The sequence below is a fragment of the Vibrio sp. OY15 genome (assembly GCF_000742455.1).
GTDB lineage: Bacteria > Pseudomonadota > Gammaproteobacteria > Enterobacterales > Vibrionaceae > Vibrio > Vibrio alginolyticus.
On sequence record NZ_JPIL01000028.1, the window covers coordinates 23,710 to 121,351 of the forward strand.

At 44.4% G+C, this 97,642-nt stretch carries 89 protein-coding genes, 1 tRNA gene and 1 pseudogene; 47 read left to right on the forward strand and 44 right to left on the reverse strand.

Annotated elements, in window-relative coordinates; all coding sequences use genetic code 11:
* From IJ23_RS25635 to IJ23_RS21845, 7 genes and pseudogenes are all read left to right on the forward strand, one after another.
* A pseudogene (locus tag IJ23_RS25635) lies at positions 1-203 on the forward strand (electron transporter RnfC); the annotation flags it as partial.
* Positions 203-1,249, forward strand: a complete 1,047-nt coding sequence (gene rsxD, locus IJ23_RS21820; RefSeq protein ID WP_033907336.1) for an electron transport complex subunit RsxD — start codon at positions 203-205, stop codon at positions 1,247-1,249. The pseudogene IJ23_RS25635 and the gene rsxD, both read left to right, overlap by 1 nt.
* A gap of 7 nt (positions 1,250-1,256) precedes the next feature.
* Entirely contained in the window at positions 1,257-1,889 is a 633-nt protein-coding gene (gene rsxG / locus IJ23_RS21825; RefSeq protein WP_033907338.1) for an electron transport complex subunit RsxG, read from the forward strand.
* Positions 1,889-2,581, forward strand: coding sequence for an electron transport complex subunit E (locus IJ23_RS21830; RefSeq protein WP_005384881.1), 693 nt, complete (start codon positions 1,889-1,891; stop codon positions 2,579-2,581). The genes rsxG and IJ23_RS21830 overlap by 1 nt, the downstream gene beginning before the upstream one ends.
* A gap of 64 nt (positions 2,582-2,645) precedes the next feature.
* Positions 2,646-3,287 (forward strand): endonuclease III, encoded by a 642-nt coding sequence (nth, locus tag IJ23_RS21835; protein WP_033907339.1) that lies wholly within the window; start codon positions 2,646-2,648, stop codon positions 3,285-3,287.
* Between the two features lie 32 nt (positions 3,288-3,319).
* Positions 3,320-3,736: a lactoylglutathione lyase gene (gene gloA / locus IJ23_RS21840; protein WP_033907340.1), complete on the forward strand. Its 417-nt coding sequence runs from the start codon at positions 3,320-3,322 to the stop codon at positions 3,734-3,736.
* A gap of 150 nt (positions 3,737-3,886) precedes the next feature.
* Positions 3,887-4,321, forward strand: a complete 435-nt coding sequence (locus tag IJ23_RS21845) for a DUF2753 domain-containing protein (RefSeq protein WP_005384886.1) — start codon at positions 3,887-3,889, stop codon at positions 4,319-4,321.
* Between the two features lie 120 nt (positions 4,322-4,441).
* On the opposite strand, the gene motY is transcribed toward IJ23_RS21845, so the two are convergent.
* On the reverse strand, positions 4,442-5,323 hold the full coding sequence (gene motY, locus IJ23_RS21850) for a flagellar protein MotY (RefSeq protein WP_005384887.1): 882 nt from the start codon (positions 5,321-5,323) through the stop codon (positions 4,442-4,444).
* Between the two features lie 341 nt (positions 5,324-5,664).
* Between motY and rnt the strand changes: the two genes are divergently transcribed.
* Positions 5,665-6,309 carry a ribonuclease T gene (gene rnt / locus IJ23_RS21855; RefSeq protein WP_005384888.1) on the forward strand — a complete coding sequence of 215 codons (645 nt, stop codon included), beginning with the start codon at positions 5,665-5,667 and terminating at the stop codon, positions 6,307-6,309.
* 28 nt (positions 6,310-6,337) lie between these two features.
* Entirely contained in the window at positions 6,338-7,663 is a 1,326-nt protein-coding gene (locus IJ23_RS21860; RefSeq protein WP_017821192.1) for a Na+/H+ antiporter family protein, read from the forward strand.
* 78 nt (positions 7,664-7,741) lie between these two features.
* On the opposite strand, the gene IJ23_RS21865 is transcribed toward IJ23_RS21860, so the two are convergent.
* From IJ23_RS21865 to IJ23_RS21880, 4 genes are all read right to left on the reverse strand, one after another.
* Positions 7,742-8,371: a DsbA family protein gene (locus IJ23_RS21865; protein WP_017821191.1), complete on the reverse strand. Its 630-nt coding sequence runs from the start codon at positions 8,369-8,371 to the stop codon at positions 7,742-7,744.
* Between the two features lie 136 nt (positions 8,372-8,507).
* Positions 8,508-9,083, reverse strand: a complete 576-nt coding sequence (locus IJ23_RS21870; RefSeq protein WP_017821150.1) for a hypothetical protein — start codon at positions 9,081-9,083, stop codon at positions 8,508-8,510.
* A 193-nt stretch (positions 9,084-9,276) separates the two neighbouring features.
* Entirely contained in the window at positions 9,277-9,852 is a 576-nt protein-coding gene (locus IJ23_RS21875) for a hypothetical protein (protein ID WP_033907341.1), read from the reverse strand.
* Between the two features lie 417 nt (positions 9,853-10,269).
* Entirely contained in the window at positions 10,270-10,605 is a 336-nt protein-coding gene (locus IJ23_RS21880) for a Grx4 family monothiol glutaredoxin (RefSeq protein WP_017635833.1), read from the reverse strand.
* A 285-nt stretch (positions 10,606-10,890) separates the two neighbouring features.
* Here IJ23_RS21880 and sodB point away from each other — a divergent pair, with 285 nt between their 5' ends.
* The 3 genes from sodB (at position 10,891) to IJ23_RS21895 (ending at position 13,011) form a co-directional block, all read left to right on the forward strand.
* On the forward strand, positions 10,891-11,475 hold the full coding sequence (gene sodB, locus IJ23_RS21885; protein ID WP_005396533.1) for a superoxide dismutase [Fe]: 585 nt from the start codon (positions 10,891-10,893) through the stop codon (positions 11,473-11,475).
* Positions 11,476-11,629: 154 nt separating this feature from the next.
* Positions 11,630-12,133, forward strand: coding sequence for a VC2046/SO_2500 family protein (locus tag IJ23_RS21890; protein ID WP_033907342.1), 504 nt, complete (start codon positions 11,630-11,632; stop codon positions 12,131-12,133).
* Positions 12,134-12,267: 134 nt separating this feature from the next.
* Entirely contained in the window at positions 12,268-13,011 is a 744-nt protein-coding gene (locus tag IJ23_RS21895; protein WP_005380732.1) for an SDR family oxidoreductase, read from the forward strand.
* A 143-nt stretch (positions 13,012-13,154) separates the two neighbouring features.
* Here the strand turns inward: IJ23_RS21895 and adhE are convergent, their stop codons facing one another.
* Positions 13,155-15,857 (reverse strand): bifunctional acetaldehyde-CoA/alcohol dehydrogenase, encoded by a 2,703-nt coding sequence (gene adhE, locus IJ23_RS21900; protein WP_005380731.1) that lies wholly within the window; start codon positions 15,855-15,857, stop codon positions 13,155-13,157.
* 650 nt (positions 15,858-16,507) lie between these two features.
* Here adhE and IJ23_RS21905 point away from each other — a divergent pair.
* Both IJ23_RS21905 and IJ23_RS21910 read left to right on the forward strand, forming a co-directional pair.
* Entirely contained in the window at positions 16,508-17,146 is a 639-nt protein-coding gene (locus IJ23_RS21905; protein ID WP_005380729.1) for a YchE family NAAT transporter, read from the forward strand.
* A gap of 35 nt (positions 17,147-17,181) precedes the next feature.
* The gene (locus tag IJ23_RS21910; RefSeq protein WP_005380728.1) at positions 17,182-18,045 is read left to right on the forward strand and encodes an ion transporter; all 864 of its coding nucleotides are present in this window, start codon (positions 17,182-17,184) and stop codon (positions 18,043-18,045) included.
* Positions 18,046-18,102: 57 nt separating this feature from the next.
* On the opposite strand, the gene asd is transcribed toward IJ23_RS21910, so the two are convergent.
* Positions 18,103-19,218 (reverse strand): aspartate-semialdehyde dehydrogenase, encoded by a 1,116-nt coding sequence (asd, locus tag IJ23_RS21915; RefSeq protein WP_005380727.1) that lies wholly within the window; start codon positions 19,216-19,218, stop codon positions 18,103-18,105.
* A gap of 430 nt (positions 19,219-19,648) precedes the next feature.
* Here asd and nhaC point away from each other — a divergent pair, with 430 nt between their 5' ends.
* A complete protein-coding gene (nhaC, locus tag IJ23_RS21920) occupies positions 19,649-21,082 on the forward strand; it encodes a Na+/H+ antiporter NhaC (RefSeq protein WP_005380726.1) in 1,434 nt (477 codons plus the stop codon).
* An 89-nt stretch (positions 21,083-21,171) separates the two neighbouring features.
* Here nhaC and IJ23_RS21925 read toward each other — a convergent pair whose 3' ends face one another.
* The 3 genes from IJ23_RS21925 to yejK all read right to left on the reverse strand — a co-directional run bounded on the left by IJ23_RS21925 (position 21,172) and on the right by yejK (position 24,849).
* Positions 21,172-22,335: a chemotaxis protein gene (locus IJ23_RS21925; protein ID WP_033907343.1), complete on the reverse strand. Its 1,164-nt coding sequence runs from the start codon at positions 22,333-22,335 to the stop codon at positions 21,172-21,174.
* A 104-nt stretch (positions 22,336-22,439) separates the two neighbouring features.
* Positions 22,440-23,768, reverse strand: a complete 1,329-nt coding sequence (locus IJ23_RS21930; RefSeq protein ID WP_033907345.1) for an Hpt domain-containing protein — start codon at positions 23,766-23,768, stop codon at positions 22,440-22,442.
* A gap of 82 nt (positions 23,769-23,850) precedes the next feature.
* Complete coding sequence (yejK, locus tag IJ23_RS21935; protein ID WP_005380723.1) at positions 23,851-24,849, reverse strand: nucleoid-associated protein YejK; 999 nt, start codon at positions 24,847-24,849, stop codon at positions 23,851-23,853.
* A gap of 85 nt (positions 24,850-24,934) precedes the next feature.
* Between yejK and IJ23_RS21940 the strand changes: the two genes are divergently transcribed.
* The 3 genes from IJ23_RS21940 (at position 24,935) to IJ23_RS21950 (ending at position 27,239) form a co-directional block, all read left to right on the forward strand.
* Positions 24,935-25,162, forward strand: a complete 228-nt coding sequence (locus tag IJ23_RS21940; protein ID WP_005380722.1) for a YejL family protein — start codon at positions 24,935-24,937, stop codon at positions 25,160-25,162.
* A gap of 22 nt (positions 25,163-25,184) precedes the next feature.
* Positions 25,185-26,993, forward strand: a complete 1,809-nt coding sequence (locus IJ23_RS21945; protein ID WP_033907347.1) for a DUF3413 domain-containing protein — start codon at positions 25,185-25,187, stop codon at positions 26,991-26,993.
* A gap of 155 nt (positions 26,994-27,148) precedes the next feature.
* Positions 27,149-27,239: transfer RNA gene (locus IJ23_RS21950), tRNA-Ser, on the forward strand.
* Positions 27,240-27,432: 193 nt separating this feature from the next.
* Here the strand turns inward: IJ23_RS21950 and IJ23_RS21955 are convergent.
* Positions 27,433-28,356: a histone deacetylase family protein gene (locus tag IJ23_RS21955; protein ID WP_005384909.1), complete on the reverse strand. Its 924-nt coding sequence runs from the start codon at positions 28,354-28,356 to the stop codon at positions 27,433-27,435.
* Positions 28,357-28,627: 271 nt separating this feature from the next.
* Between IJ23_RS21955 and IJ23_RS21960 the strand changes: the two genes are divergently transcribed.
* Positions 28,628-29,317: an SDR family oxidoreductase gene (locus IJ23_RS21960; protein ID WP_017635826.1), complete on the forward strand. Its 690-nt coding sequence runs from the start codon at positions 28,628-28,630 to the stop codon at positions 29,315-29,317.
* A 183-nt stretch (positions 29,318-29,500) separates the two neighbouring features.
* Entirely contained in the window at positions 29,501-29,707 is a 207-nt protein-coding gene (locus IJ23_RS21965; protein ID WP_005380717.1) for a hypothetical protein, read from the forward strand.
* Between the two features lie 44 nt (positions 29,708-29,751).
* On the opposite strand, the gene IJ23_RS21970 is transcribed toward IJ23_RS21965, so the two are convergent.
* The gene (locus IJ23_RS21970; RefSeq protein ID WP_033907348.1) at positions 29,752-31,719 is read right to left on the reverse strand and encodes a DNA topoisomerase III; all 1,968 of its coding nucleotides are present in this window, start codon (positions 31,717-31,719) and stop codon (positions 29,752-29,754) included.
* A gap of 103 nt (positions 31,720-31,822) precedes the next feature.
* Positions 31,823-32,371: an NAD(P)H nitroreductase gene (locus tag IJ23_RS21975; RefSeq protein ID WP_005380711.1), complete on the reverse strand. Its 549-nt coding sequence runs from the start codon at positions 32,369-32,371 to the stop codon at positions 31,823-31,825.
* 173 nt (positions 32,372-32,544) lie between these two features.
* Between IJ23_RS21975 and IJ23_RS21980 the strand changes: the two genes are divergently transcribed.
* Entirely contained in the window at positions 32,545-33,861 is a 1,317-nt protein-coding gene (locus IJ23_RS21980; RefSeq protein WP_033907349.1) for an MFS transporter, read from the forward strand.
* A gap of 59 nt (positions 33,862-33,920) precedes the next feature.
* On the opposite strand, the gene IJ23_RS21985 is transcribed toward IJ23_RS21980, so the two are convergent.
* Complete coding sequence (locus IJ23_RS21985) at positions 33,921-35,933, reverse strand: NADPH-dependent 2,4-dienoyl-CoA reductase (RefSeq protein WP_005380708.1); 2,013 nt, start codon at positions 35,931-35,933, stop codon at positions 33,921-33,923.
* Between the two features lie 224 nt (positions 35,934-36,157).
* Here IJ23_RS21985 and sppA point away from each other — a divergent pair, with 224 nt between their 5' ends.
* Both sppA and ansA read left to right on the forward strand, forming a co-directional pair.
* Positions 36,158-38,008, forward strand: coding sequence for a signal peptide peptidase SppA (sppA, locus tag IJ23_RS21990; RefSeq protein WP_005380705.1), 1,851 nt, complete (start codon positions 36,158-36,160; stop codon positions 38,006-38,008).
* A 164-nt stretch (positions 38,009-38,172) separates the two neighbouring features.
* Positions 38,173-39,186 (forward strand): asparaginase, encoded by a 1,014-nt coding sequence (gene ansA, locus IJ23_RS21995; RefSeq protein ID WP_017635822.1) that lies wholly within the window; start codon positions 38,173-38,175, stop codon positions 39,184-39,186.
* Positions 39,187-39,281: 95 nt separating this feature from the next.
* Here the strand turns inward: ansA and IJ23_RS22000 are convergent, their stop codons facing one another.
* Entirely contained in the window at positions 39,282-39,566 is a 285-nt protein-coding gene (locus tag IJ23_RS22000; RefSeq protein ID WP_005380700.1) for a YeaC family protein, read from the reverse strand.
* A gap of 101 nt (positions 39,567-39,667) precedes the next feature.
* Between IJ23_RS22000 and IJ23_RS22005 the strand changes: the two genes are divergently transcribed.
* Positions 39,668-40,489 (forward strand): DUF2989 domain-containing protein, encoded by an 822-nt coding sequence (locus IJ23_RS22005; protein WP_017821139.1) that lies wholly within the window; start codon positions 39,668-39,670, stop codon positions 40,487-40,489.
* A 114-nt stretch (positions 40,490-40,603) separates the two neighbouring features.
* On the opposite strand, the gene msrB is transcribed toward IJ23_RS22005, so the two are convergent.
* Positions 40,604-41,014, reverse strand: coding sequence for a peptide-methionine (R)-S-oxide reductase MsrB (gene msrB / locus IJ23_RS22010; protein ID WP_033907350.1), 411 nt, complete (start codon positions 41,012-41,014; stop codon positions 40,604-40,606).
* 337 nt (positions 41,015-41,351) lie between these two features.
* On the opposite strand from msrB, the gene gap reads away from it, so the two are divergent.
* The 10 genes from gap to IJ23_RS22060 all read left to right on the forward strand — a co-directional run bounded on the left by gap (position 41,352) and on the right by IJ23_RS22060 (position 51,452).
* The gene (gene gap / locus IJ23_RS22015) at positions 41,352-42,347 is read left to right on the forward strand and encodes a type I glyceraldehyde-3-phosphate dehydrogenase (protein WP_005380697.1); all 996 of its coding nucleotides are present in this window, start codon (positions 41,352-41,354) and stop codon (positions 42,345-42,347) included.
* A 156-nt stretch (positions 42,348-42,503) separates the two neighbouring features.
* Entirely contained in the window at positions 42,504-43,388 is an 885-nt protein-coding gene (locus IJ23_RS22020; protein WP_033907352.1) for a D-hexose-6-phosphate mutarotase, read from the forward strand.
* Positions 43,389-43,585: 197 nt separating this feature from the next.
* The gene (locus tag IJ23_RS22025; protein ID WP_033907353.1) at positions 43,586-45,622 is read left to right on the forward strand and encodes a methyl-accepting chemotaxis protein; all 2,037 of its coding nucleotides are present in this window, start codon (positions 43,586-43,588) and stop codon (positions 45,620-45,622) included.
* A 96-nt stretch (positions 45,623-45,718) separates the two neighbouring features.
* Positions 45,719-46,546, forward strand: coding sequence for a 23S rRNA (guanine(745)-N(1))-methyltransferase (rlmA, locus tag IJ23_RS22030; protein WP_033907354.1), 828 nt, complete (start codon positions 45,719-45,721; stop codon positions 46,544-46,546).
* A gap of 97 nt (positions 46,547-46,643) precedes the next feature.
* Positions 46,644-47,591 carry a ChaN family lipoprotein gene (locus IJ23_RS22035; protein WP_033907355.1) on the forward strand — a complete coding sequence of 316 codons (948 nt, stop codon included), beginning with the start codon at positions 46,644-46,646 and terminating at the stop codon, positions 47,589-47,591.
* Positions 47,592-47,842: 251 nt separating this feature from the next.
* The gene (locus IJ23_RS22040; RefSeq protein ID WP_005380688.1) at positions 47,843-48,202 is read left to right on the forward strand and encodes a hypothetical protein; all 360 of its coding nucleotides are present in this window, start codon (positions 47,843-47,845) and stop codon (positions 48,200-48,202) included.
* 398 nt (positions 48,203-48,600) lie between these two features.
* Positions 48,601-50,178 carry an alkaline phosphatase gene (locus tag IJ23_RS22045; RefSeq protein WP_033907356.1) on the forward strand — a complete coding sequence of 526 codons (1,578 nt, stop codon included), beginning with the start codon at positions 48,601-48,603 and terminating at the stop codon, positions 50,176-50,178.
* 136 nt (positions 50,179-50,314) lie between these two features.
* Positions 50,315-50,614: a ribbon-helix-helix domain-containing protein gene (locus IJ23_RS22050; RefSeq protein ID WP_005384938.1), complete on the forward strand. Its 300-nt coding sequence runs from the start codon at positions 50,315-50,317 to the stop codon at positions 50,612-50,614.
* A 140-nt stretch (positions 50,615-50,754) separates the two neighbouring features.
* The gene (locus tag IJ23_RS22055; protein WP_033907357.1) at positions 50,755-51,150 is read left to right on the forward strand and encodes a VOC family protein; all 396 of its coding nucleotides are present in this window, start codon (positions 50,755-50,757) and stop codon (positions 51,148-51,150) included.
* Between the two features lie 17 nt (positions 51,151-51,167).
* Positions 51,168-51,452 (forward strand): putative quinol monooxygenase, encoded by a 285-nt coding sequence (locus tag IJ23_RS22060; RefSeq protein WP_033907358.1) that lies wholly within the window; start codon positions 51,168-51,170, stop codon positions 51,450-51,452.
* Between the two features lie 69 nt (positions 51,453-51,521).
* Here IJ23_RS22060 and IJ23_RS22065 read toward each other — a convergent pair whose 3' ends face one another.
* Positions 51,522-53,201 (reverse strand): mechanosensitive ion channel family protein, encoded by a 1,680-nt coding sequence (locus IJ23_RS22065; protein WP_005380681.1) that lies wholly within the window; start codon positions 53,199-53,201, stop codon positions 51,522-51,524.
* A 191-nt stretch (positions 53,202-53,392) separates the two neighbouring features.
* Complete coding sequence (locus IJ23_RS22070; protein ID WP_005384948.1) at positions 53,393-53,833, reverse strand: YcgN family cysteine cluster protein; 441 nt, start codon at positions 53,831-53,833, stop codon at positions 53,393-53,395.
* A gap of 188 nt (positions 53,834-54,021) precedes the next feature.
* Between IJ23_RS22070 and IJ23_RS22075 the strand changes: the two genes are divergently transcribed.
* The 3 genes from IJ23_RS22075 (at position 54,022) to aqpZ (ending at position 55,583) form a co-directional block, all read left to right on the forward strand.
* Positions 54,022-54,270, forward strand: a complete 249-nt coding sequence (locus tag IJ23_RS22075) for a GlsB/YeaQ/YmgE family stress response membrane protein (protein WP_005380625.1) — start codon at positions 54,022-54,024, stop codon at positions 54,268-54,270.
* Between the two features lie 137 nt (positions 54,271-54,407).
* Positions 54,408-54,656: a YkgJ family cysteine cluster protein gene (locus IJ23_RS24465; RefSeq protein ID WP_017820793.1), complete on the forward strand. Its 249-nt coding sequence runs from the start codon at positions 54,408-54,410 to the stop codon at positions 54,654-54,656.
* A gap of 228 nt (positions 54,657-54,884) precedes the next feature.
* Positions 54,885-55,583 (forward strand): aquaporin Z, encoded by a 699-nt coding sequence (gene aqpZ / locus IJ23_RS22080; RefSeq protein WP_033907359.1) that lies wholly within the window; start codon positions 54,885-54,887, stop codon positions 55,581-55,583.
* 51 nt (positions 55,584-55,634) lie between these two features.
* Here aqpZ and recR read toward each other — a convergent pair whose 3' ends face one another.
* The 7 genes from recR to IJ23_RS22115 all read right to left on the reverse strand — a co-directional run bounded on the left by recR (position 55,635) and on the right by IJ23_RS22115 (position 61,380).
* Complete coding sequence (gene recR, locus IJ23_RS22085) at positions 55,635-56,234, reverse strand: recombination mediator RecR (protein ID WP_033907361.1); 600 nt, start codon at positions 56,232-56,234, stop codon at positions 55,635-55,637.
* A gap of 30 nt (positions 56,235-56,264) precedes the next feature.
* Entirely contained in the window at positions 56,265-56,594 is a 330-nt protein-coding gene (locus IJ23_RS22090; protein ID WP_005380618.1) for a YbaB/EbfC family nucleoid-associated protein, read from the reverse strand.
* Between the two features lie 82 nt (positions 56,595-56,676).
* A complete protein-coding gene (gene dnaX, locus IJ23_RS22095) occupies positions 56,677-58,782 on the reverse strand; it encodes a DNA polymerase III subunit gamma/tau (protein WP_033907362.1) in 2,106 nt (701 codons plus the stop codon).
* An 8-nt stretch (positions 58,783-58,790) separates the two neighbouring features.
* Positions 58,791-59,336 carry an adenine phosphoribosyltransferase gene (gene apt, locus IJ23_RS22100; RefSeq protein ID WP_005380615.1) on the reverse strand — a complete coding sequence of 182 codons (546 nt, stop codon included), beginning with the start codon at positions 59,334-59,336 and terminating at the stop codon, positions 58,791-58,793.
* A gap of 162 nt (positions 59,337-59,498) precedes the next feature.
* Positions 59,499-59,885, reverse strand: coding sequence for a YbaN family protein (locus tag IJ23_RS22105; protein ID WP_080276930.1), 387 nt, complete (start codon positions 59,883-59,885; stop codon positions 59,499-59,501).
* A gap of 33 nt (positions 59,886-59,918) precedes the next feature.
* Entirely contained in the window at positions 59,919-60,050 is a 132-nt protein-coding gene (locus IJ23_RS25730; RefSeq protein WP_005380608.1) for a hypothetical protein, read from the reverse strand.
* Positions 60,051-60,273: 223 nt separating this feature from the next.
* The gene (locus IJ23_RS22115) at positions 60,274-61,380 is read right to left on the reverse strand and encodes a response regulator (RefSeq protein WP_005380606.1); all 1,107 of its coding nucleotides are present in this window, start codon (positions 61,378-61,380) and stop codon (positions 60,274-60,276) included.
* A 289-nt stretch (positions 61,381-61,669) separates the two neighbouring features.
* On the opposite strand from IJ23_RS22115, the gene IJ23_RS22120 reads away from it, so the two are divergent.
* Complete coding sequence (locus IJ23_RS22120) at positions 61,670-62,545, forward strand: LysR family transcriptional regulator (protein WP_005384959.1); 876 nt, start codon at positions 61,670-61,672, stop codon at positions 62,543-62,545.
* A gap of 65 nt (positions 62,546-62,610) precedes the next feature.
* Here IJ23_RS22120 and purF read toward each other — a convergent pair whose 3' ends face one another.
* The 10 genes from purF to fabB all read right to left on the reverse strand — a co-directional run bounded on the left by purF (position 62,611) and on the right by fabB (position 76,881).
* Complete coding sequence (gene purF, locus IJ23_RS22125) at positions 62,611-64,125, reverse strand: amidophosphoribosyltransferase (protein ID WP_005380592.1); 1,515 nt, start codon at positions 64,123-64,125, stop codon at positions 62,611-62,613.
* 36 nt (positions 64,126-64,161) lie between these two features.
* The gene (locus IJ23_RS22130; protein ID WP_005380590.1) at positions 64,162-64,653 is read right to left on the reverse strand and encodes a CvpA family protein; all 492 of its coding nucleotides are present in this window, start codon (positions 64,651-64,653) and stop codon (positions 64,162-64,164) included.
* A 61-nt stretch (positions 64,654-64,714) separates the two neighbouring features.
* Positions 64,715-65,308, reverse strand: a complete 594-nt coding sequence (locus IJ23_RS22135; protein ID WP_005380588.1) for an SPOR domain-containing protein — start codon at positions 65,306-65,308, stop codon at positions 64,715-64,717.
* A 14-nt stretch (positions 65,309-65,322) separates the two neighbouring features.
* A complete protein-coding gene (gene folC / locus IJ23_RS22140; protein ID WP_033907364.1) occupies positions 65,323-66,585 on the reverse strand; it encodes a bifunctional tetrahydrofolate synthase/dihydrofolate synthase in 1,263 nt (420 codons plus the stop codon).
* Positions 66,586-66,631: 46 nt separating this feature from the next.
* Positions 66,632-67,558 (reverse strand): acetyl-CoA carboxylase, carboxyltransferase subunit beta, encoded by a 927-nt coding sequence (accD, locus tag IJ23_RS22145; RefSeq protein ID WP_005380583.1) that lies wholly within the window; start codon positions 67,556-67,558, stop codon positions 66,632-66,634.
* 197 nt (positions 67,559-67,755) lie between these two features.
* Positions 67,756-68,550, reverse strand: coding sequence for a tRNA pseudouridine(38-40) synthase TruA (truA, locus tag IJ23_RS22150; protein WP_033907367.1), 795 nt, complete (start codon positions 68,548-68,550; stop codon positions 67,756-67,758).
* A gap of 142 nt (positions 68,551-68,692) precedes the next feature.
* A complete protein-coding gene (locus IJ23_RS22155; RefSeq protein ID WP_033907369.1) occupies positions 68,693-72,988 on the reverse strand; it encodes a FimV/HubP family polar landmark protein in 4,296 nt (1,431 codons plus the stop codon).
* A 197-nt stretch (positions 72,989-73,185) separates the two neighbouring features.
* The gene (locus IJ23_RS22160; protein WP_005380562.1) at positions 73,186-74,199 is read right to left on the reverse strand and encodes an aspartate-semialdehyde dehydrogenase; all 1,014 of its coding nucleotides are present in this window, start codon (positions 74,197-74,199) and stop codon (positions 73,186-73,188) included.
* Positions 74,196-75,329, reverse strand: coding sequence for a 4-phosphoerythronate dehydrogenase (locus IJ23_RS22165; RefSeq protein ID WP_033907371.1), 1,134 nt, complete (start codon positions 75,327-75,329; stop codon positions 74,196-74,198). Before IJ23_RS22165 ends, IJ23_RS22160 begins: the two co-directional genes overlap by 4 nt.
* 340 nt (positions 75,330-75,669) lie before the next feature.
* Complete coding sequence (gene fabB / locus IJ23_RS22175) at positions 75,670-76,881, reverse strand: beta-ketoacyl-ACP synthase I (RefSeq protein ID WP_005380557.1); 1,212 nt, start codon at positions 76,879-76,881, stop codon at positions 75,670-75,672.
* Positions 76,882-77,009: 128 nt separating this feature from the next.
* Between fabB and mnmC the strand changes: the two genes are divergently transcribed.
* A complete protein-coding gene (gene mnmC / locus IJ23_RS22180) occupies positions 77,010-79,028 on the forward strand; it encodes a bifunctional tRNA (5-methylaminomethyl-2-thiouridine)(34)-methyltransferase MnmD/FAD-dependent 5-carboxymethylaminomethyl-2-thiouridine(34) oxidoreductase MnmC (protein ID WP_033907372.1) in 2,019 nt (672 codons plus the stop codon).
* A gap of 76 nt (positions 79,029-79,104) precedes the next feature.
* On the opposite strand, the gene IJ23_RS22185 is transcribed toward mnmC, so the two are convergent.
* The 3 genes from IJ23_RS22185 to IJ23_RS22195 form a co-directional block, all read right to left on the reverse strand.
* Positions 79,105-79,629: an NADPH-dependent FMN reductase gene (locus tag IJ23_RS22185; protein ID WP_005380552.1), complete on the reverse strand. Its 525-nt coding sequence runs from the start codon at positions 79,627-79,629 to the stop codon at positions 79,105-79,107.
* A gap of 146 nt (positions 79,630-79,775) precedes the next feature.
* Positions 79,776-80,039, reverse strand: coding sequence for a YfcL family protein (locus tag IJ23_RS22190; protein ID WP_033907374.1), 264 nt, complete (start codon positions 80,037-80,039; stop codon positions 79,776-79,778).
* 25 nt (positions 80,040-80,064) lie between these two features.
* Positions 80,065-80,595 (reverse strand): elongation factor P hydroxylase, encoded by a 531-nt coding sequence (locus IJ23_RS22195; protein WP_005380546.1) that lies wholly within the window; start codon positions 80,593-80,595, stop codon positions 80,065-80,067.
* Between the two features lie 332 nt (positions 80,596-80,927).
* Between IJ23_RS22195 and IJ23_RS22200 the strand changes: the two genes are divergently transcribed.
* Complete coding sequence (locus IJ23_RS22200) at positions 80,928-81,551, forward strand: trimeric intracellular cation channel family protein (RefSeq protein ID WP_005380544.1); 624 nt, start codon at positions 80,928-80,930, stop codon at positions 81,549-81,551.
* 223 nt (positions 81,552-81,774) lie between these two features.
* Here IJ23_RS22200 and aroC read toward each other — a convergent pair whose 3' ends face one another.
* Together aroC and prmB are read right to left on the reverse strand one after the other, a co-directional pair.
* Positions 81,775-82,860 carry a chorismate synthase gene (gene aroC / locus IJ23_RS22205; protein WP_033907375.1) on the reverse strand — a complete coding sequence of 362 codons (1,086 nt, stop codon included), beginning with the start codon at positions 82,858-82,860 and terminating at the stop codon, positions 81,775-81,777.
* A gap of 180 nt (positions 82,861-83,040) precedes the next feature.
* The gene (gene prmB / locus IJ23_RS22210) at positions 83,041-83,973 is read right to left on the reverse strand and encodes a 50S ribosomal protein L3 N(5)-glutamine methyltransferase (protein ID WP_005380541.1); all 933 of its coding nucleotides are present in this window, start codon (positions 83,971-83,973) and stop codon (positions 83,041-83,043) included.
* Between the two features lie 62 nt (positions 83,974-84,035).
* On the opposite strand from prmB, the gene smrB reads away from it, so the two are divergent.
* A complete protein-coding gene (gene smrB / locus IJ23_RS22215; RefSeq protein ID WP_005380539.1) occupies positions 84,036-84,566 on the forward strand; it encodes an endonuclease SmrB in 531 nt (176 codons plus the stop codon).
* Between the two features lie 96 nt (positions 84,567-84,662).
* Here smrB and sixA read toward each other — a convergent pair whose 3' ends face one another.
* Complete coding sequence (gene sixA / locus IJ23_RS22220; protein ID WP_005380537.1) at positions 84,663-85,127, reverse strand: phosphohistidine phosphatase SixA; 465 nt, start codon at positions 85,125-85,127, stop codon at positions 84,663-84,665.
* Between the two features lie 374 nt (positions 85,128-85,501).
* Here sixA and IJ23_RS22225 point away from each other — a divergent pair, with 374 nt between their 5' ends.
* Both IJ23_RS22225 and IJ23_RS22230 read left to right on the forward strand, forming a co-directional pair.
* On the forward strand, positions 85,502-88,279 hold the full coding sequence (locus IJ23_RS22225; protein WP_033907376.1) for an insulinase family protein: 2,778 nt from the start codon (positions 85,502-85,504) through the stop codon (positions 88,277-88,279).
* Between the two features lie 167 nt (positions 88,280-88,446).
* Complete coding sequence (locus IJ23_RS22230; protein ID WP_005384444.1) at positions 88,447-88,701, forward strand: hypothetical protein; 255 nt, start codon at positions 88,447-88,449, stop codon at positions 88,699-88,701.
* Between the two features lie 62 nt (positions 88,702-88,763).
* On the opposite strand, the gene fadJ is transcribed toward IJ23_RS22230, so the two are convergent.
* Positions 88,764-90,875: a fatty acid oxidation complex subunit alpha FadJ gene (fadJ, locus tag IJ23_RS22235; protein ID WP_033907377.1), complete on the reverse strand. Its 2,112-nt coding sequence runs from the start codon at positions 90,873-90,875 to the stop codon at positions 88,764-88,766.
* Positions 90,875-92,182: an acetyl-CoA C-acyltransferase FadI gene (gene fadI, locus IJ23_RS22240; RefSeq protein WP_005384447.1), complete on the reverse strand. Its 1,308-nt coding sequence runs from the start codon at positions 92,180-92,182 to the stop codon at positions 90,875-90,877. Before fadI ends, fadJ begins: the two co-directional genes overlap by 1 nt.
* A gap of 720 nt (positions 92,183-92,902) precedes the next feature.
* Between fadI and IJ23_RS22250 the strand changes: the two genes are divergently transcribed.
* The 4 genes from IJ23_RS22250 to IJ23_RS22265 all read left to right on the forward strand — a co-directional run bounded on the left by IJ23_RS22250 (position 92,903) and on the right by IJ23_RS22265 (position 97,385).
* The gene (locus IJ23_RS22250; RefSeq protein ID WP_033907378.1) at positions 92,903-93,478 is read left to right on the forward strand and encodes a sigma-70 family RNA polymerase sigma factor; all 576 of its coding nucleotides are present in this window, start codon (positions 92,903-92,905) and stop codon (positions 93,476-93,478) included.
* A complete protein-coding gene (locus tag IJ23_RS22255) occupies positions 93,471-94,202 on the forward strand; it encodes a DUF3379 domain-containing protein (RefSeq protein ID WP_033907380.1) in 732 nt (243 codons plus the stop codon). The genes IJ23_RS22250 and IJ23_RS22255 overlap by 8 nt, the downstream gene beginning before the upstream one ends.
* A 297-nt stretch (positions 94,203-94,499) precedes the next feature.
* A complete protein-coding gene (locus tag IJ23_RS22260) occupies positions 94,500-95,759 on the forward strand; it encodes an outer membrane protein transport protein (protein WP_005384451.1) in 1,260 nt (419 codons plus the stop codon).
* Positions 95,760-96,068: 309 nt separating this feature from the next.
* Entirely contained in the window at positions 96,069-97,385 is a 1,317-nt protein-coding gene (locus tag IJ23_RS22265; RefSeq protein ID WP_033907381.1) for an outer membrane protein transport protein, read from the forward strand.
* Between the two features lie 44 nt (positions 97,386-97,429).
* Here IJ23_RS22265 and IJ23_RS22270 read toward each other — a convergent pair.
* Positions 97,430-97,642, reverse strand: a 213-nt coding sequence (locus IJ23_RS22270) for an integrase core domain-containing protein (protein WP_033907382.1), incomplete at its 5' end; no start/stop codon positions are given.

A 97,642-nucleotide genomic window follows, 5' to 3' on the forward strand; every position in this document is an offset into this window, starting at 1 on the left:
AAGCCGCCGTGGCAGCTGCCATCGCTCGAGCCAAAGCGCGCAAAGCGAAGCAAGAAACGCAAACAGAGCCTGTTGAAGAAGCAACCTCCGAAGAACCAGAAGTGGATCCGAAGAAAGCCGCGGTTGCCGCAGCAATTGCGCGCGCGAAGGCACGCAAAGCGCAACAAGAAGCTAATAAAAATAATACTGAGGAGAACGAGTAGTGTCGTTTTTTATTGCCAGTTCACCGCATACCCACAGTCGTCGTAATACGCCAGACTTAATGAAATGGGTGGCACTTTGCGCACTTCCAGGTTTAGTAGCTCAAACCTACTTCTTTGGCTGGGGTACGCTGATTCAGCTGATTTTTGCCATTGCAGTCGCTGTATCCCTTGAAGCCTTAGTCATGATCTGTCGTAAACGCTCACCAATGAGAGCGCTACGTGATAACAGTGCAATAGTTACCGCTTGGTTGTTAGCCGTTGCTATACCACCATGGTCTCCGTGGTGGATTATGGTGATCGGGCTTATTTTTGCGATAGTAATCGCTAAACACCTCTATGGTGGCCTTGGACAAAACTTATTCAACCCTGCAATGGTCGCTTATGTGGTCTTGTTGATCTCTTTCCCAGTACAAATGACGAGTTGGAGTGCACCGACATCACTCATACCTGATCATGTAAATTTTGCAGATACACTCTCTTTAATTTTTACGGGCTATGATTACGACGGCTTATCACTTCAGCAAGTTCGCTCAGGTGTTGACGGTGTGACAATGGCGACACCACTTGATGCATTTAAGACTGGCATTCTTACAGGTGCCACTCCAAGCGAAGTAATGTCGCAGCCGATATTTGATGGCTTAGGTGGTATTGGTTGGCAATGGGTAAACCTTGCTTACCTTCTTGGCGGCATAGTCATGATCAAAAAGCGTATCATCCAATGGTATATTCCAGCAGGTTTCCTTGCGAGTCTGACTCTGTTTAGCCTAGTGTTCACGTTGCTGACGCCAGGGGAAACTGCGTCGCCAATTTTACACTTGTTATCTGGTGCAACCATGCTTGGCGCATTCTTTATTGCAACCGATCCCGTTTCGGCGTCTACCACCGTCAAAGGACGTTTAATCTTCGGTGCGCTTATTGGTGCTTTGGTCTTTATCATTCGCAGTTGGGGCGGTTTCCCAGATGGTGTTGCATTTGCAGTGTTGCTTGCAAATATGTGTGTGCCACTGATCGATTACTACACCAAACCTAGAACTTACGGTCACTGAGGTAAACATGTTAACCGCTATTAGAAAAAATGGTCTGACACTCGCGATATTTGCCTGTGCAACAACCGGATTAGTCGCCCTTACTCAGTACCTAACAAAAGACCAAATTAAGGTACAAGAGCAAAAACAATTACTTTCTGTTTTGAATCAAGTCATTCCAGAAAACATGCATGACAACGCACTCACGCAAGCTTGTACAATGGTCACGTCTCCAGATCTGGGGACATTACGTGCGATGCCAGCCTACCTCGCCACGAAGAATGGTGAACCAACAGCAATCGCAATAGAATCTATCGCGCCAGATGGCTACAATGGTGAGATAAAAGTGATTACTGGGATTGATAATCAGGGCAATATTTTGGGGACACGCGTCCTAAACCACCAAGAAACCCCTGGTCTGGGCGATAAAATCGATCTTCGTGTCACCGACTGGATCCTGAGCTTTACGGGCAAACAAGTCACGGAAAGTAACTGGAACTCATGGAAAGTTCGTAAAGATGGTGGTGATTTCGATCAATTTACTGGTGCAACGATCACGCCTAGAGCCGTCGTAAAAGTGGTGCGAAATACAGTTAACTACGTAAACCAATCTCGTGAAGACATTCTTAGCCAGCCTTTGGGCTGTGAAGGAGAGCAGTAATGAGTGAAAATAAATTGCTGATGAAAAACGGTATGTGGAGCAATAACCCTGCTCTCGTACAGCTGCTGGGTCTGTGTCCACTACTAGCGGTTTCTTCCACGATAACCAATGCCTTAGGTCTTGGTATTGCAACCTTATTAGTGCTGGTCGGCTCCAACGTCACGGTTTCTCTTATTCGTAATTACGTACCAAAAGAGATCCGCATTCCTGTGTTCGTGATGATCATTGCCTCTCTCGTTACCTGTGTTCAGTTATTGATGAATGCCTATGCGTATGGTTTATACCTATCTCTTGGTATCTTTATTCCTCTGATTGTAACGAACTGCATTATTATTGGCCGAGCAGAAGCTTACGCGTCAAAAAATGATGTTGCACCCGCTGCGCTAGATGGTTTGTGGATGGGCCTTGGTATGACGAGCGTCTTGGTTGTTTTAGGTGCCATGCGCGAATTAATTGGTAATGGCACACTATTCGACGGAGCAGACCTTCTCCTAGGAGACTGGGCTTCAGCTCTACGGATCCAAGTTTTCCAATTTGACAATAGCTTCCTGTTAGCGCTTCTCCCACCTGGTGCATTTATCGGTGTTGGGCTGTTGATAGCGCTCAAAAATGTCATAGATAATTCAATTCAGGCACGTCAACCAAAAGAAGAAAAACCAACCATAGAACGTGCTCGCGTCACTAACGCATAACAAGATAAGGCTCTGTCATAGGAGCCTTTTTCATAAACCGCAGAGACGGTATTGGAAGTCAGCAATGAACAAAATAAAAAGAATCGAAATTCTTGAGCGATTACGAGAAAACAATCCGAATCCTCAAACTGAGCTTAACTGGAGCTCCCCTTTTGAGCTGCTAATCGCTGTATTACTATCAGCTCAAGCAACCGATGTAAGCGTCAATAAAGCCACCGACAAGCTTTTCCCTGTAGCGAATACACCTCAAAGCATTCTTGATTTGGGAGTCGATGGCTTAAAAGAACACATAAAGACCATCGGTTTGTTTAACTCAAAGGCAGAAAACACAATCAAGACTTGTAAGATCTTGTTGGAAAAACACAATGGTGAAGTTCCTGAAGATCGTGCAGCGTTAGAAGCGCTGCCAGGCGTAGGTCGCAAGACCGCAAACGTCGTGCTCAACACCGCTTTTGGTTGGCCAACTATTGCCGTCGATACGCACATTTATCGCGTGTCGAATCGCACTAAATTTGCGATGGGAAAAACGGTTGATGATGTCGAGCAGAAGCTATTAAAAGTTGTGCCAAAAGAGTTCAAACTCGATGTGCACCACTGGCTCATTCTTCATGGTCGTTATACGTGCGTAGCAAGAAAGCCTCGCTGCGGTAGCTGTATTATCGAAGATTTGTGCGAATATAAAGAGAAAGTATACCCAGATAGCTAATGCTATTTGTAAATCAAAGCTAGGAGCAAAAAATGTCAAACGGTCGAATTCTCCACACTATGCTTCGCGTAGGTGATCTAGACAAATCCATCAAGTTTTACACTGAAGTTATGGGCATGCAGCTGCTTCGTACTAACGAAAATAAAGAGTACGAATACACGCTAGCGTTTCTTGGTTATGGTGACGAATCCCAAGGTGCAGTGATCGAACTGACTTACAACTGGGATAAAACTGAGTATGACCTAGGTACTGCTTTTGGTCATATCGCCATTGGTGTTGATGATATCTACACAACTTGCGACGCTATCAAAGCGGCGGGCGGTAATGTGACGCGTGAGCCAGGTCCAGTAAAAGGCGGAAGCACGCACATTGCATTCGTAAAAGACCCAGATGGTTATATGATTGAGCTTATTCAAAACAAGCAAGCTTCATCAGGTCTTGAAGGCTAAGCGGCACTTCTAATAATCACTTGTACTGCAAGTTGAACTCCGATTACAGGCAGGTCTGCGATCTGCCTGTCCTTTTATAAACAAAACCCTTTACTTGATAATAGTTATCGTTTAGATTTATCCGCAACTTCGATATGCGGGATTACGATAATGATCAGTGAATGGGAAAAACACACACTTCTAGCCGATACGGCACTTCAACTAGATGACCCTGTTCGCAGCATTCTTCATTACCAGCAAGCCCTAAGCCTGAGTGAAGATATCAGCGAATGTGTGGAAATTGAGGCGGACGAGCGATTATTAATTTCTGTGATTTCTTGTCATAACTTAGCTCAGTTCTGGCGTTGGGCTGGAGATACTGACTATGAACTCAAATACCTTCAACTGGCCTCTGAGAAGGTCTTAACACTTATCCCACAATGCCCAAATAAAGAGTGTGCAAGCTTTATCGACTCGATAGGATGCTGTACTAAGGCGTTGATAGACTTTATGAAGCGTCACCCTAATCCGGCTATTGCCAAACAGGTTGAAAAAATCGATACCGCCACCAATTGCGAAGTCATTGCCAAATTCCGCTTAAACTAACATTCAAATTATACAGCAGGAATCACCGAAACGTGCTTGGCAAAATACCACTAAAATATTATTAACAACGTCAGTAAATCAAAAATGCCGAAGCTTTCAGCTTCGGCGTTTTTATATGCATCACACTTGGGTTCGCCCTAGAGATATCACGACTCGGCGGTTTTTGTCTTTTCCTATTGGCGAACCGTTATCTGCAATAGGACGACGCTTGCCGTACCCTTGCACTTGAATTCGATCTTCCGGTAGCCCTAGAGACTGAAAATAGTCACGAAGTGACTCTGCACGTCGCTCTGATAAACTTTGACTCGCACTTTTACCATCGGTTGAATCTGTGTAAGTCGCCACCAGCACGAGATCGATATCTTGATTATGTCGGATATAATCTGCAATTTGTGATAAACGCTTTTTAGAGGCCTTGGTTAACTGATCACCTTGTCTTTCGTAGTGCAAAATCGTAAAAGCAATGTCCTCAAAACTGTATTTCAATAAGTTGGAAATACAGTCGCTAAACGCGTTGTACTTGTTTTGAAATAGTACTGATGACAATGCGACTTCAATTCTCTGATCTCGGCTCTGCCAATCTTGGTAACTAAAAGTCGGATAACGGCCTTTTTCCAGCTCAGACAAAATGCCCCATGCTGTTTGCCCTCCGACATAACCATCAAACTGTTTAAAAAACTTTAGGTTTGTAATTCGATCGGCGTGTTCACCTGGTCGCCAAGGTGGCGGCATAGAAATGAGACTGACGTTACGTGTTTCTCCCATCGGGCGACGCATTTTTAACTCAAAGTCTAAATTGATTTTTTTGTTCGCACGAGATGAAAATACCGCATCTCCAAAGCTTGGAATGGGGTGTACAAGCTGACATTCTAATGGTGTATTGACCACCATTTCCCATTGAGATTGCTGTGGAGTTGCAGCATAACGTTTGCCCATCAAAGCGAAGCTGCTTGTGCTAAACAACGAAAATACAACACCACTGGTAATCAGCCATTTCTTCATCTAATACTGTCTCTTAAACGGCAGTCTGTTGCCGTCAATTTGCATCAATAAAACCACTTCAACCGGCATGCAAAAATCTCGCCAATATAGGGTTATATGTCACACTGCCATTAATGTGAGCCACCGTGTTCCAATCACCTTAACCGCCACTTAGCGTTTTACTTCCTCATGTTTTATCGGTTTACATGATGCAAAGTATGGCGAATAAACGTCTACATAATATGCAATACAAACTTATTGATTGGATGCAAAATAGAATTCCGGTTTTCTCTTAAATTGCGGTTTTTCTCATCGGTATAATCTGCAATAATGCAGCCTTCGTCACACAAAAATAAGCCAACATGACACTAGAAAATGAAGCTCTAACCTTGAAAAAACGCTTTCGTGGTTATTTCCCTGTGGTAGTAGACGTTGAGACCGCTGGTTTCAATGCTCAAACTGATGCACTTTTAGAAATCTGTGCCGTTACGTTGAAAATGGACGAACATGGCGTGTTGCATCCGGCCTCCACCATTCATTTTCATGTGGAACCATTTGAAGGCGCTAACTTAGAAAAAGAAGCGCTTGAATTCAATGGTATTCGTGACCCTTTCAGCCCTCTTCGTGGTGCTGTTTCTGAGCAAGAGGCGCTAAAGGAAATTTATAAGCTTATTCGCAAAGAACAAAAAGCCGCAGATTGCTCACGTGCAATTATGGTTGCTCATAACGCAGCATTCGACTTGGGTTTTGTAAATGCAGCAAATGAACGCTGTAAACTAAAAAGAGTCCCTTTTCATCCCTTTGCTACTTTTGATACGGCTACATTAAGTGGCCTTGCTTATGGCCAAACAGTTCTCGCTAAAGCTTGCAAAACAGCCGGGATGGAATTTGATAACCGTGAAGCACACTCTGCGCTTTACGATACACAAAAAACAGCAGAATTATTCTGCGGTATTGTCAACAAATGGAAGGCCCTCGGCGGTTGGCCGCTTGTCGACGAAGAATAATAAGTAAACACAACATATTAGGAAAAGTATGAATCCTGTCGTTATATCAGTGTGCGTCATGCTCGTGTTAGCATTGATGCGCGTAAACGTGGTGGTTGCCCTCACGTTTAGTGCCATCGTAGGCGGCCTAGTCGCAGGCATGAGCCTTGGGGATACGGTTGCCGCATTTGAAAGTGGTCTAGGTGGCGGTGCAACTATCGCGCTAAGCTACGCCATGTTAGGTACTTTCGCTGTTGCCATCTCGAAATCAGGCATCACGGATCTACTGGCCAAAAGTGTTATCAAGCGCTTAAATGGCAAAGAAAACTCCGCCTCCACTACTGGCTTAAAGTACGCCGTGTTGGTGGCATTAGTGCTTGTTACGATGTCGTCTCAGAACGTAATTCCGGTCCATATCGCCTTTATTCCAATTTTGATTCCACCTCTTTTGGGCGTATTTGCGAAACTTAAGCTCGATCGACGTTTGGTCGCGTGTGTTCTTACCTTCGGTTTGATCACACCTTACATGATCTTGCCTGTTGGTTTCGGCGGTATTTTCTTAAACAACATTCTGTTAAAGAACCTACATGACAACGGTTTGGAGAATGTGGTTGCAAGCCAAGTCCCAACCGCCATGTTACTGCCTGGTGCAGGTATGCTGTTTGGTCTATTACTGGCTATCTTTGTTAGCTATCGTAAACCGCGTGTCTACAAAGAAACTGAGTTGACTGTCGTTGACGAAACCGATCATGTCATCAATAAAAAGCACATCTTGGTTGCGGCACTTGGTATTGTCGCTGCATTGGGTGTTCAGCTTTACACGGGTTCAATGATTATCGGTGCTCTAGCTGGCTTTATGGTGTTTACTTTCGGCGGCGTTATTGCATGGAAAGAGACGCACGACGTGTTCACTAAAGGTGTACACATGATGGCAATGATTGGCTTCATCATGATTGCAGCAGCAGGTTTTGCAGCAGTAATGAAGCAAACTGGCGGTGTTGAAACACTAGTACAATCGCTATCAACCAGCATCGGTGACAATAAGCCTTTAGCTGCACTACTGATGCTGATCGTTGGTCTGTTGGTAACAATGGGCATTGGTTCATCGTTCTCTACGATTCCAATCCTTGCAACTATCTATGTGCCTCTTGCGCTAGCATTTGGCTTCTCGCCGATGGCAACGATTGCACTGGTAGGTACTGCGGCGGCGTTAGGTGATGCAGGCTCTCCAGCTTCTGACTCTACATTAGGCCCTACATCTGGTCTAAATGCCGACGGTCAACATGAGCACATTTGGGAAACAGTCGTTCCAACCTTTATCCATTACAATATCCCTCTAATCATCTTTGGTTGGATTGCAGCAATGGTGCTTTAATACTATTGTTTGGATGGATATACATTTAGTTACGAAAAAGCCGCTCAATGAGCGGCTTTTTGTTATTCATAACTGTGGTTATTGCGCTGGCATATTGTCAATAATACGCTCACGAATCAGCTTCAAGGTTGGTTCTGTCGACAGGTAATCGATGGCAATCGGAAAATAAGCGTCGTTAATTTTAAGAACCAAGCTAGGGTAAGAGCTCACACCTAGGCTCTTTGCAAGGCTCAATTGATCTTCGAACACACCTTCTAAGAAAGAGCCATCCATGTCATTCTTGAATTGCTGAACATTCAAGCCAATTTCTCTCGCTAGTTGCAAGTGAGTGGCTTCTTCATGAGGAGGCATCGCACGTAAGTAATACGCATGCTGAATCGCTTCTAGCATCTGCTCATAAGAGTCTTGAAAGCCCGCTGCAATAACCGCACGACAAGATTGGTAAGTGCTTCTAACTGGCGTACAAAGCTTCCAGAAATCGTAGTTAAACTTAGTGCCTAACTGGCGCTCAATCTGCTTCCAAATACCTTCGAGTTTTTGTTGCATCTCGGGCGGCATCGGTAAATTAGTATCTGGCGCAAGACCACCAACCACATACTCAAACTGAATCACACCTGGCAGTTGCTGTTTTAGTTTATCCAGCGTTGGTTTGTAACCCCAACACCAACTGCACATTGGGTCATGCACGTAGTAAAGCTTTATATCCACTTTAATAATTAAACCTTTAAAATCATCTCAAAATCTCAGAGTAATTATACAGTCTCATAAGTTGAAAAACTGCTTTATCTTAATAATTCGCTCTAAAGCCAGTCTATACGAGGCGTGTTAAGTTTCATTGTAGATCTTAGGTTAGATAAACAAGTCTGTCAGCTGAGAACTCTAGCCCACCTAGCTCATTTTGTTCGCACAAACTCTTAAAATGTTCAGTACAATACAGAAAGCTCGCTCCTAGCATCTTTGACTTGAAAACAACCTTTTCTGCAACGTCGCTTTCATTAAATACTAACACCTCTACACCTGCTAAGCTGCCATATTCAATTTTTTGGACGCACTTATCTTCATCTTCTTGCCCAAACTCCAACGGTGTATACAGGTACCATTCCTCTTCTTTATAGCGAATCGATAAGAACTCGCCTACTTTGCTCAATGGCTCTTTTAAAGATGCATAAGCTTTAGGGCAAAGCACTAAGAAAACCCGTAACCATAAACTGATATCAGGAAGTAATGAGTCTTTCTTGAGAACATCTTCAAACTCAATATCTACCTCACCCCATATACTTTTGAAAGAAAAGTTTTCTAATGGCTGCACAAAGATTTTTTCTATTAAATCCATGTCACCTAACTGCCTAGCTACAGAACTAGGCGTAGTGCTCACGATTTTATATTCATTGTGACAGTCGAAAATTTTATAAACCGTCATTAATCTATCAACTCCTCATGTTTTACTACCAAGTGCTACCTATGGGTAAGTTACTTTTCAAATCATTTTTCATGAAGGAAACAGGCCTAAAAAAGCTGCGTTTTAGAGGAGAAAGCTAATTTTCTCGTCGACCATTACAGTGCTTACAAACCTCAAAATCAGAGAAATAGTATTTTCATATTAATAAAAATCACTAATTAAATGGATCTGTCAAATTAGAAGAAAACATGATGCCATTGAGCTGATTTTGTTCACACAAAGCCTTAAACTTATCTGTACAGTACAAGGTGCCCGCTCCTTCTAACCGAGACTTGAAAACCATTTTGTCTTTAACATCATCGTCAATAAAAACAAGGGTATCTAACCCATCTCGGCTCCCATATGCGATTTTTTCTACACACTTTCTCTTGTTTTCCTGTCCAAAAGTCAGTGATGCATATAAATACCATTGCCCACCTTGGTAGTTAGCAGGTAAAAACTCCCCGTGTTCACTTAGATAAGCATTCAATATTTCATATGCCCTCGGAGATAAAACAAGGTATGTTCGCGCCCATAAACTAATATCAGGCAATAGAGAATTGTACTTAAATACATCTTGAAACTTTACCTCCACAGGCTTCCAAATATCTTGCAGAGATTGGTTTTTAATAGCCTGTAATAAGATCCTCTCAAAATAGTCGAAGTCACCTAACTGGCTAGCGATTTCATCGGGACCAGAGCAGACCGTTTGAAATTCTCTTAAATTATCTATTATCTTGTAAACTGTCATAATTCTCCCAAAACTTGGTTCTTAGCGTCCAATGCTGATTTATGATGGGGCTTACTCTTCGAGTGCATTTTGTGCCGAAATAAGTTGGCCTAAAAATTCTGGGGAGTTAAATTGCCTTTAGTGTAATTCCTTAACCAAATACCATTTGTAGCAACTCCCTTATCAAAGACGTGTAAGCAATGATGTTTGAAAACGACTTTACGAAATAGATGGCAGCATACATCGTAATTACACGCCAATATACATCAAAATTCATACTGGAATTTTTGTATACACTAGGCGGGATTAACATGGCTTCGCGAGGTTTACGAGATAGGCAGTTAGAACAAAGCTTTATGTTCATTCCACTAACCTAAAAAGAAAAAGGAGCCAGTACGGCTCCTTCGTATTCTATCGCTAAATGTGAGTATTTACGAATTACTCAGCTTGATCTTCAGCGCGCGCTGCTGCTTCTTTGATTAGAGGCTGCAGTTCACCTTTTTGGAACATTTCTAGAATAATGTCACAACCGCCGATAAGCTCACCTTCAACCCATAGTTGAGGGAAAGTTGGCCATTGCGCGTACTTTGGTAACTCAGCACGGATATCTGGGTTTTGCAGAATGTCTACGTAAGCGAACTTCTCACCACATGCCATTAGTGCCTGTGACGCTTGAGAAGAGAAACCACAGCTAGGTAGTTTCGGTGATCCTTTCATGTACAGCAGGATTGAGTTTTCAGAGATCTGCTGTTTGATTTTGTCGATAGTTTCCATCGCTTCCTCATTCATGGGTTTGAACTTTATTTATTTGCCACATTCTACTCAATAACGACAGAATAAAAACCATATAATTAATAAGGCTTAATTTTAGGTTGCTCATTGGCGAGCAATGCAGCACTTCACCACTGCTAACCTCTTAAAATATTTTCATATCGGGGTTTTAATAAAGTAAAAACTTGCTAAAATACTTAGCAAGTCAGCCTTAAAGGCGACATAGCTATAAAAAAACACTAGAAGCAATCGAAAGGTCATCCTTTCAAATCAATGGAGAATCGAGTAATGGCATTTGAACTACCAGCTCTTCCTTACGCGAAAGACGCACTAGAACCACACATCTCAGCAGAGACTCTAGACTACCACCACGGTAAGCACCACAACACTTACGTTGTTAAGCTTAACGGTCTTATCCCTGGTACTGAGTTCGAAGGCAAAACTCTAGAAGAGATCATCAAGACTTCTACTGGTGGCGTATTCAACAACGCAGCGCAAATCTGGAACCACACGTTCTACTGGCACTGTCTTGCTCCAAATGCGGGCGGCGAGCCAACTGGCGCAGTTGCAGACGCAATCAACGCAGCATTCGGTTCTTTTGAAGAATTCAAAGCGAAGTTTACTGATTCAGCAATCAACAACTTCGGTTCTTCATGGACTTGGCTTGTTAAGAAAGCTGATGGCTCTCTAGAGATCGTTAACACTTCTAACGCTGCTACTCCTCTAACAGAAGAAGGTACAACACCACTTCTAACTGTTGACCTATGGGAACACGCGTACTACATCGATTACCGCAACGTACGTCCTGATTACATGAACGGCTTCTGGGCTCTAGTAAACTGGGACTTCGTAGCTGAGAACCTAGCGAAGTAATATACTTCCCCCTAAGTTCAATTTAGTCTTATTCAAAAGCTCGCTATTTAGCGGGCTTTTTTGTTTCGCCTTCCCTAGCACCTTTAAATAATTCCCTCTTTTACTAAAGTTCTTCTTATTCACGCCGTTAAAAGAGCATCGAGCGAGGAACATCATGCAAATTCATACGTTAGACAAAGCTGCAATTATCAACGAACTTCAGTTCGGTAATGGTATTAACCATGCCGTACACGAAGGTCGTCGTGCGGATTTCTCGCTGATTCTGTCTATGTTCTCTAATGATGTTCGCGATGTGGTCCCAGTTGAAGAGGTCCAGGAAGTCATCACCAGTGACAGTATTCTTCGCCAACAATTGGGTTTATCGCAACCTCAAGCTCTTCGTTCTGATAGCAGCAGCTATGAACTCGCAGCTGAACAAGCGAAACAGTTTCACGATGCAGGATTGCCTTCCGCAAAGCTGAGCCATTACCTAAAACCAGATGCGCTGACTTACCTGCCTGAAGACACATTCAACCTACCAGAGGAGGTTTATCACAACCTATCTGGTCATGAGCGACGCAGATTGGGCGAACGCAACAAACAACTGATCCCAGATGCTGGGCTATATAATCAGCTAGTGACGGCTCAACGTCAGCATCAAATTCAAGCTAAAGCATAGAGATCCGCTTTTTATCCAATAGCTTGCAATACCTACACGTCAGAAATGTGACATCTTACAAATTACCGCACAATAGTCCTCACTCGAAAGCGTTAGTTTGAAGCCTTTCACACTGAACCCAACGAATTTCAACCATGCTATTAGCACAAACCACTGGTGTATTGTTTTTCACATATGGATACAGTGAAGGTGCTATGGATATCAAAGAATCAATTATTCTCGTCACGTCTGCAGGTTCGGTTATAGGAAGAACCTGTGCAAATCACTTTGCTCACCTTGGAGCAACGTTGATTCTTTGTGACCAAAATTCTAGCGCTTTGAGAGCGAGCTATGAGCAAATCAGCGCTTTCACTGACAAAGTGTATGCTATGAATGTGTGTAGTGATAACACAACGTCCATTAACTTATTGTTTGACCAGATAGAATCACAGCTACGTGCGACACCAGATGTGATTGTTAATTGCTGGACCAGCTCCCCTATGCCTGGCTTAATGGCGCCAGAACCAATGAGTACTTACATTGATCACTTGTCGTCTGCGGCACGCTTCCTTTATACCTACGGCCAAGTAGGAGCAGAGCGCTTTCGAGCCAGAAACAAGAAAGGCGTCATTGTTAACGTCATTTCTCATGACAACCATGAAGACTTTACGGGAGTTGAAAGCATGGCGGCGTTGGTGTCAGGTTTTACTCACAGCTGGGCAAAAGAACTCACACCATTCAACATTCGAGTGGGCGGCGTTATTCCCTCGGTAAATCATACAAAAGAAGAGCTCAACGAGAGGCACTGGGCTGAGATCCAAGACGAACTAGTCCGCAACACAGCATACATCGTCGCGAATGAATACTTCAGTGGCCGAGTAGTTGCGACCGAAGTGTAAGCATACACAGCAACTCTGTTTTCCCAAGCCAGATGTAACTCCTGCACCAAAATAAAAAAAGCCCCAGTCATTTGACTGGGGCTTTAACCTTTTCCCGATTAAGGTTCCGTGCTAGCGAAAACCTTGCTCACTCGATTTTTTAATTACGCGTCAGCTTTTTCTTTCTTTGCTTTAGGTGCTGCTTTTGCTGCTTCTTGGTCTGCTTTCTTCTTGATAACAGTTGTACCTTCGAAAGTTTCGCCTTCAACAAATGCTTTACCGTAGTAAGAAGCCATCAACACATCTTTAAGTTCGCTGATTAGAGGGTAACGTGGGTTCGCACCAGTACATTGGTCATCGAACGCTTCTACCGCTAGCTCATCCAGTTTCGCTACGAAATCTGATTCAGCAACACCTGCCGCTTGGATAGACATTGGGATGTCTAGGTTAACTTTTAGTTCATCCAACCATGCTAGTAGACGTTCAATCTTCTGAGCAGTACGGTCACCTTCTTGGCTTAGGCCTAGGTGGTCAGCAACTTCAGCGTAACGACGACGTGCTTGTGGACGGTCGTATTGAGAGAACGCAGTTTGTTTAGTTGGATTGTCGTTCGCGTTGTAACGTACCACGTTAGAGATAAGTAGTGCGTTAGCTAGGCCGTGTGGCAAGTGGAACTCAGCACCCAGTTTGTGAGCCATTGAGTGACAAACACCTAGGAATGCGTTCGCAAATGCAACACCAGCGATAGTAGCTGCGTTGTGTACTTTCTCACGAGCGATTGGGTCATTTGCACCGTTCGCATAGCTTGATGGTAGGTACTCTTTTAGCATCTTAAGTGCTTGAAGAGCTTGGCCATCTGAGTATTCGTTAGCAAGAACTGATACGTAAGCTTCTAGAGCGTGAGTTACTGCATCGTAACCACCAAATGCTGTTAGAGACTTAGGCATGTTCATTACTAGGTTCGCATCAACGATTGCCATGTTTGGCGTGATTTCGTAGTCAGCTAGTGGGTATTTCGCACCAGTCTTGTCGTCAGTAACAACCGCGAATGGAGTAACTTCTGAGCCAGTACCTGAAGTTGTAGTGATACATACAAGCTCAGCTTTTTTACCCATTTTAGGGAACTTGTAGATACGTTTACGGATGTCCATAAAGCGCATTGCTAGTTCTTCAAAGTGAGTTTCTGGGTGTTCGTACATTACCCACATGATTTTCGCTGCATCCATTGGTGAACCACCGCCTAGCGCTAGGATAACGTCAGGTTGGTAGCTAGCCATTTGAGCCGCACCTTTTTCTACTACAGACAGTGTTGGGTCAGCTTCAACATCGAAGAATGTTTGAACTTCCATGCCTTGAGCTTTCAGTAGGCTTACTACGTCATCTGCATAACCGTTGTTGAATAGGAAACGGTCAGTTACTAGGAATGCACGTTTCTTACCTTCTAGGTCGCCAAGCGCGATTGGAAGGCTACCACGACGGAAGTAGATTGACTTAGGTAGTTTATGCCACAACATGTTTTCAGCTCGCTTCGCTACAGTTTTCTTGTTGATTAGGTGTTTAGGACCTACGTTCTCAGAGATAGAGTTACCACCCCAAGAACCACAACCTAGCGTTAGAGATGGCGCAACGTTGAAGTTGTACAAGTCACCGATACCACCGTGAGTAGTCGGGATGTTGATTAGGATACGAGCTGTCTTCATCTTGTCACCGAAGTAACGGATACGATCAGCGTTAGTATCTTGGTTAGTGTAAAGACCAGATGTGTGGCCGATACCACCAATCTCAACCATAGTTACCGCTTGAGCAACCGCGTCTTCGAAGTTGTCAGCACGGAATAGACCTAGAGTTGGAGATAGTTTCTCGTGAGCGAATGCGTCATCGTGAGATACTTTACCCAGACCTTCACCAACAAGAACTTTAGTGTCTGCTGGAACTTTAACGCCTGCCATTTCAGCGATTGCTGCTGCTGGCTGACCTACGATTTTCGCGTTTAGCGCGCCATCGATAAGAAGAACTTTACGAACTTTATCAGCTTCTGCTTTGCTTAGGACATACGCTTTGTGAGAAGCAAAACGCTCTTTCACTTCGTCGTATACTTCGTCAACTACGATTGCAGCCTGCTCAGAAGCACATACTACACCGTTGTCGAAAGTCTTAGACATAAGGATAGAAGCAACAGCACGTTTGATGTCTGCTGTTTCATCGATAACAACAGGAACGTTACCTGCACCTACACCGATTGCTGGCTTACCAGAAGAGTAAGCGGCTTTAACCATGCCTGGACCACCAGTTGCAAGGATAAGAGCGATGTCATCGTGTTTCATTAGAGCGTTTGAAAGCTCAACAGAAGGCTGGTCGATCCAACCGATGATGTCTTTTGGTGCGCCTGCTGCTACTGCTGCATCTAGAACGAGTTTAGCTGCATCGTTAGTTGAGTTTTTCGCACGTGGGTGTGGTGAGAAGATGATACCGTTACGAGTCTTCAAAGAGATTAGAGATTTGAAGATCGCTGTAGAAGTTGGGTTAGTCGTTGGTACGATACCGCAGATGATGCCTACAGGCTCAGCGATAGTCATAGTACCTAGGTTGTCATCCTCTTCTAAGATGCCACACGTTTGTTCGTCTTTGTATTTGTTGTAGATAAACTCAGAAGCAAAGTGGTTCTTGATTACTTTATCTTCAACAATACCCATACCAGATTCTTCTACCGCTTGTTGAGCTAGCGGGATACGGGCCTGGTTAGCTGCTAGAGAAGCTGCACGAAAGATTTTATCTACTTGCTCTTGAGAGTAAGTAGCGAACTCTTCTTGCGCTTTCTTAACGCGAGCAACCATTGCATCTAGTTCAGCCATATTAGTTACAGGCATAGGGAATCTCCTAAAATTAACAAATATTAAAAACTTTTTACTAAGGCTATTACTTATCGTTTTTACTGTTTATCAGTCACTTAGAAAACAAACGTCTTAGTAAATTGCTTTCAGGACTGAGTATAATATTTCATAGTGTGAAAAAAATTGACTTGGATCAGTTCTCACCACCTAAATACTACCAAAGTGGTGCCTCATCACACCAAAATGACATAAATCACTGATAAACAAATAAATTAACTTTCATTTTTTATTGAGTAAAAAAGAAGCAAATGGACAAATAAATAAAAGAAACTACAACAACCTGTAAAAAAGTTTCATTTTTGACCAACAAAATTACATGTAGGCCCAATTCTTTGTGCTACTGAGAGTATATCGAACCGAATACATCTCTCTACAAACCACCTTGGTTTTTATCAAAAATGTGCGAATGTTAACGTTTATGTAAAACAGCGCAATTTATCAGCAACTTTATACGTAACATTTCCTTTCCAGATTAGATACAGTTTATTAAAGAATTAGTTTTTCTCACTTAAATGGCAGGGAATGCGTTAGTTTTTTTCATTTCTTACAACCTAACTTTTGCCTTACATTACGCCCAAATTACCCCTTCTCCTTTTCACTAATGTGAACTTTGATGAGTACGCAACATGCAAACTTTTGAACTTGCTATCTTCTTGCAGTTTTTTCTCGGTTTGGTCGCCGCAGTAAACCCTGTTGGTATCATGCCTGTGTTTGTGTCACTAACCGGGCATATGACTCCAGACGAAAAGCGCAATACGGCAACAACAGCAAATGTGGCTGTTGCGATCATCCTGATCATTTCGCTTTTTGCTGGTCAGTTACTGTTAGACATGTTCAGTATTTCTCTGGATTCGTTTCGTGTCGCTGGCGGGTTGCTATTACTTAGCATCGCATTCTCGATGATGAGCGGTAAACTGGGGGAAGATAAGCAGAACAAACAAGAGAAAACGGAATACGTCAGTCGTGAACAGATTGGTGTGGTCCCTCTTGCAATGCCTTTAATGGCAGGTCCTGGTGCAATCAGTTCGACTATTGTTTATGGTGCACGCTACCCAAGCATGTTCGATACCGTGGGCATTAGTATTACGATTGGTTTGTTCTGCCTTTGTTCATGGCTATTGTTCCGCTCTGCCCCATTGATCGTACGATTTTTAGGTCAAACTGGAATCAACGTCATTACTCGTATCATGGGTTTGATATTGGGCGCGCTTGGCATAGAGTTCATTGCGAATGGCTTACGCAACTTATTTCCAGGATTAGCCTGAGTTTCTATAAAATTGTATGATAGAGCGATTCAACAATGGATCGCTTTGTCATGACGACTGACTCTCTTAAACATACTCTATATGTCACCATTTTTGGTACTCATACCAAAGCTGGAAAAACGTTCGATATTGCTCTCATTATCGCGATCATCAGTTCGTTAATCGTACTGGTGTTAGATTCGATACCCTCCGTTCGGGCCGAGTGGGAAAAAGAGCTGAAGTTTATTGAATACACATTTACTGGCCTATTCACGATTGAATACCTTCTAAGGCTTTATTGCTCTCCTAAACCTGCCGCCTACGCAAAGAGTTTTTATGGTGTCGTCGATTTACTTGCGATTTTGCCCACCTATTTAGCACTCTTCTTCCCATCCGCTTCGTTTATGGGTGTGATCAGGGCGCTGCGAGTGATGCGAATATTCCGCATACTCAAGTTAGTCCGATACCTCCAAGAGTCCAATATCCTCTTACGTTCACTGCTTATGGCGCGCAGAAAGATTTTTATCTTCTTTAGTTCCGTCGCCATTATGGTAACGATTTTCGGCTCGTTGATTTTTATCATTGAAGGACCTGAAAACGGATTTACTAGCATTCCTAAGAGTATTTATTGGGCGATCGTGACCATCACAACGGTTGGGTATGGTGACTTGGTCCCTCAAACAGACCTAGGTAAAGGGCTTGCATCACTCACCATGTTACTGGGTTATTCCATTTTGGCGGTACCTACAGGTATTTTCACTGCCGAACTGCACCAAGAGATGCAATCGCACAAAGTATTGGTGAAATGCCCAAACTGCTCCCACGCAGGGCACGACTCTGACGCAATTTACTGTAAACATTGTGGTAGTGAACTGGCCGATCCAGACAAAAGAGTCGTTCGAACGGAAGACGACGCATGAAAAAAGAGCTCCCTACGGAGCTCTTTTATTTTGTCATCAAATAAAGGATTGATGTGATTATGCTTTCTCAGACAGAATAATTCTCAGAGTACGACGCAATGGCTCCGCAGCACCCCAAAGCAGTTGGTCACCAACAGTGAAAGCATTTAGGAAATCATCACCCATCGCCATCTTACGTAGACGACCCACTGGTACAGACATTGTGCCCGTAACTTTTGCCGGTGTTAGCTCTTGAGCAGTGATGTCACGGTCGTTAGGAATCACTTTCACCCAATCGTTATGAGTGGCGATGATTTCTTCGATTTCGTCCATTGGTACATTTTGTTTAAGCTTGATAGTAAGTGCTTGAGAGTGACAACGCATCGCGCCAATACGCACACAAGTACCGTCAATTGGGACAGGTGAACTTTGAGAACCCAAAATTTTATTCGCCTCGGCGCCCGCTTTCCACTCTTCTTTACTCTGACCATTATCGCGCTTCACATCGATCCATGGGATCAACGAACCAGCTAGTGGCACACCGAATTTATCGGTAGGGAAAGAGCCGCTGCGCATTGTATCCGCGACTTTCTTATCGATATCTAGGATAGAGCTTGATGGGTTTGCAAGTTCAGAGCTAACAGAGTCATTGATAACGCCCATTTGCGAGATCAATTCACGCATATTTTGCGCACCAGCACCAGATGCGGCTTGGTAAGTCATTGCGCTTGTCCACTCAACAAGACCTTTCTCAAATAGACCACCTAGCCCCATTAGCATTAAACTAACCGTACAGTTACCACCGACAAATGTGTTCGTGCCACCGTGGATGCCTTGTTGGATTTGCTTTAAGTTCACTGGATCAAGTGTGATGATCGAATCTTCAGCCATACGTAGCGTAGAGGCCGCGTCAATCCAGTAGCCTTTCCAACCAGCCTGACGAAGTGCAGGGAAAACTTTTTCTGTGTAGCTACCACCTTGACAGGTGATTACCGCATCAAGCTGTTTTAAGCTTTCAATATCATATGCGTCTTGCAGTAAGCCTGCGTCTTTTCCTAAGTTAGGAGCAGGAATACCAACTTGAGAAGTACTGTAGAATACTGGTTCGATTAGGTCGAAGTCTTTCTCTTCAACCATACGCTGCATAAGGACTGAACCAACCATACCGCGCCAACCAACTAAACCAACTCTCATCGTATTAACTCTCCATGTATTAAAAAACCTACCCCATAGTTAATTTTTCACAGCAAAATCTCAACCCCTATTTTGTAAATAAGCGCGTTTTTTAACCTTTTCCTCTGAAAAACAGGGTTACACGAGATTTTTAGTGTTTGGTTTGCGGTTTTAACCATTTTTCAAGTAGGGAAAGCACTTTAGCCCCCTAATTGGTCTTACCACTCAATGAGAAAATAACACATGAAGCACAATAATTTCACATCACACAACATTTAAAACCAAAAAAGTTAAAATAAACTAACAGTTAATTTCACAAGCAAACGTTTTTACCGACGAACATCAAGATAAAACACCAAATGTTCGAAATATAATTTTTGTTAATGTATGTTATGCGCGATTACAACAAGGAGCGCCTTCCTCTATTGCTCCAAGATTGACAGAGGCACATATGAAGCAAGTTACACCACGCCTACCAAGCTTGATACAGGTATTTATCTCGCTCGGTTTATTTCTCCTGCTGGCATTTTCGTTCACAGCCAAGCTAGACCTACCGATTCAGCTAGCGCTATACATCGGTTGGTTCATTGTCATGATATTGGGCATAAAGCTTGGCCACCAGTATAAAGATCTGGAAAAAGCAGCACTAAATGGCATTTCCAATGGACTTGGAGCCGTTTTAATCCTTTTGGCCGTTGGCGCGCTTGTAGGTACTTGGATCTCTGGTGGTATTGTTCCAACCATTATTTACTACGGCCTTAAAGCCATCCACCCTTCCATCTTTTTGCTCGCGACCATGATCATCTGTTCATTGACTGCGCTAGCGACTGGCACATCTTGGGGGGCGGCTGGCACGGCAGGTATTGCAATGATGGGTATCGGTCAAGGTCTTGGTGTTCCTGCGCCAATCACTGCAGGTGCCGTACTTTCAGGCTGTTACTTTGGTGACAAAATGTCGCCTCTATCGGATTCAGTAATCCTTGCTTCATCTATGTCTAACGTTGAAGTGATGGAACATATTAAAGGCATGTTGCCGATAGCACTCATTAGCTACATTATTACAGGCATTATGTTTACTGCATTTGGCTTCCACTACGCAGGTCAAGTTGACATGAGCCAGGTAGACTCTGTCATTAAAGCGATGGAACAGCAGTTCTACATCACCCCTTACTCATTTGTTCCTGTGATCATCGTATTGTCACTTCTAGCGATGCGTATGCCTTCATTCCCAGTGATCAGTTTTGGTTCTCTGCTAGGTATTATTTGGGCAGTGATGATCCAAGATGTCGATTTCCTAACCGCGTTCAACACGGCTTGGGCTCCATTTGCAATCTCATCTGGCGTAGATTTCATTGACTCAATCCTTAACCGTGGCGGCATGTCTTCAATGCTTGGGTCGGTAGCGGTTATCGTATTCGGCCTTGGTTTTGGCGGTCTACTAGATAAAGTAGGCGTGCTAGAGACTATCGCGAAGCTGTTTGAAAAACGCGTTCAAAGTGCAGGTTCATTGGCAACAAGCACAATTGGTACGGCCTTTATGGGCAACGTATTTGGTTCAGCGATGTACGTTTCACTTATTCTGACCCCAAAAATCTGTGCGAAGAACTATGACCGTCTAGGCTACAAACGTAAGAATTTGTCTCGTAACGCAGAATTTGGCGGCACGCTAACCTCAGGTATGGTCCCTTGGAGTGACAACGGTATCTACATGGCCAGTATTTTGGGTGTTGCTACACTGTCTTATGCCCCGTTCATGTGGCTGAGTTTTGTATGTATCATCGTAACGATCTTCACTTCTTACATGGGTTGGTTTGTTGATAAGTGCGAACCAACAGCAGAAGCAGTTGAAGAAGCTGAAGGCGAATTAAAGCAGCAAACCGCTTAACTTCGCAGAGATAGAAAGAACCTCCCTTCCGAATTCAATACTAAAAAAGAGCGCTTTAAAGCGCTCTTTTTTATTTCCAAAACAAATCGTTAGCTTTGTTTGACTGACGTTTTCACGGCTGTACGCTTCCCAAACCAATAGCCCAAGCTAAGCGGTGCAAAGAATATAACGGCAATGAACAGAATAAAGTAGATGATGGTACTTTTGACAAGTTCAATCAGCTTAGTCATTGCGAGATTCACAACCTCTTGCGACACTCGATCCATATCTTGAGCAAACTTCTCGCGCTCATGGGTAATGATCTGTGCGATTTCTTGGCGCTCTCTGGCAACCATCAGCTCTATAGCTTGGCGTTCTTCACCCAACTGAGATAAACGCGCCTCCGTCCTTTGATCGATATCGTCAACCAAAGGTTGTAACTCCAGCGCCATTTGTTCTGCCAAATAACGCATGTACTCTGGGTTGTTATCGATAAAATCCCTCATCGAATCAGCGGTAACTTGCAAACTATTGAGCGCCGCATTGACTTTTTCGATACTGGCAGAGCTATTCAAGGCCAACAACTGCGCTTTCCACGTCATAATTTTTGGTGTCTGCTCTGATACCAGACTTAGACGATCAGAGACATCCCCAAGTGCTTCTGGCATCGTGCCTAGCGTTGTAACGGCTTCCTCTTCGCTAATTTGGTTTGCATCTAACCACCTACGGTAAGCCGGAGTCCTAATCATGCTTAAATCAGCGAATGGATGCTGCTTGGCGAACTCTGCAACAAACGTTTGTGTCTTGATGTATGCTTCTTTCTTCAATAAAGATTGAGCCAGTTTATCTACCTCTTTCGCTAAATAAACGGAAACTAACTTGGCCTCATCAGACGCAAAGAGCTCATTACCAGAAGCGGTAGTAAAGAACTGTTCCATTTGTAGCGTGAAAGTCCATGTATCAATCAGTGCAGCCATTGGGGACACTTGGTATGCAGAAGCTTGGATGCCTTCTTCAGCATTTATCTTCCAAAGTAAAATATAAGATTGATGAACTTTATCATGAGGCTCATATTGTTCGTGTAGTGCGTCTGCTGCTTGCTCAACCTGAGCAAAAAACTGCTGCGCATACTCACGAGTCAAAAGACGCATATTGAGCTCTTGTTTGGTAAGAGGGACGGTTTGACTCTCGATCTTGACTTCGAGCAGGGAGCACCCTGAAAGCATCATAACCAGCCCTATCAACATCATTGAAGACATTCGGCGAACGGACATGAAAACACCTTTAACAAATTGTATAGAACAGGAATAAAGCGAACTAAGTCATATAGTTCGAGCCTTTATTACCTCAACTCTTATGACATTAAGTCAGAGCAATATCAATCTGTTAGCGCTTCTGTTATCTTTTCACTATTGAGAACATTATTAGCAAAAAGTATGGTTTGTTTTAGGACATCATCTAAACATGCCAACTTCTCTTCCGGCACTTTTTGCCCTTGTTTAATCAACAGTTCAATATCACCCGAAATACAGTGCAATGGCATTGCACCTAAACTCCCTGAGACCCCTTTAAGACTGTGTGCGGCTCTTTGCGCTTGCTCTTTATCCTCTTCTAACAGCTGATACATTTTAGTGCCATCGCCAGAGTGATCCTGAATAAAGACCTCCAGTAACATCCGCACAGCGCCCTCGTCACCAGACAGAGAATCTAACATTTTATTGATATCTATGTACGGCTCACGTTCCACTACTTCCACTTGTGATGAATTCACCTCATTACAACTTTTTTCGTTCATTTGGACGTTTTGAAAATTTTCTGACTGAGCTGAGGGAACAGTGTTAGCTCCATTTTCATCATCGCCAACTTGCTCTGACTTTTTATCATCGGTTCTGGGTAGTGGTATCGGTTGAATCGTTTTTGGGGAGAAGGCTCCCCATGAAATGAGGAAAAGGAGCAAACCACTGATTACAGACAACCAAACAATAAAAGTCATTAGCTTCTGTTCCAACTGATCATTTATCGAAGTTAACTGGTTCGGGAAATCTGGATTAAGCAGTTGATTAGATAAATAACTGCCCTGTGCCTGAGCAGATAGTGCGCTTGAGGTTTGAGCAAGCTGGCGCTGAAGAGCGCTTCGCTCTTCGGGAGAGAGCGTCTCTGATTCAATAAAAAGTCGGTCTAAGTCACGGTAAGTATCGCTATTCGTTGCAGAGTCACTAAAGACAGACTCAAAAACAAGCGCACCTAAGCGATAGTACATTGCCTGAATTTTCTCAGAGTTTTCTGTTCGAGCACGGCTGCTTCGTAACTGTTCTGCTAACGAAACCAATTCACTGTCACTTCTTACAAAAGCTCGAGCACTTTCTAAAAATCGGTCGGTCGTATAAAGCAATTGAGTGATGTCTGGTGTGATTTTCCCTTCAGAAAACTCACTTTCAAGCTGTAAGCGAACTGCATAAGCCAACTGAAGTTTCAGTGAAATTTGGTCGACGTGTTTAACACGGTAAGGCAGATCGAAGTTAAAAAAGTGCCTGACTTCTTCAACTTTACTTCCTAACTCATTTACAGTCGAAATCGTTTGAATCGTTTGTTTGGCTTGCAGCCAAATGCCAAGTGCTAAAACACACCACAAAACGAACCAGAACCAAACAAACCGCCGTATTCCTTCTTTTAGCTTCAGCAACACTTGCCCCTCGCATATCTCCATTAATTACAAGCATATACTATGGATGTTTCTTATTCACATAAAAAAAGAGAGCCGTTTGCTCTCTTTATTTAACGATATGATTTTAATTGCGACTTAACTGATCTTTTAGATTTGGAGGCGTCCCTTTAATCGTTAAGGTATCCGTCTCTGGATCATAAAAAATACGCTCGCCAAGTAAGAGACTATCGAAGCTAATATTCAAACCACCACCAGCTCCAACAAATTTAGTCAGTTTGCGAACCGTCGCACGATCACCTGGGAAAGACTCTTCAAGCTCGTACCCTTGCTCTTTGGTGAAATCCATAAAGCTCGTGCCATCTTGGCTTTGAGGAAGCTCTCCGGAAAGCTCTGAGATTTGAACCTCATCACCGGATTTAATTTGCTCATTGCAGTAGTCGTAAACTTGTTTCTTGTACTCGTTCACTTCTTGCTTTTCTAGCTTCGAGTCAGCACAAAAATCATCCACCGCCTGCATCAACACTAAGTTTTGTTGTTTAGTATCTAAGCCAATATCCGCTTGCAGAAAATCTAGGAAGAAGTCCGCCACTTTACGGCCAACGCGTCCTTTAATGTATTGCAGATAACGATTGGATTCCTTGTCGGTCTCGTAGCTCGACAGGTCGATGCGTGCGGCAATATCCATTTTGGTGATATCTAAGTAATCTGTCGCACTGATGTCCAAACCTTCGGTCACTTTTAAACTCTGATTCATTGGTAAGATACCGATGAACAAGTAGTCCGTTGCTAAACTCTGATACTCAGCGAAAACCAAGATACCTTCATCCGCAAATGGGTACTTAATCAACTCTTCTTTCAAGCGATTTGCACTAATTTGTGAGAAGTCGTAAAAATCTCGCTCTCCTTTGCGCATTTCTTGAAGCCAAAATTGAAATTCGCTGTCTGACTGGAAAGCGCCAAAACCTTTACCAGCTTTAGAATGGAATACTCGGTGAAGCTCAGCGACTAAGTTTTCTGTAGATGCATCGTTCTCTAATGATGCTGGACGAAAGTTTACAACCAGCTCGTCCTGATCGTTTTTGCACAGTTGATGCAGAATAACGTTTGAAAGATGAAGACTCATAGTGATTTTATCTTGCTACAAGGTTTTAGTTGATGGGCATTGTAGGTTATCATAAGCCGCTTTTACTATCATTATTAGAGTCTTTATGCCGATTACATCTAAATATACTGACGAGCAAGTAGAAAAAATTCTTGCTGAAGTAGCAACAGTTCTTGAAAAACACGCTGCTTCTCCTGAGTTGACGCTAATGATTGCCGGAAATATCGCAACCAATGTCTTAAATCAACGTGTTGCTGCTTCACAACGCAAAGCGATTGCTGAAAAATTTGCTCAGGCGCTGATGTCTTCTTTAGAAACACCAAAAACACACTAATCACGGACAATAGAACACATACATGGTAGACAGCGGAAACTCATACAGCGAACGTGTATCTCGACTAGTTGGTTGGGGTCACTGGTTTGCATTCTTCAATATCGTTGCATCGATGTTGATAGGCACACGCTACATTGTTCAGTCTCCTTGGCCCGAGACGTTACTTGGTCAGTTTTATCTGGCGGTTTCTTGGGTTGGTCACTTTGGCTTTCTAGTTTTCGCACTTTACTTGCTTGTTCTATTCCCGTTGACGTTTATCCTGCCATCGCGGAAATTGTTCCGTTTGGTGGCAGTGATTTTCGCAACCGTTGGGCAAACCATATTATTAATTGATACCCAAGCGTATCAGTCGATCAATTTGCACTTAACTCCCGTTGTCTGGGAGTTACTATTCAGCGAAGACAAAAGTGCACTCAGCACTGACCTACAACATTTATTTGTTGTGATGCCGCTGATCTTCCTTATTCAACTCGCACTATCCGAATGGGTATGGCGAAAACAGCGCAAACTATCTCATAAGCACGTAGGACGCCCTCTCGCGGCCGTCTTTTTCCTCAGCTTTATGACCAGCCATTTGGTTTACATTTGGGCAGATGCGTATTTTTACAACCCAATTACTAGCCAGCGTTCAAACTTCCCGTTGTCTTACCCGATGACGGCGAAGAGTTTTATGGAAAAACATGGTCTACTTGACCGTGAGGAATACCTAAAACGTTTAGCAGAAAACGAAGGCAACGTAGAGTTAGTCAACTATCCTCTTGAAAAGCTTGAGTTTAACCGCCGAGTTAATAAGCTCAATGTGTTGATGATCAGCATAAACAATTTACGAGCGGATGCGCTTAACCAAGAAGAGATGCCTAACCTCTATGAGTTTGCTGAAAACAATCAGAACTTCCGTAATCATTACAGCTCAAGTAATGATACATACGGGGCCTTTGGTTTGTTCTATGGCTTACCGACCAGTTATGCATCAAGCATCAAGGCGCAAGGTGCTTCCCCAGTATTGCTCGATGTACTGAAAGATCAGGGCTACAACTTTGGTTTATTCAGTGGCAGTGGGTTTGAAGATGATCTCTACTCAGAAATTATTTTCCGCGACTTGAACTTAGCGGAAGACCTAGATGGCACGCAAGCTCATACCGATAAACAATCTATCGCAAACTGGAATACATGGTTAGTAGAGAAAGCAAGTCAGCCATGGTTTAGTTACATCGAAGTCACCACCGTTGATAATTTTGAATCGATTCCTTCAAATAATGACGAAGAAATGCCCGCAAGTGAGCGATTCAAAAAAGCTTATGAATATGCAGTGAAGTCGGCGGATAGAACTATCGCCGGTATTATTGATGAACTAGAAACGACGGGACAACTGACAAACACCATCGTAATCATCACTTCTAATCACGGTAGTGAATTTAACGAAACCAATACGAACAGCTGGGGAGCAAACAGCAACTACAGCCGTTATCAATTACAAGTTCCGATGGTGATCCATTGGCCTGGAATGCTGGCTGGCGAGTTTAATCACAGCACAAGCCACTTGGACCTCTCGGTTACACTGTTGCAAGATATGCTCGGCGTATCTTCCAACCCATATGATTACAGTAGTGGTCGCAACCTATTCGATGAAAGCCGTCGTCGCTGGATCTTGGCGGGCGATACTCGCGAGCTTGCCTTAATTACTAGCTCACAAACCACAGTGATCGATAAGTTTGGCAACTACAAGCTGTATGACAAAAACTACAAACGACTTCGAGATGATGCACCGAAGTTGCCAGTTTTGATGCAAGGTTTAACTGAGTTACAGCGTTTTTATTCTAAAAACGATTAATACCTAGCAATCCATATACTATTCAAACTCCCCTTTTTGGGGGAGTTTTTGTTTATTTAAACAACACAAACCACAAATTTGCGCAGTAAACATCCAATCAGTTCAACTAGGGGTTTACAACATTTTCAAAGCCTTATATTATGCGCCTCAACAACGGAGAGATGGCTGAGTGGTTGAAAGCACCGGTCTTGAAAACCGGCATACGTTAATAGCGTATCTAGGGTTCAAATCCCTATCTCTCCGCCACTTTTAGAAAAATCCCGCTAAGAAATTAGCGGGATTTTTCGCATCTCCAGACTTAAAAGATTTGTACAAATCACTTATCACTTCTTGAACGCAACTAAGCACTCCGCCACACTCCTAAAGAACCCACAAAAAATTAATGCCCTTTTCGTTCGTTCCAGTGTTGAATCAATTTGATATTTACATCTAGTTGTATCTACTCATCAATAAAGACTTCTTTAGCGGCATTGATAAGCTGCAAATGGATTGGGACGAGGTCAGCATGATTCGTTCGATATCCACCTCCAACGACAGCTGCGACAGGGATACCTCGAGATTTCACTGTTTGCATTAAAAATCTATCACGTTCTAAAATCCCTTGAGTCGACACATCAAAATATCCAAGCTCATCGTCTTGATGTATATCGACACCAGCATCGTAGATAACTAAATCAGGGCGATGAAGATTAAGTGCCATATCGACCACTTCTTTAAACGCCATTAAAAAATCCTCATCACCTGTCCCTCGCACCAAAGGCACATCGAGGTCAGACTGAGGCTTCCTCGCTGGGAAGTTTTTATCACAGTGGAAAGAAAGCGTGATGATATCTGGCTCATCGTCACATAAAGTTGCTGTTCCATCCCCATGGTGAACATCACTATCAATGATCAATACTTTATCGACATGCTCGACTTCGAGCGCTTGCCTGGCCGCGATCACTAAGTCATTAAATAAACAAAAACCACTGCCAAACTCTTTGTGTGCGTGGTGATACCCACCACTCAAATGAATGGCCACACCGTACTCAAGTGCCTTTTTTGCGGTCAGAGCCGTGCCCGCTGCTGAAGTTAGCGTTCTGGTAATGAGAGACTCACTCCAAGGAAAACCTATTCGGCGCATCTTCGCAGCTGGCATGTTTCCACTAACAAGTAACTCGACGTATTCCTCGTCATGAACACGTTTTACTTCCCCAACAGTTAATGCTTCGGGCTGGAAAAACTGCGTGTGCTCTTTCCAGTTATCTTTCTCCATATGCACCAATACCGATTCATAGAGGTACTGGTATTTCATAATTGGGTAACGATGCCCCTCTGGCAACTCAAGTTGAGAATAAATCGGGTGGTAGATAAATGGCAGCATGAGAAATTCTTAATAACAATGGTAACGAAATAGTATCAACTTAAAGGGTTGAATAAAACGCAATTTAATTGATAATGATTTTCAATATCAATTAAATTTAATATACATATGAATTCTACTTTCTTTGCTATTCTCGGCGCACTGTTTGGCTCTCTTTGTGCCCTGTCCCTATTTTCATCTCTTGTTGTTGGTGCGTGGTGGTTGGTTGATTTTATTGTGCTTAACTAACACAATGACTTTCAACTGAAATCAAAAAAACATAGGTGTTTGTATGAGTCAAACCGTCTTTATTACCGGAGCAAATCGCGGCATTGGCCTTAGCTTAACTGAGCTGTACCTGAAGCAAGGCCACCAAGTACATGCTACTAGCCGTTCCTTAGAGAACAGTTCAGAACTACAAACTCTAGCCTCACAATTCAGTAATTTGGTTTTGCACGAACTGGATGTCACTCACTACGAACAAGTCGCTAAGCTTGCCGATAAACTCCCTGCCATCGACTTACTCATCAATAATGCAGGATATTACGGCCCCAAGGGATATGGCTTTGGAAACACTGACGTAGAAGAATGGCGTAAAGCCTTCGAAGTAAACACCATTGCACCGTTAAAACTGGTTGAGCACTGTTACCCTCGCTTACAACAAGGCAAGATAAAAAAGATTGCTTGTATCTCATCAAAAGTGGGGAGCATGACCGAAAATACGTCCGGTGGCGGTTATATTTATCGCTCATCGAAAGCGGCGCTTAACTCGGTTGTGAAAAGCTTAAGTAATGATTTAACACCTGAAGGATTTACCGTTTTAGCGCTTCACCCTGGTTGGGTAAAAACGGCGATGGGCGGGCCAAATGCTTTGATAGATACGCAAACCTCCGCGCAAGGCCTAGCGAACGTGATAGAGCTGAGCACACCGCAGCTTTCAGGTCGATTTATTAACTACGATGGTACTGAGTTACCTTGGTAGCAGCATTAAGACACAACCATCACTAAACCAAATACCATCAAAGCCAGGCTTCATAATCGTGACTTGGTTGGCAAACATAATGTTCATCAGTGATCCACCAGCATAATTCACGCAATCTAACTTGAATTTATCTACATCCAATCCAGACTTAGGAAAAAGTAGAACAAATAAGGAGAAAGCACGATGGCAGCAGATAGGGATTTGGTTAATTTTAGCGAAGAGCACGAACTAAATTACTGCTTGAGAAGTGCTGGTAAACGCCAAACTCAAGCGAATCGAGATACATTAGTTGACTTGGGCAACCAGGTGAAAGAGGTACTGGACAAACGCGTGTTAACTCAAGGTGAAGTAAGAGGCGCGATCCAAAACCACGGTGACCTGTTCGAGTAATCTATTTTCAAGCATGCGCGGTGTTTAATTACACCGCGCTTGTCCTATGCCTGCTTACCTTTGGTTGCACGAGATTTAGTCGCGCCACCATTCTTTGAATAACTGCGCTTTTTACGTTTAAACGCAGGACGTTCCACCTTGGGTAAATGACGTAATGAATCAGGGATAGGGCCTGCTTTTACTTGTGCCATCAAGCTATCAATGCGTTGTTCCAGTGCTTGCATGAACGGCTGATATGCTTGATTTCTCTCTGCCATACCTTGTAACTGGTGCTCCCAATGAGCCGTCATATCAGGGTATGTTGAATCTTCTGGCAAGGCATGAATGAGACCTCTTCCCGCAGGAGAACTGAGAATTGACTTACCTTGACGCGTAAGCAGTTGGCGTTTGAACAGCGTGTCCAAAATACCAGCGCGAGTCGCTTCCGTGCCTAGCCCATCAGTGTCACGAAGGATTTTTTTCAGTTCTTTATCCGCAACGTAACGGGCGATCCCGGTCATCGCTTGCAACAGCGATGCTTCGGTAAAATGCTTTGGTGGCTCGGTTTTTCGGTCTTTTATTTCCCCTTCACGACAAGTTAACACGGTGCCTTCGGGTAGCGGTGGCACGGCATCAATACCTTCATCTTCCTTGTCAGTTTTGCCCATTAGCGCTTTCCAACCCGGCGAAACTAACTGACGACCTTTCGCGACAAACGTACCACCAGCGATATCGAAAACCAATTTCGCTTCTGCGTAAACCGCCGCCGGATAGAACTGCATGAGGTACTGGCGCGCAATCAATTGATACACTTTCATCTCATTGCCGGAAAGCGCATTCACATTAGCTTGCTTCGGTGTAGGGATAATCGCATGGTGCGCATCCACTTTTTTATCGTTCCAGGCTTTGGACTTTAATGTTAAGTCTGCTCCCTGAACGGCAACTTGCAACTCTTTTGCGTTATTCGCAATAGCAGTTGTCACCGTCCCTGCTTGTGAGTAGTGTTCCATCGGTAAATAGCGACAATCTGAACGCGGGTAAGTGATCAGCTTGTGCTTTTCATACAATGCCTGACAAGTATCTAGTACTTGTTGCGCACTCATACCATAGCGCTTCGCGGCATCGATCTGTAAAGCAGATAACGAATAAGGTAATGGTGCTGATTGCTTGGTTTGCTTTTGTTCCGACTCTGTCACTTTTGCGGGTTGATTTGCAATACGGTTTGCAACATTTTCTACCAACTTACGGTTTAATACTCGACCTTCTTCGTCCTGCCAAGGCTTACATGCCTCACTTGGCTTCCAACGAGCACGAATATCAAAAGTACCATTGGCATCTTGATATGGGATCAGAGCATGTAGGGTAAAATAGTCCTTCGGGACAAAGTTTTCGATTTCTTCATCACGACGCACCACTAAGCCAAGAACTGGCGTTTGCACTCGCCCTACCGAGAGAACACCTTGATACCCTGCTTTTTGACCAAGCAAGGTATAAGCACGAGACATGTTCATACCATACAGCCAATCAGCCCGAGAGCGGGCCAATGCTGAAACTGAAAGTGGGATAAACTCGCGATTACTGCGCATAGAACTGAGAGCACGTTTAACCGCAGGTAAGTTCAAGTCGGAAATCAACAAACGCTGTGTAGATTCCTTCTTGGTTTTAGATAACTTGCAATAGTCCAGAACTTCATCAACTAACAGCTGACCCTCTCGATCTGGGTCTCCTGCATGAATGACTTCGTTAGCTTCTTTGAGCAATTTACGAATCACTGTTAATTGCTTACTTGCGCTTTTCCTCGGTCTGAGCTGCCATTGCTGCGGAACAATTGGTAAATCTGCCATATTCCACTTTTTATAACGCTCATCGTAAGCGTCAGGTTCGACTTGTTCGAGCAAATGGCCGATACACCAAGTAACGATATCCCCGTTCCCACAGCGGATGAATCCTTGATCTTTCTTTTGAGGGTTTGCCAGTGCAGCGGCAATCGCACGGCCTAAGCTTGGTTTTTCAGCAATAAACAGACGAGACATAACGTTTTGGAAATAAATATAATTAGGGCCACATTAACGAATGTAGCCCTAATAAATCAAGAAAAACTGTATAAATAAACAGTCAGTTTATTTAAGTTTTTAGTTATAGGAATTCAACAAACTGAGAAAGGTCACGCTCAGGAACTTTCATCGGTGTACAACCAGGCGTGCCTAAGTACAAGAAACCAACAATCTCATCGTCACCCTCTAAACCAAATGCTTGATGAACTTCTGGATGGAACATCCACTTACCTGAGCGCCAAAACCCTTGAAAGCCTTGCGCTACAGCTGCCATTTGCATCGCTTGTACAGCGCATCCCGCAGATAAGTGTTGCTCTAGTGCTGGTACTTTCTCATGTTCTGTTACTTTAGCAATCACCGTGATCACCATTGGTGCGCGAAATGGGGCATTCTTTACCTTTTCGACCACCGCTTCATCACTATTTTCAGCTTCTGCCGCTTTTACCAATATATCTGACAGTTTTTTCAAACCATCGCCCTGTGCGATAACGAAACGCCAAGGGGTTAATCCCGCATGGTCAGGCGCACGAAGGCCAGCACGAATGATGTTCTCAAGTGCTTTACCTTCTGGAGCAGGCGCGGATAACTTCGCGATAGATCGGCGATTGAGCAAAAGATCGAGAGCGTCCATGAAAGAATCCTTATTGAATATCGTTGTTATTTTGTTTACGCCACTTTAGCACAATCTGCTCCTGCGAATAACAACCGGTTTTCTGTGGGCTTGATAACGTGCTTCACTTAACATCAATCTGGGTTTAATGTTAATTTATTCGCGAAATGAATAAGTTGAACATAGGCAGGTTGATGAACAAGGACAAACAAAACAGCATTTACGAAAAGATCGTTAATGACGAAGATGCCCGTGCCTGTAAGACGATTCCTGAATCAGCTTGTCATCAAGTTCCCGGCAACTTTCTTAAAATAATTCTCGCTCAGTTTTTAACGAAAGTCGGCGATGCGTTAATCAATCCTAAAGTCACGTTGCCGTGGATACTACAAAGTCTCGGGGCACCGGTTTACTTAATTGGTTGGCTCGTTCCTATTCGTGAATCAGGTTCCCTTATCCCACAACTTAGCATCGCGCACTACATCCGACGCATTCCAGTAAGAAAATGGGTCTGGGTAATTGGCAGCATCTTGCAGGCTCTTTCCATATTTGCAATCGGAGTGGTCGCATTAACTCTGACAGGAGCTGCTGCGGGTTATGGTGTAATTGCATGTCTTGTGATCTTCAGCCTCTCACGCGGTTTAAATTCCGTCGCATCAAAAGATGTATTGGGCAAAACCATCCCTAAAAACCAACGAGGTCAAGTCAACGGCTGGTCTTCAAGTGCTGCTGGCCTGGTTACGCTGCTTTTCGCGAGCCTTCTGGCACTAGCCTGGTTATGGGACGTAGAGCCGACAGAGCGCTTTTACGGTCTGAGTTTAGGCTTAGCGGGCGTCATATGGCTCATCGCGGCATTCGTCTATGCGCGAATTAATGAGTATGCCGGTGAGGTAGACGGTGGTCGAAATGGCGTCCTCGAAGCATTTAAACAACTCGCGTTACTTAAGACAGACGTGACCTTTCGTCGATTCGTTATCACGCGGACACTATTTTTATGTTCTGCGCTGAGTGCACCGTACTACGTTGTGCTGGCACAGCAATCTCTGGGTGGACAGCTCTGGGTGCTAGCTCTCTTTATGTTTGCGAGTGGCTTAGCCTCCTTTGTGTCAGGTCCTTTCTGGGGAAGAATGTCCGATCGCTCTAGCCGCAGTGTGATGGTCATAGGCGCAATGATGAGCGCGCTACTTGGTGTTGTGTTATTTGTTTACGATACATGGGTCACCGCTAGCCAAAGCTTCCTATTCGTGATTCCTCTGCTTTACTTTTGTGTTTGTATTGCCCACGACGGAATACGAGTCGGACGAAAAACCTATTTAGTTGATATCGCAGAAGGTGACAAACGGACGAGCTATGTAGCCGTGAGTAACACAGTGGTTGGGATAATGCTGCTTCTAATGAGCTCTCTTGGTGTTATGTCGAACTTCTTGAGCCTTTCAGCTGTGGTGTTAGTGTTCTCTTTTATTACTTTTGCTGGCGTGGTAATGGCCAAACAACTGCCAGATATCAGTGACTAGTTCTATACAAAAAAGCTGCGCTCAAAGCGCAGCTTTTATGGTAAACACACATTAAAAGGCTAGAGTTTTACCGCCAATTTAACACCTTGACGAATCGCACGCACAGCATCAAGTTCACCCGCATGGTCAGCTCCGCCAATGATATGAATCTTCTCTCCAAGTTCAGACCATTTATCTTCAAACGGACGTACAGACTCTTGCCCAGCACAAATGATAACTTTGTCTGCATTAAGTACCTGCGCGCTTCCGTCTACATGAATGTGCAAACCTTGATCATCAATTTTATCGTAAGACACGCCGCCGACTAAATGTACGCCCCGTTTTTCAAGGGTACGTTTATGGATCCAACCTGTCGTTTTACCCGGGCCTTTACCTACACGACCTTTACGACGCTGAAGTACCCAGACTTCTTTATCGCTGACCGCATCAGGGTAAGGGTATAAACCACCCGGCTGAGACATCTCCTTGTCGATTCCCCATTCATGCAACCAGTCATCCAACGTTTGTCCAACTGGCTCAGTGAGCATGGTCGCGACATCTACGCCAATGCCACCAGCACCAACGATAGCCACTTTCTCACCGACTGGCGTTTTGTCTCGAATGAGAGTTTGATAGTCGACGACTTTCTCTGGGTTATCAATTCCATCAATATTGACTTTACGTGGCTCAACACCCGATGCCATCACTATCTCATCGTATTCTGTGAGTAAGTCATAGTTCGCTTCCGTCGATAAGTGCAGATTCACGCCTGTTTCATCAATACGGTTAGCGAAATATCGTATCGTCTCTCGAAACTCTTCCTTACCAGGGATCTGCATCGCAAGACGGAACTGACCACCGATGCGGTCGTTCTTTTCGAACAAATCAACCTTATGGCCACGTTCAGCCAGTGTGGTCGCACAAGCCAAGCCCGCAGGTCCAGCACCAACAACTGCAATGTTTTTCTTTTTAAAGGCTGGTTCAACAACAATTTCGGTTTCATAGCACGCTAGAGGGTTCACTAAGCAACTGGCGCGCTTACCTTTAAACACGTTATCTAGACACGCCTGATTACAACCAATACACGTATTAATAAGCTGCGCTTTTTCCTGTTCGGCTTTAGCAACAAAGTAAGGATCGGCCAAGAATGGGCGCGCCATCGAAACCATGTCGGCATGACCTGAAGATAAAATACGTTCTGCTTCATCTGGCGTATTTATACGGTTGCAAGTGATAATAGGAACCGAAACGTGAGGTTTAACTTTTTCCGTAACCCATGTAAACGCACCGCGTGGTACTTGAGTCGCAATTGTCGGAATTCGAGCCTCATGCCAACCGATACCCGTATTAATAATCGTGACGCCAGCCTCTTCAAGTGCTTTCGCCAATTCGATAACGTCTTCAAAAGTGCTGCCCTGCTCGACAAGATCCAGCATAGAAAGACGGAAGATGATGATGAACTTGTCACCTACCGCCTTGCGTACCGCTTTAACAATTTCTAGCGGAAAACGCATACGTTTTTTATAGCTGCCACCCCATTCGTCGTAACGCATATTAGTACGTTTACATAAGAATTGGTTTATCAAGTAACCTTCCGAGCCCATTAACTCGACGCCATCATAACCAGCAAGCTGTGCTAACTCCGCACTATTAGCAAACGCGTCGATGGTTTTCTTTATCTGGCGGTCGCTCATTTCACTCGGAGCAAACTTTGCAATTGGCGCTTTAATGCCAGATGCACTTTGCGAGAATGGATGCATTGCATAACGCCCAGCATGGAGAATTTGCAACGCAATTTTACCACCGTGCTTGTGCACCGCTTCTGTCACAACTTTATGGGCTTTAGCATGTTTTGGCTTGCTGAATTCAGCACTCAACGGGTGTAAACGACCGCGTAAGTTAGGAGAAAAACCTCCGGTTACAATCAGTCCGACACCGCCTTTCGCGCGTTCTTCATAAAAAGCCGCGAGCTTCTGTAATCCTTCTTTGTGCTCTTCTAAGCCCGTGTGCATTGATCCCATCAGAACTCGGTTTCGTAATTGTGTGAAACCGAGGTCCAGTGGCTTTAATAGGTTTGGGTACATGGCAGACATCACTTAACATCCATTGTTATTATCATGGTCTGACCAGATTAAGCCTGCTCAACCAAAAAATCAAACAAGCGTTTACATTTTTGTAACACCGATCAATCTCGTGTGAAAATATGCCAATTGTTGAGTGGTCGTGATAAGCTAAAAAAATGTTATCTTTTGAGATCTTAGAGATAAGAACCCATACTTTGTTAGACTCGGCGTAACTATCTCGTTATGGAGACAAGATGAAAAAACTCTTCAAATTTATTGGTTTGATATTTAAAGGGATATGGAAAAGTATCACTTTCATCAGACTCGCACTGGCAAACCTAATTTTCTTGCTGATGATTGCCGTTTTCTACTTTGCCTTTACTTATACCGGAGACGGTCAACCTGTCGTCGAAAAAGAATCGGCATTGGTGATGAACCTTTCAGGCCCAATTGTCGAACAAAGACGTTATGTAAACCCAATGGACTCTTTTGCTGGTTCCCTTTTGGGTAATGAGCTACCGAAAGAAAACGTCCTTTTCGATATCGTTGATACTATTCGCTACGCGAAAGACGATCCTAAAGTATCTGGATTAGTGCTAGCACTGCGAGACATGCCAGAAACAAATCTCACGAAACTACGTTACATCGCGAAAGCGTTGAACGAATTTAAAGCGTCAGGCAAACCCGTTTACGCCGTAGGTGATTTCTACAACCAAAGCCAATATTACTTGGCAAGTTACGCTGACAAAGTTTATCTGGCACCTGATGGTGGTGTATTGATTAAAGGTTACAGCGCTTACTCAATGTACTACAAAACGTTACTTGAAAAGCTTGACGTTTCCACTCATGTTTTTCGCGTAGGTACTTATAAATCCGCTATCGAACCGTTTATTCGTGATGACATGTCCGATGCGGCGAAAGAGTCAGCAACACGCTGGGTTACTCAATTGTGGAGTGCTTTTGTTGATGACGTAACAACAAACCGAAACATTGATGCGAAAGTGCTTAATCCAACCATGGATGAGCTGATTAACGAGATGAAGTCTGTAAATGGCGATATTGCTCAGCTCGCAGTCAAATTGGGGCTAGTGGATGAACTTGCTACACGCCAAGACATTCGCACTCTATTTGCAAAACAGTTTGGCAGTGACGGCAAAGACAGCTACAACGCGATTGGTTACTACGACTACCTTGCAACGATTCGTCCCGATTACACACTACCTCAGCACGACATCGCCGTTGTTCTAGCAAGTGGCGCGATTATGGACGGTCAACAACCTCGCGGAACTGTTGGTGGTGACACAGTCGCAAGCTTGCTGCGTCAAGCACGCAATGATGAAAAAGTGAAAGCGGTCGTATTACGAGTAGATAGTCCAGGAGGCAGTGCCTTTGCTTCTGAAGTGATTCGTAACGAAGTAGAAGCTCTGAAGCAAGCAGGTAAGCCGGTTGTTGTATCCATGTCGAGTTTGGCTGCTTCTGGTGGTTATTGGATTTCAATGAGCGCAGACAAAATCGTTGCTCAGCCAACAACCCTGACGGGCTCCATTGGTATATTTAGTGTCATCACCACGTTTGAAAAAGGCTTTAGCAAGTTAGGTATTAACACTGATGGCGTTGGCACATCGCCGTTCTCAGGTGACGGTATTACCACTGGCCTTTCTGAGGGCGCGTCTCAAGTGTTCCAATTAGGTATCGAACACGGTTACAAGCGCTTTATTTCTCTAGTTGGCGAGAATCGCGATATGTCTCTAGAGGAAGTTGACAAAGTTGCTCAAGGTCGAGTTTGGACTGGCCAAGATGCACTATCCTTTGGTCTTGTCGATCAAATGGGTGACTTTGATGATGCTGTAGAGCTAGCGGCGAAACTAGCGAACGTGACCGATTATGGCATTTACTGGGTAGAAGAGCCTCTTTCACCTACTGAACTATTTCTACAAGAGTTTATGAAACAGGTGAAAGTCTCTCTAGGTATTGATGCAACAAGCTTGCTACCAAAAAGTCTTCAACCCGTAGCTCAACAATTCGAACAAGACGCAAGCTTGCTCCAAAGCTTCAACGATCCTAAAGGTCAATACGCATTTTGTTTGAACTGCCAAGTGCAGTAGTTTTTCCATCAATATTACAAAGGGCACTTCTACTTGAAGTGCCCTTTTTATTAGGCTTTGCATCTCCTCAGATGACTTTCTGATGCTGTGCGTATAGCCTCGCATCTCAAGGTTATTTAGGTATATAATCCCCGCCTCTGTTCCCCTACACGAAAGAAAAAACGATGACTAGAAAACACATCTACATCGCTTACACCGGTGGTACCATCGGAATGCAAAAATCCGACCACGGCTATGTGCCTGTTGCTGGCTTTATGGAAAAGCAATTAGCAAGCATGCCCGAATTCCATCGTCCTGAAATGCCGGATTACACCATCCACGAATACGACCCTCTGATTGACTCATCAGATATGACACCTGCTGACTGGCAGCAGATTGCGAATGATATTCGTGACAACTATGACAAATACGATGGTTTCGTTATCCTACATGGTACTGACACCATGGCGTACACAGCGTCCGCATTGTCTTTCATGCTTGAAAACCTTGGTAAGCCAGTGATTGTAACGGGTTCACAAATCCCTCTCGCAGAGCTGCGTTCTGACGGCCAAGCAAACCTATTAAACGCGCTACATATTGCGGCAAACTACCCGATCAACGAAGTAACTTTGTTCTTCAATAATCAATTGATGCGTGGTAACCGCAGTACAAAATCTCATGCAGACGGTTTTAATGCCTTTACTTCACCAAACCTTCCTCCACTATTGGAAGCTGGGATCAATATTCAAGTTAGCAACAGCGTAACCGTTGGTGCACAACCAGAAGGTGAGTTTAAGGTTCACAACATCACGCCACAACCAATCGGTGTGATCACCATGTACCCTGGTATTTCACACGAAGTTATCCGCAACACGCTTCGTCAGCCCGTGAATGCGATGATTCTTCTGACTTTTGGTGTCGGTAATGCTCCTCAGAACCCTGAGCTGCTTGGTCACCTGAAAGAAGCCTCTGAGCGCGGCGTTATTGTCGTAAACCTAACTCAGTGTTTGGCAGGTAAAGTGAATATGGGCGGATATGCCACAGGTTGTGCTCTCGCAGACTCTGGTGTTATCAGTGGCTTTGACATGACGCCCGAAGCGGCGCTGGCAAAACTACACTACCTTCTAAGCCAAAACCTTTCTTACGAAGAAGTAAAAGAGAGAATGCAACAAGTACTGCGTGGTGAAATGAGCCTGTAAGTTCAAGCTTTCTACGATCTAAAAAGCCCAATACAATTTGGGCTTTTTTCTTTCAAAATCAAAATAATAAAATTTTGAGAAATAAGGCGTAAGGATTAATCAATGTTCGGATTGACACGAACAATATCGCTCTCTTCTCCGCTGAATTGTTTTTTAAGCTCTTGTTTTGATTTAAAACTGATTTCACCACCGGCTGCAACCGTCATATGCTGCGCATCAGTATTATGTTTTGATTGATACAACATCACAGCTTGCATACACGAATCTCGCTGCTCTTTAGAAAGTGTTGTACCCTCAGGCCATCTTCCCGTTTCTACTGCATAGACTAAGCGATCATAAACTTCTGGAGTCATCGCTTGTAATAGTTGTTCTGCGTCCATAGTGTACCTTCTTATTACATTCTATTTACAGAACATAACGGGTTAAGAAACTGAGTCAAGAATACGAAAATGAATTGGTGTAACGGATCACAAGCAAAGCCATGAAAAGAACAAACTGGTTACTTCTCAGCCTCGCATGTTTTGCGCTATCGGGCTGTTTTGAAGGTAACGTGACAACCGAAGAGTTGTGCCAAAAAACACCAGAGCTGCGTTGCGAGCAGCTCAATATGGATGACGGCCAATGTCGAATTCCAAGAACAAATTTGGTTTGGCATCGGTTTGAGCAATTGAAAAACCCATCAGAGGCCAACCAAATCATCGAATACGGTCTGGTCGCTGAATATAGGAAATGCTTAGAACTCGCCTCCCAGATCACCCCTATTGATCAAAGTGCTCTCAAAAGACAACGCTTTAATGCATTGGTACACAGTATTGATGAGCTAGAGCGCATTGTAAACGAGTTAAAAGGCTCAGAAGACCCGGCTACTTTGTATTTCTTATGGTCTCAAACGGGAGATACTCAAGCTCGGCGCGCATTTTTACAAATGGAAGGGTCTCCCCAATTAAATAATGCTGAGATGCAATATGCATTAGCCACTTTTTATACCAACCGAGATACCAAGAAAACCCTGGAGCTTCTTAATAACGCGTTGTCTTTATCTGATGAAGACAACATCAATCCGGTCATTCTCAAGTCAATGGCAAGTATTCATCAGGGGCTTGGAGACAAAGAGCAAGCGTATCTATGGGCAATGGTCGCGAAAAGATTCGACGTACCGCTTGCTGATGAAAAGCAGCTCCAACGTATGTTCAATTTCAGTCATCCAGAGCGATATAAGCAGTTGGATGAATTAGCCGAATCGGTGGCGAAAGCCATAGAGAAAGGTATCTATTCCCCAGCAATGATACCCAGTGAGATATAAACGAAAAACTCCCGCAATGAGCGGGAGTTTTTCTTTGGGTCAAACTACACTCTGTTTTCTACTTACAACAAATCGTATTGAAAGGATAAAACACTATCGAGCACAATTTTGTCGTTATTGTTCTGATTTGTTGAAAATTAACGACACAGAATTAACACAAAAACGCTCTCCTGTGGTCTGTGGGCCATCTTCAAAAACGTGCCCTAGATGGCTATCACACGTTGCACAACGAATCTCTGTACGTACCATTCCGTGACTTAGATCTTCTAAATAGCGCACCGCTTGATCGTTGATAGGCGCATCAAAACTTGGCCATCCGCAGCCAGAGTCATACTTGTTATCAGAGACAAAGAGAGGGGCATTACAACAAGTACAAGCATAAACACCAGTTTCCTTATTATGCAGTAGCTTACCGCTGAAAGGAGGCTCTGTACCTTGCTCTCGGCAAACACGGAACTCTTCATCAGACAGTTGCTCACGCCACTGTTCATCTGACTTCGTCACTTTTTTCCCGCTTTGTTCCACGACTTTCGGCTCCTTATTTACTGTTCTTGGTATTGACTTTTTTAGCAAAAAACTTGCTTCTCTTAACAGTTGTAGCACATACTTTCTCACCAGGACACCATGCGTAATTAATTTGATAAGAGCACTTATCTCACCAGTTATATTACGCCAACTGGGCTACAGAAGAATCAGTTAAAAGTTTAAAAAACGTACATTTGCAAAGAATTGTTAAAAAAAGCGTCGCTTTTTTTTGACTTTAAACAAGTTAAGTCCGATTATCACTTGCAGATGTTTACTGGATTCTGTAATTTTACTACCAGTTATCTTTAATCAGAAATTAAGTTGTGGAGCAACTATAATGACTATCAAAGTAGGTATTAACGGTTTTGGCCGTATCGGTCGTTTCGTATTCCGTGCAGCGCAAGAGCGCAACGACATCGAAGTAGTAGGTATTAACGACCTTATCGATGTAGATTACATGGCATACATGCTTAAGTATGACTCAACTCACGGCCGTTTCAACGGTACTGTTGAAGTTGAAGGCGGTAACCTAATCGTTAACGGTAAAACTGTACGTGTTACTGCAGAGCGCAACCCTGAAGACCTAAAATGGGACGAAATCGGTGTTGACGTTGTAGCTGAAGCAACTGGTCTTTTCCTAACTGATGAGACTGCACGTAAGCACATCACTGCTGGCGCGAAAAAAGTTGTACTAACTGGTCCTTCTAAAGACGCTACCCCAATGTTCGTTAACGGCGTAAACTTCGACACTTACGCTGGTCAAGACATCGTTTCTAACGCTTCTTGTACTACTAACTGTCTAGCGCCTATCGCTAAAGTTCTTAACGACAAGTTCGGTATCGAATCTGGTCTTATGACTACAGTTCACGCAACTACAGCAACTCAAAAAACTGTAGATGGTCCTTCTGCTAAAGACTGGCGCGGTGGTCGTGGTGCTTCTCAAAACATCATCCCATCTTCAACTGGTGCTGCTAAAGCTGTAGGCGTTGTACTTCCAGAGGTAAACGGCAAACTAACTGGTATGGCTTTCCGCGTACCAACTGCTAACGTTTCTGTAGTTGACCTAACTGTTAACCTAGTTAACGGTGCTTCTTACGAAGACATCTGTAAAGCGATGAAAGAAGCTTCTGAAGGCGAACTAAAAGGCGTTCTAGGCTACACTGAAGATGCAGTTGTATCTCAAGACTTCATCGGCGAAGTTTGCACTTCAGTATTCGATGCTAAAGCTGGTATCGCACTAACTGACAAATTCGTTAAAGTTGTATCTTGGTACGACAACGAAATCGGTTACTCAAACAAAGTTCTAGACCTAATCGCTCACATCTCTAAGTAATTAGAAAGTTAGCAATTAGCGAATAACTTCGTTAAAGAAAAGGCGGCTCTAGAGTCGCCTTTTTTGTATCTGGAATTTGAGAGAATGCAGGCTCGATGTTGCATTTAATGTGCGAAGCGCGTCTAAAAGCTCTCCCCCAACGATAGGAAACTACACATGGATTTAAAAACTCTCCCAGCCCTAACGGTGCTATCTGATAACGTCACTATCGTTGAAGTTGATCAGATAAAAATCGTCCGCGTGATTCATGACAAAGCAACGGCAGGCATCTCGCTACACGGTGGTCATGTCGTGTCGTTCACGCCTGAAGGTCAAGAAGATCTGATCTGGATGAGCGAAAAAGCTGTCTTCGATGGTAAAGCTGCTCTTCGCGGTGGTATTCCGGTTTGTTGGCCTTGGTTTGGGCGTATTGCTGCTCCAGCTCACGGCTTTGCCCGCACCGCAGAATGGGAGTTGGTTGAACATCGTGAGAACCATAACGGTGTGATTGTTGAACTTGCTCTGTTCCCGACAGAAGAAATCCACGATATTTGGCCCCATATGTTTGACGCTCGTTTGGTGATTGAAGTGGGCGATGAGCTAAAAGTGACGCTCAAAGTCATGAACATCGATGACGAGGCTTGGACCTTCTCTGGCGCATTACATACTTACCTAAACGTTGGAGACATTAAGCAAGCACAAACGACAGGCATGGGGGCCGAGTACATTGATAGCTTGAAAGCTGATGCGGTATGTCAAGGTGGTAATGTTCTACAACTAACTGACACCATTGATCGCGTTTACACGCAACCAGAAGCGAAAATTTTGGTAAAAGACCCGGTATTGGATCGTACGCTAAGCGTACACAACCAAGGCCACAACTCAGCAGTATTATGGAACCCTTGGGCAGAAGGTGCGCAAAGCATGGGTGACATGGCTGACGATGGTTATCAAACCATGTTGTGTGTGGAGTCTGCTGTTCATGCACCAAGTATTGAGCAAGGTCAAACGCTCCAACCAGGTGAGACACATGAACTTGTCACTGTCATTTCAGCGCAGTAAGAATCACCATATAAAGGCCGGGGATACCCGGCTTTTTTGTAATAAAAGCTCTGCTTAGATGGTCCTATCTTTACTAACTTATTGGTTACTGGTCACTTTTGACGGTTTCATTAATAAATATCAAAAAAATTGATCATATAAACCGATAGCATACCGATACAAAACTCATAAATAATAAAAATATCAGGAATTAGTCTATGTTAGAGAGATACCGAAATCAAAGTGTCGGATTCCAGTTGAAACTGGTGATCACTTTGTGTCTATTCATTGCTTTCAGCAGTATTGCAGCGCTTGTTTACCGCAACGCTTCCGATGTTCTATTGGAAAGCACACTGAAAGAACACCAATCTAAAGTAGAATCAATGGCAAAAACCATTGCTGGCCAATTCGATGCTTACCTGCACACCGCTAAAGTCCTCGAATCTACTTTTCGCAATGGCTACCTTGCCGGTGTCTATGTCGAAAATTACACGGTTGACTTCATGGGACATGAAGTACCAAACATCACTCAATACAGTGAAAGCTTAATTAATGACACCAAGTTGGTCGACAGTTTCACACGTGATACCGGCGCTATAGCAACGCTATTCGCACCATTGGGTGACGACTTTATTCGGGTGTCCACCTCCCTAAAAGATCCACAAGGTCAGCGAGCGGTCGGAACCACGCTAGGCATCAACCATCCTGGTTATCAGCAACTTAAAGCAGGACAACCGTATTACGCTCAAATTAAATTGTATGGCGAGCGCTACATTACCTACTATGCCCCAATCAAAGATGCGACAGGAAAGGTAGCAGGCCTATCGTTTATTGGCTTACCAGTAGACCAAGCGACACAAACCTTATTCGATGCACTCGAAGAGATAAAATGGGGCGACACTGGTTACACCATTATCGTTGATAACGACGAAAACAATCTTGGTAAATACCTACTTCATCCAGCAAAAAGCGGCTCAGATTCGTCAATACTAGAAGTCGCCGACTACAATGGTCACAAGCCTTTTGGCCAGATTTTCGAACAATCTAGTGGATTAATTCGCTACCCTTTCGAGTACCAAGGTAACGTAGGCGAAAAGTATCTTGTCTACACAGAGGTTCCAGGTTGGAACTGGAAACTGCTAGGCGGTACGTTTATCAAAGAAGTTACAAAAGGTAGCGACACGCTTCTCACACTCATTGCCATCATTTCTTCGGTAGCGGCAATCATTACTTTTGTTGTACTGACACTTTTCTTGAATCACAGCTTACAACCTCTCACGACTCTAAACTCATACATGACTCGCTTAGCCGGCGGCGAAGTCAGCTTGAGCATCCCAGCGTCTCGTAAAGCATCAAAGAATGAAATTACGAACCTGAGCTCGGGTGTCGCCAGTATGGCAAGTCAGCTCAATGAACTTGTCGGTAAGATCCGTTCAACAAGCGACTTAGTGGAGAGCAACTCCACCAGCGTTGCCAACGATGCACATAGCAATTTGACCCAAGCCGACCGACAACAACAAGAAGTCGAGCAAGTTGTGACAGCGATTGAAGAAATGGCCTCTTCCGCTCAATCTGTCGCACAACAAGTCGAAAGCATTGCGGAAAACGTACGCTCAGCAAATACCGATAGCCAGTCTGGTCTCGCGATTGTTGAAGGCGTATGTATCGACGTTGCTCAACTTAACGATCAATTGGATCAATCAGCAACGGCTATCGAGCAAGTAAATCGCGATAGCGAGAGTATTCAAACCGTCACTAAAATGATTGATGAAATTGCTGAGCAAACCAATTTACTTGCCTTGAATGCCGCCATTGAAGCAGCACGAGCAGGTGAACAAGGTCGTGGCTTCGCAGTTGTAGCAGATGAAGTGCGCACACTTGCGCACCGAACCCAAAGCTCAGTTCAGGATGTCGTGGAAATTATCGAGAAACTAAAAGGGTCGACTCATAATGCAGTTAATATGATGACAGACAGCCAACGCAGTGCAAACCAGGTCTTGGACAAAGCACAAGACGCGGGCACAGCATTAGAAGCCATCGCAGTACAAGTGCAGTCGATAGCCTCTCAAGCCGACGCCATTGCAGCGACTTCAGAAGAACAAGCTCAAGTTTCACAAGAAATTGCAGCAAATGCCCATTCTATCAGTGAACTTAACCGAGAAAGCCGCAACACGAGCGCAAAAACCTCGCAAAGTGCGATTGAACTTCAACAACAAGCACGAAACTTGAAAGAGCAAGTCGACTTCTTCCACTAATACTTAATAAGAGCCGACCCAGTCGGCTCTTTTTGTTTCACTTGATACCACGCTTTTTGATAGAATTTGCCGCCCTACTTTCTGTTCGAGATCGTCATGAACTATCAATGCCCTCTATGCCACCAAGCTCTAGCGTTAAATGAAAAAACGTTTAAGTGCGAAAACAATCATCAGTTTGACTTAGCAAAAGAAGGCTACGTTAACTTGATGCCAGCGCACCACAAACGTTCTAAAGATCCTGGTGACAACAAAGAGATGATGCAAGCTCGTCGTCGATTCCTTGAAGGAGATTACTACAACCCAATGCGCCAAGAAGTGGCGCAGCTGTGTGCAACATACACTGAGGGGAGCACCCATCAATTATTAGATATTGGTTGTGGTGAAGGTTACTACACAGATCAAGTACAAAAGACGATAGAAACACAAGCGAACCATGCCACGATTTATGGCTTAGACATTTCCAAAGTTGCCATTCGTTACGCGGCGAAGCGTTACACGCACTGCAACTTTAGTGTGGCTTCTAGTCACCGACTTCCCTTCGCAAATGAATCCTTAGATGCCATTTTGCGCATTTATGCCCCGTGTAAAGCTGAGGAGCTGCAGCGCGTTGTAAAAAACGACGGCGTTGTTGTCACGGTTACTCCTGCTAGCCGCCACTTATACCAACTGCGTGAGCGCATTTATCAAGAAGTTCGTCTTCACAATGAAGAACCAGAACATATTGAAGGGTTTGAATTAGAGCACCAGCAGCATCTTAACTATGTTATGGACTTGAAAAACGGAGCCGCAATCGATTTATTGCAAATGACGCCATTCGCATGGAAAGCAACCGATGCTCTTCGTGCAGAGTTGAAATCCGCTACACTTTTCCAATGTGAGGCTGATTTTATGTTGCGTGTATATCGCAAAAAAACACTCAATTAATAAGTCAAAAAAACAACAAACGCAAATAGTTATCATTTATATTGATTCATTGCTCAGCCTCCATTAATATCATCCGGACATTTTTGGAGGCTTTTCAATGCGCTTTTCTACTTTGAGCTTGCTCTTTGCAGGCTTACTTACTGGTTGCTCTTCATATACGCACACCGACTCTCACGCAACCTCAGCGGAAGTCACTAGTTTTTACGACTACCAACTATACACCCCTTCTGGCGAGCACATCGCTCTAAGCAAACTGCCAATTGAGCTGCAACAAGCAGATGTCATTCTTATTGGTGAATGGCACACACACGCCGGCGTTCATCGCTTTCAAACCGATATGCTCAAACAACTTACGTCCTACGACCGCTCACTCGCGTTATCTATGGAACAATTTACCCGCGACAAACAACCTGTTGTTGACGCTTACCTACGTGGGGAGATCGGCGAACAGTACTTAATGAAACAAGCCAACGCTTGGCCCAATTATGAAAGCGACTATCGCTCTCTCGTGGAGTTTGCTAAGCAGAAAAATCTCCCGGTCATTGCAGCAAATGCACCAAAGAACATTGTCCGATGCATTGGTCGACAAGGGCTAGATTACATTAACAAGCTCGATGATGATCAGCGGATGTTCATTGCACAAGCCATCAACACTGGTAGTAGTCCGTACAAAGAAAAGTTCATGGCATCCATGCATCACGGTAAGCCAGAGCAGACGGAAAAACAGTTTGCAGCTCAAGTTACTTGGGATGAAACTATGGCGGAATCTATCGTTAGCTACCTAGACGACAACCCAGGCGCTCAGGTTGTCCATGTTGCAGGCAAGTTTCACACCGAGCAAGGGTTGGGTACGGCAGCATCAATCTTAAGCCGCAACCCGAGCTTAAAAGTGGTTGTAATTAGCCCAACAGATAACGTGCTTTCTGATAATACTGACTATCAGTTAGAGGTTCTCGCACCACCAGTACGGTATGTACAAGATGCTCACCGCATGGCGGCATATCAACATCTAACTAAACGCAATAACGATCTTCAATGTAAGTAGCTGCTCTTCAATTTAAGTTACTACCTTGCCGTTGCGTTGCATCATCACACCGCTCCGAATTCATAGGGTGACAACGGTCTGCTTCCTGCTGGTCTATTTTTTGCTAATGATCACCAATAGAAACTAGAAGCGGCAAAAGCAGACCTGTTTTTATCCAAATAGCTTCAGAAATAAACTTTGCCGCCGATAAAAATATAACTGCTTTTTGCCCGCACTCAGTGACCGAGTGTCGATGTTCCAAGGAGTATTCGATGAATCCAGTAGGAAGCACTTCTGTTAATAGCTATGCCAAACAATCTGTCGCCTCTAAACAAGCAAGTATTGCACAAGAAGAAACTAGTGCTTCGCCTCTGAAAGTCGAACACAATAAGGTGACGCTTTCGACCGAGGGCAAAGCGCTACTTGCCGCTCTGCAACAAATCGAGCACGACAGCAAGAAAATAGAAGCAGAAGATAAATCTGTTGGTGAAAAGGTCGAATCTTTCACGCATGGTGCGCTTGGCATGGATCACCCTGATAAAATCGAGAAAGAAGAGGATGGCTCATATTCTGCGGGTCAATACCTGTCTGCGGCACTTACCGTTGGTGGCATCATATTGGCATTAGTCTGATAACCAGTCTGATAATCGTCACGACAACAAATCCTATTTGAACCAAACACTTACTGCAGCCCATAATTTAATAAGCCAAAGAACGATATGATGCAAACGTAAGTGAATTCGACCGCTCTTGTGGCCCGATAATACATGCTCGTTTATTGCTCCCTAAACTAGGTTTCTTGTGAAGGCACTGAATGGATAACTTTAGTCCATGCTTTCAACTCCTAAGCGTAATCCAAGCCCACGTTTGTGGGCTTTCTTCTTTCCAAACTAACGAACGTTAGAGAGCGACTCATTTTTTCTGCAAAACCAAACAAAAACGACAATTTGGTTAAACTTTTATTACCGACACAAAACCTTCATAAATCATTGCTTTAATGCCTGCGCTTTCAATAAACAAGGAAAATATAATGAAGCGCTTAGTATCTCCAATCGTTACGGCAGTGGCTGCATCTACCCTCTCTTTCAATGCACTCTCAGCTGAAATCAAAAACGTCATTTTGATGATCGGCGACGGCATGGGTCCTCAACAAGTTGGTTTACTCGAGACCTACGCAAAACACGCACCTAACTCGGTTTACAAAGGCGAAAGCACAGCGTTATACAAACTCGCTCAAGAAGGTGTGATTGGATCATCACTGACCAATCCAGAAGACGCAATTGTCGTCGACTCTGCGTGCTCAGCTACGATGCTAGCGACAGGAATCCCTACCGCTTCTGAAGTCATTGGCATTGATAGCCAAGGCAACCATGTCGAAACTATTTTAGAAAAAGCCAAAAGTAAAGGTAAAGCAACTGGGCTCGTCTCTGATACGCGTATGACCCACGCAACGCCAGCAGCATTTGCCGCTCATCAACCACATCGCTCCCTAGAAAACAGTATTGCGGCGGATATGCTCGAAACAGGCGTAGACGTGATGATGTCTGGTGGACTTCGTCATTGGATTCCAAAGTCGACAAACGACAAGGGAGAGACATACGAGCAGCTTGAAAAGCTCACTGAAGGAAATGTCTACCTAAAATCGAAACGCAAAGACGAACGCAACTTGCTTACTGAGGCGCAAGACCAAGGTTACAACCTGGCTTTCAGCCGCGATATGCTCACACAAGCTAAAGGTGACAAATTACTTGGACTTTTTGCTTACTCGGGCATGAACGATGGTATTGCCTACAGTCAAAGCAAAAACGATCCAAAACGCACGCAGCCATCGCTGAAAGAAATGACCACCAAAGCAATCGACATTCTTTCAAAAGACAAAGACGGTTTTTTCTTGATGGTTGAAGGCGGCCAAATTGACTGGGCTGGCCACAGTAACGATGCAGGTACGATGCTGCATGAAATGCTTAAATTCGATGAAGCGGTAAACTCAGTTTATGAGTGGGCAAAAGGCCGTGATGACACCCTGATCATTGTTACTGCTGACCACGAAACCGGCTCTTTTGGCTTTAGCTACTCATCAGCAAACTTGCCTAAACCACAAAAACGCGACGGCGAAGCATTCAAAAATCAGGATTACGCGCCAAACTTCAACTTTGGTCAGTTCGAGATCCTCGATGGTTTATACAACCAAAAGAAAAGTTACTACGGCATGATCAGTGAATTCCAAGCGCTTGATAAGAAAGAGCAAACTCCAGAGAAGTTTGCGGAAGTCGTGAACGCAAATAGCGATTTTTCGATTACGCCTGAGCAAGCAGAACGCGTATTAGCAAGTAAACCAAATCCATACCGACTCGCTGGACACAAATACTTAAGCGAAGAGAACGTACCGACAATCAATGACTTTGATGCTTTCTTTCCTTACAACGACCGTAGCAACTTGCTAGCGCGTGAGCATGCAACAAAGCAAAACACAGTATGGGGGACGGGTACTCATACGCATACTCCTGTCAACGTATTTGCTTGGGGACCTGCAGAAACTATCCTTCCAGTATCAAAAATCATGCACCACTCGCAACTAGGCGAGTACTTGAAGCAACAAATTAAATAATCAACTTGCACTTACTTCACAACTCGTGATGTTTCAACGCTCTCGCAAGGGAGCGTTTTTTTATGCATGAAAACAGTTGACGTTTTAAATCGTACACCACAATAATTATGGGTCTTTAATTATATGAATAAAGAAAATGTGCGAAATCTTTGCTAAGCAACCCCAAGACAACTATCAGTTCATCACCCGCTCTATCCGTATTGATGGTCACGCGACCAGTGTAAAACTTGAAGCGAGCTTTTGGACAATTCTTGAGGAAATCGCTAGTGCTCAAAACATGACGGTTCCTAAATTCATAAGCACTGTTTATCAAGAAGCACTCGAATACAATGGTGAAGTGAACAACTTTGCCTCCTTACTTCGATGCGCTTGCCTCACTTACGCCCGCCAACCTCAAGAGACCACTCGTCAAGCACTTGCGCAACTTAACAGTTAATAGCAACCAACCGACCAATAACCATCCTAGGCTATGCATCCGTATTATAAACCCTTGAGCATCTTCTAATTTGTCGTACTAGAGTACTACCCAGACTCCTTTTGAAATCGCTAACCTGTGCGGACTATCAAGGAGTACCTATGACAAAAATGATTCACACCATGATCCGAGTAAGTGATCTGGACCGCTCTCTACAATTTTACTGTGACATACTTGAACTAGAAGTCGCTGATCAATACATCTTTGATGGCTTTTCTCTAACCTATCTAGCCAACCAAGAAACTGGCTTTGAATTGGAACTGACGCACAATCACGACCAAAGTGAGCCCTACACTCACGGCTCAGGTTACGGCCACCTTGCCGTCAGCGTGGAGGACATTGAACAAGCCCACAAACGCATTAAATCTCTCGGCATTGAAACTGGTGACATCAAAGCCTTTGACCATCAACAAAAGCATTTAGCAACGTTCTTTTTTGTAACCGACCCTGATGGTTACAAAATTGAGTTCCTGCAACGCCAAGGGCGTTACCTATAACAAAAAGAGTAAACATTATGATTCACTTGACGGCTACCTTTCATGCACAACCGGGAAAAGAACAAGAGTTGAAAGAGGTACTTACCCGAGCGCTTGAACCTACTCGCAATGAAGAAGGTTGTGTTCGTTATCAATTGTTCCAAGATAAAGACAATGCATGCCACTTCGTTTTTCAGGAGCAATTTAAAGACCAACAAGCATTTGAGCTTCATGGTAAAACAGAACACTTTGCTCTTTTGATTAGCCAGATCGACAACTTGTTAGAATGCGAGCCGAAACTGGTGTTCTTCGACGAACTGTAACTATAGCGCTAACCGAAGATCAAAAAAGGCACTCTATCTAGAGTGCCTTTCACTAGTTGGGATCTGTGATTAAGCGTCTTGCTTCTCCACCATATGCAAATGCACATCTTGTTGTGGGAAAGGAATCGAAATACCTTCTCGGTCGAAGCGTAGTTTCACTTCTTTAGTCACATCCCAATATACATCCCAGTAATCATCCGTTTTTACCCAAGGGCGCACAATAAAATCTACAGAAGACGTATTTAATGTATGAACTTTGATCATTGGCTCTGGAGTGCGAAGTACCGACGGGTGAGAGGTAATGATATCAGACAATACTGACTCCGCTTTTAAGAGGTCATCCGCATAGCCAATGCCAAACACCATATCCACGCGGCGAATGCGTTCATGCGTGACGTTCTTAATAACATCTCCCCAGATTTTGCTGTTAGGAACAATAATAATTTGGTTATCAAACGTACGGATTGTGGTGTTCACCAAACTCATATGGCTTACCTTGCCATCCACACCGCCAGCATACACAAAATCACCAACATCAAATGGGCGATAAATAAGCAGCATCATACCCGCCGCGAAGTTGGATAACGTGTCTTGCAACGCGAAACCAATAATCACACCAGCAATACCGAAACCGGTTAGGATTGGCGCTAGGTTCAAACCAAGCTGAGATAAGCCCACCATGATACCGATCACCCACACGAATTTGCCGGACATCGAGATAAAGAAGTCCTGCATCAAGTGGGAAAGTTTTAAGTTTTTCGATGCAACTGCTTTACGGACGACTTTGCGAGTTAACTTAGCCAGTCCGCGAGCGATCAATAAAATCAGCGCAAAAACAAACAACTGGAAGATATGCTGCGGTGCATTCTCGGCAAACCAATCCAGTGCCGAGTTGGACCAGTGACTCAGTATTGACCACACAACTTTGGTATTCAGTAAATCATGGGTGATATTACCCGTCACTTCAAAAATTTGGCGCTTGTATTCAGACGTTTCTAAACCGACTTTATCACCAATTGAAATCAGGTTGCGTAAGCTTTCTGTCGCAATATTTAGCCTTTGTTTAGTAATGAGCTGACTAAGTTGCAACGACGCTTTTTCCGACTCTGGGCTAGACGAAAGTTGGGAGCCAATGATCTCACTTTGCTGACTCAAGTACTCAATTGAAGCAGACAGTAAGCGCATACGTTTATCAATTTTATCTTTTAATTCCGCTTCTGCGCGCTCGTTTTGGGCCCCTAGCTCCTTCAACCAAGCGAGATTTTGCCAGCTCGAATCGAAGCTAACATCAAGATAACGCTGTAGCTCTCGATAATCATTAACAAGAGCAAGCTTCTCTTCATCCTTAGCCTTATTTAAATCCTCGACGACTTTCTTTATTTTTTCCGATAGATAGTTCGTCGCGTCCTCAGAGTATTGTTCTTGTTTTTTAACTAGCAAGATCAGCTTGTCGCGAGAGATAGTTTCACGTTCAATCGCTGACGCTAACTGGCTTCTTAATTCTTCATTCTTTTGGAATAGTTGCAGTTGAAGGGCATCACGCTCGTCGCCACTCGCTTGCGAGAGGCTTTGGGATAAATCCACAATCTCTCGGTTCAAGTTGTCAATCGAGATTTCGGCAGCAGAAGGCTCTTGGATGTCGTCAGTAGCAGTCGCATGAACAGCCATTGGGGAGAACATAATGACGGCAAGTGCGAATAATGTCACCCAAGATGTCAGGCGCAGTTTCTGGGGGAAATGAAACGTCATGTTTACCTCATAGGGAACAATCCTGATCAAAACAATCAGAAATAGAAGTGTAAAGCGTTGAAATCATACTCCTAAGTTTACAACACTAAATAATAAACTGAGCAGCATTTCGTTAGCGAGACGTCAAAGTTGGGAGCCCCAATAGCAAACAAGCCTTTCATTTAATCAATGAAAGGCTTGTTTTTATTCGACTAAGGACGGTTGGGATGATTTAAAATATGGTCTTCCCAATCCACCACATCAATCTCGTAAACGACTTTGTTACGGACACTTTCCCCTGCCGCATGCATTGCGGACTTAGAGCCTGTAATCAACGGATGCCATTCTGGTAAAGGCTGCTTTTCAGCCAACAGACGGTAAGCGCACGTGTGTGGCAGCCAAGTAAAATCGTCGATGTCTTCTCGGGTCAGCTTGGTGCACTCTTCACCCGAAGTGAAACGGTTTGGGTAATCCTTACATGAACACGTTTTACTGTTCAGCCAGCTACAAGCCACATTGGTATAGTAGATTTCATCGGTATCTTCATCCATCAGCTTATGCAAACAACATTTGCCACAACCATCACAGAGAGATTCCCATTCCTCTTCTGTCATCTGCTCTAACGATTTACTTTGCCAAAATGGAGTGCTCATACTTCAGGTCTCACCAAGGGAATTTAGGGGGCGATTTATACTCTTCTCAACGCAAAAGTTCAAGTTTTGAGAAGATCTTGCATCCTTCCCACATAACGGTGGAGATATTCAACTACTTTCGTTTTACTGTTCTATCCTTAAACAAGTTTCCATTACTCAATTGATCAAGAAGGCATTAAGGAGTTTTCATGGGTATTATTTCTTGGATTATTTTGGGCTTAATCGCCGGCGCACTTGCTAAATGGCTCATGCCAGGAAAAGATGGGGGCGGTTGGATTGCAACAATGTTACTTGGTATTGCAGGGGCATTTGTAGGTGGCTTCCTTGGCGGCATTCTCGGTTTCGGCGGAGCAACTGGCGTCAACATTGGTAGTATCATTACCGCAACACTAGGCGCATTTATTCTGTTGTTTGTTTATAACCGTTTCTTAAAATAATCACGATGATTTAAAAGCAAAAAACCAAAAAGGGAGCGTAATGTTAAGCGCGCCCTTTTATTTTTTTCTTTCTTCACTCTTCCAATCCACGTCAAAATGACCATAATTGCCCCCTTAATTTTTAAGAGGTTTACATTATGGATTGTCGATTAGGATGTGGAGCGTGCTGTATTGCGCCAAGTATCTCTTCACCAATACCTGGAATGCCCAAGGGCAAACCTGCAGGTGTTCGTTGTGTGCAACTCAACGACGACAATTTGTGCAAGCTATTTGGTAAGCCTGAACGCCCTAAAGTCTGTCACGATTTTAAACCGTGTCCGATTGTATGCGGCAACACCAATCAAGAAGCACTCGACAACATCACTGAATTAGAACAATTGACGTAATGCGACTCTAGACCACACGTTTAAAGTTAGTACCTCGGTTGTTTCTCTCCGAGGCAGTAATCAAAGCCAACTCAAGATTTAGCACTCCCCCCTCAGCCTTTTATCTCACCCTTGAGAACTCTTGCCACATAGCGTCCCATTTGCGGTTTTCGCGCGATCTCCCTCACAATTTATTGACAATTCTCGACTATGTTCAGCGGGTCATTTAATTAAAGATCAGGAAAGAACATGAATAAGTATTTGGCTGAGGCTTTTGGCACGTTCTGGCTAGTGTTAGGCGGCTGTGGTAGCGCGGTGTTGGCTGCGGTTTTCCCTGAAGTGGGTATTGGTCTGTTGGGCGTTTCTTTGGCATTCGGTTTAACCGTTCTGACGATGGCATTTGCTATCGGTCATATTTCAGGTTGTCACTTGAACCCTGCAGTGACAGTTGGCCTTTGGGCTGGCGGTCGTTTTGAGACAAAAGACGTTGCTCCCTACATCATCTCACAGGTGATCGGCGGGCTTATCGCAGGTGGCGTGCTTTACGTTATTGCATCTGGACAAGCAGGATTCGATGTTGTGGGTTCTCGCTTTGCCGCCAATGGTTATGGTGAACACTCTCCAGGCCAATACTCGATGATCGCTGCACTTGTGACTGAAGTTGTCATGACGATGATGTTCCTGATTGTCATTATGGGTGCAACAGACAAACGTGCGCCACAAGGCTTTGCACCTATCGCAATTGGCCTGTGTTTGACTCTCATTCACCTGATCAGCATTCCTGTCACCAATACGTCAGTAAACCCTGCTCGTAGCACGGCAGTCGCAGTATATGTGGGTGACTGGGCGGTTTCTCAGCTATGGCTGTTCTGGATTGCTCCTATTGTGGGTGGCGTGCTTGGTGCAGTTATCTACAAAAATCTTCTTGGTAAAGAATCGAACGATTAATCGTTCCTAACTCCCAAAATCAAAAAAGCCGCTGAATTCAGCGGCTTTTTATTAAATTCTGTGTCGACCTAATAGCGAATGTGACAACGTCGTGCCATCAACAAGCTCTAGCTCCCCACCGACAGGCACACCATGCGCGATGCGGCTGGCATCAACTTGGTGCTCTTTACATAGCTCTGCGATGTAGTGGGCAGTGGCTTCACCTTCAACTGTTGGGTTTGTCGCCAAAATCACTTCGGTAACATCACCGCGACGTAAGCGGTAATCAAGGACATCCAACCCAATATCACTTGGACCAATACCATCTAATGGCGACAAATGCCCCATAAGAACAAAATACCGACCAGAATATTGGCCTGTTGCTTCAACGGCTGCGATGTCTGCCGGGCTTTCTACCACACAAATTTGACCATTTTCTTGGCGTTTTGGGTTGGTACAAATGTGACAGACTTCTTCTTCGGTGAAGGTTCGACACTCAGTACAATGACCTATTTCTGTCATTGCCTGACTAAGCGCATCTGCAAGCTGCAAACCGCCTTTTCTATCGCGCTGTAACAAATGAAAGGCCATACGCTGCGCTGACTTGGGGCCAACCCCAGGTAGACAACGTAAGGCCTCCATCAATTGTTCCAGCATATGACTGGTACGCATTAAAAGTCCGCTTAATTAAATATCAGCAGATTAGAATGGCATTTTCATGCCTGGTGGTAGTTGCATACCGCCAGTTACAGAAGCCATTTTCTCTTTTTGAGTTTCTTCAACACGACGGGCTGCATCGTTGAACGCCGCAGCGATAAGATCTTCAAGCATTTCTTTGTCGTCTTCCATCAAACTTTCATCGATGTCAACACGACGTACGCTGTGACTACCAGTGATAGTAACTTTAACTAGGCCAGCACCAGACTCGCCAGTTACTTCCATATTCGCGATTTCTTCTTGAAGCTTTTGCATGCGATCTTGCATTTGCTGGGCTTGCTTCATTAGGTTGCCCATACCGCCTTTACCAAACATGTTTATCTCTCTGGTTTAATGAGGTGTTGCATCAATTAATGGGGTTATACCTTTGGGTTTTCAACCCCATTCCATTCGATTATTAGATAGGGCGCACACTATCTTTATCAAGCTCTGCAGCAAAACGACGTTCAATAAATTGAACATTTGGATCGTTTTCTAAACTGTTCAGCGCTTGCTGTAATTTCTCTTGGTAGAGCCTATCTCTCAGTTCAAGTGGTGTTTCTCCACTCTCCCCTATTTCGATGCTCATGTGGCACTCTTCACCCAACACGGTATTAAGTGCTTTAAGCAATTCGGCTTGAGCTCTATCAGTATTCAAATGAGCTTGGCTGCTTCTCAATAGTAACGAAACGGTTGTTCCTTCCTTACTATAATGAGAGTTTAGCGCAAGTTGCTCTACCAGCTTAGGGATCTCCATTAAGCTGATTAGCTTCGCCCATTCATTATGTTCTAATGACTCATCGATGAGCTTTTGTGCCATTTCAGGCGTTTTCTCATGCTCAAGTGCCTGCTTGAGCTGCGTAGGTGTCAGTTTTGTATTTACTTTTGTCTCAACAGGCTTGCTTGGACGCCAGCGATACGCTTCCTCAACTTGTGGCTCCGTCGACTTCGGAGCTAAGTTTGGCGACACCTGCGCGGAATTGCCATGCAATTGCGCTACTCGGTCGATAACCGATTCTGGTTGTGCAGATGCCGCTTTAGGCTTTTTTGAGCCACCATTTTGAGGAGTATTCTGTTGTAGGCCTTGACGCTGAGAACGTAATTGGTGACGTAAACCGCTTAGACCACCGCGCGCTGGTGTTGAAACGCTCTCTTGCATTTGTTGAGGTGGCGTTTCATGCTGCGGCGCTGGGTTTTCACTCATCGGCGGCGCCATATCATACTGTGGTGGAACCGTCTCATATCCACTCGCTTGATACTCAGGTTGCGAACTGGATGAAGGTTGAGGCGCCACTTGTGGTGTGCTTTGTGCTGGACTCGGCTGTTGAGCTCGAGGGGCAGCTGCGGTCTGAACTGGCGCAGCCTTTGATTGACTGGCACTTTGAACTGGGGCTGAAGCTGATTCGCAGTTACTGGAAACAACATTTGCCCCACTGTTACTTGATGGGCGGAACGCCATCATACGCAGCACAATCATTTCCAGACCGACTCGCCCATTTGGCGAGAGAGTCAAATCTTCACGACCTTTCAATGCAATTTGGTAGTAAAGCTGAACGTCTTGCGGACTTAGTGCTTTACTCAACAACTCGATTTTTTCTGCATCTGGCTGCGCTCGGTCTAGCGACGCTGGCAGCGCTTGATACATCGCAATTCGATGAAGCTGTGTTGCGACTTGCTGCAACAAACCATCCCACTCAACACCATTTGCTGCTAATTGCTGGATTTTATCCATGGCTTGTTGAGGTTGCTTGCTGCTGATTGACTCTAGTAAGTGAATCGCTTGGTCGGTATCAATCGTCCCCAACATGTGGCTGACAATATCGGTTTGCACCGCACCGTTACCTAATGCAATTGCTTGATCAGTCAAGCTGAGAGCATCACGCATACTGCCATCTGCAGCATGTGAGATCATACCCAACGCTTTTGGCTCTGCTGAAACTTGCTCTTGACCTAGGATGTAATCAAGTTGCTGGTGAATCTCATCAACGCTGATTGGTTTCAGATGAAACTGAAGACAACGCGACAATATAGTGACAGGCAGCTTTTGTGGATCAGTTGTTGCGAGTAAGAACTTCACATACTCTGGCGGCTCTTCCAGGGTTTTCAACAACGCGTTGAAAGAGTGACGCGATAGCATGTGCACCTCATCGATGAGGTACACTTTAAAACGTCCACGAGCAGGTTTGTATTGAACGTTGTCTAACAGTTCACGAGTGTCTTCAACTTTAGTACGTGATGCTGCGTCGATTTCAAGAAGATCGACAAAGCGACCTTCATCAATTTCACGACAAGTATCACACTTACCACAAGGTGTCGCGGTAATGCCGGTTTCGCAGTTCAAGCCTTTGGCAAACAGCCTACCGATACTCGTTTTACCCACACCACGAGTCCCGCTGAACAGATAAGCATGGTGTAAACGGTTTTGCGCCAGTGCGTTTTCCAACGCCGTCAGGACATGTTTTTGTCCGACAACTTGGTCAAACTGATTAGGACGCCATTTTCGCGCTAAAGCTAAATAACTCATTGAATGTATTAATGTCCTTCAAAATCGCAGATGCTGTACACGTTTAGACCTAGTGCTTCTAAACGTTTATCGCCACCGATTTCTGGTAGGTTGATAACGAACGCAGCGTGCTCAACTTCACCACCCAGTTGGCGAATCAGCTTAGTCGTCGCTTCAATAGTACCGCCCGTTGCCAATAAATCGTCGACAACCAGTACTTTGTCGCCTTCAACGATGGCATCTGTATGGATTTCTAGTGTATCAACGCCGTATTCAAGCTCATAAGATTGAGCAACAGTAGGGCGTGGTAGCTTGCCTGGTTTACGCACTGGTACAAAACCAACACCTAGCTCAAGCGCTAAAGGCGCGCCAAATAGAAAGCCACGAGCTTCCGTACCCACAACCTTGGTAAAGCCCATATCTTTGTAACGTTCAACAAGTAAGTTGATCGTCGCTTGGTATGCTTTTGCGTCTTCAAGAAGGCTCGTCACATCACGAAATAGAATGCCTGGCTTTGGGTAGTCTTGGATGCTTTTGATGCTAGATTTGATCAGTGAAATTGTTTCTGTAGTCATAATACCGATTTACTTAGATTGGCTCATCGCCCTCTCTAATCGCAGTATCACGAGGGCAACGAACAATAGGTTTTCACCACTATGTGCTTATTTTCGTAAAAGTCACAGGCGCTGAAAATACAAACGCCCACTCGAAGAGCGGGCACACTATTCTCTACAATCTTAGTGATTTTCTTCTCGGTCAGCAACCAACTCAATCACAGGCAGACGCATAAACCAGCTGAGTAAAACGATTAGCATCACTAAAAGACCAATTTTTACCCAAACGAGGGGGACAACAACGATTGAAACCATGAAACTAAGCGCAATAAAAATCGCACCACGCTTTTTTACTTTTGAAGTAACAGCCCGATGCTTATGCCAATTGTCGAGAATGGGTCCAAACGTTTTGTGGTTATGTAACCATTGATGAAATGCGGGGCTACCACGCATAAAACATGCGCTAGCAAGCAAAATAAAAGGTGTGGTGGGTAACAGTGGAAGGGCTATGCCGGCTATGCCGAGCACAATACAGAGTCCACCAACAGTATTGAAAAAGTAACGCTTAATACGAATGGTGAACTCCGGTACAAAATAGCTAGATTAAAAGCCTGCGTAACCATTCATTACACGAAGCCAGGTTAGCGTTGCAGGAAGTGTTGGGATCAAAAGAACTGCAATAAAACCTAAAAAGTAAAAAATATTATAAGGCTCTTTAAAATCTTTGTCTGCCATGATGTGTCTTCTCACTAGTTGACTTTGCTTCTCCCAAGGCACAGCGTTAAATTATCGTTGCACAAATGGGTCATTATTGTTTTAAGCGCTGACTATACATTAAACAGCCAAATCTAAACACCAGCAAAAAGTAAGGTTATTAAACTAAACGTATGTTGTTTTGGTGGTTCTAAAAAGATAATAAGCAGCGTAAGGACGCTGCTTATTGGTTTGCAAGTCATAATTATACTAGTCGGGATTTCCGGGTAATACTTAAACTAAAACTTGAAGAACCTAAACACCCGATAGACAACTGTCCTGCAACACTAAGCGGTAAATCGCGGGTGATGAAGTTTTTCATACTTCCTCCCCCTAAACGGTTACCTGCTGCGATGTGTTGATTCGTATTTCCGTCAGACCAATGGCTATCTAAACCCGCAGGCAATATAGAGACCGAGGATGAAGCGAGGTCGGCGACACCAAACACAGCATTGACTGCACCCGCACACTCCGAACACTCAATTCCTTTTTCAATGATCCCTACCATGTCCTTGAGATCAGCACTGAAACTTTTCAAGTTACGGAGATAATCGTCAAACAATGCCCTAACGAGCAATGTCGTCGCAACTCCATCATTAGCTTGGGAAGCAGAATCAACGAGATAAAACGCAAATTGACCATTCATTAACCAACGATAATCGAAAACCAAGGGCATCACATCCGTCGATTGCAATAAACGGTACGAGCAGCGCCAATCTCCCTGAGCAGCATCCTTCTCTGGCAATAGCGCTTGCAGTAAATCTCTTGCCGCACTCGGATTCTGTTGTAAATATTCCAGATGCCAATACAGCTCTTGTTCATCTGGGATTTCACCACCATCATCAACTCTAAACCACTGACTTGAAAAGTCACGTTGTTCTGAGAAGTGACTATCGGTATCTTCTAGCGTATTCTCTATCGCCTGAGATAGGTGCTCATAATTACCTATCGGTTTAGGAAGAAAATCTTTAATACCAAATCGCAACGCTTTCGCGACATCGGACATTTCATCCGTGCCTGATACCACGATAAGCGGCATATATGGGTATTCGAGACTAACTTCTTCGACGAACTCGATACCATCTAAGACCGGCATCGATAAATCACATAAGATAAGATCGGGTTGGCATTCCCTGAGTTGTTGAAGCGCTTCTAGGCCGTTTTCTGCTTCTACTACTTTAAAACCCTGACTTTCTAAATAGGCATTGGTTACTTTACGAAATATTGGATCATCGTCCACCAACATTATTAGTTTTTGATTAATCACTTCCTGTGCCGAGACCATTGCCGTTTGACTGTGAGTCTTAAACATACCTTTATACCTCACAAAGCTCAGTCAAAAAAACAGATTTATTATTAAGTCATTATTTTTGTTGTGTTTACTTCCAGCAAAACGTGTCACAGCAAGACCTGAGGCCGCTTCGCCTTGTTATAAAACTTAGCTCGGAAACTGCATTAATACAAATATTACGGCGTATAACAGTATTTACTCAAACAGGGTTGCTGTGTTCAAATGATGCAACATGTTGACTTAAAGCAAGCTTTGATCACAAAGTTAATTATAAATTAACCGTAATCGGTAATTTAATGTGTCTGGAAATATGAAATTAGATGACTTAAACCTGTTTCGACTGGTTGTCGAAAATGGGAGCTACACCGCAACTTCGCGAAAAACCATGATCCCGGTTGCGACCATCACCCGACGCATTCAAGCGCTAGAAGACTCTGTCAATCTTCGACTATTGAACCGTCATGCTCGCAAACTCTCGCTCACTGAAGCAGGGGAACGTTTTTACCATGAGTGCTCTCCTTTACTACAAAGGCTAACAACCGCAGCAGAGGAAATCACTGACGACTGCCGAGGAGCATCCGGCAAGATTAAGATATCCGCGCCTTACAACTTAACTAAACGAATGATGATGCCGATGTTCAACAGCTTTATGAAGCAGTACCCGGACATCAACATTGAGCTAACGACAGAGAATAATGCGGACAAGCTTGACCCTACTGAATGGGATGTAATTTTTCGAGTGGGACCTCAACGCGACTCTAGCCTCATCGCGCGTAAGATTGGCGAAGTGAAGGATATTCTCGTTGCAAGCCCTGACTATCTAACCTCGAATCCTGCGCCACATCATGCAGAAGAGCTCTCTAACCATTCATTGCTAAAAGGGTACCCGCTTATTAAGTGGACCTTGATTAATAGTAAAGGCGAGTCTGTGGTGAATGTTGACCGTGGTCGTTTTCAAGCAAACGCGCTCAATGTGGTGCGCAGCGCTTGTTCCGAAGGTTTAGGCATCACACTAATGCCAGATGTCATGATCAAAGAGTACATCGAGAGCGGCGATTTGGTACGCGTACTGCCAGATTGGAGTGCAAACCCGCGCGACATTTATATGCTTTACAACCACAAAGATCACCTGCCAGAGAAAGTTCGCCTCTTTATTGACTTTGTGATCGCTTATAACATTCACTAATTAGATAGCGAAAACAAAAACCAGAGCCGAAGCTCTGGTTTTTTTACGACTTAAGAAAGCGCATCCTATGCGCCTTCGTTATGAAGCTCTAGGTTTGCTAAGTCCTGTTGGATTTCAAGTTGTGTTTTCGCATCATCGTTACGAAGACCATCTAAAAAATCTAGGTATTGTTGGTCGATATCACCCGTTACGTATTCACCGTTAAACACGGAAGTATCGAACTGAGTAATGTCTTGATTTCCAAGACCTACAGCTTCTACCAAATCTTCTAGACGTTGATAAATAAGCGCATCGGCACCAATCTGCTTACAAATTGTATCGTTGTCACGGCCATGGGCAATAAGCTCTGTAGCACTTGGCATATCAATGCCGTATACGTTCGGGAAACGAACTTCAGGAGCCGCTGAGACCATGTACACTTTCTTGGCACCAGAATCACGAGCCATCTCAATAATCTGCTCTGACGTTGTACCTCGAACAATAGAGTCATCCACCAGCAACACATTCTTACCTTTGAATTCCGAACGAATAGCATTCAACTTGCGACGTACTGATTTCTTACGTTGTTGCTGGCCAGGCATGATAAACGTACGTCCAACATAACGGTTTTTCACGAAACCCTGGCGATAAGGGATATCGATCGCTTGAGCGATTTGCAGTGCAATGTCGCAAGACGTTTCAGGGATAGGAATGACAACATCGATATCAAGGTTTGCGTAATCTTCACGAATACGTTCGCCCAGCTTTTTACCCATTTCAACGCGAGCACTGTATACCGAAATTTTATCGATGAACGAATCTGGACGAGCAAAGTACACGAACTCGAAAATACAAGGGTTCAGCTTAGGATTATCTGCACACTGCTTCGTGTAAAGCTCACCGTCAAACGTTGCGTAAATCGCTTCACCAGGTGCAACATCACGGACGAAATCAAAACCGACCGCATCCAATGCCACCGATTCAGACGCAACCATGTACTCTGCTCTGCCGTTAACTTCACGCTTACCTAAACAGAGCGGGCGAATACCGTGTGGGTCACGAAATGCAATCATACCATGACCAATGATCATGGCGGTCACAGCATAAGCACCGCGAATTGTGCGATGAACATTGGTAACTGCGCGGAATACGTCTTCGGTCGTGACATTTCCTTTTACTGAGTCAATTTCGTGCGCCAGTACATTTAGTAATACTTCAGAGTCTGAAGTGGTATTGATATGACGGCGATCTTTTTCAAACAGCTTCTGACGAACTTCGTTAGCGTTAGTCAAGTTACCGTTGTGGGCAAGTGTAATACCGAAAGGAGAGTTTACGTAGAAAGGTTGAGCTTCTGAAGCGCTTGAACTGCCTGCTGTAGGGTAACGAACATGACCAATTCCGACCTCGCCTTGCAGGCGTTGCATGTGTCTTGCTTCAAATACATCCTTGACTAAACCGTTCGCCTTACGCAGACGAAAACGATTGCTTTCTATGGTACAAATACCAGCGGCATCTTGGCCACGATGCTGTAACACCGTTAACGCGTCATAAATAGACTGGTTTACAGGCGTTGTGCCCACGATTCCAACAATACCACACATGTCCTAATCCTCGATTTGCGACAGTAGCTGGCACTACTAGATAGTGCCAGACAGAAAACTTGATGTTGCTTGTAAATGCTCGAAGAATGGGGCGATGATACGGCTGAACTCAGGGATCAACTGTGAATCTTTCCACCAATCCGAGCTTGGGAATGCAGTAAACGCATCCATAAAAAACAGCACCGCAGAAACAATTAAGACTCCGCGTAGACCACCAAATACAATCCCGAGAATTCGGTCCGTACCTGATAGCCCTGTTTTTTGTACCAGTTGACCAATGACGTAATTCACCACTGCACCAACTACCAAGGTTGCGACAAATAACGCCGCGATCGCCGCTCCGTTACGAAACATATCATCTTCGATGTTGGTGAAGTACACCGCCAATTTGGCATAGTAATTACTGGAGATAAAAAACGCTCCGAACCAAATCACCAAAGACAAAGCTTCTTTAGCAAAACCGCGAACTAAACTGATCAGAGCTGAAAATCCGATCACACCTAAAATGATAAAATCTATCCAATTCATCTTTTCTTCATCTTAAGTTGGCGCGCATTTTAACAGAAAAAATGCTGACGCAAACGTTTTCTTATGGATTTAATGGCTTAAATTTAAGCAATTGACCTTTTGAACCTGTAATTTTTTGTAATTCTTGAACTTGTCGTTCAAGTTTACTTTTTGACACATCAGGGCCAACAATCACTCTCGTAAACTCGTTTTCTTTCTTTGTGTGAGCTTGATAACCACGCTTTTGCAAATCCGCGACAAGCGCGACAGCATTTTCGTGATTCTTAAGTGCCATCAACTGAATGATCCAAGCTGAATCTTCATATTGATTTTTCTCTTGAACAGGACGAGTGACGACCTCAACTTGCTCTGGTTGTTTGATGACCTCAGGTTTAGATGTTGGCACTGGCTCGGGCTCAGAAACGGCTACTTGAGCATCCTCACGTTCTTGCACTACAGCTTCAACCGGAGAATCCGGTAACGTAATGTCGTCTTCCACTGGCTCTAGTATTTCGAAGTTTTCCACATCACTATCAAGTTCTGGTTTGATAGGAATACTGGCAAATTCTTCTTTGTAGTGCAGTTTCTTACCATCTAGCACATCGGGAAGAACAATGACTCCGACTGCGACTAGAATGATGGTGCCGACTAAACGACTTTGGAATTTACTTGCCATCAAAATACCTTTACTTATTTATTATTTGATTGCCAATGTTCCAATACCTCTCCGACGGTATGGAATGAGCCAACCACCAGAATAACGTCTCCTGTCTTTGCGTGGCTTCTCGCACTCTCGAAGGCGTCAACAGGGTTTTCAAAATGAACTTGCCCATCAGGTAAGTATTGGCACAATTCATCAGCGGTCGCCGCTCTCGGTCCAGTAAGCGACGCTGGATACCATTGTGTTGCAACTGGAGTTAGAGCTTCAATGGTTGCTTTAATGTCCTTGTCATGCAGCATTGCAACCACAATATGGATATTCTTACCCAGATATTGTTGCTTCACTCTCTCTACCAAATACTCAGCAGAGTGCGGGTTATGAGCGACATCAAGGACTATTTCAGGTTCGTGATGCAGTACTTGCATACGCCCCGCCAAACGCGCATTATTCAAGCCATTGACAATATTTATGTCAGTGATTTGCAATTCCGAAGCCCCTAGTGCCATCAGTGCAGTGGCTGCATTTTGTAATGGTAGCGATGGGATTGGTAAATCCTCTAACTCAAATGCCCCACTGCTCCATTTCCAACCATTATCAGTTAGTTGGTAATCGTACTGAATACCTACTTGGAAGAACTCAGAACCAATATCGTCAGCATGAGCCGCCACGGTCGCTGGTGGCGTCGGTTGACCACAAATTGCTGGCTTCCCTGAACGGTAAATGCCCGCTTTTTCAAAACCAATAACATTGATGTCATCACCAAGCCAATCCACATGATCGATCGCTAAGCTCGTAATAACAGAAACATCATGGTCAACAACGTTAGTGGCGTCTAGACGGCCGCCAAGTCCTACTTCAAGTAAGACAACATCAACTTTCTCTACTTGGAAAATACGTAGCGCAGCAAGCGTACCGAATTCAAAGAGGCTAAGGCTAACATCACCACGCTGCTTTTCTACATAATCGAATGCTTTACAGTGCTTTGCATCTACAACGTCAACGCCATTAATGCGTACACGCTCGTTGTAACGAATCAGGTGCGGAGAACTGTAAACACCGACTGAATAGCCAGCATCAAGTAAAATGGCTTCCATTAACGCACACGTTGAGCCTTTGCCATTGGTTCCGGCAACGGTGATTACGGTTGGAGCTGGTTTGGTAAGATTGGCTTTGTTTGCTACCGCTTGGACACGGTCTAAGCCTAGATCAATTGCTGAGGAATGAATATTTGCTAAATAATCAAGCCACATCTCTAATGAAGATGTGGCTTGAGGAGTTGGGTTTTGGGTCATCTAACTTTAACCATTAAATTCTTTGGTTTTTATGTTAGTTGATACTTTACCCTTTTTCGTCCGCTTCTGGTACAGAATATGGCTCTTCATTTGGAGATTCGTTAACCGAAACCACCAAAGGAGACTTGTGGTTAGTCATCTTAGCGATAAGACCACCCACACGCTGACGCATTTCACGACGGTCAACGATCATATCAATAGCACCGTGATCAAGTAGGAACTCACTACGCTGGAAACCTTCAGGAAGATCTTCACGTACAGTTTGCTCGATTACACGACGACCAGCAAAGCCAATGAGGGCCTTAGGTTCACCGATGTTGATATCACCCAACATAGCCAAACTTGCTGATACACCACCCATTGTAGGGTCAGTTAGAACAGAAATAAACGGCAGACCTTTTTCTGATAAACGCTCAAGCGCAGCACTGGTTTTTGCCATTTGCATAAGAGACATTAAAGCCTCTTGCATACGAGCACCACCACTTGCTGAGAAACAAACAAGCGCACAGTTATTTTCAATGGCTGCATCCACTGCTTTCACAAAGCGAGCACCAACGACTGAACCCATTGAACCACCCATGAAGGAGAATTCAAACGCACACGCCACAAGCGGCAGACCAAGCAATTCACCCTGCATCACAACTAGCGCATCTTTCTCACCGCTGTTTTTTTGTGCAGCAGAGATACGCTCTTTGTATCGCTTAGAATCTTTAAATTTCAGTTTATCCTGTGGCTCAAGTTCAGAACCTAATTCAACTCGATTACCTTCATCTAAAAATGTTTCCAAACGACGACGCGCTTTCATACGCATGTGATGGTTACACTTTGGACAAACTTCTAAGTTACGCTCTAGCTCTGCATGGTATAAAACCTGTTCACAAGAGGTACATTTAGTCCACACACCTTCTGGGATAGAAGCTTTGCGTGAACTTACTAGATTGCTTTTCTCTAAAATCTTTTCAAGCCAACTCATGGAAGACCTTTTCTCTCAACTCTTCCGCTTCATTGCGAAAGATATAAATTCGACATAATACCGACGGATTAAACCATATCTTGCAGCTACTGTAGATAAAAAACTGGTTGTACCTATTTTTGATATCGTAAATAGCGTATGTTTTCCGTTCACATTCAATGTAAACACTACCGATATTTTGAAATAAGTTTGTAAAATTAGTTCAAATTATCTGGTAAAAACAGTGGACCGATCGGCACTTCAGGTAACCCAAACTCTTCTGGGTAGTCTACATCTACCAGGTACAGACCTTCCGCTTTCGCTGTCGCACCCGCTAGTTTGCGATCTTTGGCGTCTAATAACCACTTGATCCATTCTGGACTCTCTTCGCCACGTCCAACTTTTATCAAGCTACCCGTGATATTACGAACCATATGATGCACGAACGCATTGGCTTTAATATCAATAACCACATAGTTTCCATGGCGCGTAACGTTCAGATGCATCAAGTTTCGAAATGGACTGCGAGACTGACAATGCGCCGCGCGAAACGACGTAAAATCATTTTCGCCGAGTAGGAACTGCCCTGCTTCATGCATTTTTTTCTCGTCGAGCTCACCATGATAGTGACTAACCCCCGAGTTTAAGATGCCTGGACGTAAAGCATGATTGAAAATAATGTAACGATAACGGCGCGCTGTCGCTGAGAATCTTGCATGGAAATCATCTGAAACTTCTTGAGCCCAACGAACCGCTATATCGCTCGGCATGTTCGCGTTTGCGCCCATGGTCCAAGCTACCATTTTTCGAGTAACGTTGGTATCAAAGTGCACAACTTGTCCCGTGCCATGCACGCCTGCGTCTGTCCGACCAGCGCACTGAACTTCAACTGGGTGATTAGCGACGACGGACAATGCTTTCTCTAGCTCTTCTTGGACACTTTTCACTTCTCTTTGGCGCTGCCAACCAAAGTAGTTTGTACCGTTGTACTCGATACCTAATGCGATTCTCATCTTAACCTTCGAACTCTAAAATGGGGCGGGAAGTATATACTCAAGTCACCTCAAGTTGCCAGCTTCACCAAGGGTGACATAAAGGTAGCATCATACTAACGGGACACAAAAAGGGTAGCAAACGCTACCCTTTTGTTTCGGTTTATCGGCCATTAATGGCGTCAATCAGGCTTTTTGCTTCGCGGCGAATATCATCCTCACCGTAAACAATCGCCTCTTCTAGTAGTTTAATCGCCCCTTGAGAATCGTTCATCTCGAGATAGATTTTAGCCAAATCCAGTTTCCCAGCCGCTTCAGCATTGCTATCTACGTCAATATCGCCGATCTCACCGATAACATCTGGAAACTCGTTCAATCCGACATCGAGCTTAAGGTCTTCTTCTTCGAACTCACCACCTTCTCTGTCGACCTGAGCCATCAATTCATCAATCGTCATAAATTGATTTTTCTTCGGGTCGAAGTCATCCAAGTCGCTTTGCTCTGCCCAGTTTTCTTGCGCGATCTCTGGCTGACTTAGTGCATCACTCGAATTCCAAACATCACGCTGGTCCTCAGGCACTTCTTCAGTAGAACTTACGTTATCAGCAGCGGGTTTAAAGCCATCCCAATCATCTCCAACATCAAGCATGGTTTCAAAATCCATACCTGCACTTGCGATGGTGTCACTGTCTAGTTTACCTTCAAATACTTCTGAGTTTGCGTCTTCCGCAAGAAGGTTAGCCATTGATGATTCATCATCCAAATTACTGAGCGGCTCACCCTCTGTCGCTGTTGGCTGCACTTTTGGGTCAGTATCAAAGCCGTTTTGCTGCGCAAATACTTCAAACAAAGCATCATGATCGTTATCGGCTTGAATAGCTGGTCTCGATGTCTCTGCTTCAACCTTAGGGCTCTCTGGCGCACCCTCGTTCATTGACGCGAGAACATCTTCCTCATTGAACTCTGGAAGATCTTGGTCGTCAAAACTTAACTCTTCATCCTCACCGGAGATTGGTTCTATATCTGCAGTCTCAGAGCTCGGTAATTCTGGCTCTTCTTCCATCGACGCCAAGGCATCTTCTTCGCTGAACTCTGGCAAATCGAGCTCATCAAAATTGAACTCTTCTTCGGACTCAGCTGGCAAGTCGGCTTCAACCTGTTCTGGCTCAACGGACTCGGACGTTTCTAACGCAGGTTCGCCAGCCATAGACGCCAGTGCATCTTCTTCACTGAACTCTGGCAAATCGAGCTCATCAAAATTGAACTCTTCTTCGGACTCAGTTGGCAAGTCGGCTTCAACTTGTTCTGGCTCAACGGACTCGGACGTTTCTAACGCAGGTTCGCCAGCCATAGACGCCAATGCGTCGTCTTCACTAAACTCAGGAAGATCCAGCTCGTCAAAATTGAACTCTTCTTCGGACTCAGCTGACAAGTCGGCTTCAACTTGTTCTGGCTTAACGGACTCGGACGTTTCTAACGTAGGTTCGCCAGCCATAGACGCCAGTGCATCTTCTTCACTGAACTCTGGCAAATCGAGCTCATCAAAATTGAACTCTTTTTCGGACTCGGTTGGTAAGTCAGCTTCGACTTGATCTGGTTTAACGGACTCGGACGTTTCTAACGCAGGTTCGCCAGCCATGGACGCCAGGGCATCTTCTTCACTGAATTCTGGAAGATCCAGCTCGTCAAAATTGAACTCTTCTTCGGACTCAGCTGGCAAGTCGGCTTCAATTTGTTCTGGTTCAACGGACTCGGACGTTTCTAACGCAGGTTCGCCAGCCATAGATGCTAGAGCATCTTCTTCGCTGAATTCTGGAAGATCTAGCTCATCAAAATTGAATTCTTCTTCTGAATCGTTGGTCGACTCAGTTTCCGGCTCCAATTCAGGCTCATCCAGTAGCCAATCTTCTTCTTGTGGAACACCGAATTCATTTTCTATTGTATTTGGTGTCGGCGTGAAGGCTGGAATGTCTTCCTCTTGCTCAACGTGAGGCTGTACCTCAGCACCGGACTCCACGGATGGTTCTTGTGTTGAATCAGTATCGGTAGCCTCTTGTTGTAGTGATGAAGCTTCCTCTATCTCCGTTTGTGTTTTTTCAACTTGCTGCGGTAAATCGTCTTCACTATCAAATAGAGCGTCAAGTTCAGCAGAAAAATCCGCTTTTTCTTGTTCTGTTGGCAGAAGTTCTTCACTGTCTGACTCAAATAGGTCGTCTAGCTCGCTCATTAAAGGATCATTCTCTGGTGAGAGGTCCTCTAAATCACCAAGAAATTCATCGCTGCTAAATGGCTCTGAAGCAGCCTCTGGCTCGGTTAATGGTTGCTCTTTTGCAGCTTGTTGCGTGTCTGGTTGGCTTTCACTTAATAAAGCGTCGATGTCCAATCCAGACTCAATGTCCTGATCTTCATGAGTTTGTTCTGACTCAACTACGGAAGATGGCTTTTCGTCGGCGTCTGGCTCACCAAAACCAAGTGATTTCAGTAACTCTTCCTCTTCCGATTTATTCTGCTCTGGGCTCTCGTCCTCTCGAATCAGATCATCAAACGGATCTAAATCAGCTTCAGTCTCTTCATCAAGTTCAGAGGTAACATCATCAATGAGTTCATCCAGTAAGTCTGTGCTATCTGCGTCTAACTCTTCGATCGAGTCATCACCTTCAAAACCAGAGATTGCTTCTAGCTCGTTTAGTGGATCAAACTCGTCTGTGTCATCTTCATCAAAATCAATGAGTTCATCGAGTAGCTCTGTACTGTTTTCATCTAGAACAGGACCTTCATTGGCGTCAGCTTCTCGAACTTCCGATTCGCTAGCCGGTTGTTCATACTGGGCCAATAGCTTATCGATATCGTCGTCAGATGCCTCTCCTACACTAAAGTCATCATCCGACACAGGCTGTTTTAACTCAGGCTCATCAGTATCTAAATCGAAGTCATCGTTGCCAAGTTCAGCAAACAAGTCATCAAGCATATCCTGGTCGACAGTGTCACTTGGTAACTCTTCTGACGGCTCATCGGCTGCAAGTAACTCGGCAAATGCGTCGTCTGAAAGCGAGTCTGATTTCTCATTCGTATCATCCGAAAGATCGAAGCCAGACTCATCGTCATCGAGCACTTCTAGTTCTGGAGCAACCTCATCTAAGGCTCGCTCCATTTCTTCTAAACCAAGCGCTTTTTCTTCGCCGTTGACTTGGATACCATTGTTCGATGATTCAAACTCATCCAGACCAACATCTAGGTCGCCGTCATCGCCAATATCTGCAAATGGGTCATCGTCCCCTTCCAGATTGAAATCAAGTTCTTCATCGTCGAGGTTAGCAAAGACGTCTTCTTCTAAATCTGACTTCTCTTCTTGTAAAGACTGTGTGTTGATATCTTCATCTGCAAACAATTCATCATCAAGCGTGAGCTCTTCATCAAGCTCATCCGCCGCCGCTAAACCGATTGGCGCCGCAAGAGGATCAACGTTTTGCTGTTCCTGTGCAGCCGCATCTTCCTCTTTCGCTTTAGAGCGTCGACCAAGAAGCATAACAACTAGCAACGCAATCAAAGCACCAGGAATTAATGCCGCAAGACCAACAAGCCAACCATTCGACAAAATTTTGTCCATGGTGCTTGGTTGCATGCGTTGTTGTTCAGCAAGGCGCTGGCGTTCTTCAGCAAGCAGCTTCTCGACTTCTGAGCGAATGCGTTCTTCGTCATTCAGCTCGCTTTTCAAAGTTTCGACTTCGCTTTGCACTTCTGACAGCATCAATCGAAGACGATGGTTCTTCTCTTCTAATGAGTCTAATTCACTTTGTGAGCCTTGAAGTTTGTCCTTTAGCGCACTGACCTGCTTTTCACCCTGCGGAGAGGTGGTTACTGGTGGCGCAGGGATGACGGGTATTGTTTTCGGAGTTGGTTTTGGCTCCTTTGCTGCCACTGTCTCTGGCTTAGTCGCAGGCTTGGGTTCTACTTTAATTTGTGGCTTTGGTTGTTCGGTGACTCGTTGTGCTGGCGTCGCTCTATTTGTCGGCTTCGGCTGTTTTAACTTAGCTTCATGCGCCTTCATAATCGCAACAGCTTGCGCTGTGGTCGCGCTTTGCACTTGCTCTAGAGAAGGTACTCGTAGCCGACTCCCTGGGATCAATTCATGAATGTTTTGGTTCTCAAACGCTTGAGGGTTAATTCGGTAAATGGCAAGAAGCGTTTGTTGAACGGTAACACCGCGTGAAGGTCGTAATTCTGAAGCGATCGACCATAGTGTTTGATTTTCACCAGTCGGACCAAAGAAACGTGACGGTTGAGTATTCGCAGGAGGAGCAGGTAATGCTCGCTCAATATCTTCAGCATAGCTTGGAGATGATTGCACTTCACCAGACGGTCCAACAAGACGAATTCCTTCGGCTTGAACCACTGATGATGTCTGAGTCGCGCTCATCAACACAAGGGCTGCTAACAAACGCTTATAATTTTGACGCATAGAAGGCTCAGTTTTGTGCTAGATACAATTTGAAATGGTGATCGGTTAAATATATCGGATATCGCATGCAAAACTATAGCGTTGAGAATAAAAAATGTGTGGCTATCGCCATATTCGTACTAATCTCACACTATTTTGTTTCGTTCGTACAAAAAAGCCTCGCACTGTGCGAGGCTTTGAAATGAACTGTAAGCGACTTAGTAGTAATCGCGGATCAGAACTTCTGCGATTTGCACCGCGTTAGTTGCCGCGCCTTTACGCACGTTATCAGCAACAACCCACAGGTTTACGCCGCTATGATGGCTGATATCGTTACGGATACGGCCAACCATTACATGGTCTTTACCGCCCGCATCGCGAACTTGTGTAGGGAAGTCTTCACCGTGGAACACTTCGATACCGTCTGTTTGCTCAAGCAAGTTAACAACTTCTTGTGCATCGATAGGTGAACGAGTCTCAATGTGAAGTGCTTCTGCGTGACCGTAGAATACAGGAACACGTACACACGTTGGATTGACTGTGATTGATGGATCGTTAAAGATCTTCTGTGTTTCCCACACCATTTTCATTTCTTCTTTGGTGTAGCCGTTTTCCATCATCTGATCGATTTGTGGAATACAGTTAAACGCGATCTGTTGAGAGAATTGCTTCTTGTCAGCTGGCAGACCATTTAGCAACTTAGCGGTTTGACCAGCCAACTCATCAATGCCCGCTTTACCCGCACCTGATACCGATTGATAAGTTGAAACGTTGATACGCTCAATACCGACAGCATCGTGGATTGGTTTAAGTGCGACTAACATTTGGATAGTCGAACAGTTTGGGTTGGCGATGATGTTACGGTTACGGAACTCTGCAATCGCTTCTGGGTTTACTTCTGGCACAACAAGAGGAATGTCGTACTCATAACGGAAGTGTGATGTGTTGTCGATAACAATCACGCCTTCATCAGCGGCAATTGGAGCCCACTTGGCTGATAGCTCACCACCAGCAGAAAACAGTGCGATATGCGCTTGAGACCAATCGAACTCTTCTACGTTTTGAACGCGTACCGTTTTACCATTGAAGCGGTAAGTCTTGCCTTCGCTGCGCTCACTCGCGAGTAGGAAGATTTCGCCTACTGGGAATTTGCGCTCTTGAAGCACATCCAAAATTGTTTCACCGACCGCACCGGTCGCACCTAAAATGGCAACATTATATTGCTGGCTCATTGACTTACCTCAATCTGAAAACCTAGTTCTGCTAATGGAACAAGGTTACATGTTTTGTTACCCACTAGCGTGACAGCGCTGTATTCACGGCGATCCCAGTAGTTTTTACGCATCAGGTCAAAAGCGCCTGGCTTACTGATTTCACGGCGGAAAAGAGCGTCATCTCTACGCACATCATAGATTAACTGCGTGATGTTATGCAGTGTTGCTTCGTCCCAAGCTCTGTCCAATACCATAGTAGGAACAGGCGCGGTTGGCAGTAAATCGCTGGCATGCGCACGTAATTCGTTATTTAAGAACTCACAGTAGCTGTTGAAAATCATCGTTGTACCGCGAGCTTTCCCTTCCAAGCCGTAGCCTGCAACGTGAGGGGTTGCGAATGCTAGCAGAGGCAGAAGCTCCATATCAACCTCTGGTTCAAATTCAAATACGTCGAGTGCCGCTGTAAAGCCATCATTTTTCAAAAGACGTTGTTTCAAAGCAGCGTTGTCAACGATGGGACCTCGAGCCGCGTTAATCAAAATTTGATCGCTGCGGAGACCATTTAATACCTTCTCATCAATCAAATGATGCGTTGGGTATGGGCCACCTTTGGTGATTGGCGTATGTAGTGTAATGATGTCTGAGCTTTCAATCAGTTCTGTCAACGGAGTAAAGCTACGAGGATCACCAGCCTCTTGTTTGAATGGGTCATTGATGAGAACTTTAATACCCATGCCTTTCAAACATTTCTCTAGGTAGCTACCTACTTGGCCTGCACCAATAATACCTACCGTCTTGTCAAATACCGAGAAACCTTGTTGCTGAGCGAGCACCATCATCACGCTGAACGCGTATTCCGCCACACCCACTTTGTTACACCCTGGCGCCGCAGTGAAGAAAATGCCTTTCTCTTTTAAGAGTGCTTGGTCAACATGATCCATGCCTGCCGTGGCCGTACCAACAAACTTCAGCTTGTTTGCTTTGCTGATCAGGTCAGCATTCACTTTGGTGACTGAGCGAATCATTAGGGCATCAACATCCACTAAATCATCGGCGGTCAGTGTACGACCTGGTTTTAGAATTACGTTACCGAGTTGGCTGAATAGTTCTTCAGCATACGGCATATTTTCATCAACAATAATTTTCATAGCGCCAGCGTTCTAACATCCATTTGTAAGAGTTCGTTTATTCGCAAGATGCGAAACTAAAGCGATTGTGCCCTTTTCCCGAAAAATCTCAAGATATAACACCAATAAACCTCAAGGAGGTAACTCCTATAGAATCAATTGACGGGAAGCCTAGAGAAAAGCAGAAACAGAGAAAAGAAAAAGCCCGGCTAAATAGCCGGGCAAAGTTCCAGAACAAAAGGATCCTATCCCGCTCTCCATGGGATAGAGTCTGCGTCTGTTCGATCAGTGTGACTGATCAAGCTCTGGAAACTGGATTGTTGGCGTTTACAGTACTCTCGCAAGGCGCCAACAAATTCAGTTAACCTTGGTACTTTTTAATAACCAAAGTTGCGTTTGTGCCGCCAAAGCCAAAGCTGTTTGACATTACGGTCGTTAGCTCTGCATCACGTGCTTCTGTCACGATGTCCAGACCTTGTGCTGCTTCGTCCAAGTTTGAAATATTGATGCTTGGAGCAATGAAGTTTTTGTCTAGCATAAGTGTTGAGTAAATTGCTTCGTGCACGCCCGCTGCGCCGAGTGCGTGGCCAGTCATTGCTTTTGTTGCAGAGATTGCAGGGCTGTTCTCACCAAACAATTGTTGGATAGCACCAAGCTCTTTCACGTCACCAACTGGTGTCGATGTGCCGTGCGTGTTGATGTAATCCACACCATCAACGTCTTGCATCGCCATCTTCATACAACGAATTGCGCCTTCACCTGATGGCGCTACCATGTCGTAGCCATCTGATGTCGCACCGTAACCTACGATTTCACCGTAGATTTTCGCACCACGTGCCAGTGCGTGCTCTAGTTCTTCAATAACCAGCATGCCGCCGCCGCCCGAGATAACAAAACCGTCACGGTCTGCATCGTATGTACGAGATGCTTTGTCTGGCGTGTCATTGTATTTGGTTGACAGTGCGCCCATCGCATCAAACATCATAGTTTGAGACCAATCTAGCTCTTCGCCGCCACCAGCAAAAACAATATCTTGTTTGCCTAGTTGAATAAGCTCCATAGCATGGCCGATACAGTGTGCAGATGTTGCACATGCAGAGCTCATTGAGTAGTTCACGCCACGAATCTTAAATGGCGTAGCAAGACAGGCAGAAACAGTAGAAGACATAGTACGAGGAACCATGTAAGGACCAACTCGCTTTACGCCTTTGGCGCGCATCGTGTCTGTCGCTACCGTTTGATTGTATGCAGAAGCACCGCCAGAACCTGCAACGATACCGGTACGATCGTTTGAAACCTGTTCTTCTGTAAGACCAGCGTCTGCGATTGCCTGCTCCATTGATAGGTATGCATAAGCAGCCGCATCACCCATAAAGCGCATCTGCTTACGGTCGATGTGTTCCGCCGGGTTGATTTTTAGGTCACCCCATACTTGCGAACGAAGACCGTGTTCTTTGAACTGCTCAGATGCAGTGATGCCAGATTTGCCCGCTTTAAGAGACGCTAGAACTTCTTCGACGTTGTTACCGATACTTGAAACAATACCCATACCGGTGATTACGACTCGTTTCATTATGACATTCCTATAATTCAAAAATCCGCTAGATGATAACTAAGATAGTCAACAAAAGTGGTCAGCTTTCCCATAAATTCGTACAATCGCCCCATTCTTACCGCGCCAAATCACAAATTTGCACCATTATGACTTCAATAAAAAACGCAGAACTTGGTTGGAACGAAGCTGGTACTCCGGTTTCAGACCAATTTGATGATGTTTACTTCTCTAACGTAAACGGTCTTGAAGAGACACGCTACGTTTTCTTAAACCAAAATCATCTCCCAGAAAGATGGCAGGAATTTGACCAAAGACGTTTTGTCATTGGTGAAACAGGATTTGGCACGGGATTAAACTTCTTAGCAGTATGCCAGTGGTTTAGTGAGTTTCGTCGTCAGCATCCGGACGCAACATTGAAAGAGCTGCATTTTATTAGCTTTGAAAAATACCCATTAAGCAAAGCCGATTTAAAGAAGGCGCATGAAGCTTGGCCTGAGCTAGCTGAATACGCGGAAAAGTTACAAAAGCACTACCCTGCCGCTGTGCCGGAGTGTCATCGCATTGTTTTAGAAGACGGCGCAATCACACTCGACCTTTGGTTTGGTGACATTAAAGACTGCATGCCGCAAGTTCCATACAACGAACAAGGTTTGATTGATGCTTGGTTCTTAGATGGATTCGCGCCAAGCAAAAACCCAGAAATGTGGAACCAAGGCCTGTTCAACAACATGGCAAAGCTAGCCAAGCAAGATTGTACAGTTGCCACGTTTACCGCAGCAGGCTTTGTACGTCGTGGTTTGAACGAAGCTGGCTTTACAATGAAAAAGGTGAAAGGTTTCGGCACTAAGCGAGAAATGATCGCCGGCTCTATGGAGCAACGTGAAAAGCAGTCGAACCATCTCCCTTGGTTCAATCGCTCAGCATCTAGCAATCTTGATTCGATTGCCATCATTGGTGGTGGTATAGCTAGCGCGGCGTTAGCGAAAACGTTAGTTCGTCGTGGCCAAAACGTCACCCTTTACTGTAAAGACAAACAACCAGCCAAAGGAGCTTCAGGCAATCGACAAGGAGCCGTTTATCCACTGCTTAATGGCCCGCACACGGGTGTTTCACGAGTGTTTGCTCCTGCATTTTTGTTCGCACGTCAGTTTGTTGAACAAGCAGCACAAGAGATCGATTTTGATCATGACTGGTGTGGCGTAACTCAGTTGATGTGGGATGACAAATCCACAGACAAACTGGAGAAAATGCTTGCGGGTAACTTCACTCCAGAGCTCATTCACAAGCTGTCCGCCGAGGAGACTGCGAACACTATCGGGTTACCTATTGATATGGCGTCTGTGCACTACCCAATGGGAGGGTGGCTGTGCCCTGCCGAGTTAACTCGCGGGTTAATTAAACAATTGGAGAAGACGTCGTTACTCTCAACGAAGTTTGAACACCATGTTGAGGCATTAGATTGGGATGAAAAGCGTCAGTTCTGGCTACTAACGGCGAGTGGTCAAACATTTGAGCACTCAACGGTTGTAATTGCGAACGGCCATGAGTTCCAGACATTGAGTCAAACCGCTTCCCTACCAATGGGACAAGTGAAAGGACAAGTCAGTCATGCGCCAGCAACAGAAACGCTGAGTCAGCTGAAAACGGTGTTGTGTTACGACGGTTACATGACACCTGTTAACCCAAGTAATCAACACTTGTGTATCGGTGCAAGCTACGACCGCAGTCACCTTGACTACGAATTTGATGAAAACGCCCAAAAAGATAATGCGGAAAAGCTAGTGAAATGTGTACCGAATCAAACATGGGCAAAAGAGGTAGATATCACTGATAATCAATCTCGCCAAGGTATTCGTTGTGTTAGCCGAGATCACTTACCATTTGTCGGGAATGTGGGTGACTTTGAGACGATCAAAACGCAATACGCCAACTTACAAAATCAAAAAGCAGAAGAGGTAGAAACCATTCATCAGTACCCTAACCTATTCTGCTTCTTAGGTTTAGGATCTCGTGGACTGAGCTCTGCACCATTATTAGCTGAAGTGTTGGCCTCCCAGATCTGTGGGGACCCGCTGCCATTACCGGTTGATGTATTGACCGAACTTCACCCAAGTCGAATGTGGGTTCGTAAACTAAGAAAAGGCAAAGCCATTACCGAGCTGTAAGAGTATTCTCTCGTTTTAATTCCCGACACAGATACGTGTCGGGAATCGCTAACTCACTAAGTTGCTCGTACTGAGATTACTTCAGCAGTGCAACTGCCTGTTTCACTTGCTCTGCCACTTCTGGGTTTACAACCTTACCCGATTCCACGTCAAAATTTTCGTAGAAGCTCGGCACAGATAACGATGCCTTTACATCCGCGCCAAAAAATTGAGCAGAACCTGTCGCCGCCGCAAGAACACTTTGTGCACCACCGGGACCTGGGGAAGTTGCTAAATAAACGACAGGTTTGTTTTGAAATACATTACGCTCAATGCGCGTCGCCCAATCGAACAAGTTTTTATAGGCCGCTGGGTACGAACCGTTATGCTCTGCGAAGGAAACAACGAGAGCGTCAGCCTCCGCCAAGTCACGTAAAAACGCGACAGCCCCTTCAGCTTGACCTATTTCTTTCTCTTTGTCCTCGCTAAACATTGGCGCTTGATAATCGTTTAAGTCTAGAACATTCACTTGAGCGCCTTCGACTTGATTTGCTGCGTATGTAGCAAGTAGTTTGTTGATTGAGGTAGAGCTGGTAGATGCACCAAATGCGACAATTTTCATGGTTGTAATCCTTTGTTCACGTTTTATGCTGATCAGAATAAAAGTTGAACAGTTTCGCTACAACCACAAAAATTTTATTGAGAGGTTCGAATTTTTCGAAGTAGTAAATGACTAGGATTAAATAAAGGGAGAACGCTGCTTAGGGATTAAGCCTGAGCCTGGAGCTCTTGCCACAAGTCACTGACAATCACGCGATCGGCCGGGCTTAACTCGGTACGCGAATCTTCTAAGCTGCTCTCAATGCGTGACTTCAGCTCAGCAATATCGCTAATCCCTTCTTCTTCACAAGACGCCGCGGATAAAGAGATGTGACCACGTAAATAACCACCAGCAAACAATTCATCGTCAGATGCTGTTTCAATTCGAGCATCAATCAGTTCCAGTAGTTTTTCTTCAAATTCAATAATCATGGTGTATCTCTGAGGTTATTAGTGGTTATTTAACGCAAAAGTCCGACGCTTCCAGTGGCTTAGTTTGATAAAATGCGCGCAGGGCATCAGAAAGCATTTTCACTCGCAAAGGCAAGCCAACGTCCAAAATACCTAGCACTTCTTTATGCACTTTTTTCATAAAGCCGAGCCTATCTGGTTCAAAATCGCCGTGTAGATTGTCACAACTCACCGTAAAAGGGAAGCCAGCGCTTTGTGCCAGAATCCATTCATAAGCTTGAGGTCGCACTTCAACTTTCTCAAACTCCGCTTGAACTTCTGCTGTTCGCCCATCAGGTTCATACCAATAACCAAAATCTTCCAGCAAACGACGCTCTGGACCAGCCACACACCAATGCGAGATCTCGTGTAAAGCAGAGGCGTAAAAACCCCGAGCAAAAATAATCCGATGATGAGGGTGTTCATCATCAGCAGGAAGATAAATAGGCTCATCACCACCTAACTCTAATTTCGTATTAAATTGTTCTAAAAAGGTGTCATTAAAAATGGTGATTAAGTCTTGGTATTCGTGGGTCATCGTCGAGTTTGTACTTCAGTTTGACATGCGCTGCATATTGTCGCTGTTTTTAGCTATGAGGTAAAGGCAACCCCACATTTTTGGTTATTAGTTGAATTTATCTGAACATCGCTTTCTCCATACAATTTCTCATTCGTCAGCGTACTTATTTACCACTACACTCTCGCCTTATTTTGATGCCGTTCAAACCGCTATTTTTAAGCCGTTTGATTACAAGCATGTTGCTGGTTTTAATCACTTTTTAAGAGAGATAGAACCGTTTGTAAGTGTTGTTACTTCGCCTACGCTGATTCTCGTAGAACGTAGTGACTTTTTACGTTGAGTGTTTCCCTATGTTGCTAAGTGTGTTGTATATCATTGGTATCACGGCTGAAGCCATGACAGGTGCGTTAAGTGCTGGTAGAAGAAAGATGGACTGGTTTGGTGTTATGTTGGTGGCCAGCGCAACGGCCATTGGTGGTGGCACCGTACGTGACATTCTATTAGGCCACTACCCTCTTGGTTGGGTAAAAAACCCAGAGTTCCTTGCAATTACGTGTGTTGCAGGAGTGCTAACAACAGGTTTAGCGAAATGGGTGATTAAGCTGAAAGGTCTGTTCATTCGCCTCGATGCATTAGGTTTAATCGTGTTTAGTATCATCGGAACAAAAATTGCGATGGGCATGGGCTTGCACCCTGGTATTTGTATGGTTTCAGCGTTAGTAACTGGTGTATTCGGTGGGCTACTTCGCGACTTAATCTGTCGCCAAACACCATTGGTACTGCATGAAGAGCTTTACGCTTCTGTCGCGCTTATCGCATCAGGAATGTACTTAGCGCTATTAGAATTCAATGTTCCCGATGTCACTGCCACTATTATTACACTGGTTACTGGTTACATGTTGCGTATGGCTGCGGTACGCTTTAAGTGGCGTCTGCCTTCTTTCCATTTGGAAACCGAAGGCTCGATTCATTAAGCAAAAACTACTTAAACAAAAAAGGTTGCCTGATAAAATTGTGCCACCCGCGATTCAGTGAGTGGCATAATTTTATATTCAGTCATCCTGAACAGCGACGAAGGAGCATGATTCAGGATCTATTATCCGAGCACTCTGTTGTCAGAGATGTTTCTTTCTCTTTTCATCGTGCTGAAATTAGATTCCTAGTCTCGCTATAGCTCGCTGGAATGACACAAAGCTCTTAAATCTTCGGTGTTTCAGTTGTTACGCCATGGTTTTGACCACGGTGGCGTAGTAAATGATCCATCACCACAATAGCCAGCATCGCTTCTGCGATAGGCACAGCACGAATACCCACACATGGGTCATGACGACCTTTGGTGATCAACTGAGTTGGTTCACCTTCTTTTGTGATGGTCTCACCCGGCACAGTGATACTTGATGTTGGCTTAAGCGCAATGTTTGCGACAATGTCTTGACCAGTCGAGATACCACCAAGAATGCCACCCGCATGATTACTACCAAAACCTTCAGGAGCAAGCGTATCACGGTGCTGACTGCCTTTTTGGTTTACCACCTCGAAACCGTCTCCGATTTCTACGCCTTTCACCGCGTTGATGCTCATTAGTGCGTGCGCGATGTCTGCATCCAGACGGTCAAATACGGGTTCCCCGAGACCAACAGGCACGTTAGTTGCCACAACCTGGATTTTTGCGCCAATAGAGTCGCCTTCTTTTTTCAGGTCACGGATAAGTTGGTCAAATGCTTCTACTTTGTCAGCATCAGGGCAGAAGAATGCATTGTTCTCGATTTCGCTCCAATCTACCTTGTCGATAGATACATCACCCATTTGTGACAAGTAAGCACGAATCTCAACACCAAACTCATCTTTTAAGTATTTCTTCGCGATTGCACCAGCCGCCACACGCATTGCGGTTTCACGAGCTGAAGAACGGCCGCCACCGCGATAGTCGCGGATGCCGTATTTTTGGTGGTAAGTGTAATCAGCATGACCCGGTCTGAACTTATCTTTGATGTCAGAGTAGTCTTTTGAGCGCTGATCGGTGTTTTCAATTAGCAAACCGATCGATGTGCCCGTGGTTTTGCCTTCAAAAACGCCAGAAAGAATTTTAACTTCATCCGGTTCACGACGTTGTGTGGTGTAACGTGATGTGCCTGGACGACGGCGGTCGAGATCGATTTGTAGATCTGCTTCTGTAATTTCCAACCCCGGAGGACATCCGTCTACGATACATCCCAGTGCGATACCGTGACTTTCCCCGAATGTCGTCACTCGGAAATGTTGTCCGATACTGTTTCCTGCCATTACTTCCTCAAGTTTTTATCGCCACGCTCTCTCAAAACAGAGCATAGCTGCTTTCCAATTCTTCGTGGATTCATAGTGGCTTTATTACGTTTTGATGTAAAGAGTTAATATCGGCGAGGTATGCATAAAAAAAACACCGAGCATAAAGCTCGGTGTTTTGATGTTTAGTGCAAGACTCTATTAGTCTTTGTACAGTTTAAACTCTTCTGCACACTCAACCAGCTGGTCACGCGTTAGCATAAATACGCCATGACCGCCGTTCTCGAACTCAATCCAAGTAAATGGAATCTCTGGATACTGTTCCATCATATGAATCATTGAGTTTCCGACTTCACAAATAAGAATGCCGTTATCTGTTAGATAATCTGGCGCGTTAGCAAGAATACGACGCACTAGTTTTAGACCATCCGTACCCGCGGCTAAACCAAGCTCAGGCTCATGCGTGAACTCATCTGGCAGGCTGTTCATGTCTTCTTCATCCACATATGGTGGGTTGGACACGATTAGATTGTATTTCTCTTTTGGAAGATCACGGAACAAATCAGAGCGAATTGGGAACACTTGCTGCTCCATACCGTGATCTTGTACGTTTTGCTCAGCCACTTGTAGAGCATCTGTAGAGATGTCGATCGCATCCACTTCTGCTTCAGGGAAAGCGTGCGCACAAGCAATCGCAATACAACCAGAACCCGTACATAGGTCCATGATGCGCGTAGGTTCTTCCACCAACCAAGGTTGGAATTCAGCTTGAATCAATTCGCCGATAGGAGAGCGTGGCACAAGTACACGCTCATCAACGAAGAACTCAAGACCGCAGAACCATGCTTTGTTTGTTAGGTATGCTGTTGGCGTACGCTCGTTGATGCGTTTTACTACGCGCTCAACAATACGCAGACGCTCGCTTGTCGTTAGGCGAGAGTTCAATACGTGCGGAGGCACATCAATCGGCAAGTATAAGGTTGGCAGGATAAGCTGAACAGCTTCATCCCACGCATTATCAGTACCATGACCGTAAAACAGGTTCGCTGCATTAAAGCGGCTTACCGTCCAACGAATCATATCTTGAAGGGTATGCAGTTCCGATACCGCTTCTTCTACAAAAATCTTATCCAAAATTGCCTCCGAAAAGCGCTACAATACTGCCAATAAAGTTTATTAATGAAATTGTTTACCTAATGAGCAAAAAAGACACCGAGAACGATGACGATTTCGCCTTGTTTCAGGAAGCAGTACAGGGCGTAAAAAAGTTGCGACAGGATACCATAATCCAGCAACCAAAAAAAAATACTAAGCAAAAAGAAATCAAGCGCTCCAACCGTGAAGCGAGTGACTCTGAATTTTACTTTTCAGATGAGTTTGTCCCTCTATTAAACGATGAAGGTCCAACTCGTTATGCACGTGACGACGTCTCCACTTATGAAGTCAAACGTCTACGTCGTGGCGTGTATGTACCGGACGTGTTCCTCGATATGCACGGCATGACACAGCAAGAAGCAAAACGCGAGCTTGGTGCGATGATAGCCTATTGCATCAAAAACGAGATTCATTGTGCGTGTGTGCAACATGGTATTGGGAAACACATCCTGAAACAGAAAGCCCCACTTTGGTTAGCACAGCATCCTGACGTTATGGCTTTTCACCAAGCGCCACTAGAATTTGGTGGTGATGGTGCGTTGTTAGTGTTGCTTTCAATTCCTGAAAAGTAACAGGCTTACCGTAGACACGATGAAACGAAAAGGCAGGGATCTCCTGCCTTTCTTATTCTGTCTCTAATTTGCAAACGCTTATTTTGGTTTAGACACTTATGGCGTAATATGCCATAGCACTTCACCATTTTGTGTTTGTAAATCATATTCAATGCACACTAGGCCTGATGTAGGAAACATCGGAGGTGTCATGTCTTTTACAAACTCTGAAGTCAGATAACCGACCAAAGGCAAATGCGATACGAACAAAAGCGAGTCCAATTGTTCGACTTCGATTAACGCACTTGCGAAATCGAAGACATGCTCGGACTGGCCATAAGGTGTAATATCTTCACAAGTTTCAATGCTTTTTGCAGAGAAATACGCACTGATCTCTTGCCAAGTTTGTTGAGCTCTAATGTACGGACTCACCAACACTTTATCGAATTGCGCAAAACCCTGTTCTTTACAGGCTCTAGCAACCGCTTCTGATTCGACTCTGCCTCTTGGGGTCAATTGTCGTGCTGCGTCTGAATCTGCAAAATGCTCGGCTTCACCGTGACGCATGATGAATATTTTCATGTTATTTCCTAGGGATAGCTAACGCTACCAAAAGGTTGACTGCTATCTTTATTAGATAGACGGGGCTAACTTTAACAATGACGAAACAAAAATACTGATATAATTATCTGTTCATTATACCAATTCGCTTGTTAAAGATAGCGACTTTCTTAACAATCTATTAAAAGAATGTACTCAGTTCATCACACTATTTAACTGTGCAATGAGTTCAGAGCATTCACTCAAACAGTTCTTCCCCATACGCAAACGCGATGGGCCTGTGCAGAAGTCTACGAATAACAAAAATACGGCAAGCAGTATTTGTCGAAACGCAAACTTTGCGCCCCCCGCGAGGGGAGCCTAAATTACTGTAATGCGAAATCTGGAGACGCATCGTGCATCTAAGTCCTAACGATTCAAATCAATACCGCTACATTACCTTGAGCAATGAACTGCGTGTACTGCTGATTCATTCCGATACAGCTCAACAGTCGGCAGCTGCTCTGGCAGTGAACGTTGGACACTTCGACGACCCAAACGATCGCCAAGGTCTGGCACACTATTTAGAACACATGCTTTTTTTGGGTACGGAAAAATACCCTAAAGTGGGCGAGTTTCAAAGCTATATTAGCCAACACGGTGGAACAAACAACGCTTGGACTGGTACAGAGCACACTTGTTTCTTTTTCAATATTGCTCCAAATGCCTTTGAAAGTGCCTTAGATCGATTTAGCCAATTCTTTACCGCACCTTTGTTTAACGAAGAAGCATTAGACAAAGAACGCCAGGCTGTCGACTCCGAATACAAGCTCAAACTCAATGATGATTCTCGTCGCCTGTATCAAGTTAACAAAGAAGTCATCAATCCAGAGCACCCGTTTTCAAAATTCTCTGTCGGAAACTTAGATACTCTTGGCGACCGAGATGGTAAATCCATCCGCGACGAAATTGTGGAGTTTCACCACTCTCAGTATTCCGCCGATTTGATGACACTGACTCTATTTGGGCCACAGTCGCTCGATGAACAGCAAGCTTGGGTAGAAACCATGTTTGCCGACATCCCAAATCACCACCTTCGTGGAAAATCGATTGATGTACCGATAGGCACTGAGGAAAGCACGGGCATTTTGGTTCAAGTCAAGCCGCTCAAAGAGTTCCGTAAACTGATTCTCACATTCCCCATGCCGGGAATGGATGCGCATTATAGCGTGAAGCCACTCTCCTACTTTGCTCACCTGTTGGGTTATGAAGGAGAAGGCAGTTTGATGCTTCAACTCAAAGAAAAAGGCTGGATTACCTCTCTCTCAGCGGGCGGCGGCGCGAGTGGCAGTAACTACCGAGACTTTACCGTAAGCTGCACCCTGACGCCAAACGGCTTAGATCATGTTGATGATATCGTTCAAGCGGTTTTTCAATACCTCTCGATGATCAAACAAGACGGGTTAGATGAATGGCGCTATCTCGAAAAACAAGCGGTATTAGAATCGGCTTTCCGCTTCCAAGAGCCATCGCGCCCAATGGATCTCGTCAGCCATCTGGTGATCAACATGCAGCACTATCAACCGGAAGACACGGTTTATGGTGACTACAAAATGGCGGGCTACGATGAGGAGTTACAGCGTTCATTGCTGCGATACTTAACCATCGATAATGTACGCGTCACTTTGATTGCTAAAGGCCTGGAATACAACCGTACTGCCGAATGGTACTTTACCCCGTACTCCGTCACACCTTTTAGTGAAGACCAACGTCGTTTCTATCAACAAATCGACCCAAGCTGGCAATTCGTCTTACCGGAAAAGAACCCTTATATTTGCTACGACCTCGACCCCATGCCACTCGAAAATGGTGATTCACTGCCAGAGTTGATTGAGGATCTCGAAGGGTTTCGGCTGTGGCATTTGCAAGATGACGAATTTCGCGTGCCTAAAGGTGTCGTTTATGTCGCTATCGACAGCTCTCATGCCGTTGCATCACCAAAGAACATCGTCAAAACGCGCTTATGTGTAGAGATGTTCCTCGATTCGCTAGCAAAAGAAACCTATCAAGCAGAAATCGCAGGGATGGGTTACAACATGTACGCTCACCAAGGTGGCGTGACCTTAACCCTCTCTGGGTTCAGTCAAAAGCTGCCTCAGTTGCTAGAAATGATTCTGCACCGTTTTGCTTCTCGAGATTTCAGCCCTGCTCGCTTTGAAACCATCAAACAACAACTGTTACGAAACTGGAGAAATGCTTCACAAGATCGCCCTATTTCGCAGCTGTTTAACGCACTTACTGGGTTACTTCAACCCAATAACCCGCCTTTCGCAACCTTAGTCGAAGCGCTAGAAGAAATCGAAGTCGATGAACTCTCGGTATTCGTAGAATCCATTCTTGCAGAACTGCACGTTGAAATGTTTGTTTACGGAGACTGGCAACGCCAGCAAGCCCATGACATGGCTACGACCTTGAAGGATGCTCTAAGAGTTAACGAGCAACGTTATGAAGAGGCACTTCGTCCGCTCATTATGCTAGGTAAAAATGGCAGTTTTCAACGTGAGGTGCATTGTAACCAGCAAGATTCCGCGGTCGTTATTTACCACCAGTGCGAGGATATTGAGCCTCGTAGTATCGCGCTATACTCATTGGCCAATCACCTTATGTCGGCAACGTTTTTCCACGAAATCCGTACCAAGCAGCAATTAGGTTACATGGTAGGCACTGGCAATATGCCGCTAAATCGTCACCCTGGTATTGTACTGTATGTGCAGTCACCTAATGCAGCACCTGCCGAGCTGGTTACCTCAATCGATGAGTTTTTAAATGCCTTTTATATGGTGTTGTTAGAGTTAAACGATTACCAATGGCACAGCAGTAAGCGCGGCTTGTGGAACCAAATAGCAACGCCGGACACCACACTTCGAGGACGGGCTCAACGTCTTTGGGTTGCGATAGGAAATAAGGACACTGAGTTTAACCAACGTGACAAGGTACTGGCGGAGTTGAAGAAGCTGACGCGCGCAGACATGATTCGCTTCGTTGTGAACGAATTGAAACCTCGTACTGCAAATCGTTTGATCATGCACTCTCAAGGTCAAGCGCATTCGGAGGCTCCGCGCATCCATCTAGGACAAGAAATAGGATCGATTGAAGAGTTCCAACTTCGGCCAAAAGATTGCGGCTTGGGGTGATCTAGTTGCGCAGAAATAAAATTGTCGATTACTAGAATGAACCTACAAACCCATGAGGTTGTCGGTCTCATAGATTGAATCGGCACCATAATTGGAAGAAAATTGAAATTGCGCCATTGCGGCTTATGCTCTAATTACCGCACTAAAAATAACTTAATGAGGTAATCATGAAAAAAGCACTTTTACTTGTGGCTCTTATACTGCCATTGGCATCTGCTCACGCTGAAATCTCAGTCAAAGGCGATGGTTTCGAACTAAGTGACGACTGTGTGCGCCTTAGCGGAGACAATGTATCCATCAAATCAGATGATTGCTCTTCAAAACAGTGGAATGATAAAGACAAAAAAGGTAATAGCAGCGTTCATGGGGACGACAACCCTGGTAAAGGCCACAATAAAGATAAGAAAGACAAGAAGAAGTAACCATTTCTTCTTTATGAAAAAGGCTTGCCACTGGCAAGCCTTTTTCTCTACCGAAGCAACGTTTAATAGAACGTTGTCCCTTCACCAGCTCGAGTGAGCAAACCATCACATGGCGCGTAACGATCGCCATATTTCGATGCAAACTCATTCATTTTCTCTACGAGCTCCTTAATACCAAATTGGTCCATGTAACGGAACGGGCCACCCAAGAACGGTGGGAAACCAATACCAAATATCGCGCCAATATCACCGTCACGTGGCGAGCGAATGATGCCATCATCCAAACAACGTACCGCTTCATTCAGCATTGGCAGCACACAGCGCAACGCAATATCGTTATCGCTTAGCTTAGATTCAGGGTCGAGCTTAAGCAGTTTGTAAACCGATTTGTCGACATCTTTCTTCTTGCCCTTGTAAGTGTAAAACCCCTTACCACTCTTGCGTCCTTTACGTCCATCATTTAACAAGATATCAAACACATCCGGCCCTTTGAATCGGTCACCTAACTCATTAACCAGGATCGGCATAATTTTCGCGCCAATGTCGACACCAACTTCATCCAACAAGGTAATCGGGCCAACAGGGAAACCAAAATCAAGCAACGCCGTATCAATCTTTTCGATCGGTTCGTTAGCCAACAAAATATGCGCCGCTTCGTTCATGTATGGAGCAAGAATGCGGTTCACGTAAAAGCCCGCTTTGTCTTTCACTACGATCGGGGTTTTACCTTGCTTCTTAGCAAGTGCAACAACTGTTGAAACGGTTTCATCTGACGTCGTTTCATGCGGAATCACTTCCACCAACGGCATTTTTTCTACCGGGCTGAAGTAATGCAAACCCACTACGTTTTCTGGACGCTCCGCTTTTTCTGCAATTTTGTGGATAGGCAACGAAGAAGTATTGGTCGCAAAGATAGTTTCTGTCTTAGCGTTTGCTTCAATGTCCGCCACCATTTTTTGCTTAAGATCTAAGTCTTCAAAAACGGCTTCAATTACGACATCAATATGATTAAAACTGGTAAAATCGACACCACCAGACAGTTGCAGCATTTTCGCTTGCAGATCGGCCTTGGATAGAATGCGACGTTTGCGCTGTTTCTCAAATAACTTGTAGTTGTAGTTGAGCGCATTTAAAACGCCATCGTTGCTAACGTCTTTGATGCGAACAGGTACTTTTGCTTTTGCAACAGACACATGGCTGATTCCGGCACCCATCAGACCACCACCAAGCACACCAACTTTATGAACTGGTGCTGGTTTCGCATCCGTGCCATTTTCTTTCTTCATTTCTGTTGTGGCAAAGAAGATCGAACGGAGCGCTTTTGACTCTGAGCTCATCACAAGCTCACCGAAGCGCTTCGCTTCAAGTTCTTGACCTTTAGCGAAGCCTTTCTCTAAGCCATGTTGAATAACTTCTAGAATTGCAACCGTTGCTGGATAGTTACCGCGAGTTTTTTGATTCGTTTTCTTCGCAGCTTGCTCAAATACAAACTTGCGCCCTAGCCCGCTACCAGACATCACCTTTTCTTTCGTCGATAGCTTTTTCGTGCCCTTGTTTTTACCTTTGTCGATAAACTGTTTTGCTACGTCGAGCAAAATGGTGTCAGGCACACAGGCGTCCACAACGCCCAATTTTTTAGCTTTCTTCGCACGAAGTTGTTTACCCGTCAGGATCAAGTCCAACGACGGTAACAGGCCAATCAAACGTGGCAGACGCTGAGTACCACCAGAACCTGGCAATAAACCAAGTTGTACTTCTGGCAGACCTAAACGCGTTTTGTCAGAATCCGTACAAACACGATAATCACATGCAAGAGCCAGTTCTAAACCACCGCCCAAACATGGGCCATGAATAGCCGCAACGACAGGATAAGGTAAGTCCGATAGCTGCTGGAACAACTCCTGACCTTGCCTTGCTAAGGCTTCCGCTTCACTTGCTGTGGTGCATGCTTCTAGCATTCGAACATCAGCACCCGCAACAAAATTGTCCGGTTTTAGGGAGTGGATGATCATCCCTTTAATACCATTGGAGTCTTTTAGCTGAGCAAAAATTTCTTTCATTTCGTCAGCAAAAGCCGCCTGCAGCGTATTCATTTTTTCATTAGGAACATCGATGGCTAACCAAGCAATATTTTGCTCATCAACCTTTAGACTAAATGCTTTTTGCTCGCTCATTACTCAACCTCCAGAATCATTGCCGCACCAAGACCACCAGCAGCACATGCAGTATTCAATGCAATACCACCGCCACGGCGTTTTAGCTCTCGTAGGGTTTGCGTCATCATACGCGCACCAGTCGCAGCAAATGGGTGACCATAAGCAATTGATCCGCCAAGCACGTTGAACTTATCCATATCAATTTCACCAATCGCTTTTGAGCGACCAAGGTTTTCTTGAGCAAACTTATCGGAAGCAAACATCTTCACATTCGCCAATGCTTGAGCAGCAAAGGCCTCGTGCATGTCGATCAACGTCAGGTCTGACAGTTCCAAGCCTGTATTTTCAAGCACTTTCGCTGTGGCATAAGTCGGCCCCATCAGCATGTCCTTTTCCACGCCGATAGCAGAGAATGCATAACCTCGGATGTAACCAAGGATCTCCATTCCGAGCTCTTTCGCTTTACCTTCTCGCATCAACATCACTGCCGCACCACCATCAGTCAATGGCGTACTGTTCGCTGCCGTAACACTGCCATACTGACGATCAAACGCAGGTCGCAATTTCGCGTATCCCTCAACCGTTGAGTCATGACGGATATTGTTGTCTTCCGAAATCCATTTTTTGTATGGTTCAGGGAAAGCCGTCATCACTTCATCTTGGATTTTTCCTTCTTTCCAAGCCTGAGAAGCCAGCGTATGAGAACGATGTGCAAGCGCATCCTGTTCTGCGCGAGAAATACCATGTGTTTTAGCCATTTGCTCTGCAGTTTGTCCCATGGATAAACCCGTAGAGTACTCTGCTACTGCTGGTGGCACTGGCATCAGGTCTTTAAAGCTCAAGTTTTTGAGGATACTAAGCTTCTGACCCATTGTTTTTGTCTTACTAAGAGCAAGCAGATTAGCGGCCAGTTTCTTTGATACGCCAATAGGCAGGACGGAAGAAGAGTCTGCACCGCCAGCAATACCAATATCGATGGTTCCCGCCATGATGCTTTCTGCGACATTAACCGCCGCTTGAAAACTCGTCGCACACGCTCGAGTCACACTGTATGCATCAGTATGGATGTTCATACCAGTGCCTAACACGATTTCTCGTGCGATGTTTGGCGCTTCAGGCATTTGTACTACTTGTCCAAATACCACTTGTTCGATTAGCTTCGGATCAATATCTGTTCGAGCAAGCATTTCGCTTACTACCATTTTCCCTAAATCGACCGCTGGCACTTGGCTAAATTCCGTGCTTTGACGAGCAAAGGGAGTTCGAAGCCCCGCGACAATAGCGACACGCTCACCATTGCGTGTTTTTACTTCCTGCTTGCCCATTGTTTCTCCTTAAATACAAGAGGTCTGACCTGATGCATTGTAATGAATTTGTTAAATTTATCAAACGTGCGTTTAAATAAACGTGAAGCAAGTAGTTCAATTACTCTACTTCTTTGATTCTTATGCGATTACTAATGGTTAACTATAGAGAGTTAAAACGGTAAGAGGTATACGGAAAGTAAAATCGAAGCAAAAAAAAACCACACATAACTGTGTGGTCGGAATATCTATAAAACAATTAACTTACGCCAATTGAAAAGTAATCAGTTTCCTGATTAGGAGAAAGTAAAGTCAGCCTTCAAAAGGAAGTGTCATCTTGCTCAACATGTTAGTCGCAATGACTAACGAGATGACAAGGTGTACTATAACCCCTTCACTGCTTGATATTTTGAAATAGATCAATTTTATAGTGATTTTACGAGTTTTAAGCTCACCTAGAGCGATTATTGATTCAAAATAATTCAAGAATCCACCATCAGAAGTCCCTTTTAATGCTCCATCGAGTGAACTTATCCAAGCCATTGATTACTAATGATGATATTGTTAACAATATATATCAATTCGTGTTCGATGATATCTGACATTTGCGTATACACTTTTAGGTAACCACATGGCTTATTGTGTCAAAGGGGTTGCATGACAAATCCTGCAACCAAAACCGCTAAGCGATGAAGCAAGTAAAGTCATGCTCAGAACAAATAAGAAACTCACAGAGCGAGGATGGAGGCTCCTGTGGCCATATTAAAAATGTTTGGAAAGAAAAATTCCAACAGTCCGGTCAACTCTGATATGGACAAGCAAAGAAAATACGAAGCGCTCGTCCGAGGGTATCATCGTGACTTGTACCGCTACGCATATTGGTTGTGCAAAGATAAAGCGGTCGCGGAAGATCTAGTTCAGGAAACCTGTCTTAGAGCTTGGAAGTCACTCGATAGCCTCCAAGACGAAAAAGCTGCCAAGTCTTGGCTCATCACAATATTGAGACGAGAAAATGCGCGCCGCTTCGAACGTAAACAATTTGATTTAGTTGATATCGATGATTACGGCAATGATGCTAAAGTCAGCGATGAACCACATCATCAGCAAGAATGGCTGCAGGCACAGATCATGAAGCTCGATGTTGAATACCGTGAGCCTTTATTTCTCCAAGTTGTTGGTGGTTTCAGTGGAGAAGAAATTGGTGACATTCTTGATTTAAATAAAAACACAGTGATGACTCGACTATTTCGCGCTCGTAATCAACTTAAAGAGATGTTGGATTCTCAAGATACCAAGAGAGGACAAAAGAATGGATGATTTAGAATTTCGTCGTCGTATTTTGTCGGATCCAAAACAAAAGGATGAAGAGATTCTGCAAGCTTTAGCTGGTAGCGACGCCAACAATAAGTTTGTTGATGACGTTTTGGATCTCGATGTAAAAATTAAACAAGCCATGAATGTGGATGTACCCGAAGATCTCGCAGATAAGATTTTATTTAGCCAGACGTCGAGTGCACTTGATGAAGAGAAGGTCGTAAGACCAAACTTTGTCCGCAAAGCAATGGCACTTGCCGCTTCTATTGCGTTCACCGCAGGGTTATTAGTTGGCCAAGTAAACTGGGGAAATGTTTTGGTGTCTCCAGCACAAGCCAGTTTAGCGGATACCGCGATGAAACACGTTATTCATGAAGAACCGTTTGTTCGTCATCTTGATGAGGATGTACCGAGCTCGCAAATTAATGCGAAAATGTCGCCATTTCATTACCAGTTTAGTGAAAACTTTCCATATCACGTTTACTACCTAAACCACTGCGGTTTTGGCGAATCCAATGCGGTGCATATGGTGTTCCAAGGTCCAAAAGGTAAAGTAACGTTATTTATTACTGGTATTCCAAGCGAACAAAGTACCGACTTTAGTAAGGATGGCATGACCGGAATCGTTCAGCCCGTCGGGAGTTCAAGCCTGATTTTAGTCGGGGAAGAAGGTGAAAATATTGATGCGCTCGCTACGACTCTTGCATCAATGATTAAGCCGATGTAACAACTTCGACGATTTCCAGCCTTCAAAAGGTTAAATGCCGCTAAATGATCTTATTTAGCGGCATTTTTGTATAAATAGAACACAAAACATTCACCACCCCTATCGCATTTAGAGCTTAAACTCTAAATTATGCATTTTAAGTGCAATTTCCCGTCTTTTAGACATCATTTCTGTAATTTTTATTCAATTTTATCCAATGGTCGGATTTGTCCAAGCAACTATTGATACTACTATCTGCGCCACTGAGCAAAAGCTCAATTTATCGTCCAAAGAGACGAATCTAATAAGGAAAAACAAATGACTCAGAACACGCGTCTGTTTAAAAAGACTCTCCTTGCAGTAACGGTAGCTTTTGCCTCAGGTCAATCGATGGCAGCGGGTTTCCAAATCAACGCTCAATCAGCAACTGGCATCGGCCGTGCATTTGCTGGTGATGCGGTAATCGCAGATAATGCAGCAGTAATGGCTCGTAACCCAGCAGCAATGGCTCTGTTTGATAAAATGGAACTGTCGCTAGGTTTCGAAAGCATTACTTCAATGATTGAAGTGAAAGATGCGAAATATAACGTTAATACTCCTTTGGGCTCCAATACTGTAAGTGTTGCTGATACTGATGATGTGGGTGATACGTCAATAGCTCCAAACATTCACCTAATCGTTCCAGTAAATGACAAGTTTGCATGGGGCGTAAACGCATACTCTAATTTCGGCACTAAAACTGAATTTTCAGATAACTACACCGCAACAGAGTACGGTGGTCTTACGGATGTAAAAAGCTTCAACTTTGGATTGGCGGGTTCTTACCGTTTAAACGAACAATGGAGCTTTGGTGCTGGTTTAGATTTAATCTACGGCCAAGGCACAATGAAGCGTACAACTAGCTCTTCAGTCCCAAGGGTTGGCGGTCAAAAAATTCTGGACGTAGATAAAGCTGATGGTTGGGCTGTTGGTTTTAACGTAGGTACTGTGTACGAACTAGATGAAAACAACCGTTTTGGTCTAGCGTATCGTTACAGCCCTGAATTTACGGCGAAAGACGACAAAGGTCAGGAAATCACGCTACCTCTACCAGATATGGCCGAGTTTTCCGGTTTCCACAAAATCCAAGACACTAAATTTGCTGTACACTACAGCATCCAATACATCGGCTGGAAAGATTTCGACCAAATTGATTTTGAGAACCTAAATCAGGGTTTACTTAAAGGTGGTTACTCGAAAGACTATCAATGGCAAGATGGCTGGCACTACGCAATTGGTGGTACTTACTACCTAAACAACAACTGGACACTTCGTGCTGGTTACATGTACGACACAAGCGCTCAAGATAAAGTAACGTCTATCTCGGTACCAGACTCAGATCGCCAGTGGTTCTCCACAGGTTTCTCTTACCATATTGATAATAGCTCAAACATCGATTTTGGCTTCACGTACTTGTTAGGTGAAGATGTAAAAGTTAATGAGAATACTCAATTAGCTCCTGGTCTTTCTACCGGTGTAACAGCAACAACTCATGCTGATGCAATTCTATTCGGCTTACAATACAGCCGTAGCTTCTAAACGCTTCGCTGTTAGTTAGTAGAAAAATACTTTATATAAAAGGCTGGATTTCCAGCCTTTTTTCATATCTGCGATTTATTGCCCACTCAATTTGAGTGAACACGTGTATCTAAATCTCACAATTAGGACGCACAGCTGTTCGCTGAATTCCGTTTACAAGCCTTTCACAGTTAGATTATTAAACCACATAAATAATATTTGAAAGGATAATATTCCAAATGACCACTTACGCTGGATTTTCATTTCTAAAGTAAAAACTCTACCTTTAAACTTTCGTCCCACGTTATAAACAAATCAGCGAACATTCGAATGAAAACCAACAAGACTCTTCTATCAACAGCAGTGGCATTAAGCCTACTTGGCACAACGGGCATGGCTAACGCAGCAGGTTTCCAACTTGCTGAATATTCTGCAACAGGCCTAGGTCGAGCATATGCTGGTGAAGCTGCAATGGCTGACAACGCAAGTGCACAATGGCGTAACCCAGCAATGCTAACTTATTTGGAAGGCACTCAAGTGTCCGTTGGTGCAATCTATGTGAACCCAAATATTGATATTGAAGGTGATGTAAACTTCCACGGTAGCACTTCTTCTGCATCTTCAGATGACTTCGCACATGATGCAATCATTCCAAACTTCTACCTATCACACCAATATAATGAGAAATTCGCGATTGGTTTGGCATTTGGCACCAACTACGGCATGGAAACCGATTTAGGTAAAGGCTTTGGTGCCTCGCACTTCGGTAACGAAGCAAGCGTAACGACAATGGAAGCGAACTTGAACGCAGCTTACAAAGTCAATGAATCAATCAGCGTTGGTGGTGGTATCCGTTACATCATCGGCGAAGGCAGCTTTGGCGCAGCAGCTCCTAGGAATAACGTTGTAGGGTTAAATCCTGAAACTAATCAACCAATCAGTGTTCCTCAAGGTACCGCTCTAAAATACATGGAAGGTGACGATACCGCTTGGGGCTGGCAAGTTGGTACAGCATGGCAGATCAATGAAAATAACCGTATCGGCTTCGCGTACAAATCTGAAGTTGAACTAAAGCTTGAAGGCCATGCTGAAGGTCTTGGTTTTGGCTTCGGTACTTCTGAACGCGACAACGGCTACATGTATCTAAACCTGCCTGCAACGGCTGAGTTGGCAAGCTTCCACCAAGTAACAGACCAACTTGCGTTACACGCAAGCGTTAACTGGACGGATTGGAGCTCTTTCGAGAAATTGGAAGCACGTCTAAATACTGCTGGCACGCATATGGTTAAAGTAGAAAACTGGGAAGACAACTATCGCTTTGCTGTTGGTGCTACTTACCAGCTTGATCCTAAGCTAGCGCTACGCACTGGTATTGCATACGATACTTCAGCGGTAAGCGACAAAAACCGTACGATCACTATTCCAGAAACTGACCGCACTTGGCTAAGTATTGGCGCAACGTACGATTGGACGAAAGACTTCAGCCTAGACGCTGGCTTCACCTATATTTTTGCGAAAGACGCACCAATCGTTGAGTCTCGTGGTTACAAGTCAGACGACACTGCAGAACAAGTCGGCGGCCAATTTGTAGGCGAAACTACGGGTAATGTTTGGCTAATCGGTGTTCAAGCAAACTACCGTTTCTAACCAAGCTGCAATGACCCGTCCTGATATGGGTTGACCCTTTTTAACTAAAACGCTCGATGTACTTCCTCGGGCGTTTTGTATTTTAAAGCCGTATGAGGCCTCATTTGATTATAGATATCTACGGACTCTGCTACCATCGTCCTTGCTTCTTTCAGATCTTTCGGTTTCTTCAGCAAGATCTCCATTTTGAGTATCCCATTTACACGCTCAGCTAAAGCATTCTGATAACAGTCATACCCGTCTGTCATTGAGCAAGT

Bases quoted from the DNA above. Each gene is read 5' to 3' on its own strand.
- rsxG (WP_033907338.1), top strand. From the start codon at position 1,257: ATGTTAACCGCTATTAGAAAAAATGGTCTGACACTCGCGATATTTGCC.
- IJ23_RS21830 (WP_005384881.1), top strand. From the start codon at position 1,889: ATGAGTGAAAATAAATTGCTGATGAAAAACGGTATGTGGAGCAATAAC.
- nth (WP_033907339.1), top strand. From the start codon at position 2,646: ATGAACAAAATAAAAAGAATCGAAATTCTTGAGCGATTACGAGAAAAC.
- gloA (WP_033907340.1), top strand. From the start codon at position 3,320: ATGTCAAACGGTCGAATTCTCCACACTATGCTTCGCGTAGGTGATCTA.
- IJ23_RS21845 (WP_005384886.1), top strand. From the start codon at position 3,887: ATGATCAGTGAATGGGAAAAACACACACTTCTAGCCGATACGGCACTT.
- motY (WP_005384887.1), bottom strand. From the start codon at position 5,323: ATGAAGAAATGGCTGATTACCAGTGGTGTTGTATTTTCGTTGTTTAGC.
- rnt (WP_005384888.1), top strand. From the start codon at position 5,665: ATGACACTAGAAAATGAAGCTCTAACCTTGAAAAAACGCTTTCGTGGT.
- IJ23_RS21860 (WP_017821192.1), top strand. From the start codon at position 6,338: ATGAATCCTGTCGTTATATCAGTGTGCGTCATGCTCGTGTTAGCATTG.
- IJ23_RS21870 (WP_017821150.1), bottom strand. From the start codon at position 9,083: ATGACGGTTTATAAAATTTTCGACTGTCACAATGAATATAAAATCGTG.
- IJ23_RS21875 (WP_033907341.1), bottom strand. From the start codon at position 9,852: ATGACAGTTTACAAGATAATAGATAATTTAAGAGAATTTCAAACGGTC.
- IJ23_RS21880 (WP_017635833.1), bottom strand. From the start codon at position 10,605: ATGGAAACTATCGACAAAATCAAACAGCAGATCTCTGAAAACTCAATC.
- sodB (WP_005396533.1), top strand. From the start codon at position 10,891: ATGGCATTTGAACTACCAGCTCTTCCTTACGCGAAAGACGCACTAGAA.
- IJ23_RS21890 (WP_033907342.1), top strand. From the start codon at position 11,630: ATGCAAATTCATACGTTAGACAAAGCTGCAATTATCAACGAACTTCAG.
- IJ23_RS21895 (WP_005380732.1), top strand. From the start codon at position 12,268: ATGCTATTAGCACAAACCACTGGTGTATTGTTTTTCACATATGGATAC.
- adhE (WP_005380731.1), bottom strand. From the start codon at position 15,857: ATGCCTGTAACTAATATGGCTGAACTAGATGCAATGGTTGCTCGCGTT.
- IJ23_RS21905 (WP_005380729.1), top strand. From the start codon at position 16,508: ATGCAAACTTTTGAACTTGCTATCTTCTTGCAGTTTTTTCTCGGTTTG.
- IJ23_RS21910 (WP_005380728.1), top strand. From the start codon at position 17,182: ATGGATCGCTTTGTCATGACGACTGACTCTCTTAAACATACTCTATAT.
- asd (WP_005380727.1), bottom strand. From the start codon at position 19,218: ATGAGAGTTGGTTTAGTTGGTTGGCGCGGTATGGTTGGTTCAGTCCTT.
- nhaC (WP_005380726.1), top strand. From the start codon at position 19,649: ATGAAGCAAGTTACACCACGCCTACCAAGCTTGATACAGGTATTTATC.
- IJ23_RS21925 (WP_033907343.1), bottom strand. From the start codon at position 22,335: ATGTCCGTTCGCCGAATGTCTTCAATGATGTTGATAGGGCTGGTTATG.
- IJ23_RS21930 (WP_033907345.1), bottom strand. From the start codon at position 23,768: ATGGAGATATGCGAGGGGCAAGTGTTGCTGAAGCTAAAAGAAGGAATA.
- yejK (WP_005380723.1), bottom strand. From the start codon at position 24,849: ATGAGTCTTCATCTTTCAAACGTTATTCTGCATCAACTGTGCAAAAAC.
- IJ23_RS21940 (WP_005380722.1), top strand. From the start codon at position 24,935: ATGCCGATTACATCTAAATATACTGACGAGCAAGTAGAAAAAATTCTT.
- IJ23_RS21945 (WP_033907347.1), top strand. From the start codon at position 25,185: ATGGTAGACAGCGGAAACTCATACAGCGAACGTGTATCTCGACTAGTT.
- IJ23_RS21955 (WP_005384909.1), bottom strand. From the start codon at position 28,356: ATGCTGCCATTTATCTACCACCCGATTTATTCTCAACTTGAGTTGCCA.
- IJ23_RS21960 (WP_017635826.1), top strand. From the start codon at position 28,628: ATGAGTCAAACCGTCTTTATTACCGGAGCAAATCGCGGCATTGGCCTT.
- IJ23_RS21965 (WP_005380717.1), top strand. From the start codon at position 29,501: ATGGCAGCAGATAGGGATTTGGTTAATTTTAGCGAAGAGCACGAACTA.
- IJ23_RS21970 (WP_033907348.1), bottom strand. From the start codon at position 31,719: ATGTCTCGTCTGTTTATTGCTGAAAAACCAAGCTTAGGCCGTGCGATT.
- IJ23_RS21975 (WP_005380711.1), bottom strand. From the start codon at position 32,371: ATGGACGCTCTCGATCTTTTGCTCAATCGCCGATCTATCGCGAAGTTA.
- IJ23_RS21980 (WP_033907349.1), top strand. From the start codon at position 32,545: ATGAACAAGGACAAACAAAACAGCATTTACGAAAAGATCGTTAATGAC.
- IJ23_RS21985 (WP_005380708.1), bottom strand. From the start codon at position 35,933: ATGTCTGCCATGTACCCAAACCTATTAAAGCCACTGGACCTCGGTTTC.
- sppA (WP_005380705.1), top strand. From the start codon at position 36,158: ATGAAAAAACTCTTCAAATTTATTGGTTTGATATTTAAAGGGATATGG.
- ansA (WP_017635822.1), top strand. From the start codon at position 38,173: ATGACTAGAAAACACATCTACATCGCTTACACCGGTGGTACCATCGGA.
- IJ23_RS22000 (WP_005380700.1), bottom strand. From the start codon at position 39,566: ATGGACGCAGAACAACTATTACAAGCGATGACTCCAGAAGTTTATGAT.
- IJ23_RS22005 (WP_017821139.1), top strand. From the start codon at position 39,668: ATGAAAAGAACAAACTGGTTACTTCTCAGCCTCGCATGTTTTGCGCTA.
- gap (WP_005380697.1), top strand. From the start codon at position 41,352: ATGACTATCAAAGTAGGTATTAACGGTTTTGGCCGTATCGGTCGTTTC.
- IJ23_RS22020 (WP_033907352.1), top strand. From the start codon at position 42,504: ATGGATTTAAAAACTCTCCCAGCCCTAACGGTGCTATCTGATAACGTC.
- IJ23_RS22025 (WP_033907353.1), top strand. From the start codon at position 43,586: ATGTTAGAGAGATACCGAAATCAAAGTGTCGGATTCCAGTTGAAACTG.
- rlmA (WP_033907354.1), top strand. From the start codon at position 45,719: ATGAACTATCAATGCCCTCTATGCCACCAAGCTCTAGCGTTAAATGAA.
- IJ23_RS22035 (WP_033907355.1), top strand. From the start codon at position 46,644: ATGCGCTTTTCTACTTTGAGCTTGCTCTTTGCAGGCTTACTTACTGGT.
- IJ23_RS22040 (WP_005380688.1), top strand. From the start codon at position 47,843: ATGAATCCAGTAGGAAGCACTTCTGTTAATAGCTATGCCAAACAATCT.
- IJ23_RS22045 (WP_033907356.1), top strand. From the start codon at position 48,601: ATGAAGCGCTTAGTATCTCCAATCGTTACGGCAGTGGCTGCATCTACC.
- IJ23_RS22050 (WP_005384938.1), top strand. From the start codon at position 50,315: ATGTGCGAAATCTTTGCTAAGCAACCCCAAGACAACTATCAGTTCATC.
- IJ23_RS22055 (WP_033907357.1), top strand. From the start codon at position 50,755: ATGACAAAAATGATTCACACCATGATCCGAGTAAGTGATCTGGACCGC.
- IJ23_RS22060 (WP_033907358.1), top strand. From the start codon at position 51,168: ATGATTCACTTGACGGCTACCTTTCATGCACAACCGGGAAAAGAACAA.
- IJ23_RS22065 (WP_005380681.1), bottom strand. From the start codon at position 53,201: ATGACGTTTCATTTCCCCCAGAAACTGCGCCTGACATCTTGGGTGACA.
- IJ23_RS22070 (WP_005384948.1), bottom strand. From the start codon at position 53,833: ATGAGCACTCCATTTTGGCAAAGTAAATCGTTAGAGCAGATGACAGAA.
- IJ23_RS22075 (WP_005380625.1), top strand. From the start codon at position 54,022: ATGGGTATTATTTCTTGGATTATTTTGGGCTTAATCGCCGGCGCACTT.
- IJ23_RS24465 (WP_017820793.1), top strand. From the start codon at position 54,408: ATGGATTGTCGATTAGGATGTGGAGCGTGCTGTATTGCGCCAAGTATC.
- aqpZ (WP_033907359.1), top strand. From the start codon at position 54,885: ATGAATAAGTATTTGGCTGAGGCTTTTGGCACGTTCTGGCTAGTGTTA.
- recR (WP_033907361.1), bottom strand. From the start codon at position 56,234: ATGCGTACCAGTCATATGCTGGAACAATTGATGGAGGCCTTACGTTGT.
- IJ23_RS22090 (WP_005380618.1), bottom strand. From the start codon at position 56,594: ATGTTTGGTAAAGGCGGTATGGGCAACCTAATGAAGCAAGCCCAGCAA.
- dnaX (WP_033907362.1), bottom strand. From the start codon at position 58,782: ATGAGTTATTTAGCTTTAGCGCGAAAATGGCGTCCTAATCAGTTTGAC.
- apt (WP_005380615.1), bottom strand. From the start codon at position 59,336: ATGACTACAGAAACAATTTCACTGATCAAATCTAGCATCAAAAGCATC.
- IJ23_RS25730 (WP_005380608.1), bottom strand. From the start codon at position 60,050: ATGGCAGACAAAGATTTTAAAGAGCCTTATAATATTTTTTACTTTTTA.
- IJ23_RS22115 (WP_005380606.1), bottom strand. From the start codon at position 61,380: ATGTTTAAGACTCACAGTCAAACGGCAATGGTCTCGGCACAGGAAGTG.
- IJ23_RS22120 (WP_005384959.1), top strand. From the start codon at position 61,670: ATGAAATTAGATGACTTAAACCTGTTTCGACTGGTTGTCGAAAATGGG.
- purF (WP_005380592.1), bottom strand. From the start codon at position 64,125: ATGTGTGGTATTGTTGGAATCGTGGGCACAACGCCTGTAAACCAGTCT.
- IJ23_RS22130 (WP_005380590.1), bottom strand. From the start codon at position 64,653: ATGAATTGGATAGATTTTATCATTTTAGGTGTGATCGGATTTTCAGCT.
- IJ23_RS22135 (WP_005380588.1), bottom strand. From the start codon at position 65,308: ATGGCAAGTAAATTCCAAAGTCGTTTAGTCGGCACCATCATTCTAGTC.
- folC (WP_033907364.1), bottom strand. From the start codon at position 66,585: ATGACCCAAAACCCAACTCCTCAAGCCACATCTTCATTAGAGATGTGG.
- accD (WP_005380583.1), bottom strand. From the start codon at position 67,558: ATGAGTTGGCTTGAAAAGATTTTAGAGAAAAGCAATCTAGTAAGTTCA.
- truA (WP_033907367.1), bottom strand. From the start codon at position 68,550: ATGAGAATCGCATTAGGTATCGAGTACAACGGTACAAACTACTTTGGT.
- IJ23_RS22155 (WP_033907369.1), bottom strand. From the start codon at position 72,988: ATGCGTCAAAATTATAAGCGTTTGTTAGCAGCCCTTGTGTTGATGAGC.
- IJ23_RS22160 (WP_005380562.1), bottom strand. From the start codon at position 74,199: ATGAGCCAGCAATATAATGTTGCCATTTTAGGTGCGACCGGTGCGGTC.
- IJ23_RS22165 (WP_033907371.1), bottom strand. From the start codon at position 75,329: ATGAAAATTATTGTTGATGAAAATATGCCGTATGCTGAAGAACTATTC.
- fabB (WP_005380557.1), bottom strand. From the start codon at position 76,881: ATGAAACGAGTCGTAATCACCGGTATGGGTATTGTTTCAAGTATCGGT.
- mnmC (WP_033907372.1), top strand. From the start codon at position 77,010: ATGACTTCAATAAAAAACGCAGAACTTGGTTGGAACGAAGCTGGTACT.
- IJ23_RS22185 (WP_005380552.1), bottom strand. From the start codon at position 79,629: ATGAAAATTGTCGCATTTGGTGCATCTACCAGCTCTACCTCAATCAAC.
- IJ23_RS22190 (WP_033907374.1), bottom strand. From the start codon at position 80,039: ATGATTATTGAATTTGAAGAAAAACTACTGGAACTGATTGATGCTCGA.
- IJ23_RS22195 (WP_005380546.1), bottom strand. From the start codon at position 80,595: ATGACCCACGAATACCAAGACTTAATCACCATTTTTAATGACACCTTT.
- IJ23_RS22200 (WP_005380544.1), top strand. From the start codon at position 80,928: ATGTTGCTAAGTGTGTTGTATATCATTGGTATCACGGCTGAAGCCATG.
- aroC (WP_033907375.1), bottom strand. From the start codon at position 82,860: ATGGCAGGAAACAGTATCGGACAACATTTCCGAGTGACGACATTCGGG.
- smrB (WP_005380539.1), top strand. From the start codon at position 84,036: ATGAGCAAAAAAGACACCGAGAACGATGACGATTTCGCCTTGTTTCAG.
- sixA (WP_005380537.1), bottom strand. From the start codon at position 85,127: ATGAAAATATTCATCATGCGTCACGGTGAAGCCGAGCATTTTGCAGAT.
- IJ23_RS22230 (WP_005384444.1), top strand. From the start codon at position 88,447: ATGAAAAAAGCACTTTTACTTGTGGCTCTTATACTGCCATTGGCATCT.
- fadJ (WP_033907377.1), bottom strand. From the start codon at position 90,875: ATGAGCGAGCAAAAAGCATTTAGTCTAAAGGTTGATGAGCAAAATATT.
- fadI (WP_005384447.1), bottom strand. From the start codon at position 92,182: ATGGGCAAGCAGGAAGTAAAAACACGCAATGGTGAGCGTGTCGCTATT.
- IJ23_RS22250 (WP_033907378.1), top strand. From the start codon at position 92,903: ATGGAGGCTCCTGTGGCCATATTAAAAATGTTTGGAAAGAAAAATTCC.
- IJ23_RS22255 (WP_033907380.1), top strand. From the start codon at position 93,471: ATGGATGATTTAGAATTTCGTCGTCGTATTTTGTCGGATCCAAAACAA.
- IJ23_RS22260 (WP_005384451.1), top strand. From the start codon at position 94,500: ATGACTCAGAACACGCGTCTGTTTAAAAAGACTCTCCTTGCAGTAACG.
- IJ23_RS22265 (WP_033907381.1), top strand. From the start codon at position 96,069: ATGAAAACCAACAAGACTCTTCTATCAACAGCAGTGGCATTAAGCCTA.